This window comes from Janthinobacterium sp. BJB304 (assembly GCF_002735765.1).
Lineage (GTDB): Bacteria > Pseudomonadota > Gammaproteobacteria > Burkholderiales > Burkholderiaceae_D > Janthinobacterium.
Genome location: NZ_PDZN01000019.1, coordinates 1 through 113523 on the forward strand (window position 1 = coordinate 1; position 113523 = coordinate 113523).

Consider the following 113523-nt stretch of genomic DNA (forward strand, 5'->3'; position numbering starts at 1 on the left):
AGCGGCACGGATTATGTCACGCGAAGGCGGCTCGTCCGGACCATGCACGATCCGTTGCGCCTGTGTTCCCCTTTAAACTCCCCGTGTAATGCACGGTAACTAGACTGGACTTGCCATCTGAGCTGTGCCGGTACCCTTTCTCCGCGTAGGCTGGTTGCGGTCAAGCGAATGCGCCGCCTCCGCGAGCTTCACCTTCTTGCTAGATTCTTCTCCCGCCTTCGGCTCCGTCTTTGGCTACGGTGCGGGCAGGCTCTGCCAACCACCTAAGGTCGGGTCAGAATATTAGACACTCTGTGCTAGGCGGTTGAGTACCCGGCGGCCGGAATAGTTTCGTAAGGGAACGGCGGCTAGCGGCCCGGCAAAGGCTTAGTTTATGTCGGGGATGGGGGGGAGTGACGGCCGCGGATAGTTTGGGGTCGCCACGTCCATCCAGTTGGCGCGGTGTGTGCTGCGTTGAAGCGCCAGACGCATGGTTCGGTTTTCGCGTGGGGGGGGGGGATTGCCATCGTCTCTTATCAAATAAACGCCGGTTCCGACAAGGATGGCGGGGCCATCAGCCAAAACGGCAGGGTGCCTGAGCAATTTATACAACAAGGGAAACAAATGATCAGTGCACATGAGAAACGAAAAACGCTCAGTGTCGCCGCCCGGCTTGGGCTGAGCTTTGCCCTGATGCTGGCGATGATGCTGGTGCTGACGGTGGTGAGCATCCGTAAGGTAAATTCGATCGAAGGCAGCCTCACCACGGTGAGCGAGGACAATAACGTCAAGCAACGCTATGCCATCAACTTCCGTGGCAGCGTCCATGACCGCGCTATCGCCCTGCGCGACCTGACCCTGGTAGGCGATACCGAGGTCAAGGATGTCGTATTGCTGATCAACCGCCTCGACGCCGACTACCAGCAGTCGGCCAGGCCCCTCGATGATATCTTCTCTGCCCATGGAGTACATGCACCCAATACGAAGGAGCGCGAGGCCCTGGCCCGGATCAAGGCGGTAGAAGCCCGCAGTGTGCCGCTGGCCGCGCGCATCATGGCTTTGCGCGCCAGCGGTGACGCCGATGGCGCGCGCCGGGTCATGCTGGCCGAGGCCAAGCCGGCCTTTATCGAATGGCTGGCGGCGGTCAATGCGTTCATCGATCTGCAGGAAAGCATGAGTCAGGCCGAATCGGCCAAGGCACGTTCGACGGCACGCGGCTTCCAGACCTTCATGCTGGTGCTGCTGGCGATCGCCATGGTGGCCGGCGCGGTCCTGGCCATGCTGATCACCCGCAGCATCGGCCGCGCCCTGGGTGCCGAGCCTGACGAAGTCAAGCAGCTGGCATTGGCGGTCGATCGCGGCGAGCTGTACCACATGGTGGCGCTGCGGCGCGTCGAGTCCGGCAAGCATCAGAGCATCATGGCCGCGCTCGCCGAGATGAGCGGCAATCTGCGCAGTACCGTGACCGAGGTACGGGATGCCGCCTCCGGTGTCGCCACCATCAGCGCCCAGATCGCCGCCGCCAATGGCGACCTGTCGGCCCGTACGGAAGACCAGGCCGCCTCCCTGGAAGAGACCGCCTCGGCCATGGAACAGCTGACCGCCACCGTCAAGCAGAATGACGGCCATGCACGCGAGGCCAACCAACTGGCCCACAACGCCTCGTACATCGCCAAAGAAGGCGGTGCCATCGTGGACGAAGTGGTGCACACCATGGCAGCAATCAATACCTCCTCCCGCAAAATCGTCGACATCATCGGCGTCATCGACGGCATCGCCTTCCAGACCAACATTCTGACCCTGAATGCCGCAGTGGAAGCGGCACGCGCCGGAGAGCAGGGGCGCGGCTTCGCGGTGGTGGCCACAGAGGTACGCAACCTGGCCCAGCGTAGCGCCGCAGCGGCCAAGGAGGTCAAACAGCTCATTGATGCCTCGGTGGACAACGTGGAGGCAGGCACGCGCCTGGTCGAACGCGCCGACGAGACCATGGAGCAGATCGTGGCCAGCGTGCAGCAGGTCACCGACGTGATGGGCGAGATTTCCTCGGCCAGCCGTGAACAAAGCCTGGGTATCGAAGAGGTGCACAAGGCCATCGCGCTGATGGACCAGGTCACACAACAGAACGCCACCCTGGTGGAACAAGCCAGCGCCGCCGTGGGTAGTCTGCAAGACCAGGCCCGGCACCTGACGCACGCCGTAGGGGTGTTCCAGTTGGGCACGCCCTCTCCGGCGGCACCGGTCATGGACCTTGCCCTCTCCCTCGAAGATGCCACTGTGCAGATCGCGGAACCGGCCTCGCCGCCCCCGCTGCGCCTAGTCAACGTCGGCAAGCGTGTCCGTGGCTAACGACAGCATGGCCCTGACGGCCTGGCCCGGCGATGAACCGCAGCGCCTGGCCGCGCTGCATGCCCTGCACTTGCTCGACACGGGCACCTCCGAAGACCTGGACAACATCACTCGCCTGTGCCACTCCCTGTTCGAGGTCAGCGGTGCCTACATCTCGCTCATCGACGCACGGCAACAGTGGATCAAGTCGCAAAGTGGCCCTGATATGTGCGCGGCCTCGCGTGAGCTGTCCTTCTGCGACCATACCGTCAGCCAGCGCGCCCTGATGCTGGTTGAGGACGCTGCCGCCGATGCACGCTTCGCCGACAACCCGCTGGTCGCAGGCCCCCCGTACATCCGCTTCTACGCGGGGGCGCCGCTGCTCACGCCCGAAGGCCACGCCATCGGCGCCCTGTGCGTGACCGATACCCGGCGCCGAAGCTTTGACGCTGCCCAGCGCCGGCAACTGCAACAACTGGCCGCGTTGGCCATGTCGCAGCTGCTGCTGCGACGTGCCATCGGACGGGTCGATTCCCTGACCGCCATGCCCAACAAGTACCAGCTGCGCGAGGATCTGGCGTCGCTGGTGCCGGTCGATGCGTCGGCGCAGGGCGCGTCGACGGGCCTTCGCTCGCTCGCCTACATCGACATGCCCGACGCCACTACTTCCTTTGAGATCGCTAGCGTACTGGGCCCGCGCATCCACGACGAGTTGATCCGCAACGTCGGCCAACGCCTGCAGATTTTGCTCAGGGGCGAGGCCGACGTGTATCACATCAGTGATGGCCGCTTCGCGCTGCTCTCGCATGCAGGCAGGGGCGATACGCTGGGCCTGCATCTGCGCGGCCTGACGGCGGCACTGGAAGAGCCGGTGGAGAGTATGGCAGTTCCCCTGAACCTGCCCAGCTATGGTGGCATTGTCCGCGTGGAACAGACCCACGACAGCCTGCGCGATGCACCGCGCAAGGCAGTGGCTGCGCTGCACGAGGCGCTGGCACGGCGCCAGCGCTGGTCCGACTATGATGCCGAAGCCGATGTGCTGCACCAGCGGCGTTTCCGCTTGCTCAATGACATTCAGGATGCGCTGCTGCCTGATCAAGCGGACGGGCGCGGCCTGACATTGGACTTCCAGCCCAAACTGGACTTGCGCAGCAACCGCTATCACGGAGGAGAAGCGCTACTGCGCTGGCGGCATCACGAGCTGGGGCCGATTTCGCCGGCGGAATTCATCCCGCTGGTCGAGCGCACCGCCCTGATTCGGCCCGTGTCGGCATGGGTCGTCGCGGCGGCTCTACGGCAGATGGCGGCATGGAAGGACGAGGGCTTGCCGGTCAAGCTCGCCATCAACCTGGCGGCGCCCAATTTCGAGGAGGCGGACCTGATTAAACGTCTTGAAGCGGCTTGCCGGGAAACCGGGATCGAGCCGTCCATGGTGGAGATCGAGTGCACCGAGGGCTTGTGGATGCATAGCCCGGCGGTGCTCAACTTGCTGCACGGGATCCGTGCGCTGGGCATGGGACTGGCCCTGGATGACTTCGGTACTGGCTACAGCAATTTCGCCTACCTGCAGCAAGTTCCGGCCTCGGTGGTGAAAATCGACCAGTCGCTGATCCGCCACCTCGACACCAGCCCGCGCGACCGGCGCATCGCACAGTCGCTGATTGCTCTAGCTAAGGAGCTGGAGTACCACATCGTAGCCGAAGGCGTCGAAACAGCGGAAACCTTGGCGCTGCTACGCGAGTGGGGCGTGGATGAAGCACAGGGTTACTACATGGCCAAGCCACTAACCGCCGAGGCCTTTGCAGTGCATCTACGGGCAACGTTCGATCACCTGTAGCTCTCGGGCGTAGAAGACGACTGCGAAGATATTCTTAGAACGTGTTCACGATCTCCTGATCAGCATCGCCAGGAACGCCAAGTGGATGAACTGCAAGCTGGTGTTGAGCCATCGTTCGCAGTTTTTCCATAGTCGTCTGTTTTTCTCCAGCCAGGCAAAGCTGCGCTCTACCACCCAGCGCTTGGGGATCGACGAACAGCTCGTGCACGCGGCTACGCAATGCCATGCGCTCAACATCAATGTGCCGGGCGCGCTCCCGATACGCATACAGGCATGACCGCGCTGCGTCGAACACCGCGCAGATCAACTCGATTGATTCGTCACCACAGATCTGATCGATTACCTCGTACGTTCTATCCCTTCCGACATCAAGAGCGCGGTAGCCTTTTTTAAAATGGGCTTCTCCCGCTCGAGACGCTCAATGCGTGCTTCGAGTTCCTGTATTCGCTGCTGATCAGGCGTCATTGCCTTACTCTGTGGCGTGATGCCCTGCCGCTCCAACTGAAGCTGCTGCACCCAGCGGCGCAGCACTGATTCGCCGATGCCCACCGACCGGCTTGCCTCCACGCGGCTGCATCCTTGATCCAGCACCAAACATGCCGCCTGCTGTTTGAACTCAGGGGAAAACGTACGTCTTTGCTTGCTCATCAAACACCTCTCCATGGCGAGCATTCTCGCCTAAATCAGTGTCCGGGTACATTAAACCACTACAGACGCCCCCCAACTCTCACGTCGTGGAAGTTCGATGTGTGTAAATCCCTCAAATACGAGCAAATGGGGCGGCAAGCCAACTGGTCACAATCGAATGTCGCATCGGGCAGCCTCCCAGCTGACGTAAATGGCTGACAGCGTAGCGTCGTGGATTGATAGGGAGCGAAAGGACATTGTAATTCCTAAAAACTTCAAATGGCTGCTTCTAGCTATTGTGTTGAAAAATTCGAACGGCAACCATTTCGGAATGTATCAGACCTCCATGCAGTCGGTGATCGTTCAATAGCGGCGGTTCTGGCCAGTCGAGGTTGACAGGATTTCTATCTAAACATCAACGTACCCGTGTTTTTCAACACAATAGGCCGGTAGCAGACGACCGGAATCGCTCAGCCCACGAAGTCATTACTTTCATGACAAGCAAGTGGTTTTATCCGGTGCTTCCAGCCATCTGCCGGCCCTTTACGGCGCCGCCGCCGTCTCCTCCGGGCAGCTGACCTCATCCTCCTGCGTGTACAAGGTCATCGGTACGCGCTGGCCGTCGACTTCCAGCTCGCGCACTTTCGGCGGCACCAGCTGGAACTCGCCCGCCTGCAGTTTTTCGCGCAGGGGCTTGCAGCGCAGGGCGTCGGTGGGGATTTGCCCGCGCGCGGTCCAGCTGCCGTCGTCCTTCTCGGCCAGCAAGACGGATGAGGCCCGCGGGTCATTGCTGATCAGCAGCACGTCCTGCTTGCCGTCGCCATCGAAATCGAGCAGGTAGGCGTCGCACTGGGGCCCTGCCCGCTTCAGGCAGGCGGGCAGGCGCCAGGCCGGGCTCACTTGCGTCCAGTCCTGGCGCAGGAAACTCTGCGGCAGCTTGGCCGTGGCCGGGCGCAGGGTCAGGTTGATCGACACGTCGCTCAGCGCGCCCGTCTCGTCGAGACGGTTCTGGCGCTTGAGCATGGCCTCGGCGCGCGCCCGCACGATGGCGGCGTCCGGGCCCGTCGTACGCGTCTTGAGTTCCTGCAAGGCCGCCTGGCCGTAGCGGGCGCCCTGGAAGCGCAGGTATTCGAAATCGAACTTGTCCACGCCAACCTTGCCGCTTTCCAGGCGCGCCATCTGGCTGGCCACGGAAATGCGCGCCGGGTCGGCCAGCGGCGAGAACAGGGCGAACAGCACCAGCAGGGTAACAAAGGCGGTGGCCACGTTGACGTTGGCGATCAGGTGCAGCCAGTCGCCGTACTTGCTGGCCGCCCAGGCATAGCCGGCGGCGTAGCAGGTGGCGACCAGCAGGCAAGCGGCGGCGATCAGGCGGTCGGAGGTCCAGCCATGCGACATCACGCGCAGGGTCAGCGCATAGATGGCAATGCCCACCACCCACGGCAGCAGCAAACATGCCAGGCGCGTGCCCAGGCGGATGCCGCGCGCCACGCCATGGCCCACTTCGCCATTCTGGAAGGCGGCATTGATCAGCACCACCAGCACGCCGGCCATGCCCAGCAGCACGGACGCCGCATGGCGCGTGGCCCACAGGCGCTCGAAGCCGATGAATGGCAGGGTCAGCAGGAAACCGGAAACGAGCACGGCGGCAATCGGCACCAGCCATGACAGCAGCACCAGCAGCAAGGTGCGGATGCCGCGCACGATGGATGGGCGCACGTCCGTAATGTGGATGGCGAACGAGAACGCGAAGCAGATGACGGGAATCACGAACCAGGCCTGGCCCAACAGCTTTTTCAGGAAACTGAGCTTGATCAGCAGAAACAGCTGCCCACCCAGCCACAGCACCAGCCACAGGCCCAGCACGAACAGCAGGGAGAACAGCAGCTGGATGCCCAGCTTCCAGGCGATTTCAAAGTAGGTCGGATAGCGGGCGATGCGCTGGCTATCCTGGGCGCTGGCCAGCACCAGCGCATGGGCGATATACAAGCCGACGACGCAAAAACCGAACAGCTGGGCGGAAATGACGCGCAGGGGCGCGCCCGGCTTGTAATTGCCCCAGATCACGTGTTCGGCGCCGCGCGCCACGTCATGCCAGGCCAGCACGGCCAGCACGACGGCCGCGCCCGCCATCCACAGCGCGATGCGCTTCACCGACATATGGCCCAGGCTGGACACCAGCAGGATGGGCAGCAGCAAGCTGATCAGCATCAGCGGCCCCAGCAGGTAGGCTTCCGTCGCGGGCCACACCTTGTCCTGCGCCGTGCTGTACAGCCAGTACAGCAGCAAGCCTTGCAGCAAGCCCGTCACCAGGCGCGTCACCGCGATGCGCGGCGCCACCACCGGATCGAGCAACGCCATGTTTTTTCCTGCGGCATCCTGCTGCATAGTCATTCCTTTAATAGTCGTTTATTGCTGTAAAGCACGGCCATTATTGCATTTCGTTATATTCATCTCAACAGCGATTCGTGCGCGCGCCCTTCCCGCCCATCCCCGGCGCGGTGCAATGGCAGGCTTTGCGCGAGGCCCCAGGCCAGTTCCGGCACGAGGAACAGCCACAACAAAGGCTGGCCCGTCTCCAGCAGCGCCCACGCCATCCAGGTGGAAAACAGGTAGCGGGCCGCCGCGTCGTAGCGGCCGAAGCGCGGCTGCGGGTCAAGCATGCGCAGCACGGACCAGACCATCACCACGCTGCCAAACAAGCTGCTGATCAGCAGATGCAAGGGCTCGAAGAGAGGCAGCGGCGCGCCGCCCAGGCCCACATTGAGGGCGTTCAAGTGTTCGCGCAGCAGCAAAAACGTCCACGGCGTGATAAACGGGGCCGTCATGAGCACATCATAAATGGCGCTGGCGCGCACCACGCGGCGGAAGGCGGAAACGGACAACATGGGAACTCCTGTCTATGAAAAGCGCCCATGATCAAGCTTGGAGTACACTCCATGGTCAAGCATTTTATGAAAGAAAAAACCATGCAGATCGGCGAGATGGCACAGGCGACGGGCTTGAGCCGCGATACCCTGCGCTTCTATGAAAAACGGGGCTTGCTGCGCGCGCGGCGCGGCGCGAACGGCTACCGCGACTACCCGCCCGAAGCGGCCGACTGGCTGCGCTACCTGCGCACGGCGCAGCAGCTGGGCTTTACCCTGGCGGAAATCGAGGCCGACATGCCGCTGCTGGCGGCCGCCGGCGATCCCGCCACGGCGGATCTGCTGCGCGCGGCGCTGGCGCGCAAGCTCGGTGAAATCGATGCGCGCATCGATGGACTGACGCAGTTGCGCGGCGAACTGGTGCGGCGTATGGGGGCGGCAGCGGCGGCGTGCCCGTTGCGCGGCGATGCCGGTGCGAATCCCTGAACTGCTGCCGTGGCTGTTCCTGCTGGGCGCAGGCAGCGCACAAGACCCCTGACGTAAAAAAACCGCCTGTGCATGGCAGCAGGCGGTTTGATGTCGGGCAACCCCGGCTTACTTGGCAGCCTTGCGGCGGCGCAGGAAACCCATCAGGCCCAGGCCGGCCAGCAGCATGGCGTAGGTTTCCGGTTCCGGCACGGCGGCCATCACGGACACGTTGTCGATGACGGCGCCCGAGTAATTATCGAATGGCGTGCCGGCCTTGGCGGCACTGGCAAACGACAGGGTCGCCAGGCCGGTGGAAGCGGCAGTGAAGCTCAGGGTGTTGCTGTACAAGGTGTTCGACGCGGCAGCGGTCGAGTAGAAATTACCGGCCGCGCCACCGAAATTGACGCTCACGCCCTGGCCTGCGGGGCCGCCGGAATTGCGCGCCATGTCAAAGCTCAGATTGTAAGTCTGGCCGGCAACGACATTGAAATTTTGCGACAGGAAACCAGGGCCAGGCGTGCCCAGCATATCGATGCTGTAGCCATCGATGGCGTTATATGCATTGCGGATCAGGTCGACGGAGCTGGCGCCCACGGTCCAGCCCGTAATGGCCGAGGAACCGCTGTTGACGACTTTAAAACCGCTGTCGAAGGTATAACCGGAAGCGACCGTGTCAAAATTGCCGTTCGTAATCAGGTTGACGGGGCTGGCGCTGGCGGTGCCTGCGGCAAACAGGGCGACAACTGCTGCGATGGTGGCGATTTTCATGATCTGATTTCCTTGCTTTGTTGATATTAAAGTTTCCTTAAGTGAAATCATATCTCAGCCGTGATGAAAATCAAAGAACTTTGCAGAAATATATTGAATATAGATAATTTGCAACGCTTTCAGGCGCGCTGCGCCGTCAATCGAGTTCCTGCCTCGCCACCAGGATGCCGTCCGCATCGGCATAGATCCAGTCGCCCGGATGCACGGCCACGCCGCTGAGCTGCACGCGCACGTCGCGCTGGCCGGCGCCCGTCTTGTTGCTCTTGCGCGGATGCGTGGCCAGGGCGCGCACGCCGATCTGGCAGACATTGATTTCCTCGCTGTCGCGGATGCAGCCATCGACAACGATGCCGGCCCAGCCATTGCTTTCGGCCAGCACGCCCAGTTGGCCGCCCACCAGCGCGCGGCGCAGGCTGCCGCCGCCATCGATGACCAGCACGTGGCCCTGGCCCGGCGTTTCCAGCGTGCTGCGCACGAGGGCGTTGTCCTCGAACACTTGCAAGGTGGTGGCGGGCCCGCTGAAACGCACGCGCTGGCCGAAAGCGCGGTACACGGGCGGCAGCACGGCCAGAGTGCCGTCGTCGAGCATGGCCGCATAGTCGTCGCACAGGTCGGTGGTGGCAAAGGTCATGGAGATTCCTTTCGTAGCAGATGGCAACGATTCTATGCCTTTTGCAGCGCGGCGGCACGTGTTTTGCCGCCCACTCCCACGGCCGTGGCAATCGCCAGCGCCTGGAACAGGCCGATAAACACGAACAACAGGGCCGGATGGTCGCCATCCATCAGCGCGCCAAAGAACAGCGGACCGACGGCCAGGCCGCTGTCGAGGCCCGAATACACGACGCCATACACGCGCCCGGTGGCATTCTTCGGCGCCGCCGCGCGTATCATCAAGTCGCGCGACGGCCCCGCCACGCCCGAGGTCAAGCCGATGGCGCCCATCAGCACCACCGCGCCCCAGGCCGGCACGACGGCCATGGACAGCAGCACGGCCAGCAGCGCGGCGGCGGAAAAGGCGATCGCCACGTTGCGGTCCGGCTGCTTGCTGCGCGCGCCCACCACGCCGCCGGCCAGCATGCCCACGGCCGAGGCCAGCATATAGGCCGTGTAGGCGCTGGTGGCCAACGCCAGGCTCATGCCGTACAGCTTGACGAGGGCCACGCTGGCAAAGCTCTGGATGCCGCCCAGGGCGATGGCGGTAATGAAGAAGAAGGCAAAGCACATCCACACGGCGGGCAGGCGCAGGAAATCCAGGGTGCCTTCGCCGCCAGCCGGCTGACCCGCTGCGGCTTTCTTGACAGGCTCGGGGCGGATGGCGTGACGGTTCAGGAACAGGATCAGCAGCACGCCGAACGGCAGCACGGCCGCGCATTGCAGCGCGATTCGCCAGTCATAATGGGTGGCGACATACGTCATGAACAGCGGTGCCAGGGCCCAGCCGATGTTGCCGCTGATGCCATGCACGGAAAAACCGTAGGCCACGCGGGCCGCCGAAACGCGCTGGTTGAGGATGGTATAGTCGGCAGGATGGAACACGCTGTTGCCCATGCCGGCCAGCATGGCGCCCAGCATCAGCGCGGCATAGCTGTGCGCGGTGGACAGGGCCAGCGCCGACACGCCCAGCAGAAAGACGCCGGAAAACAGCACGGCGCGGGCGCCGAAGCGATCGACGACAAAGCCGGCCAGCGCCTGCCCCACGCCCGAGATGATGAAAAACACCGTCATCAGCAGGCCCAGCTCCGCATACGACAGGTCGAATGCGGGTTTCAGCCAGACGAACAGGGCCGCGAGGATCAGATGGTAGAAGTGCGACACGCCATGCGCCAGCCCCACCAGGGCGATGACGCGCGCATCGCCGCGCAAGGTTGGAAGTTCGGATGCTGAGTTAGTTGTTATCATGTCATACCCTGTCTTATACTGGTGAAGCTCAAGTGTATGCAAAATATCATCGTCTGTTTTCCGACAGGATGACATAATTTATCGAATTAAGGCCAAGCTGATGGGTGTACCTATCCTCCACCATACCCGCATGTGTCCGCCGCGGGAAGCGCCCAGCGCGACCATCCCCGTGACGATGATCGCGCGCGACCTGCAACCCGATGAATTCTTGTTACCGCATACCCACCCCTGGGGCCAGGTCACGATGGCGCTCGAAGGCGTGCTGCGCATCACTGCCAACAACAGCAGCTGGGTGCTGCCGCCCATGCGCGCCATCTGGATCGCGCCCAACGTGGAGCATGCCGTCACGATACTGGAAAAAACCCGCTTGCGCCCCCTGTGCATCCACGCCGCACGCGCGCCGTTCGCGGGCCAGGATTGCAAGGTGCTGGAAGTGTCGAACCTGCTGCGCCAGCTGATCATGGCGCTGGAACAGCTGGATCCGGGCCAGGAACCGGCGCGCGAGGCCTTGCTGGCCGAACTGATCCTCGATGAATTGAAACGCTCGTCCACGCGCCCCATCCGCGTCCCCTTGCCCAGCGACAAGCGCCTGAAGACCCTGTGCGACAGCCTGATCGAGAAACCGGGTCTGAATCAGACCCTGGAACACTGGGCGCAGCTGGTCGGCGCCTCGGAACGCACCCTGGCACGGCTGTTCGAACGCGAATTGGGCATGAGTTTTGGCCAGTGGCGCCAGCAGGTGCGCCTGGCGCACGCGGCGCCCCTGATCGCGCGCGGCGTGCCGCTGTCGCAGGTGGCCGAAGAACTGGGCTACGCTAGCCAGTCGGCCTTTTCCGCCATGTTCAAGAAGACTTTCGGCAGTTCGCCATCGGCCTTCTTTGCCCAGGGCGAACGAATATAGCAAGCGCGCCGATATCGTGCTCAGGGCAAGGGGCAGCGCCGCAGACAGTACGCTGGTACGGCAAGGCGGCGCAACACCGCCATGGGCGCTTTAGTGGTGCGCCCTCAGGCCATGAAGTCGAAGAGGGAATTCTTGCCGGTATAGCCCGGCAAGGCCGAGTTCGTTCCCATCTGTTCCTGGGCCGAATAGGCTTTGATCAGCGCCTGCGCCTGGGCCGTCAGCGCCTTGGCCAGCACGGCTTTCTTGTTGGTCAGCGTGGTGATATCCTTGCCGACCGTCTGCACTTCCTTGCGGATGATGCTCGTTTCGCCTGTCAGCTCGCCGATCTTGCTGGAAAACTGGTCGGCCACGCCCTTGCCGTTATTCGTAAACAACTTGCTGACGGCATCCGGGTCGGCAGCGATGGCGGCCTTGAGTTTTTTATCGTCGAGCACCAGTTCTCCGCTCTTGCCCAAGGTCACGCCAGCGCTGCTGAGGATGGAGGCGGGCACGCCCGTGCTGGCCGTGCGCAGCACTTGCTCCATCTGCGAACGCACCTGGCCCAGGGCCGTGTCGGATTTCAAGTCGCCCTGCTGCAGGCTTTGCAGCTTGCTGTTGAGTTCATTGTAGGCCGTGACGAAGCTGGCCACATTGGTCGCGATCTGGCTGCTGTCCTTGGCGATGACGAGATCGGTCGTGCCCTTTTTCTTCAATTCGATGGTGGCGCCCTCGACCGCCGTCGTCAAGGTATTCGTGGCGCTCTTGATCTCCTTGCCGTCGACGGTGAGCAGCGCATCCTGCGCGGCAGCCGTCTGCTGCAGGCCCTTGCCGGCGCCGGGTGCATAGCTGAGCAGGTTGCTGACGGCAGCGTCGCCGGACACGCTGATGCGCATGCTGCTGTCGGCGCCGCTCTTGCCATTGATGGCCAGCGAATAGCCATCGGCGCCCTTCACCACGCTGGCGTCGACGCCCTGCTGCTTGAGCGCGGCGGCGATACCGTCAAGGCTATTGTTGCTGCTGTCTATCGTCAGCGAAATGACCTTGCCGCTGCCGGGCGTAAATTGCTTGCCGTCGGCCGTGCCCACTTCGATTTTGACCAGCGCCGGCGCCCCCGTGCCGATGGCCGCGCTCGACGATTTCTGCGCGCCGCTGAGCAGGGTCTGTCCCTGCGCGAGTTGCTTGACGTTCAGCTCATGGCTGCCGCTGACGGCCTTGTCGGTGGTGGTGGCGCTCAGCACATCCTTGGTGCTCGACGTGGCCGACGTGGCCAGGCCGCTGCCGGCCATGTTCTTGGCCACGGTCTGGAATTTTGCCAGCGCCGATTGCAGCTGGCCCAGGCCCGAGAACTTGGCCTGGTCGCGCGCCAGGCTGGCGTTGAGCTTGACGACGCCCGTGTTCTGCGACTGCATCTGGCGCTCCACCTTCGCATACACATCGGCCGAGATATTGCCCTGCGTCGTCTGCTGCGTGTTGTTGGTGTAAGCCCTGCTGTTGATGGTCGAATTAAACATGGTAGGCATTCCCGTCGGGTGTATGGTCATGGCACACGGTTCAGGTCTTGACCGTGCTGCGCTGGAAACGGACGGCAGGCGCGCGTGGCGCGGCAAGGTCCCTCTTCTGGTTGATAATTATGCAGTATTACCGGAATATCAAAACAGCGAACAGAACAGGTTTTTCCTGACTGCAAACCCATATGCACCATTTTAGCGCATTTCATTTGCAGCCGATCTTATCTTGTTTCAGCGCATGAATCTCGAAATGGCGCTGCTGACAGCCATGTCCAGCTGCGGGAAAGTGAGTCCCACCTTGAAACCTGCACTGCTGAAAATGCAGTGCGAGACGGACACGCGCGCCTCAATGATGTGCGCCGCGCCATCGTAAAACAGCTCGAACAGCACCTTGCCCTGCTTGCCTGCCGGTAGCGGTTCCGCGATGACGGCCGTCATGCCGCCCGGCCCCACGTCAAGGGTGCGCGCCGCCACGGGGTCCGCGCCGTCCATCACCAACATTGCCTTGGCACGCAATATCTTGCGTGCGCCCTGCCTTTGCTCAACTAACACTATATTCCGCTTCTCTATCAATTCATTGTCGACGCGAACTCGCTACGCGAATTCATCGGACAAATATTATAGTTCCAAACGGAAACTTTGTTTGACTTACCTCAAGCTTGGCATTTAAACCATACCAACTCTTACTCCAGGTCGCGCAATTTATTGAACGCTTCGTCGATGCGCTCGACGCCGATGACCTTGAGGCCTTCGATGACTTGCTTCGGCAGGTTGGACTTGGGCACCACGGCCAGGGTAAAGCCCAGCTTGGCCGCTTCGCGCAAGCGTTCCTGGCCCCGCGGCGCGGGGCGGATTTCGCCGGCCAGTCCCACTTCGCCAAACACCACGAGCCCCCGCGGCAGGGGCTTGTTGCGCATCGACGAATTGATTGCCAACAACACGGCCAGGTCGGCCGCCGGTTCCGTGATCTTGACGCCGCCGACGGCGTTGATGAACACATCCTGGTCGAAGGCGGCGATGCCCGCATGGCGATGCGCCACGGCCAGCAGCATGGCCAGGCGGTTCTGCTCCAGGCCGACGGACAGCCGGCGCGCATTGGGCAAGTGACTCGTATCGACGAGGGCCTGGATTTCCACCAGCAGGGGGCGCGTGCCTTCCTGCGTCACCATCACGCACGAGCCAGGCACCTGGTTGTCGTGCTGCGACAGGAACAGCGCGGACGGGTTCGACACCCCTTTCAAGCCCTTTTCCGTCATGGCGAACACCCCCAGCTCATTGACGGCGCCGAAACGGTTCTTGATGGCGCGCACGAGGCGGAAACTGGAGTGGGCGTCGCCCTCGAAATACAGCACCGTGTCGACGATATGCTCGAGCACGCGGGGGCCGGCCAGCGCGCCCTCTTTCGTCACGTGGCCCACCAAAATGATGGTCACGCCCGTCTGCTTGGCCGCCCGCGTCAATTGCGCCGCGCATTCGCGCACTTGCGCCACGGAACCGGGCGCCGAGCTGAGGGCGTCCGAATACACGGTCTGGATCGAGTCGATGACCACCACTTCCGGCTTCAGGTCGTTCAAGGTGGAGAGGATCTTTTCCAGCTGGATCTCCGCCTGCAATTTGAGTTCCTTGGCGTCGATGACGAGGCGCTTGGCGCGCAGGGCGATCTGCGCGCCCGATTCTTCGCCGCTGACGTACAGCACGCGCTTGTGGTGCGACATGTTCGCCAGCGCCTGCAGCAGCAGGGTCGACTTGCCGATGCCGGGGTCGCCGCCGATCAGCACGACGCCGCCCGCCACCATGCCGCCGCCCAGCACGCGGTCGAATTCCTCGATGCCCGTGCCGAAGCGGGGCACGTCGATGGCGTCGATATCGTCGAGCGACAGCACGGGCGCCGTCTGCGCCAGCGACATGTGCTGCGGATTCGAATAGCGGTTGTTGCCGCCCGTCTCGGGCAGGGTTTCCACCATGGTATTCCACTGGTTGCACGAGGTGCATTGCCCCATCCATTTGTTGCTGATGGCGCCGCAATCGCTGCAGGTGTAGATGGTCTTGACTTTTGCCATGGTGTACTTTGCCCGGGTAAGATGAAACAGCTGGTTATATATACAGTATATACAAACCGCGCTTCCGCGTCACCCTACGCTTCGATCACCGGGACGCGCGGCGCCAGTGCGCACATCAGCTCGTAGCCGATGGTGCCGGCGGCCAGCGCCACCTCGTCGATCGGCATGCCCTGCCCCCACAAGGTGACGCTGCTGCCGACCTTGGCGCCCGGCACGTGGGTCAGGTCGACCATCAGCATGTCCATCGACACCCGGCCGATCAGCCCCGTGCGCACGCCGTCGACCAGCACGGGCGTGCCTTCGGGGGCGTGGCGCGGGTAGCCGTCCGCATAGCCGCAGGCCACCACGCCCACCTTGACGTTGCCGGCCGCCTCATAGCGGCTGCCGTAGCCGACCACGTCGCCGGCGGCGATGTCCTGGATGCCGATAATGCTGCTGCGCAAGGTCATCGTGGGCAGCAAGCCGAACGCCTGCGCGGACGTGCCGCCGGGAGCGCCGCTGGGTGTGCCGCCATACAGCATGATGCCGGGGCGCACCCAGTCGCTGTCCAGATGGTGCATCAGCACGCCGGCCGAATTGCACAGGCTGCGCGGCAGCGGCGTACCGATGCTGGAGGCGCCCGCTTCAAAACGCAGCATCTGCTGTTCCAACGGCAAGCGCGTGGGACCCGCCTCGTCCGCATTGGCGAAATGCGTCATCAGGGTGATCGTGCCGATATGCGGCATGGCGCGCAAGCGCGCATACGCGGCGGCGATGGCGTGCGGTGTGAAGCCCAGGCGGTTCATGCCCGTATTCATTTTCAGGTGCACGTCGATGGCGTGCGGCAGGCGGGCCGCTGCCAGCATGGCGATCTGTTCTTCGCAATGCACGCTGCCATTCAATCCATATTGCGCCATGACAGGCAAATCGCTGGCGTCGAAAAACCCTTCCAGCAGCAGGATGGGTTTGGTCCAGCCCAGTTCGCGCAAACGCACGGCATAATCGACCTCGACCAGCGCCAGGCCATCGGCGTCGGCAAAGCCCCGCATGGCCCGTTCCAGCCCGTGACCATAGGCATTCGCCTTGACGACGGCCCACACTTTGGCGCCGCGGGCACCGGCACGCGCGCGCGCCAGATTGTGTTGCATGGCATCGAGATGGATGGTGGCGAAGAGGGGCCTGGGCATATGCGTCGTTCACGGCAGGTGGGAAAGCCGTATTTTACCGGATGGGCCGCATGCGGTCCGGCACGCGGGTCCGCCGGCGCGCGCCGCAAGCGGGAGCCAGACCGGCGCACAGGACACCATGTATAAAATGCTCACATATATGTGTATTTTTCTACGGCAGAAAAATTAAGCTTCGCTTAGGCAAGACTATGCAAAGCAGCCCCTGCCAAACTTGGGGTTTGCTGTTTTTTCGTGGTATAAAGCAAGCCAGATATGATTTCAGGCAATCCAGAATGAATCGTGGTTTTTATACCATCATGGCGGCGCAGTTCTTTTCCTCGCTGGCAGATAACGCCCTCTTTTTTGTCGCCGTCGATTTATTGGTGTCCATGAAATCCCCGGCGTGGATCACGCCGCTACTCAAATTGTCGTTCGTGCTGTTTTACGTGCTGTTGGCCGCTTTTGTCGGCGCCTTCGCGGATGCTTTGCCAAAAGGCAAGGTCATGTTCATCGCCAACATGGTCAAGATCTTCGGCTGCGCCCTCGTCTTCTTCCATGTACACCCGTTGCTGGCCTACGCCGTCGTCGGTTTTGGCGCGGCCGTGTACTCGCCCGCCAAGTACGGCATCCTGACGGAACTGCTGCCGCCGGAAAAGCTCGTGGCGGCGAATGGCTGGATCGAAGGCTTGACCGTCACTTCCATCATCCTCGGCACCGTCATGGGCGGCGCGCTCGTCAGCGGCCACGTGTCCGACATGCTGCTGTCGATCGACATTCCGCTGATCAACACGGGCATCACCAGCAAGACGGAAGCGGCCTTGTGCGTCGTGGTGGGCATCTATGCGCTGGCGACCCTGGCCAACCTGAAGATTCCCGACACGGGCTGCGTGTATCCGCACCAGGAACGCAATCCTATCAAACTGATTACCGATTTTGCCAATTGCTATTCCATCCTGTGGAAAGACAAGCTGGGCCAGATCACCCTGGCCGTGACGACCCTGTTCTGGGGCGCCGGCGCCACCTTGCAGCTGATCGTGCTGGAATGGGCCAAGCAATCGCTGAACATGCCGTTCGACAAGGCGACCAGCCTGGTGGGCGTGGTTGCCATCGGCGTGGCCGCCGGCGCCGTGCTGTCGGCACGCTTCATTCCGCTGCGCAAATCGCTGACCGTCATTCCGCTCGGTATCGCCATGGGCGTGATCGTCATGATGATGACGCAAGTACACTCCGTGTGGATCGCCTACCCGCTACTGATCCTGATCGGCGCCCTGTCCGGCTTCTTCGTCGTGCCCATGAATGCCCTGCTGCAACACCGCGGCCACGTGCTGATGAGTGCAGGCCATTCCATCGCCGTGCAGAACTTCAACGAGAACCTGTCGATTCTCACCATGCTGGCCGTGTATTCGATCATGATCCGCTTGCACCTGCCGCTCAACATCATCATCACCCTGTTCGGCCTGTTTGTTGCCGGCACCATGTACGCCATCATGCGCAAGCACAAGCTGAACCAGGCTGAGCATGACAACTTGTCATTGATTGGCGAGCAGAAGCATTAACTTCCGGGGTCTGACCCCAACATTACGCAGGTAGCGCACCCGCTATCCGCCGTGCGGCAGCCTGCTGCGTCCAGTCATGCGGCACGACAAAACCGCGCGTGCGCTCCACTTCCCAGCCTTCGATAGTATCCACGGTGGCCACCATCACCGGTTGCGCCAGATCAAACAACTGCGCGCGCAGGGCCTCCACGTCGAGCACGTCCACGTCGCGGCCCTTGAACGGCGCCAGCCATTGCAGGCGCGGCAGCACGACATAGCGCTGCTCGGGTAATTGTGTTGGCGTGCACCAGAAGCCGTGACCGTGTTCGGGGGAAATGCCGTCCATGGCGGGCGTCACGCCGGCCGCATAAAACAGCCAGCCCTTGACCAGCGCCTGCGCCGCGCGCACGGGGTGCGCCAGCAGGGTTTGCGCGGCCGGGTGGCGGGACAAGGCCAGTTGTTTGTCGAGAATCTTGCGCATCTTCAAGCCCAGGGTGTCGGCCAGGTTCGGGCCAATCAAATGGTTGAAGTCGCCGGGATCGGGCGCCCCTTCGAGCAGGTAGAACTTGGTGGCGAATTCCCAGTGCAGCAATTCACTCTCGTCACGCAGCAGAAAATCAAACTCGCCCACCGTGTCGTTGCGGTTGACCTGCACTTGCAAGCCATGCGCGGCCAGCAAGCCATGTTGCTCAAAATAAAAGGCCAGCAGCTTTTCAGCGTACAGGCCCAGGCGGGAATAGAATTTCAGTCCCAACGCCGCATCGAGCGGCGACGGATCGTCCTGCAGCGCGCCCAGCCACGCCGCCACGGCAGGCGTGACGGGGGGCAAGCTGGCGATGCGCCCGCCCCAGTGGGGGCTGGCAGGATCGAGCAAGTCGGGCGAGTCGAGCAGCCAGGCCAGCGCCCGCACGCGGGGGTGCGTCAGATGGCCCCAGCGGCGTTCGAAGCGGGCCTGGAAGGTAGAGACGGCCGTATCAACCACCGTGCGTGCTTTTCGCCAGGCACAGGTCGGCCCAGGCACGCGCCTTGGCCTTGCCCGTCCCGTCCTGCAACAGTTGCTCTGGGTGGAAGGTGGCCACGACGGACGCACTGCCCAGCTGGCGCACCTTGCCCCGTACGGGTTTTTCGCCGGGATTGATGCCGGCGGCGGCCATCGAACCGAGGGTGACGATGGTGCGCGGCTGCAGCAGGGCCAGTTCGCGGTCAAAATACGGACGGCAGGCGGCCGACTCGGCCTCGGTGGGCAAGCGTTCCTGGCCCGTCTCGTCAAGCGGACGGCATTTCAGCAGGTGCGTGATGTACACGTCGCGCCCCGCGTCGACGTCGATGGCTTTCAACATATTGTCGAGCAATTTGCCCTGCTCGCCCGGCAAGGCGCGCCCTTCGCGTTCTTCCAGCCGCGAAGGGCTGCTGGCCAGCATCAGCCACGCACCCTGGCGGTCGCCACGGCCCATGACGACGCCCTTGCGCGTCTTGCACAAGTCGCAGCGCGCGCATTTGGCCACGGCGGCCGTCAAGCCTTCCCAGTCGAGGGCGGCGATATCCGTATCGCTGAGCTGTTTGACGGGCGGCGGTGGCGGCGCGTCGTCGAACCAGGCCGTGTCGTCGGGCGCGGCGGCAGGCACTGGCGTAGCGGCAACGGCGACGGGCGCCTCGGCCCTTACCTCCGCGACCACCTCGGCAGTCACCTCGGTCACTGCCTCAACGGCTTCCACGGCTTCCACGGCTTCGGCCACGGGCTCCGCCACGGCGACTTCCGCCTCCACGGCAGCCTCGACGACAATATCCACGACCTCGGGCACAGCGCCCTGGCGCAGGCGCCACAGGGGGCCGACGCCCATTTCATCGAGGAAAACGGCGCTGCGGCTCATAAGGTATAACGCATCACGATGGCGTCCTCACGTTGCGAGTTGCTGGCCGGATAGTATCCCTTGCGGCGGCCGATCTGTTCAAATCCATAGCGCTGGTAAATATCGAGCGCGCGCGTATTCGACGGGCGCACTTCCAGCAGCATTGATTCCATGCCCAGCTGGCGCGCGCAGGCGCAGGACTGGTTCAGCAGGAAGCGGCCCAGCCCCTGCCCCTGGATGGCGCCCTCGACGGCCACATTCAGCAAATGCGCTTCGTCGACGACCAGCATCAGCAAGAAGTAGCCCAGCAAGGTGCCATCCACGTCGCGCAGCACCCAGGCCGGGTAGCCGCTGTTGAGGGAATCGACAAAGTTGCCGTGCGTCCAGGGATGCGGATACACGCGCTGCTCCAGCGCCAGCACCTCAATCAAGTCCGCTTCCTGCATCGGCTGATAGTCGAGGCGCAGCAAGTCCCAGCCTGCCGCGCTGTCCTTGCCCGTCTCCATCATTGCGCCGACTCCGCAGCGGCCTTGGCGGCCTGCATGTCGAGGCGCTCGGCACTCGTGTAGGCGATCTTGTTGCGCAAGTACAAAGGCTGCGCATCGGCCGCCGTCACGCACTGGCCGGCCGCAAAGGCGATGCGCGCCAGCTGCGCCACTTGCACGGCGTGCGGCATGATGGCGGCGTCGGCCGTGGCGGCGCACGGCAACGCGGCCAGCGCTTCGGCGTAGGCACCAAAGCCGTTGCCGCAGCCGGTCACGTCGCCTTGTGGCGCCACGCCGGCCGGCGCGCTCAAGGCCGGCGGCAGGACGGCTTGCAAGCCATCTTGATAGTCATATTGCGCCCAGTACACTTCGCCCATGCGGGCGTCGAGCACGGTCACGATGTGCTGTGAGCCATGCTGCTGGTGGCAAGCGAGGGCCATGGCGTCGAGCGTGACGACGGGCACGACAGGCAAATTGGCGCCATAGGCCAGACCCTGCGCGATGCCGCAGGCCGTGCGCACGCCCGTAAACGAGCCGGGGCCGGAGCCGTAGGCGATGGCGTCGACGTCGGCCAGGGTCACGCCCGCTTCGGCCAGCAATTCCTGCACCATGGGCAAGATCGACTGGGAATGGGTGCGCACGCCCGACGAGGCACGGGACAGGACGACATCGCCGCGCAGCAAGGCGCAGGAGGCGAGTTCGGACGAAGTTTCAATGGCAAGCAAGGTGGGAAGTAAGATAGGCATGCCGTATTTTACCTTGCCGCGCCATGGCGCGGCACTCCCCGCTACGGCCTGCCAGGAGCAGGCGGGTAGCGGTCAAGCTAACGCGGCTTGCACAGCGGCCCCGCGAGGACGGCTATAATGAAAGACGCAGCCTATTATTTGACCGGCATCAAGTCTGCCGCGCCAAGCAATCGTTCAGCCATGACTAAGCAACACTACCAAGCTACATCGCTCAGCAACATCGTCTTTCCACTCTTGCCCTGGTCCGTTCCGTGAATCCACTTCTTGCTAAACTGCAACCATATCCATTCGAAAAGCTGCGCCAGCTGTTTGCCGGCGTGACCGTCAATCCCGAGTACGCGCCCATCAGCCTGGGCATGGGCGAACCCAAGCACCCGACGCCAGCCTTTATCGAGCAGGCGCTGGTCGACAATATCCACGGCCTGGCCAGCTATCCGACCACCATCGGCTCGGAAGCCTTGCGCAGCGCGATTGCCGGCTGGCTGGAACGCCGCTACGGCATCCCCAAGCTCAATCCTGCCACGCAAATCCTGCCCGTGAACGGTTCGCGCGAAGCGCTGTTTGCGCTGGCGCAAACGGTGATCGATCCGGCAGCCGGCTCGCTCGTGATCAGCCCGAATCCGTTTTACCAGATCTATGAAGGCGCCGCCTACCTGGCCGGCGCCGAACCGTATTTCGTCAATTCCGACCCGGCGCGCAATTTCGGCTGCGACTACGACAGCGTACCGGCCAGCGTGTGGGAAAAGGTCAAGCTGCTGTTCCTGTGTTCGCCGGGCAATCCGACGGGCGCCGTGCTCACCTTGACGGACTGGGAACACCTGTTCGCCCTGTCCGAGTGCTACGACTTCGTCATCGCCGCAGACGAATGCTATTCCGAAATCTACCACGGCGACACGCCCCCGCTGGGCGCGCTGCAGGCGGCGCACATGCTGGGCCTGTCCACCATCGAGCGCCCGTATGCGCGCCTGGTGGTGTTTTCCAGCCTGTCGAAGCGCTCGAACGTACCGGGCATGCGTTCGGGCTTCGTCGCCGGCGACGCGGAAGTACTGAAAAAATTCCTGCTCTACCGAACCTACCACGGCGGCGCCATGAGCCCCGCCGTGCAGGCGGCCTCCATCGCGGCCTGGAACGACGAAACCCATGTCGAGGAAAATCGCGCCAAGTACCGCGCCAAGTTCGACGCCATCACGCCGCTGCTGCAATCGGTGATGGACGTGCAATTGCCGGACGCCGGCTTCTACCTGTGGGCCGACGTCAGCCGCACGGGCCTGTCCGACACCGAATTCGCGCAACGCCTGTACGCCGAATATAATGTCACGGTATTGCCTGGCAGCTTCCTGGCGCGCGACGCGCACGGCATCAATCCCGGCCGCAACCGCATCCGCATGGCCCTGGTGGCCGAAACGGCCGAAGGGCTGGAAGCGGCGTTGCGCATAGTAAAATTCTGCCAGCAGCTTTCCGCATCCGCATCAACCAACTAAATAAACAAGACATCATCATGAGCCAACAACTGCAAACCATCATCGACCAGGCCTGGGAAAACCGCGCCGAGATCAATCCGCGCAACGGCACGGCCGAACTGCGCGACGCCGTCTCCCACGTCATCAATGGCCTGGACAACGGCAGCATCCGCGTGGCGGAAAAAACCTCGGGCGACTGGGTCGTCAACCAGTGGGTCAAGAAAGCCGTGCTGCTGTCGTTCCGCCTGGAAGACAACGTCGTCCTGCCATCGGACGGCACGATGCAGTTCTACGACAAGGTGCCGACCAAGTTCGCCAACTACACGGCCGAAGACTTCGCCAAGGGCGGTTTCCGCGTGGTGCCGCCAGCCGTCGCCCGCCGCGGCAGCTTCATCGCCAAGAACGTCGTGCTGATGCCGTCCTACGTCAACATCGGCGCCTACGTCGATGAAGGCGCCATGGTCGACACCTGGGCCACCGTCGGTTCCTGCGCGCAGATCGGCAAGAACGTCCACCTGTCCGGCGGCGTCGGCATCGGCGGCGTGCTGGAACCGATGCAAGCGAACCCGACCATCATCGAAGACAACTGCTTCATCGGCGCCCGTTCGGAAATCGTCGAAGGCGTGATCGTCGAAGAAAATTCCGTCATCTCGATGGGCGTGTACATCGGCCAGTCGACCAAGATCTACGACCGCGCCACGGGCGAAGTGACCTACGGCCGCGTGCCAGCCGGTTCCGTCGTGGTCTCGGGCAACCTGCCTTCGGAAGATGGCAAGTACTCGCTGTACTGCGCCGTGATCGTCAAGCGCGTGGATGCAAAAACCCGCGCCAAGACCGGCATCAACGAACTCCTGCGTGGCATTTGATCGTTGCGCTGTGAAGCATAAGTAATACCTGAATGTCCCGCTCCGGCGGGACATTTTCATTTCCGACTAGCAACTTCAATCGTCCCGCTGTCCTCTCCCATCCTGTCCTATACTGGATGGCATGAATACTCCTCCCGTATTGATCGTCGGCGCCGGTCCTACCGGCCTCATGCTTGCCTTGCGCCTCGCGCGCCATGGCGTCGATTGCCGCATCATCGATAAAAACAGCGGCCCCGGGCAGGCGTCGCGGGCCATGGCCGTGCATGCGCGCACCCTGGAGTTTTACCAGCAGCTGGGCTTTGCCGACGAACTGGTGCACCTGGGCATCAAGATCAATGCCATGCACATCCACGAAGGCGGCGAGGAGCTGGTAAAACTGGCGCTGGGCGAGATCGGCGAAGGCCTGAGCCCCTATCCTTTCGTGCTGAGCCTGCCCCAGGACGAGCATGAACGCTTTCTGATCAGCAAGCTGGCGGCGGCCGGCGTGCACGTGGAATGGAATGTCACGCTGGACTTGTGGACGCAGGACGATAGCGAAGTGCAAGCCATCCTGCTCAACAATGGCGAACGACAATATTGTACGTTTGACTATATCTGCGGCTGCGACGGCGCCCGCAGCAAGGTCCGCGAGATCGCCGGCTTTGACTTTTCCGGCGGCACCTACGACCACTTGTACTACGTGGCGGACGCGCAAGTAGCCGGCAAGAATACGGATTTGCACGCCCACCTGGGCGCGAACTCTTTCGCGCTGATGTTGCCCGTGCGCACCAGCGGCATGCAGCGCCTGATCGGCATCCTGCCCGACCGTCCCGACGGCGCGCCCGCGCCCGTCTTCGACGACGTGCGTAGCGACGTGGAAAACCTGCTGGGCATCCACGTCGAACACGTGAACTGGTTTTCCACCTATAAAGTCCATCACCGCGTGGCGGGCCAGTTCCGCGCGCGCCGCTGCTTCATCCTCGGCGATGCGGCCCACCTGCACAGCCCCGTGGGCGGCCAGGGCATGAATACGGGCCTGGGCGATGCCGTCAACCTGGCCTGGAAGCTGGCGCAAAAGCTGCATGGCCAAAGCAATGATGCCCTGCTCGACACCTATGAAAGCGAGCGCATCGTGTTTGCCCGCAAGCTCGTCGCCACCACCGACCGCGCCTTCCAGGCCATCGTCGCGCAGGGCATCGCCGGACAGTTCCTGCGGCGCTGGCTGGTGCCGCACGCGCTGCCCTTCCTGTCCGGCTTCGCGCGGGCGCGCCGCTTGCTGTTCAAGACCGTGTCGCAAATCGAGATCAGCTATGAAGACAGCGCCCTCTCCGCCGGCCATGCGGAATATCTGCGCGGCGGCGACCGCCTGCCCTGGTTCTCGGACGGCACGCAAGACAATTTTATCGCCCTGCGCAGCATGGATTGGCAATTGCACATCTATGGCGAGCCGGCGCCCGAGCTGCTCGACGAGGCGCGCGTGCTGAAACTGCCTGTGCATTGCTATACCTATAACGTGGCCGCCAAGCTGGCCGGCCTGGGCCGCGACGCGGCCTACCTCGTGCGCCCCGACGGCCACATCGCGCTGGCCCTGCACCTGCAGGAAAGCGGTGCCCTGCGCGCCTTGGCCTTGCGGCTTGGCCTGCATTTCGGCTCTTCCGAATGTGGGAAGACGACGCCCCGGCCTGTGTAAGAGACAACGCCGCAGGTTTGTGCTGCATCAAGGCAGATAGAGTTAATCTCCTTGCTTTGTTTGCTTTGTTTGACTTGATATCCTATGCTGAGACTTGCGTTTCAAGGATACGGCCATGTCGAACACACATCGCAACCACTCAACAACTGACCAGCCCGCCTGCGAAGCCGAAGATGCTGAATCGGCATCCCCGCTGGCTGAGCAGCTGGCCGCCACACTGGCTGCCAGCGCCACAGGCTTGCGCTTCAACATTGCGCAAGACACTTTCCAGGAAGCCTATGCATCACTGCTGGACGCCGTGCCGCGCGACGACCGGCCCGCGCTGCTGGCGCAAATGCGGCACGATCTCGATATCGTGGCAGAGCGGGAGCTGAGCATGGCTTCCGGCAACGATACGCAGACAGGCCACGTCAGCACCCGGCAATTCATGCGCGGCCTGGAAGAACAGGAACGGCATCAACGTGAAAAAGACCTGGCCTCGCACAGCTTGCTGTCCGGCCCCGAATTGCGCGCCCGGCTGGCAGTCACGCCGCAGGCACTCAGTGCGGCACTGAAAGCCAGACGCCTGTTCGCCTTGCGCGGCGCCTCCGGCGAATATGTTTACCCGGCATTTTTCGCCGATCCCCGCCACGACCGGCACACGCTGGAAAAAATCAGCAAAATTCTAGGTGACTTGCCCGGCGCCGCCAAATGGGACTTTTTTACCATCCCGCGCCTGTCGCTGGGCGGCAAGTCGCCGCTGCAAGCCTTGGCAAAAGGAAAACTCGACGCCGTGATGGCGGCCGCCCGCGCCTACGCCGACGAATAGCGGCGCAACCGTGGCAACATTGCGCCGCGCCCAAGCTGGCGATGGCGTCCGCCACGCCGCTATCCGCGCACCGCGACTTCGGCCAGGTGGCCACGCAACTGGGCATTCGCAGCGCCTGGCCCTGAACCTGCCCGTAACATGCAACCGTGTTGCACTGCCGCATCGACTGCGCATCGACTGTATAATGGCGGCTACCATCGCATTTTGACTTGGCGCAAGCGCCGCGATCAAGCGAACCGCATTCATTCCCCTTAGCCCTACCCATGACGACCATTACACTCTACGGTATCCCCAACTGCGATACCGTCAAAAAGGCCCGCACCTGGCTGGCCGCGCAGCAACTCGATTTCACCTTCCACGACTTCAAGAAGCAGGGCCTGGAACGCGCCACCGTCGAGGCGTGGCTTGCGCAATTGCCGTGGGATGTGCTGGTCAACAAGAAAGGCACGACCTGGCGCGCCCTGTCCGACGAGCGTAAAGCGTCGATCACGGACGCGGCCAGCGCATTGGACCTGATGCTGGAAAACCCGTCCATCATCAAGCGCCCCGTGCTGGACAAGGATGGCCAGTTCAGCGTGGCGTTTTCCGATGCGCAGTACAAGAGCATTTTTTCAGTTTAAACCCGACACCTGCAAAGCTGGGGTCGTACGGGGACGCCGAGTCCCAAGGGTACGCCCCCGCTCCACACCATGACCACCTCCAAAACCCTCGCCCTGACCGAAAAACTGATCGCCCTGTCCTCGGTCACGCCCGACGACAAGGGCTGCCAGCAGCACCTGATCGACCTCCTCACCCCGCTGGGCTTCGTCTGCGAAACGATCCAGTCGAACGACGTCACCAATCTGTGGGCACGCCGCGGCACGACGTCCCCCGTGTTCGTCTTTGCCGGCCACACGGACGTGGTGCCCACCGGCCCCGTCGAGCAATGGCGCTCGCTGCCCTTCATTCCCACGCACCGCGACGGCAAGCTGTACGGCCGTGGCGCGGCCGACATGAAGACCTCGATCGCCGCCATGGTGGTCGCTTGTGAGGAATTCATTGCCGCCACGCCCGGGCACACCGGTTCCATCGCTTTTTTGATCACCAGCGACGAGGAAGGCCCGGCCACGGACGGCACCGTCATCGTCTGCGAGCAACTGAAGGCGCGCGGCGAGCAGATCGACTATTGCCTCGTGGGCGAGCCGACCTCGAGCGCGCAGCTGGGCGACATGATCAAGAACGGCCGCCGCGGTTCGCTGTCGGGCCGCTTGACCATCAAGGGCGTGCAAGGCCACATCGCCTACCCGCACCTGGCGAAAAACCCGATCCACGAGGCGGCGCAGGCGCTGGCCGACCTGGTCGAGGAAAAATGGGACGCGGGCAACGAGTATTACCTGCCGACCTCGTGGCAAATGTCCAACATCAACGCGGGCACGGGCGCCAACAACGTGATCCCTGGCGACATGGTGATCGACTTTAACTTCCGCTTTTCGACGGCCAGCACGGCGGAAAACCTGCAGAAAAGGGTCCACGCCATCCTCGACAAGCATGACTTGCAATACGATTTGCAATGGACCCTGAGCGGCCTGCCCTTCCTCACGCCGCGCGGCACCTTGAGCGATGCGCTGTCGTCGGCCATCCTGGAAGAAACGGGCCTCACGACGGAGCTGTCGACCACGGGCGGCACCTCGGATGGCCGGTTTATCGCGCAAATCTGCCCCCAAGTGATAGAATTCGGGCCGCCCAATGCCAGTATTCACAAGATCGACGAGCACATCGAACTGCGCCACATCGATCCCCTGAAGAATATTTACCGGCGCACGCTGGAGCATTTGCTGCCCGTCTGAACCAGAATACCGAGGCCCGTCACGGCGGGCCAGAACACCGTCTTTTCGAGAATGCCATGACCCCGAACCCGTTTTCCACGCCACGCGACCTGCTGCGCTACGCCGTTACCCGTTTTAATACCGCCAAGCTGTTTTTCGGCCACGGCAGCGCCGAAGCGTTCGACGAAGCCGCCTATCTGATCCTGCACACGTTGAAGTTGCCGCTCGACAAGCTCGAACCGTTTCTCGACGCCAAGCTGCTGCCGTCGGAAGTGGCCAGCGTCATGAGCGTCATCGACCGCCGCAGCATCGACCGCGTGCCGGCCGCCTACATCACCAAGGAAGGCTGGCTGGGCACGTATAACTTCTACGTCGACGAGCGCGTGATCGTGCCCCGCTCCTTCATCGCCGAACTGATCCCTGAATACTTCTCGCCGTGGGTGGCGGAACCGGAAGCCGTGGAAAACATCCTGGAACTGTGCACCGGTTCGGGCTGCCTGTCGATCATGATGGCCGACGCCTTCCCGAACGCCGCCGTGGACGCCGTGGACATTTCCGCCGACGCGCTGGCCGTGGCCAAGCGCAACGTCGACACGTACAAGCTGCAGGACCGCGTGAACCTGATCGAATCGGACCTGTACGCGAACGTGCCGGCCAAGAAATATGATTTGATCATCAGCAACCCGCCGTACGTGAATTCCGCGTCGATGGGCGCCCTGCCCCAGGAATACCTGGCCGAACCGCAGATCGCCCTCGACGGCGGCAGCGACGGCATGGACCTGGTGCGCAAGATCATCGCCGGCGCGGCCGAGCGCCTGACGGACGACGGCATCCTGATGATTGAAATCGGCAACGAACGCGCCTACGCGGAAGCGGCCTTCGGCGAGCTGGGCCTGACTTGGCTGACGACAAGCGCCGGCGACGACATGGTATTCCTGCTGACGGCCGAGCAGCTCAAGCTGGTTTGATCGACTTGGTAGGTCGGATTAGCGTAGCGTAATCCGACATGCCTGTGCGGCACCCGTCGGATTACGCCCTTCGGGCTAATCCGACCTACACGATGTTTTTACGGCGAGGGGTAAAGCCCTGCCTTCACAAAGAAAAAAATGATACGTTTCCTACAAGTAAGCCTGATGCGCGGCATCAAACCGTTGCTCGAACAAGTCGATGTCACCCTCAATCCGGGCGACAAGATCGGCCTGATCGGCGCCAATGGCGCGGGCAAATCGAGCCTGTTCGCCATGATGCGCGGCGAATTGCACCCTGACCAGGGCGAGATCGATTTCCCGGCCAAATGGCGCGTGGCTTACGTGGCGCAGGAAACGCCGCCGCTGGACCGTGCCGCGCTCGATTACGCCATCGACGGCGACGTGACCTTGCGCAAGCTGGAAGCGGAACTGGCGCGCCTGGAATCGGAACCGGCCACGTCGGAAAACGGCATCGCCATCGGCGAAATCTACAGCGCCATGGCCGATGCCGACGCGTATACCGTGCAGTCGCGCGGCGAGCAGTTGCTGCTGGGCCTGGGCTTTACCCTGGACCAGATGCAGCAGCCTGTCGCCAGTTTCTCCGGCGGCTGGCGCATGCGTCTGAACCTGGCGCAAGCGCTGATGTGCCCGTCCGACCTGCTGCTGCTCGATGAACCGACCAACCACTTGGACCTGGACGCCATCATCTGGCTGGAAGACTGGCTCAAGCGCTACGCCGGCACCTTGCTGATTATCTCCCATGACCGCGACTTCCTCGATGAAGTGGTCAACGTCGTCGTGCATATCGACGAGCGCAAGCTGAAACGCTATTCGGGCAACTATTCGAGCTTCGAGCGCCAGCGCGCGGCGCAGATGATCCTGGCCGCCGGCGCGCTGGAAAAGCAGCAGCGCAAGCGTGCCCATCTGGAATCGTTCGTGAACCGCTTCAAGGCGCAAGCCTCGAAAGCGCGCCAGGCGCAAAGCCGCATGAAGGCGCTGGCGAAAATGGAAGAGCTGGCGCCGCTACGCGCCGCCGCCGAATTCTCGTTCGAATTCCGCGAGCCTTTGAGCGCCCCGAACCCGCTGCTGGTGATGGAAGACGTCGATGCGGGCTACAAGATTGAAAACGAAGCGACGGGCGAGATCACGCACAAGACCATCGTCAACGGCATCAAGTTTTCGCTGCAGATCGGCCAGCGCATCGGTCTCCTGGGCCAGAACGGCGCCGGCAAATCGACGCTGATCAAGACCATCGCCGGCGAACTGATGCCATTGACAGGCGACGCCACCATGGGCAAGGGCCTCAACATCGGCTACTTCGCCCAGCATCAGGTGGAAATGCTGCGCCACGACGAATCGCCGCTGTGGCATCTGGCCAAGATCGCCCCGACCGTGCGCGAGCAGGAACTGCGCAACTTCCTCGGCGGCTTCAACTTCCCCGGCAACATGGTCACCGCGTCGATCGCGCCGTTCTCGGGCGGCGAAAAAGCCCGCCTGGCGCTGGCCCTGATCGTCTGGCAGCGTCCTAACCTGCTGCTGCTCGATGAACCGACCAACCATCTGGACCTGGAAACGCGCGAAGCGCTGACGGAAGCGCTGGCCCAGTTCGAAGGCACCTTGGTCGTCGTATCCCATGATCGCCATTTGCTGCGCGCCACCACGGACGAATTCATCATCGTAGCCGACGGCAAGCTGCAGCCGTTCGACGGCGACCTGGACGACTACAAGGACTGGCTGTTCAAGACCAAGCTGGGCAAGGGTACCGATGTGCTGCCGGCCGCCGGCAAGGCCAACAAGACCGACTTCCCGGTAACGTCGTCCGTCCCTGCGCCGGCAGCCGCCCCTGCCGCGCCCGTGCGCGACAAGCGCCAGGAAGCGGAAGACCGCCAGAAGGCGGCCGCCCTGCGCAAGCCGATCGAAAACAAGATCAAGCGCCAGGAAGAGCAAATCGCCAAGCGCAACGCGCAAAAGGCGGAAACGGAAGAAAAGCTGGGCGAGCCGACCATCTACGACGCCGCCAACAAGGCCAAGCTGAAACAGTTGCTGGCCGACCAGACCTTCTTCACCAAGGACCTGGCGCAGCTGGAAGCGGAATGGCTCGAACTGCAGGATCAGCTGGAAAAACTCGGTTAATCAAGCAGCGACAAAAGACGACCTTCAGGTCGTCTTTTTTTTTAGGCCACCTGCATGGGACCGGGGCTGCGGATCGCCATCAGGCGGTCGATGTCGACGAGGATCAATCGGCGCCCCGCCACCGTGCCCAGGCCCAACAGGTAATCGGCTTCCGCCTCGCCCAGGCCGGGCACGGCGGCGATGTCGGCGGGCGCCAAGCTGACGATATCGGTGACGCCGTCGACCACCATGCCCATCACGCCATTACTCAGCTGCAGGATGATCACGTCAGTGGCCGGGTCTGGCGCGCCGTGGGCGCTGCCGAACGCGGCGCGCATATCCACGATGGGGATGATCACGCCGCGCGAGACGGCCACGCTGTGCAGCACTTCCCCTTCCGAAGAAAAACGGTCGAGCTCCTTGAGGGCACGCAATTCCCGCACGCAGCGGTAATCGAGGCCGTATTCCAGGCCGCCCAGCCGAAAGCTCAAGTACTGCGTCAGGGATTGCGCGGTGCCGCGTTCCGCCGTCGCTGCGGCGCCAGGCGTGGTCGTGGGCTGCATGGTGTTCCTTTCATCCGGTAAGCGCTGCCAGGATGCGCAGTGGCGCAACGTTGGCCCATGCTAACCAGCATCCCCGACTCCAGCGTTGAGAAACATCAACTTTCCCGGAAGACATCATCGACTGGCCGCCCGCCCTTGCGCCGGCGCAGCCATCTTCCCTTACAATACCCACATCACTCCCTACAGGCAGGCCATGCAACACCTCGTCAACCCCGCTGAAGTTGAATTTTCCGCCATCCGCGCCCAGGGCCCGGGCGGGCAGAACGTCAACAAGGTGTCCAGCGCCATCCATCTGCGCTTCCCCATCGCCGCCTCGTCGCTGCCGGAAGCGTACAAGGAACGGCTGCTGGCCCTGCGCGACAGCCGCATCAGCAAGGATGGCGTGCTGGTGCTCAAGGCGCAACAGTCGCGCAGCCAGGAGCAGAACAAGGAAGAAGCGTTGCGCCGGCTGCAGGAAATCATCGACAGCGTCACGTTCCTGCCCGCCGTACGGCGCGCCACCAAGCCCACACGCAGCTCGCAGCGGCGCCGCCTCGACAGCAAGAGCACGCACAGCGTGCTGAAACAATCGCGCGGCAAGGTGATCGACTAAATGCCTGACCCAACCTGCTGCGCGTCGCGATTTGCGGCCTGCGATGCTCACTGTGCAGTCGCACAGCTGCGCTTCTCCGCCACAACTCGTTGCCGCTCGCGACGGCTTTGTCTGGCATTTTAAGGCGGCGGCGCATACGTCCAGTCCAGGCTGCCCGTGCTGTTCGCGAACACCGCTTGCGTGGCCGGCGTGGCGCTGCGCAGCAAGGCCTTGATCTCTTTCGGCGGCCGGTCGTAGACCTTGGCCGGCCCGGGCGGCACGACCAGGGCGCGCACCGTCGTTTCTCCATCGACCAGGCCCAGGCTGCAGCGCGACTGGCCAGCCGTCGCCTGCCGCTCCTGGCGCAGTTGCGCCACCAAGGACAGCATTTGCGCATGCAGAATTTCCGACTGCTTGACTTCCACGCGCAGCCGCGCCACTTCCTTCAGGACGGGAGCGATGCGCGCGGCCAGCTTGTCGTATTGGAGCTGTTGCGCCGGCTGCAGCTGCAATTCGCCGCGCCGCAGCTGGCCCGCCAGGGTCAGGTAGTTGCGCACTTCCGGCAACTGCGCGATGGCATCAATTTCCTGCTGGCGCTTGTGCTGCACCTGCTGGTACTGCGCGGCCTTGGCCAGACTCTCGGCGATCTGTTGCTCCAGGGCGCTCAAATCGGGCACGAGGGGAAATAGCAGCATTTCCACCTGCTTGCGCGGGCCGGCGCTGCCGATGCGGATGGTGCGCGCCGCCACGGCGCAGCCTTCGGCCAGCTCGATGACGACCTCGTCGGCGATGATCTCGCAATTGCTGGCGCTGTCGATCACCACGCGCGTGCCGGCGATGACACAACTTTCGGCGCGCTTCACATGCACTTCGCCGCTGAGGGCCTGCAGCACGGAACCGGACGCGACGCCCTCGACGCGCACGTCGCCGTGTTCATTGAACGCCGTGCCGCCCACCAGGTTGCGCTGCAACAAGATCAGTCCGCCATGCGAGTGCAAATGGCCATACACGTCGCCATGGATGGTGATGTCGCTGCCGTCGAGCTGACGCTGCTCCTGCACGTCGCCATATTCCTCGTAGGCGGCGCGCAGCTTCAGATTGCCCGTGGTGCGGCTGCTGACGCCTTCGCGGCTGACGATCTTGTTCTCGATGGACATCTTGCCGTGCTCATCGACGTTCACATAGCCATTCGTGGTGGCGACGACGAAATCACCATCGCTGAAATGTTCGACCGCCGTCCCCGGCCCCGCCACTATGGCCAGGTCCAGCGCCAGCGGCGCGGGCGGCGGCAGGGCTTTGCCGGCCAGGTCATAGCCGGGCAAGCCGGGCGCACCTGGCAGCAGACGCAGCAGGCGCGCGTGTTTTTTGACTTGCGGAAAGCGGTTCTTGAAGCTGAGCAAATCGAGGCGGCCATCGGAGCGTTCGCGCGGCGCATCGTCGCGGTGGATGCCTTGCGACACCTCCACCAGTTGGGCGTCGCGCCCCGGCTGCGGCGGCAGCACCCGCGCCACCGTGATGCGCTCGGCCTTGCCGCTGGCGAGAACGGCGCGCACGGCCACACTATCGATGCCGTAGTGCACACCCTTGCACCACAGGTCAGCCACCAGCTCGTCAAACTCGCGGCGCACAGGCACCTGGCCATCGGCGTCAGGAAGCAATGCTTCAAAGTAAAACTCGGCGCTGTCGCCGTGGATCTTGACCTGTTTATACAGGGCGCGGCGCTGGGGTGAAAATGGCGCCACGCGCACGGCGATGCGCAGCAAGGCGTCACCTTTGGGCGCGGCGCGGGGCGTGGGGGCATGGAACAGGGTCAGCAGGAACAAACCGTAATCGAGGCCAGCCAGCAACTGCCCCGACTGGAACAGCTGGTCGACGGCGGCGCGCAGCTGCGCCGGCGCCAGCGACAGGTCAAGGAACACGCCCCCGTCGCGCTGGACCAGGCCGTACGGCAAGCCGCCTGCGGGGGCCGCATCAGGAACGGGTGTGTCGTCGTCGCTCACCACTTGCCTCCCCTCTGCAACACATTCAGAGAATTGTCTCAGTGCACTAGAACAATATCACGGGGCGTGGCGGTATGCCGGATTAGCATAATCCTGGCGCAACAAACAGGGGAATGAAAAATGGAGATGGATGTTTCAGGTAAAGTCACGACATCTGGCAAGACCGTAGCGAGCGGAAGTGAATTGTGGCCGAGAAGCGGAACTGTACTTTAGTACAGTGAGCATCGCAGGCCACAAGTCGCGACGCGCAGTAGGTATTGCCGGATGTCATCAACGACGCGGCGGATTCGAGTAAATGTCCTGGCCCACTTCGTTGATCTGGCGGCGCAGGTCGCGGCGCTCGTCGGGCGTCATGCGGCCCGTGCGGCGTGAGGCGTCCGCGCCCTCGTTGGCGCGGCGCTGCTCTTCGGCGCGGGTGTCGAAACTGCGTGCGTCACGCTGTTCGCGCAGTCGCGTATCATTGCTATTGCTGCGCTGTACCTGTTCATACCGCTGGGCCTGCATTTGCTGCTGGTCGTCACGGCGTGGCGGCGGCTGGTTTTGCGCCAGCGCCAGGCTGGCGGCAAACACGGAACAAACGGCAAATGCGGACAGCACAGTCGTACGTGCGGCAATAGCTGCGCTGGGAGCGGCGTGAATTTTTTTAGTAAAGATATTCATTGAGTTCCTCTTCCGCGATGCCGTATAAACTAAAGCTGATTTCCACTGTGGCCCCAGTGTATGATGCTTTACACGGTGCAGTAAGAGTAATTGGGTAAAGTTTGTAACACTTTGTAATGGGTCGCCACAGCCCCTTGCCGACGCCGCGCGAGGCGTTACTATAGCAACTAATATAAGATAACACGACACCCTAAATGACCACAACCTCCACTACCGGCAGCAATACAACAACGCAATCGATCCATGGCCACCAAGCAAAAATCATGGTGGTCGATGACGATGTGCGCCTGCGCGACCTGCTGCGGCGCTACCTGACCGAACAGGGCTTCAATGTCTTCACGGCAGAGAGTGCGACGGCCATGAACAAGCTGTGGCTGCGCGAACGCTACGACTTGCTGGTGCTCGACCTGATGTTGCCGGGCGAAGACGGCCTGTCGATCTGCCGCCGCCTGCGCGGCGCGGGCGACCAGACGCCGATCATCATGCTGACGGCCAAGGGCGAGGACGTGGACCGCATCGTGGGCCTGGAAATGGGCGCCGACGACTACCTGCCGAAACCATTCAATCCGCGCGAACTGGTGGCCCGCATCGGCGCCGTGCTGCGCCGCAAGGGTCCTGATGAAATCCCGGGCGCGCCGTCGGAAACGCCGCAAACCTTCGAATTCGGCGACTTCGTGCTGGACCTGGGCACGCGCACCTTGAAAAAGAATGGCGAAACGGTGCCGCTGACCACGGGCGAATTTTCCGTATTGAAAGTGTTTGCCCGCCATGCGCGCCAGCCGCTGTCGCGCGAAAAACTGATGGAACTGGCGCGCGGACGCGAATACGAAGTGTTCGACCGCAGCCTGGACGTGCAGATTTCGCGCCTGCGCAAACTGATCGAACCCGATCCGTCGAGCCCGCTCTTCATCCAGACCGTGTGGGGCCTCGGCTACGTCTTCATCCCGGACGGACAGCCGCGCTGATCGCTGGCGAGGCATGATGAAGCTTGTTCCCGATATCAGCCTGGCGCGGCTGAAAAGCGGCCTGTTCTGGCGCACCTTTTTGCTGCTCGGCACCTTGACCACGGTCAGCATGATCACCTGGATCGGCATGATTTCCGTCATCCAGCGCGAGCCGCAGGCGCAGCAGATTTCCGCCCAGATCATTTCCGTCGTCACCATCACGCATGCGGCACTGACGCACTCGGCGCCCGAGTTGCGCCGCGAGCTGCTGTTCGACCTCGTCAGCAACGAAGGCATCCGCATCTTCTCGCTGGAAGAGGACGACCGCATCGAGCCGCCGCCCGACAATTACCTGATGCCGGAGATCGAGGCGCTGGTGAAGGCCAAGCTGGGCAAGGACACGCGCTTTTCCGCGCGCGTCAACGGCGTGGCCGGCTTCTGGGTCAGCTTCAAGATCGACGACGACGAATACTGGCTGATGCTGGACCGCGAGCGCCTGCGCGGCCTCACGGGCTTCCAGTGGCTGGGCTGGGCCAGCCTGGTATCGCTGCTGTCGCTGCTGGGCGCGGCCATCATTTCAAGCCTGATCAATCTACCGCTGTCGCGTCTGACGGCGGCCGCGCGCGACATCGCCAAGGGCAAGCAGCCGGCGCCGTTGCCGGAAAAAGGGCCGATCGAAATCATCGAGGCGAACCGCAGCTTCAACCAGATGGTCGATGATCTGAAACAAGTGGAATCGGACCGCGCCGTGATTCTGGCGGGCATTTCGCACGACTTGCGCACGCCGCTGGCGCGCATGCAGCTGGAAGTGGAAATGGCCAACCTGTCGGACGAGGCGCGCGAAGGCATCCAGTCCGATATCGGGCAGATGGACGCCATCATCGGCCAGTTCCTCGACTACGCCAAGCCGACGGAAGCGTCGAGCTTTACCGACGTCGACCTCAGCGGTTTGCTCCACGATATGACGCGCGAAGCGATGCGCCTGTCGGACGTGAAGCTCAACGCCACCATCGCCGATGGCGCGCATGCGATGGGCAACCCCACCGACTTGCGCCGCGTGCTGAACAACCTGATCGAGAATGCGCGCCGCTATGGCAAGACGCCGGGCAGCGACGTGACGGAAATCGACATCGCCTGCCAGGTGCGCACCAGCCACGGCGCGAAAAAGGTGATCATCGAGGTACAGGACCACGGCACGGGCGTGCCGGCGGAAAAGATCGAGCAGCTGATGAAGCCGTTCACCCGCCTCGACACGGCGCGCGGACAAGCCAACGGCGCTGGCCTGGGCCTGGCCATCGTCGACCGCGTGCTGCTGCGCCACGGCGCCGAACTGCAGGTGCGCAACCGCGAAGGCGGCGGCCTGGCGTTTCAGATCAGCTTGCCGGCGGCATAAGCGGCGTAGGTCGGATTAGCGAGGCCTTGCCTCGCGTAATCCGACAACATTGTTGACCTGGGCCGCTGGTGGTGTCGGCTTACGCGCTTTGCGCTAAGCCGACCTACGCGGTCCGATGCAAGTTCCGGCACCAAGGCCGCCCGGCAGCCATCACGCCGACGCCTGCTCCTGCGCCAACAATTTACTCATCAACAATTCCGTCGCCCCGTAGCCGTACAGGGAATCGCTTTCCATGCCCGGCGTGTCGAAGGGGATAGATTCCTCGCGGTTCAGCTTGGCAGGATCGGCATCCGCATAGCTGGCGCGCCAGGCGCGCTGCAGGGATTCATTGCGGCGGATAAAGGCCGGCATGGGCCAGGCATCGCGCTCCCAGTGAGCACTGTCGCCCAGCAAGGGCCAGCGCTCGTTGAGCAGGGCCATGTCGCCCGTGCGCAGGCGGCGCACGGCCTGTTCCGGCCGCAAGCCTTCCAGCTCTTCCAGTGTGGGCAAGCGGTCGCGCTTCGGCCCGAACATATACGCCAGCATGATGCGCCCGGCAGGCGCCCTGCGCGCCACCACGCCGACGGCATAACCGCCGCCCGGCAGGGGCACGGCAAACCAGCTGCCTTCTCGGTATGGTAATGATTTCATTTCTGCAGACTCCCCCAAAATCGTGTTCGGGGCACAGTCTACGCGAAGCAAAGGTTAAATGGCGCATGGTACGCCACAACAACAAACCAATAGTTACAATATTTTCTCGTCATAGTGATACTGGGCAACAATTGGCCCCGCCTTGAACAGCGCTTCCTTCATGGCCGTATCGAGGCGCGCGTCGCGGCGGCGCATCCATTCGAGCAGCATGGCCGCTTCCTTGCGGCTGGTGTCGCCCGCATGCGCGAGCACGCGGCGCAGTTCCGGGTCTGTGCACGCCTCGAAGCGCTGGCTGTTCAAGTCCAGCGCCTGCAGCGCGGCGATGGTGGCGCCGATGGCGCGGTGCATGTCGAGCGCGGTGGCCGGCAAGCCGGATTCTTCCAGTGGGACGGTGGTCATGCGCATTCCTTTTCGCGTGGTGGTGACATCGGCTGCATTCTCCACCGCGCGGGCGAAAAGCTCAAGCGTCCACGACACGATTTCACCCGTTCGGCCATAATCATGCCTCAGCAACAGCCTACACCTCGGCAGCGGGAGCCCCATGTTCAATTTCGATTTTTACAATCCGACGCAAATCCTCTTCGGCCAAGGCCAGATCGCCGCCATCGCCGGCCTGATCCCGCCCCAGGCGCGGGTCCTGATGACCTACGGCGGCGGCAGCATCAAGCAGAACGGCGTCTACGATGAAGTCAGGGCGGCGCTGGCCGGCCACACGGTGCTGGAATTTGCCGGCATCGAACCCAATCCCAGCTATGAAACCCTGATGCAGGCCGTGGCCATGGTGAAAAGCGAGCGCATCGATTTCCTGCTGGCCGTCGGCGGCGGCTCCGTGGTCGACGGCACCAAGTTCATCGCCGCAGCCGCCCTGCACGAGGGCGAGGCATGGGACATCCTGGCCAAAGGCGGCAAGATCGTCGAGGCCGCCCTGCCCTTCGGCACGGTGCTCACCTTGCCGGCCACGGGTTCCGAAATGAATGGCTCGGCCGTGATCACGCGCAAGGCCACCCAGGAAAAGCGCTCGTTCATGAGCCGCAAGGTGTATCCGAAATTCTCCGTGCTGGACCCGTCGAAAACGTTCACCTTGCCGCTGCGCCAGGTGGGCAACGGTGTCGTCGACGCGTTTGCGCATGTGATGGAACAGTATTTGACCTACCCCGTGAACGCATCCGTGCAGGACCGCTTCGCGGAAGGGATTTTATTGACCCTGATCGAGGAAGGCCCGAAAGCCCTGTCGCACCCGGACGACTACGACGTGCGCGCTAACGTGATGTGGAGCGCCACCCTGGCCTTGAACGGCCTGATCGGCGTGGGCGTGCCGCAGGACTGGTCCACGCACGCCATCGGTCACGAATTGACGGCCTTGTACGAGCTCGATCATGCTCAGACCCTGGCCATCATCCTGCCCAGCATGCTGCGCGTGCGCAAACAGGCCAAGCGCGTCAAGCTGCTGCAATATGCGGCCCGCGTGTGGGGCCTCGATGGCGGCGACGAGGACGGCCGCATCGAGGCGGCCATCGCGCGCACGGAATTCTTCTTCCGCCACATGGGCGTCAAGACGCGCCTGGCCGACTACGGTCTGAACCACGCGAGCGTGGACGCCGTCGTGTCCGCCCTGGAAGCGCACGGCATGACGGCGCTGGGCGAACAGCGCGACATCACGCCCGCCGTCAGCCGCAAGGTGCTCGAACTCAGTTTGTAGATTCGCGTCACAGTGTTGTAAAACGGTCAGCCGGGTGGGACAGCTGGCCGTGCTTCATGCTAAGCTGTCATTTCGCTAGGGGTCCTGGAGCAGTCATCCGGGTGAGAGATACCCTTCGTACCTGATCTGGATAATGCCAGCGAAGGAAAGCGCAAAGTACCTCCCTCCTTTGATAGCTCCTGCGTTGGCGCCAGCCGAACAAGCAGCCTGCCGTGCTCTTTCCCGAGACGGCTTGAACCACGAGCACTCTATGTCCACACCGAATTTATCCGTTTCTGTATTGACCCTGGCCATCCTGCACGCGTTTGCCGCGCCTGCCTTTGCCGCAAATGACAGCACCGAAGCCGCCGAGCCGCAGGCCCAGAATATGGCCGAAGTCGTCGTCACGGCCAGCAAGGCGCCGGCCGCCAAGCGCGCCTCCGTGGGCGGTTTCAGCGACGCGCCGCTGCTGCAGACGCCCGCGTCCGTCACCGTCATTTCGCAAAAAGACATGCAGGACTTGCAAATCCGCAACCTCAGCGATGCCGTCAAGCTCGACGCCAGCATCAACGATGCCTACAACGCCGTCGGCTATGCGGAACAGTTCACGATCCGCGGCTTCAAGCTCGACAACAATTCCAGCTACCGCAAGGATGGCGTGGCCATTCCTGGCGACACGCAAATTCCGCTGGAAAACAAGGAACGCATCGAAGTGCTGAAAGGCCTGGCCGGCTTGCAGGCAGGCGTGGCCGCGCCGGGCGGCGTGATCGACTTCATCGTCAAGCGCCCCACCGCCGCGCCGCTGCGCACGGTCACCGTGGAAACGCGCGAGCGGGGCACCCTGTACGGCGCCGTCGACCTGGGCGGCCGCCTGGAAGACACGCGCTTCGGCTACCGCGTCAACGTGGCGGCCGAGCGCCTGCGCTCCTACATCAAGGGTGCGGACGGCAACCGCAAGTTCATTTCCGGCGCCTTCGACTGGCAGATTTCGCCGCAAGCCCTGCTGCAACTGGACGCCGACTACCAGGAAAAGGCGCAGGCGACGGCGCCCGGCTTCCAGCTGCTGAACAATAAGACCTTGCCGACCGGCATCAGCGCCGACGCCATGCTCAACCTGCAGCCGTGGACGCGCCCTGTGGAAACCGTCACCAGCAATATCGGCCTGCGCTTCCAGTACGCCTTCAATGACGACTGGCACGCCACCCTGTCGGCCAACCAGCACTCGTTCAAGCGCGACGACTACACGGCCTTCCCGTATGGCTGCAGCGGACAGGACCTGTACCCCGGCTTCTGCGGCAATGGCGATTACGACGTGTATGACTACCGCAGCCTGGGCGAGACGAAAAAGCCGCTGAGCGCGCAAGCCATGATCCAGGGCAAGTTCGCCACCGGCTCCCTGCGCCATGACTTCACGGCCGGCGTCTCGACCTTCCGCCGCAAGGACCGCGCCGGCCTGTACGTGTACGACTGGGTGGGCGTGAGCAACATCTACCAGCCGCAGATCGTCGGCACGTCGCCCGGCGTCACGGGCCCCGTGCGCCTGGTGCGCAAGGATACGGAAAACTCCGTCTTCGTGCAGGATATCGTCAGCCTGGCGCCGAACTGGAAACTGCATGGCGGCTTGCGCCATATCAATGTCGATGGCTACCAGTACGTGCTGAAGGCCGACACGGAAATCCGCGCCAAGCACGATTTCCTGCTGCCGAATGTATCGCTCGTCTACACCCCGCTCGACAATGTGTCCGTGTATGCGGCCTATTCGCAGGGCATGGAACATGGCGGCACGGCCGACCGCAAGGCGATGAATGCCAATGAAGAACTGTCACCGAGCCGCTCGAAGCAGATCGAACTCGGCGCCAAGATAGATGTGACGCCGGACTTCATGCTGGCGGCCAGCCTGTTCCAGATCCGCAAGGGCCTGGAATTCCAGAACACGGCCGGCTACTTCGTGCGCGAAGGCCAGGCCCAGCACCGCGGCCTGGAATTGTCGGCCCAGGGCAAGGCAAGCGCCAACCTGAGCCTGGGCGCTTCCGTGACGGCCCTGAACAGCCAGCAGTCGGGCACGGGCAATGCGGACCTCGACGGCAAGCGCGTACCCAACGTGCCCGCCTTCAAGGCGGCCGTGCATGCGGACTACGCCGTACAACAGGTGGCGGGCCTGAGCGTGAATGGCAGCTGGGAATATGCGGGCAAGAAAGCGTTTGAGTACAACAACACGACCTTCGTGCCGTCGTACCACGTGTTCAACCTGGGCGCCGCTTACGCCACGCGCATCGCCGGCACGCGCGCCGTGCTGCGCGCCGCCGTCAACAACGTGGCCGACAAGTTCTACTGGCGCGACGTGACGCCGGAATCGGACGGCTATCTGTATCCGGGCGCCAGCCGCACGTTCAAGGTTTCCGCGCAGTTCGACTTTTAAACACCTAACCAAACCTACTGCGCGTCGCGATTTGCGGCTTCCGATGCTCACTGTGCATTCGCACAGCTGCGCTTCTCGGCCACAACTCGCTGCCGCTCGCTACGGTTTTGTTAGGCGTTGTAGGGAAAGGAAATGGCAGGCGCTGCAGCAAGCGCCTGTTGCAGCAAGGGCGCCGCCTGTTCCAGGCGCGCCTCCAGGCTGTCGCGCAGCACGTGATAGGCGATGCCGCGCGCGTCGAGCTCGTCGAGCAGGTAGCGGTAGATCAGCTGGCGCACGGCTTCGGACTCGCGCTGCAAGCCGTCGGCCACCCACGGGCTGTCGGGCGCCGTCACCAGGGTCAAATCGTAGTGCGCGGCATCGGCCAGCGCCGCCAGTTGCGCATCGGCGCCATTGAAATAATGGCGGCTGTAAACCGCCGTCATCAAGGGCGTCGTGTCGCAGAACAGGAAGTTGCGCGCCTGTGCGGCCGCGGCCGCTTCGCGTTCAACTTGCGTACGCGCAATCCCATATTGGTCTTCCGCCACAGGCACCCTGCCCTGCGTGGCGACGAATTCACGTAAATACTCAGGCACCCAGACGGTGCCGTAGCGCTCGGCCAGGGCGGCCGCCAGGGTCGACTTGCCCGACGATTCCGCGCCCAGGATGGCCACGCGCACGCAGCGGCCCATCACTTGAGGACCATTGCATCGGGCGCGGCCGGCGCCGCTTTTTTCCACGCCAGCAAGCCGATCGTGGCCATGACGACAAACACGGCATACAGGATGGCCGTCAGGGTCAGGTCCTTGTGCAGGTACAGCCACACGTACAGCACGTCGACGACGATCCAGACGATCCAGTTCTCCAGCTTCTTGCGCGATAACAAAAACTGCCCGACCAGGCTGCCTGCCGTCAGGAAACCGTCCGCATGGGGCACGTCCGTGTCGGTGGAGGTCAGCAGCCAGGCCAGCAGCACAAAGCCCGCCAGCCACGCCAGGGCGCTGCCCAGCCAGCCGCGCATGCCCAGCCGCGTGACGGGCAGGGTCTTGCCGCCGCTAGCCGGATGCAGCCACTGGTACCAGCCCCAGAACGAGACGCTGATGAACAGCAGTTGCAAGGCCATGTCGCCATACAGGCGCGATTCGAAAAACACGAAACCGTAGGCGGCCGAGGAAATGATGGCGAACAGCCACGCCCAGTGATTCTGGCGGATGTTCAGCGCAACGGTTGTCAGTGCCAGGACAAAGGAAATCAGTTCAAGGGGCGTGGTGGCAAAACCCAGCAGGAGAAGCGTATCGTTCATGGGAATCGTGATGAGGCTGGTGGTGCAGTATGCAATACCGGCCATGAATAAGCAAGATTGCCCTTGCCGTCCGCCCCTCCCCGCCTCAGGCGAAGCCTGCCCTGGCGGCGCGCGCCAGCGAATGCCGTACGATCAGCTTGTGAAACGGCCGGATCAGCATGATATAGGCACGCCCCACCCGGTTATGGCAATGCACGACGCTGGAGACGGTCACGTTGCCATGGCGGCCCGCGTCGCGGTTGCGCAGCACCGACAGGCGGAAATCGAGGTGGCTGTCATCCTCGCCCAGGATGATCTCGTCGTCGCTGACGGCATAGATGCGGAAGATGCCGATGCGCTTGCCGGGCCGCGCTTCCATCTGTTTTGCCGTCCGGATGCCGAAACGCGCCACGATGGCGTCGCGCAGCACCATCAGCTTGCGCGCCCAGCCCGGCTGCTTGCCCAGCAGCTGGCGCGCCAGGCTCTGCATGTCCATCTGGCGCGCCTGCGCGGTGGGCAAATCGACGGCGTAGGCGTCGGCCAGGTTGCTGCCGGGATACAGCGGGGCGATGCTGGCGCCTGGCGGCAAGTCTACGGTGCGGACGGCAATGTTCATCTCATGCATGTGCTCTCCATGTTTTCAGTGATAACATGCCCATCATACACGACAATGTGAACAGCGATAACATCGAATGACAACAACGAGCACCTATCATCACGGCAACTTGCGCGACACCCTGGTCGCCACCGTCATCGCGCAACTGGCGCAGCAGCAAGACGCCGCCCTGTCGCTGCGCGAACTGGCGCGCACGGTGGGCGTCTCGGTCGCCGCCGTGTACCGCCACTTCCCCAGCAAGGAAGCCCTGCTGGCCGAGGTGGCGGCGGCCGGTTTCGCCAGCCTGATACAGAAATGGGAAACGCAGCTGCCGCCTCCGGGCAGCCTGCCCGCCGAACAGCGTTTTCAATTGCTGGGCCAGCAATACATCGAATTCGCCCTGGCCGCGCCCGCACACTACCGGCTGATGTTCGAGCACCAGGACGTGCGCCAGTTCCCCGCCCTGCAGGAAGCGGCGCAAGCGTGCTTTCAATATGTGCTGCAGACGGCAGGCGCGGCCGTGCGCGAAGCGGGCCTCGATCCGCGCTGGGACAAGGCCGCCGCCAGCGCCGGCTGGTCGCTGGGCCACGGCTACGTGATGCTGCTGCTGAGCGGCCGCCTGGCCATGGCGGACGGCGGCGACGCGCTGTCGCCGGCCATGGTGCCGCGCTTTTTTCAGTTGCCGGTGGAGGCACTGCGGCAGGCGCCGCCTTCAGGAGCTTTTGACTCATGCACAACATCTCGATAGACACGCTCTCCGTGATCGCCAGGCAATGCCTTGCCGTCACGTGCCTGCAACGCTTTTGCCGGCGCTTTGATGTGGATCATCCCGCCCTGTCCGCGTTCGCCGCTCACGTGTGGAAAGTGGCGCAGCTCGCGCCTGGTGAGTTTGCCGCCTGGGAACGGGGCTTTGCTTCCCTGGCTGTCACGGGCATGGGCGATCCTTGGCCGGAAGACGTGCGTGCGCCACTGCCCGGGCACCTGCTGGGCGCGCTGGAAGCACTGGTGCAACATGTGCTGGAAACGAGCGCCTGTACCTGGCATGGCGATGACCTTGCGGCAAGCCGGCGCCAGCTGGAAGCCGTCCTTGATATCTGTGCCAGGCATGACGTCGCCGTGCCGCAGCTTGGGCACTATGCGCAGCACGATGCGGCGCTGCGCGGCGGCTGGGGACCGGCGCTCACGGACGAGGAAGTGAAAGCCTGGCAAGCCCTGATATAGCGCTCACGCCAGAAAGTCTTGGCGCACCTGATCGAGCAGGCGCTCCTCTTCATCCGTATCGGCATCGACTTGCGTGACCACGGTCCAGAACGGCGCGCACGTCTTGATCTGCTCGAAAGCATGGCACGTTTCCAGCCGCACCATGGTTTTCCTGAGGCTGTGCAGATAGCCTTGCTCGATTGTGCAGAGCAGCTCGTCATCGGCGACGTCGATCAGCTCGCTCAACGCGCCTTCGATCCTTGCGTGGCCCTCGTCCCATAGTTGCCCGATTTCCGGCACATCGGCTTCCATGCACTCGTTCGACCAGTCAGGAGGATAGTAATCACGCGCCCTGTTACCGGGATCGGTGTCAAAGCTCAGCGAAATGGACGGGAACGATACGGCGTTGAAGGCAAAGGCTGAAAATGCCTGATCCTTGAAAGCGGACGCGCCCAGCAGCGCCAGCGATGCATTGGCCAGCCTGAACCAGGTTGCCTCGACGTCGTAGGCCGTTTCAAACGCGTGCCAATCCGGCGGCAAATCGGGAGTCTGGGGCATGGGAACCTGTCGAAAAAGAATAGCGGTGGATAGTGCGGGAAATTATACGTGGCGCAGGCAGTACGGCAGGCGATGGCCGCGCGTACTGTGCGGGCGGATGCAGGGACCGCAAACCGGAGAACAGGAGCCGCGGCTCCTCCCTTGTACTGCCGCAAAAAAAGCCGCATCGGCCCTGGGGCGGATGCGGCTTTGCGCTAGCGCAAACTAAAGATTACTTCTTGGCAGCTTTCGGATACTTGATGGTCATTTCCTGCAGCAGGTTATCCGCGTGGTCCACTTCCTTCATTACCCACAGCATGTAGCGGATGTCGAGGTGGATGGCGCGCGTGATGGCCGTGTCGAAGTACCAGTCCTTGGTGATCGATTCATATGTGGAATCGAAGTTCAGGCCGATCAGTTCGCCACGCTTGTTCATCACGGCCGAGCCGGAATTGCCGCCCGTGGTGTCGGCGCTGGTGAGGAAGTTGACGGGCACGGTACCCAGCACCGGGTCGCGGAACTGGCCGTAGCGTTTTTGCTTGACGGCATCGATCAAGCCTTGCGGCGCTTCGAACGGGGCCTTGCCCGTGACTTTCTCGACGATGCCTTCCACGGTCGTGAACGGTCCCTTGGTGATGCCGTCGCGCGGCGAGTACGGCGAGACCGTGCCATACGTGACGCGCAGGGTCGAGTTGGCGTCAGGATAGACCGGCTTGCCTTGCGATTTCTTCCACGCGATCACGGCTTGCATGTATTGCGGAATCACGCGTTCCAGGTTGCCGTCGATTTCCTTGCGGCGCTCTTCCAGCGCCAGTTCCACCGGATACAGCTTGACGGCCAGCTGCATGAAAGCGTCGTCGGACTGGGCAACGGCAGCCTGGTCCTTGTCCAGCCAGGCCAGGCGCTTGGCCGTGTCAGCCAGTTGCGTCTGCTGGTACAGGGCCGCCACGGCCGCTGGGGCCGGCAGCAGCACGTCCAGGCCTTGCGGATGGCTCTTCGCCGCCAGCTGGGCGTAACGCTTCAGGCCCGCTTCAAAGCGCGCCTGGTCGACCTTGTTGACGTACGACTGTTCCAAACGGGCCAGACGGGCCTTGATGAAGGCCAGGTCGCGCTGCTGGAAGCCCGATTCGCGCTCGGCGTCCGGCTTCTGGCGCTCTTGCGACAGACGGTAGACGGTGCGCGCGCTTTTCAGCAGGTCGCTGTTGGTGGCCACCGTCCAGGCGAACTCCTCTTCGCTCAGGGCCATGTCGCTGGCGATCGCCGCGTCCAGTTCGGCCAGCAGGGTGGCCGACACGTTCGGCTGTTTCGCGTACCAGGCGCGGAACTCGGCATCCTGCCCATCCTTGATGGCGGCGATGTCCTTGCGGGCGAAACCGTCGAGCAAGCCCTGGGTTTTCTTCAGCACGTTGTTGATGCTTTTCACCACGCTCGCGTAGCGCACGGCGGCGGCCGCATCGCCCTGCGTGGCGGCGGCCATCACGGCCAGGTCAGCTTGCAATTCGGATACTTTCAGGGGAAAGGCCGTATCGCGCGCGAAGCGGATTTCCGCCGGCAACTTGTAGCGGCTGGTGCGGCCAGGGTAGCCCGCCAGCAAGATGCCGTCGCCGGCCTTCAAGCCTTCGGCCGAGACCACCAGGAAGTCCTTCGACTTATAGGGCACGTTGTCGGGCGACGGGTCGGCCGGACGGCCATCCTTGCCCACGTAGGCGCGCAGGAACGAGTAATCGCCCGTGTGGCGCGGCCATTCGTAGTTGTCGGTGTCGCCGCCGAAGTTGCCGATCTTGTCCGATGGCGCATACACGAGGCGCACGTCGCGTATCATCATCTGGCGGATGCGGTAGTACTCGAGGCCGCGGTGGAAGGCAGGCACGGAGCAGCGGTACATCTTGTCCGTCTCGCATTCGGCGATCAGGTCCTTGATGCGCTTTTCCACGGCTTCGTGGCGCGCGCGGCCGCTCATGTCGGCCGTCAAGCCTTTCAGCACGCGCTCGCTGACGTTTTCCACCTTGTCCGTCACATACACGAGGCTGTTCGGACCGCCCGGCAGCTCTGCGGCGCGCGTCTTGGCCAGGAAGCCGTCGGTGATGTAATTGTGTTCCGGCGTGGAATTGCGCTGCACGGCGCCGTAGGCGCAGTGATGGTTCGTCACCACCAGGCCCGCGTCGGAGACGAAAGCGGCCGAGCAGCCGCCCAGCGACACGATGGCGCTCATCGGGTGCTTGCTCAGGTCGGCGAGTTTTTCTGCAGGAATGTCGATGCCGACCCGTTTGAGCTCGGCTTTCAGCTGTGGCAGCTGGTGTGGTTGCCACTGCCCTTCGTCGGCGTGTGCGCCGGCGAACGCGCCAAACAAGGCGACTGGTAAAACGATTGTTTTGAACAAGATATGCCCCTCCGTAAATAGCAGGCGAAAGTATAGCCTGTCCAAGGGACCTGAGTCGGCAAAAATTAACCCATTGCAATTTCTGTATCAGGCGGCAGGCTGCCTCACTCCCTGCAGGGGAATCTGCAGGGCCAGGCGGCAGCCGGCGCCCGACGCGGGCAAGCCCACCTCGAAGTGCCCGCCCAGCGCCGTCACCCGCTCGGCAATGCCGATCAGGCCAAAACACTGCTTCTTGCGCTGCTGCTGCGGCGTGATGCCGATGCCGTTGTCGCTGATGGTCACGTACACGGCGCAGGCATCCGAACTGAGCTCGATCTCGACCTGGCTGGCCTGGGCATGGCGCATGACGTTGCTGAGCGCTTCCTGCACGATGCGGAACAGCACGATCTCGGCCTGGCTGCCGATGGCGGCAAACAGCGCCTCGTCGCGTATCAGCAGGCGGCAGGCGACGCCGCTGCGCTTGCGGAAGTCGCCCACCTGCCATTCGATAGCGGCCTGCAAGCCCAGGTCCAGCGCCATCGGGCGCAGTTCGTTGATGATGCCGCGCACGCTCTTGATGGTCGTGTCGACATTGCTGAGCACAGCGCCGACGCGGCCGTGCAAGCGTGGATGGGAACCCTCGGTGCGGGCGCTGAGCATGGAGATATCGATGCGCAGCGCCAGCAGGTTTTGCCCCAGTTCATCGTGAATATCGCGCGAAATGCGCTTGCGCTCGTCTTCCTTGGCCGTTTCCAGGTGCAGGGCAAGCTGGCGCAGCTGCGCGTGCGACTGGCGCAAGGCGCCATCCATCAGCTTGCGTTCCGTAATGTCCGTGTGCGCCACCACCACGCGCAACGGCCCTTCGCCGAGGAAACGGCTGATCCTGGCCTGCGACCAGCGGGGCCCCGAGCGCGTGGCAAACTCGTATTCGAGCGCAAACGTGTCGGCAGTGCCGGCAATGACGGAACGGATGCCGGCGGCCAGCTCGCGTCCGGCGCTGCGCTGCCAGCGCGGGTCGGTCTCGCAAAATTCCAGGTACTGCAGCGGCGGCTGCTTTTGCCCGACGAAGGCCAGGCAAGCCTGGTTCGCATGCACGACGCTGCCCGCCTGGTCCAGCACCAGCACCCGGTCCGTCAGCGAATCGATGGTGGCGTGAAAGAAGCGCTCGGCATCGCGCAAGGCTTCCTGCGCCCGCTCGCGCTGGTACACTTCCAGCTGCAGGTGCTGGTTGGCTCGCAGCAATTCAGCCGTGCGGTCGATGACCCGCTGGTCCAGCTCGCGGTGCAGTTCGCGCAAGTCCGCTTCGGCCAGCTTGCGCTCGGTGATATCGGAAAACACGCCGACAAAATGGCTGATGGCGCCATCGGCCATGCGCATGGGCGTGATCGACAGCGATTCGACGAAGCGCTCGCCATTCTTGCGCCGGTTCACCAGTTCGCCATACCAGCTGCCTTCCTCGTGCAGGCTGCGCCACATGGTTTCATAGAAATGCGGCAAATGCGTGCCGCCGCCGAGGAAGGACGGATCGCGTCCGATGGCTTCCTCGGCCTGGTAGCCGGTGATGGTGGTGAAGGCGGGGTTGACGGAAATGATGCGGTTGGCGCTGTCCGTCACCAGCACGCCTTCGCGTATGCTGTCGAGGATGACGAAGGCGCGCCGCAAGGCCGATTCGCGCGCGTGCTCGTCGCCGAGGTCCGTCACCAGCATGCGCGCCGTGGCGCTGTCCGCGTCGAAATTGGCTTCGATGCGCACCATGCCGCCCATGCCGCCCGCCTCGCCTTCGAACAGTTGCGCCTCGAGCACCTGGCGCGCGCCGCTGTTGAAGACGGTGTCGAGGAAGCGGCGGAAGCCGCCCTGCGCCTGGGGCGCGACGAATTGCTCGAAGCGCCGCCCCAGCAGCTGGTTCTTGTCGCGCTGCAGCAAGCCGCAGGCGGCCACGTTGACACGCGTGATCACGCCCTCGCGCGCCAGCGAGAAGTAGCTGACAGGCGCCTGTTCATACAGCTGCGCATAACGGTCGCGGCTGCTTTCATATTCATTCTTCAGCTGCTCGAGCTCGGCCAGGGCCGCGCTCTGCATTTCCAGCTCGATCTGACTGACCTGCAATTCATGCAGCTGGCGCATCACCTCCTCATTCGACTGCGGCGGCGCTACGGACTGGCGCTGCTCCGCCGCCAGTTGTTCGGCCTGCTCTCGCAACCTGGCCGGCACGCTCTCCTCGTCGAATGGTTCGCTCATGAGGCGCTCTCCCCTGCTTTCCCGTCTGCCGCGGCGCCGGACTGGATCTGGCGCAGCTGGGCTTCCAGCAGCTTCGATTCCGTGATGTTGATGAAGGTCACGACCACGCCATCGATCACGTTTTCGATCGTGCGGTACGGCATGATACGTACGTTGTACCAGCGCCCGTTCTTGGTCGGCACTTGCCGTTCGCAAAACACCAGGCTGCGGATCACTTCGAGCGCATCGTCTTCCAGGCCCGGATAATCGAGGTCGTTGACGATGTCGCTGAGCGGGCGGCGCAAGTCCGTCTGGATCAATTTGTAGATTTGCGTGGCCGGCGCCGTGAAGCGGCGGATGCGCAAATCGCTGTCGAGGAAGATGGTGGCGATATCGGTGCTGTTGAGCAGGTTTTTCATGTCGCTATTGACGAGCGACAAATCATCGACCTTCGATTGCAGCTCGGCATTGACCGTGTACAACTCCTCGTTGAGCGACTGCATCTCTTCCTTCGAGGTGGTCAATTCCTCATTCGTCGACTGCAGCTCTTCATTGGTCGACTGCAATTCTTCGTTGGCCGATTTCAATTCCTCGCGCGAGGTCTGCATCTCGTCGCGCACGGCCTGGATTTCATTGCGCGCCTGCGCCAGCTGCTGTTCCAGCTCCAGCACCTTGGGATTGGGCGAACGGCCGCGGCGCGCTTCGGCCACCAGGGGCACGCTGGAAAACGTGACAAAGACCATGCCGCGCAGGGATTCGGGCTGGCTCAGGGCTTCGGCGCTCAGGTCCACGCCCAGCGATTGCCCCAGGTGGTCCTTGACGACCAGGCCCTTCAGGCGTACCACGCTTTCGCTTTGCAGCGCCTGCTTGATCAGGCTGGCCAGCTCGTAACGCAAGCCTTCGCGCGCCATCGCGTGGATATTCCAGTTGGCCTTGCCGGCCGCCGGTTCGAGAAAGGCGCCCGTGCGGCCGTTGATGTACAGGATGTCGCCATCCTGGTTCAGCAGCGCGGCGGCCGGCGAATATTTCTGGAGCAATAATTGCTCGACATGGGATTGAATCTTTCCAGTCATGCTGACTTCTCTCGTGTCGCTAGGTGTAGGGGGGGATGCCAACGAAACCTTGGTGGGAAAATACGTGGGCAGGCGCTGGCGCGCCAGGTTGTCGAGGCGGCGGTACAGCCGGGTCGACGTGGTCAGCGGCGAAAACAGGTCGGAGAAATGACCGGGCGTATCGGCGCTGCCCAGCAGCAAAATCCCATCGCGGTTCAAGGCGTAATGGAACAGGGGAATCAAACGCTGCTGCAGCTTGGCATTCAGATAAATCAACAGATTACGGCAGCACAGGATATCGAGCTTGGTAAACGGCGGGTCCGAAATGATGTTTTGCTGGGCAAAGATGATCGTGTTGCGGATCTCTTTCTTCACGTGATAGCCGCTCTTGTCATTGATAAAGAAGCGCTCCAGCCGTTCGGCCGATACGTCGCTGATGATGCTGTGCGGAAAGCGCCCCTGGCGCGCGCGGTCGATGGCGTCGGCCGACAGGTCGGTGGCGAAGATCTGCAGGCTGTACTTCGACGGCGGGTTGATGCTGGCCACCACTTCATGGAACACCATGGCCAGCGAATACGCTTCCTCGCCCGTGGAACAGGCGGGCACCCAGGCCTTGAAGGCGCGTCCGTCCGGGTGGGCGGCCAGCATTTGCGGCACGACCACCATCTTCAGGTATTCCCACACTTTCGGGTCGCGGAAAAAGCTCGTCACGCCGATCAGCAATTCCTTGAACAGCAAGTCGATTTCGGCGGGATTGGCGCGCAAATACGGCACGTATTCTTCCATCGACGTCATCTGGTACAAACTCATGCGCCGTTCGATGCGCCGCAATACCGTATTGATCTTGTAATCGGTAAAGCTGTTGCCCGTATGCTCGGACAGCAAGGCGACGATTTCCTGCAGGGAATTGCGCCCGTTCGGCTCATGCCCCGGCAAGCTGAGGAAACTGCTGCGGAACAGGTAGGTGATGATCTTGTCCGGCATCTTGTCGGGAAAATCGACGAGGTCCACCACTTCGGCGGCAATCGCGCTTTGCGGCATCATGTCGAACTTGGCCGTGTCGGGATGCTGGGCCAGGGTCAGGCCACCCGCCTGCTTGATGGCCTGCAAGCCGCGCGTGCCGTCGCTGCCCATGCCGGAAAAGATCACGCCGACGGCCAGTTCGCCCAGCTCGCTGGCCAGGCTCTCGAAAAAGGTATTGATGGGCAGGCGGTGGCCGCGCAGCTGCACCGGCTCGCTGAGCACGAAACGGCCCTTGGACAGGCCCAGGTCGGCATTCGACGGGATCACATAGATATGGTTCGGGCGCAACTCCGCCTGGTGCGTGATTTCCGCGACGGGAATGCTGGTGGCGCGCTGCAGCAATTCCGGCAGCATGGCCTTTTGCGTGGGATCAAGGTGCTGGATCACCACATAGGCAATCCCGCTTTCCTGCGGCACGTTCGCCAGAAAAGCGACGATGGGATCGAGCCCGCCGGCGGAAGCGCCGATGGCCACCACGGGGAAAACGATGGTGGCCACTTCGGGGACGGAAGCATTGCTGTGTTTACTGCGTGTCATCGTCGGCAAGATAGCAGCCACGGCCAAACCGTCAGGCTGGGAATTGATAATCTTGCATTCTAGCACTCAAGATGGGCAGGAAAACGCGAATTTGGCGCAGGTTTTTCGGCCTGCGCCAGCCTGTCCCCTTACTGCGCCTGCGGCACGTGCCAGCCGCCGCCCAGCGACTGGATCAGGGCCACGGCCGTCGTCTGGCGATCCGCCTGGGCCTGCACCAGCGAACGGCGCGCCGACAGGGCCGTCACTTGCGCCGTCACCACGTCCGTGTAGCCGACCTGGCCCGCGTTGTAGCGGTTCAGCATCTGCTGTTCGACCTGGTCGGCGGCCGACGACGCCTGCTGGCGCAAGGCCAGCTGCTCGGCCAGCGCGCGCGTGGCCGACAACTGGTCTTCCACGGCGCCGAAAGCACTGAGCACCGTCTGGCGGTAGCGCGCCACGGCCGCCTCATGGCCCGCCTTGGCCGCGTCCACGCTGGCCGTGGTGGCGCCCGCGTTGAACAGCGTTTGCGCGGCCGACACACCCAGCGACCACAAGCTGCTTGAAGCGTTGAACAGGTCGCCCACCTTGCTGGCGCCGGAACCGTAGGAACCCGTCAGGTTCAGGCTCGGATAGTAGGCCGAGCGGGCGATGCCGATCTGCTCATTGGCCACGGCCACCCTGCGCTCGGCGGCGGCGATGTCGGGACGGCGCTGCAGCAGGGTCGATGGCACGCCCAGCGGCACCTCGGGCACGGTCAGGGTCCACGGCGCCACGGCCAGGCTGAAGTCGGACGGCGCGCGGCCCAAGAGAATGGCGATCGCGTGTTCGAGCTGGGCGCGGGCGCGCGTCTGACTCGACAGGTCGATCTGCGCATTGGCCAGCTGCGTCTGCGCCTGCAGCAGGTCGGACTTGGCGGCGATGCCCGAGTTAAAACGGTTGCCGGTGATCTCGAGCACGCGCTTGTAGCCATCGATGGTGGCATTCAGCAGCGCGATCTGCGCATCGCTCTGGCGCAGCGAAAAGTAATTGGTGGCCAGCTCGCCCTGCGCCGACAGGCGCGCGGCGGCCAGGTCGGCCGCGCTGGCGCTGGCGCTGGCATCGGCCCCCGTCACGCCGGCGCGCAGCTTGCCCCACACGTCCGGTTCCCACGACGCGCCGATGGCGGCCTTGAAGTTGTTGTTCGTCTGCTGCTCGCCGCCGCCACCGGAACGGGCGCCGCTGCCCGTCAGGTTCACGGTGGGGAACAGCGAGGCGCGCTGTTCGCGCACCAGCGCGCGCGCCTGCTCGTAGGAAGCGATGGCGGCCGCCACGTTCTGGTTCGATATGTCGATGCCTTCGGCCAGCTGGTTCAGCTGCGCGTCGCCGAACAGGGTCCACCACGGCCCCCGCTCCAGGGTGTCGGCCGGCGCGGCGGGCTGCCAGCCAGCCGCCTCCTTGAACGCTTGCGGCGCGGCGGCCGTCGGCGTTTCATACGCGGGGCTGACGGCGCAGCCGGCAAGGAGAACTGCCGCGGCCAAAGCCAGCAGGCGGCGTGCGGGGACGGCGGAGGAAATAGGTTTTACTTGCTTCATGATTGTGTGCTCGGGTTATCTGGCCCAGGAATGCGGCTCAATTGCTGCTCGTCGGCGCTGCGCGTGCGCAGCTTGTCGAGCAGGATGTAGACCACCGGGGTGGTCAGCAATGTGAGTAACTGGCTGGCAATCAGGCCGCCGATGATGGCGACCCCCAAGGGCTGGCGTAGCTCTGACCCCTCGCCGAAACCGATCGCCAGCGGCAAGGCGCCAAGCGCCGCCGCCAGGGTGGTCATCAGAATGGGGCGGAAACGCAGCAAACATGCCTCGCGCACCGCTTCCACCGCTGTCAGTCCGCGCGAACGCTCGGCCTCCAGCGCGAAGTCGATGATCAATATAGCATTTTTCTTGACGATACCGATCAACAGGAACACGCCGATCAGGGCGATGATGGAAAACTCCATGCGGAACAGCAGCAGCGCCAGCACGGCGCCCACCCCCGCCGAGGGCAAGGTCGACAGCACGGTGACGGGGTGGATCAGGCTTTCGTACAGGATGCCCAGCACGATGTAGATCACCACGATGGCCGCCAGGATCAAGAGCGGCTGCTCCTTGTTGCTGTCCTGCGCGCTCTTGGCCGAGCCCTGGAAGCTGCCGTGCACGTTCACCGGCATGCCGATTTCCGACTCCGCCTGGGCCACGGCCGCCTGCCCGTCGCTGAGCGGATAGCCGTCGGCCAGGTTGAACGACACGGTGGTGGCCAGTTCGCCGCCCTGGTGGTTGATGGACGTGGCCGTCGAGCTTTCCGCGAAGCTGCTGAACGAGGACAGCGGCACCATCTTCGCCAGGGTGGTGCTCAGGGCCGAGCCGCTGGACGGGTCGCGCGCCGCCGTCGTATTCGACGTCGTCGCGGCCACGCTGGTGCTGGACGCGGCGGCGCTGGCGGCCGTCGTTCCGGTGGCGGCGACGGCTGCCGCATTCGACGCCGGCACATACACGGAGCGCAACGCTTCCGGGCTTTGCGCGTAGCGCGGCGCCACTTCCATGATCACGTGGTACTGGTTCAGCTCATCGTAGATGGTCGCCACCTGGCGCTGGCCGAAGCTGTTGTACAGCGCATTGTCGATATCCTTCACCTGCACACCCAGTTGCGTGGCGCGGTCCTTGTCGATGCTGACAAACGTTTCCACGCCGTTTTCCGCCTGATCCGTGTCGACGTCGATCAGGGCCGGCTGCAGCTTCATCTGGTCGGCCAGCTTCGCCGCCCACTTCTTCAGGTCCGCCTGGTTGTCGCTGATCAGGGTGTACTGGTACGTGGAATTGCTCGATCGCCCGCCCATGCGCAAATCCTGTACGGGGTTGAGGAACAGCGAAATGCCCGTCACCTTGGCCAGTTGCGGACGCAGGCGGGCGATCACGGCTTGCCCCTTGTCCGTGCGCTGCGACGCGGGTTTCAGGTCGATGAACATGAAGCCGCCCCCTGCCCGTCCGCCGCCCGTAAACCCCACGACGGTGGCGACGGCCGGGTCGTCCTTGATGATGTCGACCAGCTGGCGCAATTTACTCTGCATGGCCTGGAACGAGATGCTCTGGTCGGCGCGCATGCCGCCATTGATCTGGCCCGTGTCCTGCTGCGGGAAAAAGCCCTTGGGCGCGGCCGCGAACAGGTACACATTCAGGCCGACGACGAAGACGAGGATCGTCATCACCAGCGCGGCGCTCGACAGCGCCCAGTCCAGGCAGTGCTCGTAGACTTTGAGCATGCGCTCGAAACCGCGCTCGAACCAGCGCGCCACTCTGCCTGGCGGCTGGTGCTGCTGCCCGCTTTTCAGCAGCCAGGCGCACATCATCGGCGTGGTGGTCAGCGAGATGACGAGCGAAATCATCACGGCGGCCGACAGGGTCACGGCGAATTCGCGGAACAGCCGCCCCACCTGCCCGCCCATGAACAGCAGCGGGATGAAGACGGCCACCAGCGACAGGCTGATCGACAGCACGGTAAAACCCACTTCGCGCGCGCCCAGCAGGGCCGCCTTGAAACGGTCCATGCCGGCCTCGATGTGGCGCTGCGTATTTTCCAGCACCACGATGGCGTCATCGACGACAAAGCCCGTGGCCACCGTGAGCGCCATCAAGGAAAGGTTATTCAGGCTGAAACCCAGCATGTACATCACGCCGAAGGTGCCCAGCAGGGAAACGATGGTGGCCACGGCCGGGATGATGGTGGCGCGCACGCTGCGCAAAAAGGCGCTGACCACCAGCACGACGAGCACGATGGACAGGATCAAGGTGAATTCGATTTCGTGCAGCGACGAGCGGATGGAGTTGGTGCTGTCGGACGCCACCTGCAGCTTGATGTCGCCCGGCAGCTGCGCCTGCAGTTGCGGCAGCAGCGCGCGCACGCCGTCCACCGTGGCGATGACGTTGGCGCCGGGCTGGCGCGTGATCAGCACGATGACGGCCGGGTCGCCATTGAACAGGCCCAGGGTATTCGTGTTTTCCACGCCGTCGACCACGTCGGCCACGTCGTCGAGGCGGATGGCGGCGCCATCGCGCCAGGCCACGACCAGGCTGCGGTAGTCGGCCGCGCTGCGTCCGCCCGAAGCCGTCGCCGCGCCCGAATAGATCTGCAGGCTGCGCTCGTCGCCGGAAATGGCTCCCTTGGGGCGGTTTGCGTTGCTGGCCTGGATGGCCGCGCGCACGTCCTCCATCGACAAGCTGTAGTGATTGAGCTGGTACGGCAGCAGTTCCACGCGCACGGCGGGCAGCGAACCGCCGCCCAGTTCCACGTCGCCCACGCCTTTGACTTGCGCCACCTTTTGCTGCACCAGGTTCGACACGGCATCGTAGATCTGGCCCGGCGTGCGCGTCTTCGACGTCAGCGCCAGGATGATCACGGGCGCGTCGGACGGATTGGCCTTGCGATAGGTGGGATTGCTGCGCAAGGTGGCCGGCAAGTCCACGCGCGCGGCGGCAATGGCCGCCTGCACTTCGCGCGCGGCCGAATCGATCTTGCGGTTCAAGTCGAACTGCAAATTGATGCGCGCCGAGCCCGTGCCCGACGACGACGTCATCTCGTTCACGCCCGAGATCACGCCCAGGCGCCGTTCCAGCGGCGTGGCCACCGACGTGGCCATGGTCGCGGGGCTGGCGCCGGGCAGGCTGGCGCTGACGGAAATGGTCGGATAATCGACCTGCGGCAGCGGCGAGACGGGCAGCACGAAGAAGGCGCCGATGCCCGCCAGCGCGATGCCGATGGTCAGCAGCACGGTGGCGATGGGACGCTTGACGAACGGTTCGGACAGGTTCACGCGGCGCTCCCCGCGTTATCGGCCGGCTTGTCCAGCTTCACCCCGGGCGTCTTGCGCGCAAAGCGCTGGCCCAGGCGGTCGAAGCCCAGGTAGATGACGGGCGTGGTAAACAGGGTCAGCACCTGGCTGACGATCAGGCCGCCGAAGATGGCCAGGCCCAGCGGACGGCGCAACTCGGCGCCTTCGCCCCAGCCCAGCATCAGCGGCACGGCCGCGAACAGGGCCGCCAGGGTCGTCATCAGGATCGGGCGGAAGCGCAGCAGCGCCGCCTGGTGGATGGCTTCCTGCGGACTTTTCCCCTCGTCGCGCTCGGCCTCGATGGCGAAGTCGATCATCATGATGGCGTTCTTCTTGACGATGCCGATCAGCAGGATGATGCCGATGATGCCGATCACGCCCAGGTCCTGCCCCGAGATCATCAGCGCCAGCAGGGCGCCCACGCCGGCCGACGGCAGGGTCGACAGGATCGTCAGCGGGTGGATGTAGCTTTCGTACAGCACGCCCAGCACGATGTACACGCAGACGACGGCGGCCAGAATGAGCCACAGCTGGTTCGACAGCGAGTTTTCATACGCGCCGGCCGCGCCGAGGAAGGTCAATGTCACCGATGGCGGCAAGGCGATGTCTTTCGCCGCCTGGCGGATGGCGTCGACGGCGCTGCCCAGCGCCACGCCTTGCGTCGTATCAAAGCCGAGCGTCGTGGCCGGATACTGCGCCACGTGCGTGATCTGCAGCGGCGCCTGTTTTTCGCTGACGCTGGCAAAGGCGGACAGCGGCGTCGACTTGCCGGAACCCGTGCGCACCTGCAGGTCCGACAGGTCGGACGGCGTCGTGACGATGCCCGGCTGCGCTTCGAGGATCACGCGGTACTGGTTGGTTTCCGTGAAAATCGTCGAAATGATGCGCTGGCCGAAGGCGTTATATAAGGCGTCGTCGACGGTGGCCGTGGTGACGGACATGCGCGCGGCGCTGTCGCGGTCGATGGCGACCGTCACGGCGGCGCCCGTGGCGCCCGCATCCGTGACGACGTTGCGCAGCTGCGATTGCTCGCGCATGCGGGCGGCCAGCTTGCCGGCCCATTCGGTGACGGTGGCCGTATCGGCCCCTTCGAGCGAGACGCGGTACTGCGTCGGCCCCGATTCCGCATCGATGGTCAGATCCTGCGTCGGCTGCAGATACAGGGTCACGCCGGCCACCTTGGCCACGCGGTTGCGCAGGCGTTCCATGATCTCGTCCTGGGTGCCAGTGCGCGGACGCTTGAGATTGATCAGCATGCTACCCGTATGCAGCATGGTATTGTTGGCCGCATCGACGCCGACGAGGGAACTCAAGGTATCGACAGCGGGGTCTTCCAGCAGCGCGCTGGCAGCCGCCTGCTGCAAGGTGGCCATGCGCTCGTACGAGACGGCTTGCGAGGTTTCGATGCGCGCCTGCAGCTGGCCCGTGTCCTGCGTGGGGAACAGGCCTTTCGGAATCGTGATGTACAGGATGACGGTCAGCAGCAAGGTGGCCAGGGCGACGAGCAGGGTCAGGCCCTGGCGCTTCAGCACCCACACGAGCGCATGGTCGTACTGCACGATCACGCGGTCGAGGAACGCCTGGATGCGCTGGCCCGTGGCGCTGATTTTTTCATCGGCGTGGCTTTTCAGCCAGCGCGCCGACATCATCGGCACCAGGGTGAGCGACACCACGGCGGAAATCAAGATGGTGATGGCCAGGGTCATGGCAAATTCGCGGAACAATCGGCCCACCACGTCGCCCATGAACAGCAGGGGAATCAGCACGGCGATCAGCGAGACCGTCAGCGAGATGATGGTAAAGCCGATCTGCGACGCGCCCTTCAGCGCGGCGGCCATCGGCGTTTCGCCCTCCTCGATGTAGCGGGCGATGTTTTCGATCATGACGATGGCGTCGTCGACGACAAAGCCCGTGGCGATGGTCAAGGCCATCAGCGACAGGTTGTTCAGGCTATAGCCGAGCAGATACATGACGCCGCAGGCGCCGATCAGCGAAATCGGCACGGACAGGCTGGCGATCACGGTGGCGCGCATGCTGTGCAGGAAGGCGAAGATCACCAGCACCACCAGCAGCACGGACAACAGCAGTTCCATTTCCACGTGTTCGACGGAAGCGCGGATGCCCGTCGTGCGGTCGCTCAGCACGTCGAGCTTCATGGCCGCCGGCAGGCTGGCCTGCAGGTCGGGCAGCAGCGCCTTGATGGCGTCCACCGTCTTGATGACGTTGGCGCCGGGCTGGCGCTGCACGTTCAGGATGATGGCCGGCTGCTTGCCCGACCAGGCACCGAGGCGCGTGTTTTCCGCACTGTCGACGACATTGGCCACGTCAGCCAGGCGCACGGGCGCGCCGTTTTTATACGTGATGATCAGGCGCTTGTAGTCTTCCGCCGTCACCAGCTGGTCGTTGGCGTTGATGGTAAACGAGCGCGTGGGACCGTCGAAACTGCCCTTGGCACTGTTGACGTTGGCCGCCGCGATGGCCGTGCGCAGGCTGTCGAGGCCCAGGCCGTAGGAAGCCAGCAACTTGGTGTCGCCCTGGATGCGCACGGCGGGACGCTGGCCGCCCGACAGCGAAACGAGGCCCACGCCGTTGACCTGGCTGATCTTCAGCGCCAGGCGCGTGTTGACGATGTTTTGCACCTGCGTCAGCGGCATCGTGTCCGAGGTGATCGCCAGGGTCAGCACGGGCGCGTCGGCCGGGTTGATCTTCGCGTACACGGGCGGCGCCGGCAAATCGGTGGGCAGCAAGGAGCCGCCCGCGTTGATGGCGGCCTGCACTTCCTGCTCGGCCACGTCCAGGGTCTGGCCCAGGGTGAATTGCAGGGTGATGAGGGAAACGCCGGCCGCGCTGGTGGAACTCATGCGCTGTAGACCCGACATCTGCCCGAACTGGCGCTCCAGCGGCGCCGTCACCGTCTGCCCCATGACTTCGGGACTCGCGCCCGGGTACAGGGTCTGCACCTGGATGGTGGGGAAGTCCACCTGCGGCAAGGCGGCCAGCGGCAGGAACTTGAAGCCGACCAGCCCCGCCAGCACGATGGCCAGCATCAGCAGCGCCGTGGCGACGGGGCGCTTGATGAACGGCGTCGATGGACTCATTGCGCTGCGCCCTTCGCCGGAGCGGTCGCCGGCGCACTGGCGGGAGCGGAGGCGGACGCCGAAGCGCTGGCCGCGCCGTCAGCATGCTGGCGGCGGTGGCGGCGTTCGCCGTTCGCGCCGGCAGCACCTGCGCCGCCCATGGCCGGCTTGTCGCCCGCCAGCGTGACTTTTGCGCCTTCCTTCAGGCGGTCGGCGCCTTCCGTGATGACTTGCTCGCCCGCTTCCAGGCCGGCGCGGATTTCCACCATGTCGGTAGTGGCCTGGCCCCGCGTGACCATGCGCACGGTGACGGTCTTGTCGGCCTTGAGCACATACACGAAGTCGCCGTTGTTACTGTGACGCAGGGCCGTGACGGGCACCAGCACGGCGCCCGTGATGTTGCCCAGTTCCAGCCGCACGTTGACGAACTGGCTGGGGAACAGCGCCATCTTGTCGTTCGTGTAGCGGGCCTTGGCGCGCACGGTGCCCGTCTGCACGTCGACCTGGTTGTCGAGCGCCGTCAGGCTGCCCTTGTCCAGGGTATGCGTGCGCGTGCGGTCCAGCGCCAGCGCCGCCAGGGCCGAACCGCCATTCAGGCGTTCCTGGATGGTCTGCACCTTATCCTGCGGCACGGAGAATTCCACGTCGATGGGCGAGAGCTGCGTCACGACCACCACGCCGCCCGCGTCGCTGGTGCTGACCAGGTTGCCGATATCGACCACCTTCAGGCCCGCGCGGCCGCTGATCGGCGACACCACCTTGGTGTAGCCGAGGTTCAGCCTGGCCGTGCCTTCGGCAGCGCGGTCCGTCATGACGGTGCCTTCCAGCTGCTTGACCAGGGCGGCCTGCGTGTCGACGTCCTGGCGCGCGATGGAATCCTGGCCCAGCAGGGTTTGATAGCGTTTCAGGGTCAAGCGCGCGTTTTCCAGCTGCGCTTCATCGCGCTGGCGCTGGCCCGTGGCCTGCATCAGCGCCATCTCGAACTGGGCCGGATCGATCTGCGCCACCACCTGGCCCGCCTTGACCATGCCGCCTTCCTTGAATTTCAATTCCTTCAAAATGCCCGACACTTGCGGGCGCACCGTCACGGTGGATGCGGCCGTCACCGTGCCCAGCGCATCGAGCACCACGGGCAGGTCGGACTTGACGGCCGTGGCCACGCCGACGGTGGTCGAGGGAGCGCCGCGGCGTCCGCCAGGCCCGCCGGGTCCGCCCGGGCCACCGGGACCGCCGGCACCACCCTGGGCGCTGGCGCCGGAATGGGTCAGGTACCAGGCACCGCCCCCCAGCGCCGCCATCACGGCCAGCGCGATGACCGTGCCGACGATTTTCGAACGGCGGCTGCGCCGCGGGGTATGGGGTGTTGTCTGCGAATCCATCGCTTATCCTTGTAGTGGCCGCTGGCACGGCGATTCTGTGGCGCCGGCCGAGGTGGAACACACTCAGGCCGGACGACCGTTTTTCGGGGTTGTTTCGGTACACAGCTGGGGAATCAAGAGCTGAAAATCAGCTGAAAAAACATCGCTCCCCAGCGTGAAACGACTCTAGCATAGTCATGTAACTGTTTCATTTCTACTTGAAACAATTACACACAGCCTGGCAGGCATGGGAGGACCAAGCGGGCCGGCAGGCGGGCCGACCCTGTGGGGTAACGGTGGAAAAATCAGGCTTGCGGGGCGTCATCGCCCGGCGTGCGCCAGACGCGGGCGACTCGCATGCAGATACAAACTCGCTACAAATCTCCCGCCAGCCGCCGTGACCTGACGCCGCGCGGGGATCAAGTGGTCACAGACGGCGGCGATTCTTTACCTGGATTTACAAGGTCATGCCGAGGATGACATCCTGGTAGTCGGTGCGGCCCACGCGGAAGGTGCGCCGGCCCACCTGGGCAAAGCCGCAGCGCGCATAGAACGCCAGCGCGTCGTGGTTTTCCGCATACACGCCCAGCAGCACGCGCCCTGCCCCGCCGGCGCGCGCTTGGCTCAGCGCCGCCTGCATCAGGCGCTGGCCCACGCGCTGGCCCTGGAAGCGGTGCAGCAGGTAGATGCGCTTGATTTCCACGTCGTCCGGACGCGGGTCCGCCACCGGCAGGCCGGCGGGACTGAGCACCAGATAACCCACGGGTGCGCCGCCCGGCGTAGCCTCGGCCAGCCATGAACGCATGGCCGGCAGCGCCAGCCAGTCGCGGTACAACTGCGCGTCATGCTGGCGCTGGCAATGGGCGATGACGTCGGCGCCATCGAGGATGCCGGCGAACGCTTCCAGGAAGGTGGCCTGACCCACCAGCGCCAGCGCCTGTTCATCGCCTTTCACGCAAGGTCGGATGGCGATCGCGCTATCCGTATCGCCGCTCATGTCGCTTGCCATAGTCTGCTCCTCAAGGAAAACAAGCCGGGCGAAGCCGGCTTGGGGATGTCATCTATATTGCCGTGTAAGGCCTGACCTTACTTGCCGCCCAAAGGCACCTCGCACAGGCAGTGCGTAAGCGCCATGAACGGTTTGCGCTCGCGCGTGATGCCCGACAGCCAGGAGAGGTCCTGCGCCATGCCCAGCGCCGCATCGGCCGGCAAGCCCGTGCCGGCCAGGCCCAGTTTCACGTGCTCGCCCAGCCCCAGCGAGGCCATGGCCTTGGAGCCGAACATGCCGATCAGGCGGTCGACGTTCGACGTTTCCTGTTCCAGATAGGTCACGCGGTAGTCGGCGCCCAGATTGGCGCGCTTGGCTGCCGATGCCAGCGCATCGCCATAGCTGCCGATGCGGTCGACCAGGTTGCGCTCTTTCGCCTGCAAGCCGGTCCAGACGCGGCCCTGCGCCACTGCATCGATCTTTTCCGGCGTCGTCTTGCGCGCCTTGGCGGCCAGGCTCAGGAAGTCGCCATACACGTGGTTGATCGAGCCCTGGATCACTTCGGCGAAGCGGGGATCGAGCGGGCGCAAGGGGTTGCCCGCGTCGGCCAGCCACGTGGTCGGCGAGCCGGCCGTGTGGATACCCAGCTTTTCCACCACCTTGTCGGCCGTCGGCAGGATCGCGAACACGCCGATGGAACCCGTGATGGTGGCCGCGTCGGCGATCACTTCATCGGACGAGGTGCTGATCCAGTAGCCGCCCGAAGCGGCCACGTTGCCCATCGAGACGACCACCGGCTTGCCGGCGGCGCGCGTCAGTTCCAGTTCGCGGCGGATCAGTTCCGAGCCGAAGGCGCTGCCGCCCGGCGAATCGACGCGCAGCACGACGGCCTTGATCGACTTGTCTTCGCGCGCCTGGCGGATCAGGCGCGAGGTGGACAGGCCGCCGATGGCGCCCGGCGGCGCGATGCCGTCGCCGATTTCGCCCGAGGCGATGACCACGCCGACGGCGTCGCCGATGTGCACGGGGCGCAGACGCGCCAGGTAATCGGTGTAGTTCACCTGGCGGAAGTTCGTGCCTTCCGTGTTCTTGGCGCCGCGCGCCATCATGAACTGGCGCAGCTCATCGCGCGTTTTCAGGCCGTCGACCAGTTTTCCATTGAGCGACAGCTTGGCAATGTCGCCACCGGCAGCCGTCATCAAGGCTGGCAGGTTGTCGATCGTTTGCATGATCGCGCCGGCCGGCAGCTTGCGCGCCTTTTCCACATCCGTCGTGTAGGTGGTCCACAGGCCGTTGTTCAGGTAGCGGTCCGCTTCAGCCGCCGCTTCGGACGGGCCGTTGGCGATGAAAGGCTCGGCCGCGCTTTTATACGTACCGACCTTCAGCAGGTTGACCGTCACGCCCACCTTGTCGAGCGCGTCGCGGTAGTAATTGCGGTAGCGGCCAAAGCCTTCCAGCATGACGCCGCCCATCGGGTGCAGGAATACCTCGTCGGCCTTCGCCGCCACCAGGTACTGGCGCTGGTTGTAGCTCGAACCCCAGGCCGTGACTTTCTTGCCCGTGGCGCGGAAGCGTTCCACGCCGGCCGCCACTTCGCGCAGCGACGCCAGGCCGCCGCCCTGCAATTCGTCGAGCAGGATCACCATGGAACCGATGTTCTTGTCCTTGCCGGCCGTGTCGAGCACGGCCAGCACGTCGCGCAGCTGCACGCTTTTCTTGACTTCGCCGCTGACATTGGCCAGCACGGCTTCGCGCACGCCGCCCGGGGTTTCCTCGACCAGCGGGCCTTGCAAGTCGAGTACCAGGGTGGTCTTGTCCGCCAGGGGCTTGGCGCCGCCGCCAAAGATGGCGATCAGGATGGCGATGACGATCAGCAGGAAAATCAGGTTGATGACCGCGCGGCGGGTGGCGTCCAGCGCGCGCCAGAATGCGCCAAAGCCGCGGCGTAGCGGCGGGAAGGGGTTGAGTGACATCGATGCTCCGTGAGGTTATGTACCTAAAGGAAATCAATATAGCTGAAAATGGCCTCGATCGCCTTGGGATTCGTCTTATTTTGACAAGTATTGCGGGTCCTGGCCGCCCTGCCCTGGCGGCGTGGAAATGAGGAACAGGCCAGCGAGTACCAGGGCGCCGTTCAGGATCAGCAGTTCCAGGCCGATGCGGTAATGCTCGAACAGCCGCGCCTGCTCCCCTTCGATCAGCGCGCACAGCAGCGGCCCGGCCACGGCCACCAGCGGCACCCAGCGGTCGCGTACGCCGCGCCGGCTCAGCAGGCCGAAGGCGAACAGACCCAGCAGCGGACCATAAGTATAGCTGGCCAGCTTCAGGATCACGCCTATCATGCTGGGGTCATCCAGCCATTTGAAGGCCATGATCAGGATCAGGAACAGGGCGGCGAACCCCAGGTGCACACGGCGGCGCCAGCGCATCTGCGCGGCCGCGCTCAAATCCTGCCTGCGCTGCACGCCCAAAATATCGATGCAAAAGGTGGACGTCAGCGCCGTCAATGCCCCATCCACGCTGGGAAACAGGGCGGAAATGAGGGCGATGAAAAAAATCAGCTGCACCACGGCGGGGAAATGCCCCAGCACGACGGCGGGGAACAGTTTATCGCCTGTCGCCGTCACGCCGGCCAGCGGCGCGTACAGGTGCAGCAAGCCGCCGAGGAAGAGGAACAGCAGCAGCACGCCGGTCAGCACCACGGTCAGGCTCAGCATGTTCTTTTGCGAATCGCGCAAGGTGCGCACGGAAATGTTCTTTTGCATCATTTCCTGGTCCATGCCCGTCATGGCAATCGTGATGAACATGCCGGCAAGAATGTGCTTCCACACGTAGGCGGGGCTGTCCGGGTCGGTAGTGAACATGCGCGTGAGGCCTTGCGCGCGCATGCGTTCGAGGCTGTCGATGAGGGACAAGTCCATCTCTCGCAGCAAAAACACGCTGCAGATGACGAGGCCGGCCAGCATGCACGCCGTTTGCAGGGTATCGGTCCAGACGATGGTTTTCACGCCGCCCTCGTACGTGTACAGCAGGATCAGCAGCAGCACGACGCACGACGTCAACCAGAACGGCACGCCCAGGCTGTCGAGTATTGTTGCCTGCAGGATATTGACCACCAGATACAGCCGCGCCGTGGCGCCCAGCAGGCGCGAGACGATGAAAAACGCCGCCCCGCTCTGGTAGGAGCGCCGGCCCAGGCGCACTTCCAGGTAGCGGTAAATGGAAGTGAGCTGCAGCCGGTAATACAGCGGCAGCAAAATAAACGTGATCGCCAGGTAGCCGAGCACATAGCCGATCATCAGCTGGATGTAGCCGAAACCGTTGCTGCCCACGGCGCCGGGCACGCTGATGAAGGTGACGCCCGTAAGCGTGGTGCCGACCATGCCGAAGGCCACCAGCATCCAGTTGCTGTCCTTGTTGCCGATGAAAAAACTGTCGTTGGTGGCATGGCGCGAGGTGCGCCACGCCACGCCCAGCAGGATCAGGAAATACGCGAGGACGACGGCAAACAGGATCGCTGGGGACATGGCAGATACGGTACTGAGCTAAGGTGGGCGGCAATATACACCGGATTGCCGCGCCCGTTGCTGGAGGCGGCTAAAAGCGCCCCCCCCAGCCAGCCGCCACACTAGCCGCCCGAGGCACGCCGCGCGGCATGCAGCGCGGCCAGCGCCGTTCTGAAGTGCACATTCGGCGTTTCCTGGCAGAAGTTGTCTGCCGCGCCGCTGCCGTCCAGCAGCGGGCTCACCAGCGGCGCATAATGCATGCCCTGGCGCAATGGGCCAAGCTGGCTTTCGACGGCCTGCAGGCGACGCGCATCGACCAGGGCAAAGCGCTCGGTCAGCACCTGTGCGAACAGTTCCTGTGCGCTATGCGCAAGCACGAACGATTCGAAGGTATCGATGGCGAACAGCAAATAGAGCACGCTGTCGCCATCGTGGCGGTAGCCGAGCTGATCGCCAAAGCAGGTTTCGGCAAAGAACACGGGACCGCCCTCTGCCGGGCACGGGAAAATCTCCGTCCAGAAATCTTGACGGTTCCACTCCTGCAGGCAATCGCGCGGCGCCGGCGTTGCGCCGTCACCAAAAAAGTACAGATCGTTGCGGCCGAAATAGCCGCCGCCCACCTGCCGCAGAAATGCCGCGAGGTCGTCGGGCAAGGCCACGCCCAGTACGTGCGCCGTAAAGGCAGCCAGCTTGCCGGCATCGGCGCTCACGCGCTGCGCCGGGGGAAACGCGTGTAAAAACGCCTGGTACTCGACATCCATGCACATTGCTCCATTAGTTTTCGGTACGGTCATTGACGGTGGATAACTCAGCAGCCGCTCGGTTTGACTTTCTCCACTTCCAGGCCGAACCACGGGCGCAAACGCGTGCCGATGACATTGCCCAGGAAGGCGCAGACCAGCCACAGCCAACCGTGCAGGCTGCCCGAGATGATGCCGCTGAAATACGCGCCGATGTTGCAGCCGTAGGCCAGGCGCGCGCCATAGCCGAGCAGCAAGCCGCCAACGACGGCGGCGATGATCGAGCGGCGCGGGATGCGCCACACGGGCGCGTAGCGGCCGGCCAGGGCCGCCGCCAGCATGGCGCCCAGCACGATGCCGATGTCCATCACGGAAGTCTTGTCTTGCGTCAGCGGCGCGGCCAGCGCGGCCGCGTTGGCCTTGGTCGACCAGTAGGCCCAGCTGGCAGTATCGATGCCGATCACGGATGCCGCTTTCGCGCCCCACAGGGCGAACGCGGACGTCACGCCCCATGGACGGCCCGACAGCGCCAGAGTGATGAAATTGAGCACGACGAGCGCGATGGCGCCCGCCACCAGCGGCCAGGGGCCGTGCAGCCACGGCGACGCCTGCGACGGGCGCAGGGGCGTCGCGACGAGCTTGCCATGACGGCGCTTTTCAACGAAGACCGTGATGCCGGCGATCAGCGCGAAGACGATCCAGTTCAGCGCCAGCGCGGGTACCAGGCCCAGGGTCGTGACGAGGGAAATGGGTTGAAGTTGCGGCAACGCCGTCCAGAACGGCATGTGCGCCGTACCGATGACGGAGCCGACGATGAAGGCGGCCAGCGTGATGAGCATGCGCGTGCTGCCCCCGCCCACCGTGTACAGCGTGCCGGAGGCGCAGCCGCCGCCCAGCTGCATGCCGATGCCGAAGATGAAGGCGCCGAAGATCACCGAGGTGCCGGCGGGAGACACGAGGCCGGCGACGGGCGTGCCGAACAGGGTGCCGGCCGACAGCGCGGGGAAGAACAGCGCCACGCCCACGGCCAGCATCAGCATTTGCGCGCGCAAGCCGTCGCCGCGGCCGTCGGCAATGAAGACGCGCCAGGCGGACGTAAAACCGAAGGCCGCGTGATACAAAGTGATGCCGAGCAAGGCGCCCACGACGTACAGCGCGGACTGGGTGGCGCCCACCGTCAGCGCCAGGTACCAGGCGCCGAGCACGATGAGCAACAGGGCGACGCCCAGCGGTTTCGGGTTGATGGCGGCGCGCAGGCGCAGCGGTGACATTGCGGTATCGGACATGGGGAGTATGGGCGAGAGAAAGGGAAACACCATTGTAAACCCTGCTCTCGCCCGTGCCAGCGACTTGCTTGCAGATCAAGCAGGCTTAATGTCCCACTGCATGGATCGATTTCTCGCCGCCGCTGCGCACAGGGATGGGATTCAAACGATCCATCCGGCCGCTCAAGGCCGTCAAGCCGAAGGCACCGAGCACGACCAGCGCGCCGATCCAGCCCGTGTGCACGAGGCCCAGGTGTTCCACGATCAGGCCGCCGCCCCAGGCGCCGCCGGCGATGCCAAGATTAAAAGCGGCGATATTCAGGCCCGATGCCACATCCACGGCGCGGGGCGTGAAGTGCTCCGCTTGCTGCACGACATACACTTGCAAACCGGCCACGTTACCGAAGGCCACGGCCCCCCACAGCAGCACGGTAATGACGACGAACACGGGATGCGGCGCCGTGAAGGTCAGCAGCAGCAAGACTGCGGACAGCAGCAAAAAGATCAGTTTCAGGGCACTCACTGGACCCTTGCTGTCGGCCAGCTTGCCGCCCCAGATATTGCCGAACGCCACGGACACGCCATACACGAGCATCACCGCGCCCACGGCGCCGGCGCTGAAACCCGACACTTGCTGCAAAATCGGCGCCAGATAGGTAAAGGCGATGAAGGAGCCGCCATAGCCGACGGCCGTCATGGCATACACCAGCAGCAGCCGGGGCTGGCCCAGCACCTGCACTTGCTGCAGCAGCGAGGCGGGCTTGCTGTGCTTGATGGTCGATGGCACGTACAGCAGGCTGCCGATGAACGCCACCAGACCCAGGGCCGAGACGGCGAGGAAGGTTTCGCGCCAGCCGAAATGCTGGCCGATGAAGGTGCCCAGCGGCACGCCTGTCACCAGGGCCACGGTCAAGCCCGTAAACATGATGGCAATCGCGCTGGCCGCCTTGTCCTTCGGCACCAGCGAGGTGGCGATGGTCGAGCCGATGGAAAAGAACACGCCATGCGCCAGCCCCGTCAGGATGCGGGCGACGACGAGGGTTGCATAGCCCGGTGATTTCCACGCCAGCAAATTGCCCAGGGTGAACAAGACCATCAACGACAGCAACAGGGTTTTGCGCGGAATCTTGCCCGTCAGGGCGGTCAGCACGGGCGCGCCGACGGCGACGCCCAGCGCATACAGGCTGACCAGCAGGCCGGCCGACGGCAGGTTGACGCCCAGGTCCGCGGCGATGGTGGGCAACAGTCCCACGATGACAAACTCGGTGGTTCCGATGGCAAAGGCGCTGAGGGTCAGCGCGAGCAAGGCAATGGGCATGGCAAACTCCGATAAATGATGTTGGCATGCAGTATCGGGGTTTTCTTTATTCCGAAAAATACCTGATCGGGAAGAAGATAATTGCGCTCAACTCAACAATGCAATGGTCTGCTACACTGGCCGCATCAACACGGGGTCACCACCATGAATTCAGAAAAACTGGCGCTGCTGGTCACGCGCGAAATGCCATACGGGAAATATCAGGGACGCTTGCTGGCCGATTTGCCGGGACACTACCTGGGCTGGTTCGCGCGCGAGGGCTTCCCCTCGGGCGAACTGGGCAGTTTAATTGCGCTGATGTACGAGCTCGACCACAACGATTTACGCAGCTTGCTCGACCCCTTGCGCACGCGCAAGTCGCCGTGGCGGCCCGGCGAATAAGACGGAGCTTAAATCGCGCGCAGCTTCTTCGCCAGCATGGCGCTGAACTCGCCATTTTCCACGAGCTTTTGCAGCTCGCTGGCGCCGCCGATGAGCACGCCATTGACGAAAATCATGGGAAACGTGGGCCAGCCCGTCCACATTTTCAAGGCATTGCGGCGGTGCCACTGGTTCAGATAGCTGCCGTATTGTAAGTACTGATAAGGCGTGCCCAGCACGTCGAGTATCTTGCGCGCCTTGCGCGGAAACGGGTTGAGCGCCATGCCGACCACCACCACCTGGTGCGCGGCGATGGCCGCCTGCACTTCGCGCACGATGTCCTGGTGCTTGCTGCCGATCAAAGGGCGGGCGGCGGGATGGATCTGGGCTTCGTCAAGGATGGCGCGGGTCATGAAAGTCCTGGGTCAGTGGCACGTGGCGTGCCGATCACGCATTGTGCCACGCACACAGGCTGGCGTGGGCTACACTGCGCCACTCCGCCCCTTCATTTGAATCTATGCAAAAACTCACTCTCATGCCGGCATGCCGCACCCGCCGCCTGATCGGCTCGCTTTTGCTCGCCGCCTGCTCCTCCAGCGCCCTGGCCGCTGCCGATCCCGGTCTTGAAAATGGCCTGATCCAGGCGCTACACCTGAAAAAGGGCACGACGCAAAGAGTGGGCACCTCCGGCAAGGCGATCCAGGCCTACATGCGCGAAGGCTACATCGGCAAGCACCCGGACCAGCGCTTCGACTACACCGATTATTACCTGTTGAAAAAGCCGGCCAGCTTCATGGGGCATGAATTGGTGCTGATCGAGGAAGAATACATCACGCAATACATCGGCTGCTGCGTCAGCCCCGGCGCGGGCGTGACGCTCAGGGTGCAGGGCAGCACGCAGAAGCTGCAGGCGTTCGCCATCGCCCAGCGCTGCACCTTGCGCGACCCCGTCGATATCCGGCATGCCCTGAACGAGGTTGCCATCAAGACCAGGATGCCCAAGGGCCATTACGCATCCTTGAGCTGCCGCGAGCGCGATGCGCAGAGTGAAGAGCCTTGAGCCGTAACATGGCCGCCCGGCCTCCGCGATGCGCAAGTACGGTATCGCAACGTCAAGCAATCGTTGCCGTCGAATACGGTGAGTCGATTTGCCAACCCAGGCTCGCGTACAATTTTGCCCCATCCTCGGTGGCCACCAGCACCCGGCGCGCGCTGGCCGATCGTTGCCGGGCCGCCAGCGCGGCGATCAGCGCCCTCCCCAGGCCCCGGCGCCGATGCGCCGCTTCCGTGACGATGCGGTCAAAGACAAAGACGCCCGCATGTTCCACGGCATGGCCGCTGGCGGCAACGCAGCCATCGCCGCCCAGAATGCGCGCCGTCGTGATTGCGTGCGACCTTGTCACGTCAAGCTGGTAGCCGGCAGGCAACGCGGATGCATGCATACCGCCTTCATGGCTCATGAAAAAGCCGCCAGGCAAGAGTTGCCATCGGGGCGGCAACAACCGGAGCAATTGCTCCCCGGAGCCGCACATTTTGATGAAGATATGCGGACCGTGGATCGACGACGCCAACGCGCTGATGCCTGGCACAGGGCCTGAAAAAACGTGGCGCCGGATTTCGCCCGGCAAACGCGTATCGACGCGCCAGCCACCGTGCTCGGGCACGGGCAGCGGCAAGCCACGCGCAATCGAGCGTGCTGCCAGCCAGGCGGCAAGCAGGCCGGGTTCCAGCAGATGTGCATTTTCCTGCTCTTCCATTCCCATGCTCCCACAGTCGTCCCTGCTGATTATGCCAAAGTGCGGGCGGCGCTCAAAACAGCTCGTCGAGCAGCAAATGCCATTGCAGCTTGCCTTGATCAATATCAAGGAGCCCATATTGCTCAGCAAACCTTTGCTGTAGCGCGGCGTCCAACGCACCGAGAGCACGCCAGACGATGGCCAGGTCCTGGTAACGGTCGGCAACGCCCGCCCGTCCCACGTCGAGGCAGCCGACGACCTGTTCTTCGTGCATAAGGATATTTTCCAGCGAGAAGTCGCCATGCGTGACGACGAGGTCGGGCGTGAGCGGCTGGCAATCCTGCAGCGCCGCCCACACCTGTTCCGCCGTCCAGCCTTGGCGCCCGGCATCGAAATCGTCGGCGTCGACGAGGCCCGCATCGATGCGCTGGCGCGCCTGGACCAGCCGTGCGGCAGGGCCGGCGTCGAACGGGCAGGCGCTCACGGGCAGCGCATGCAGGCGGCGCAGGAAGGCTGCCAGCGCGTCGGCCACGGCGGGGCCAATCTCAGGATTGGCTTCCAGTAATTCGTGAGCCGTCTTGCCCGGCAGCGCCGCCGTCAGCAGCCATGCCTGCTGCCGGTCCGCCGCCTGGCCGAACTGGACCACGGGCGGCACGGACAGGTACGGCGCCAGCCAGCGCAGGCGTGCCAGTTCATCGGCGAGCTCGGCGGCGGCAACACCCTTGCCATACTTCAAAAACAGGTCCGGCGCGCCGTTCCTGCCCTGCAGCCGGTAGACGGCGGCATCCGATTCGCCGATGCTGTCGCGCGTCCATCGATAGCCGGCCACGGCGGCGCGCAGGCTGGCGGGCATGGCTGCCGTCACGGCCGCTTGCTTCTTGTTGGAGATCGTCATCTGTCCGATCCTATGCCAGCGGCACGTGCAAGCCCATCTTGAGGCAGGTCAATGCCACCGAGGTACGGTAGCGCCGGATATTGTCGTCGCCGCCGAACAGGCGTTCCGTCAGTGCCTCGTATTCGGCCATGCTGCTGGCGGTAATGATCAGCAGGTAATCGGCCTCGCCCGTGATGCCGTAGCACTGCTGGATGGCAGGCTCGGCCATGATGCGCGCGCGCATGCCGGCCGTGCGCTGCGGGTGCTCGTCGTGCAAATGCACTTCCACCGTCAAGATCAAGGGACGGCCCAGGCGGCTCGCGTCGAGCACGGCCACCTCGTTGCGGATCACCCCGCTTTCGCGCAGGCGGCGGATGCGCCGCTGCACGGCCGGTGCGGACAAATGCACGGTCTGGGCGATTTCGCGCTGCGAAGTCGTGTTATCGCGCTGCAAGATATCGAGGATGGCCAGGTCGAAGGCATCGAGGGGGATGGAAGGCGTGAGCGAAAGTTGCGTCATGATAGCCAAAATGGAGTGCAAATATCGGAACAGACACAATAAACTTTCACCACTTCGATATCAAGCCATTTATTACCATGCCTCAGCACCGCTATTCCTCGTTGATTCCCCTGCTCGCCATCCTCGGCTCCGTCACCTGCCTGGGACTGGGCACCTCATGGGCCAAGCACAGCCTGTTCCCGCTGGTCGGTGCGCAAGGCACCACGGCCGTGCGCGTGGGCTTTTCCGCGCTGTTGCTGCTGCTGTTCTGGCGCCCGTGGCGCTGGCAGCTGAGCCGCGCCGACCTGCGCACGGTGGCCCTGTACGGCGGCGCGCTGGGCTTGACCAACCTGTGCTTCTATATGGCGCTGCGCACGATCCCGTTCGGCATCGCCGTGGCCATCGAGTTTTCCGGCCCGCTGGCCGTGGCCCTGCTGGCCTCGCGCCGTCCGCTCGACTTCGTCTGGGTGGCCCTGGCCGTGGCGGGACTGGCGCTGCTGTTGCCGCTCGGCCACGACATCAGCAATCTCGATCCCACGGGCGTGCTGTTCGCCCTGGGCGCGGCCGTCTGCTGGGCCTCGTACATCGTCTTCGGCAAGCGCGCCAGCCATCTGCATGCGGGCCATTCGGTATCCCTGGGCCTGACCATGGCCGCGCTGGTGGTGGTGCCCGTGGGCGTGGCGCACAGCGGCGCCGCCCTGCTTTCGCCCGTCGTGCTGGGCGTGGGATTAGGGGTGGCGCTCATTTCCAGCGCGATACCGATTTCGCTGGAAATGGTGGCCCTGAAACGGCTGACGCCGCAAGCGTTCGGCATCATGAGCAGCATGGAACCGGCCGTGGCCGCCATGCTGGCCTTCATCCTGCTCGACGAACGCCTTGACGCCGCGCAATGGCTGGCGATTGCCATGATCATGGCCGCCTCGATGGGCAGTTCCTACATGGCGCAGCGCCAGAAGCGGGCGCCGGCTGCCGCCGTGCATACCTGAACCGTATCCTTAATGCACGGCCGCGCCCGCCACATGGGACGCCAGCTTGCGGCGCGCCAGCCAGGCCAGCGGCAGCAAGGCCAGCAACGCTGCCGCCACGCCGGCCCACGGCGACGACGCCATCAGCTGGCGCGAGACCATCAGCGCGCCCAGCATGGAACCGAAGGAAATACCAAGATTAAACGCGGAAATGTTCAGGCCCGAGGCGAAATCGACGGCTTGCGGCGTGTAGCGCTCGGCCGTGGCCAGCATGCCGGCCTGCAAGGCGGGCGACAGGCCGAAGGCGAACACGCCCCAGACGAACAGCATCACCGTCATCATCCATGGCGAGCTGATGCTCAAAGCCACGCCCACTTGCGTGGCGGCCAGCAACAGCAGCATCACACGCAAGGCCTTTTGCCAGCCCAGGTGGCTGGTCAGATAGCCGCCCGCCAGGTTGCCGGCAAACGTGGCGATGCCGAACACGATCAGCAAGGCGCTGGCCATGGTGGCGGAAAAGCCCGTCACGTCCGTCAGGATGGGCGTAATAAAAGTAAATGCGGCAAAGCTGCTGCCGAAGCCGAAGGTGGTGACCGCCATCATCGTCAGGATGGGACCGCTGCCGAGGGCCGCCAGTTGCGTCATGGCCTTGCCGCCCTTGCCCTGCTGCAAGCCGGCCGGCAGCCAGCGCGCCATGGCGGCCAAACCCAGCGCCGCCAGGACCACCACGGCAAAGAAGGGCAAGCGCCAGCCCATCAGGTTGCCGAGGAAGCTGCCGAACGGCACGCCGATCACCATGGCCAACGTCAGTCCCGCAAACATCACGGAAATCGCCCTGCCCGCCTGCGCCTTGCTGACCAGGCTGGCGGCCACGGTGGCGCCGATGGCAAAGAAGGTGCCGTGCGCCACGGCCGTGATGACCCGTCCCACCAGCAACAATTCGAACGTGTGGGAAAAGGCGGCCAGCAAGTTACCGGCCAGGAACACGCTCATCAGCCCCAGCAGGGCCACCTTGCGCGGCAAACGCGACATCAGCAGCACCAGCAGCGGCGTACCGATGGCCAGCGCCAGCGCATACAGGCTGACCAGGGAGCCGGCCGATTCGATGGAAATCTGCAAATCTTTCGCGATGGCGGGCAGGATGCCGACGACGATGAATTCGGTCACGCCGATGGCAAAGGCGCCGACGGCCAGCGCCAGCACGCCGGGCGGCATCTTGCTGGCTGGAGGGGAAACAGGGGCTGCGGTGGTCATGATGGCTCCAACAAATGGTTCAAGCGGACCAGTGTATCGAGATAAATACTTTTGATATAGACTCTAATAATGGAAACACCTGTGAAATGGATTCAATAATGGCCAGGCAAGACATCAACCGCGCGTTCGAGATGGCCGTGTTCGTGGCGGTGGTGGAAACGGGCGCCTTTTCCGCCGCCGCGCGCCGCCTGGCCTTGACGCCGTCGGCCGTCAGCAAGCTCGTCAATCGCCTGGAAGCGCGGCTGGGCGCGCGTTTGCTCCAGCGCAGCACGCGCCAGCTGCATACGACGCCCGAGGGCGACGCCTTCTTCGTGCAATGCAAGCGCATCCTCGACGATATCGATGGCGCCGAGCGCGAAGCATCGCAGGGGGCGGCGCCGCGCGGACGCTTGCGCATCAACTGTTTCGTGCCGTTCGGCGTGCGCCATCTGCTGCCCATCCTGCCCGAATTCGCGCAGCGCTATCCCGACATCGTGCTCGACGTCGTCGTCAGCGACGCCATCGTCGACTTGCTGGAAGACCGCACCGACATCGCCATCCGCACGGGCCAGCTGAAGGCATCGAACCTGGTGGCGCGCAAACTCGGCGAGGACGCGATGGTGGTGGTGGCGTCGCCCGCCTACGCGGCCCGGCACGGCCTGCCGCGCACGCCGCAGGAATTGTCCGAACACAATTTATTGGCCTTCAACTTCCGCTGCCAGAACGAGACTTGGCCCTTCCTTGATGGGGAGGGAAATACGCTGCAGGTGGCGCCGCAGGGCAATACCTGCGTCAGCGATGGCGAAAGCATGCGCCAGCTGGTGCTGGCGGGCATGGGCCTGGGACGCTTTTCGCGCCAGCACGTGCAGCGCGACATTGTGCAAGGTCAATTGGTGGAAGTGCTGCAGGACTACAATCCGGGCGACAAGGAACTCGTGCACGCCGTCTTCGTGGGACCGGGCTTGCAAGTGCCGGCCAGGGTGCGCGTAATGCTCGATTATCTGCTGGAAAAAGTGAAGCTGGGATGAGCGCCGCCCGCCGGCATCGCGTCTTATAATCGGCCGTATCATTGAATTTCCAGGGAGCCGCGCCATGCATGATGACTTGATCCGCACCTTGCAAACCCGCTTCAGCCGGCACATGCACCGCCATCCGGGATGGACCTGGGACAAGGTGCTGGCGCGCTTGAATGCCGCTCCCGCCAGCCTGGTGGCATTGCAGAAAATGGAAGACACGGGCGGCGAACCGGACGTCATCGGGCACGCCGGCGACACGGACGCCGTCACGTTTTGCGATTGCTCAACAGAAAGCCCGATCGGCCGGCGCAGCCTGTGTTTCGACGCGGCGGCCCTGGCTGCGCGCAAGGCCAACAAGCCGGCCGGCAGCGCGCTCGCCATGGCGCAGGCGATGGGCATCGCCTTGCTGACGCAGGCGCAGTACCGGCAGTTGCAAGAGCTGGGACCGTTCGACCGCAAGACCTCGAGCTGGATCGCGACACCGGACAGCATCCGGGCGTTGGGCGGCGCCCTGTTTTGCGACCGCCGCTATGACCAGGTCTTCATGTATCACAACGGCGCCGAATCGTATTATGCGAGCCGGGGCTTTCGCGGACTGCTGCGCGTCTGAGCGACGCCGGTTCAGACCGCCTCTTCCAGGCGCAATTGCCGGCCTTCATCGAGCATCAGCTCGAATTCGGCCGCCGGCACGGCCGGGCTGAACAGATAGCCTTGCAGCTGGTCGCAACCGAGTTCGCGCAGGAAGCGCATCTGTTCGGCCGTTTCCACTCCTTCGGCGACGATTTCCTGGCGCAGCTGCTGCGCCATGGTGACGATGGCGCGGGCGATGGCGCAATCGTTTTCCTCGAAGGGCAAGCCGATGACGAAGGAGCGGTCGATTTTCAATGTGCTGATGGGGAATTTCTTCAGGTAGGCGAGGCTGGAATAGCCGGTGCCGAAGTCGTCCAGCGCCAGCGCCAGTCCCATGGCCACCAGCTGGTTCATGATGCCGATGACCTTGTCGGCGCCGCGCATCAGCAGGCTTTCCGTGATTTCCAGCATGATCTGGTCGGGCCGCACCTGGTAGCGCTCGAGTACGGCCGCTATGCGCACCGGCAACTGTTCATCGAACTGGCGCGCCGACAGGTTGACGGCAATGGCCGGCATGTGCAGGCCACGGTCTTCCCAGCTGCGGATCTGACGGCACGCCTCGTCCAGCACCCAGGTGCCCAGCTCCAGAATCAGACTGGTTTCCTCGGCGACGGGGATGAAGACGCCGGGCGAAACCATGCCGCGCATCGGATGCTTCCAGCGCAGCAAGGCTTCCGCGCCCACGATGCGTCCGCTGGCCAGGCTCACTTTCGGCTGGTAATGCAATTCCAGCTCCTTGTCGCCGAGCGCCAGCCGCATTTCGCTTTCCAGGCGCAGATGCTCCTTGGCCCTGCGGTTCATGTCTTCGCGGTAGAACAGGAAGGTCGATTCGATGGTCTGCCCCGCCTTGGCCACGGCCACGTCGGCAAAGCGGAACAGGGCCGGCGCTTCCAGGCCGTCTTCCGGATACACGGTGATGCCGATGCTGGCGCCCACGTGCAGCGCGTGCGCGTCGATATTGATCGGCGCCTCCAGCAGGTTGAGCAGCTTTTGCGCCACGTTGGCCGCGTGTTCGCGCTTTTCGATGTGCAGCAGGGCCACGACGAATTTGCTGTTGTCGACCCGCGCCAGGATGTCGGCGTCGCGCAAGGCGCCGCGGAACAGCTGGCCGATGGCGATCACCAGCTGGTCGCCCACTTCATGGCCCAGGGTGTCGCTGATGGAACCGATGCGGCTGATGTCGATGACCATCAGCGCGCCATGCGTGCCCTGGCGCTTCGCTTCGGCCAGACCCTGGTCGACCAGCTGGTTCAGCAGGCAGCGGTTGGGCAAGCCCGTCAGGCTGTCGTAGTTGGCCATGCGCTGCATGCGCGCTTCGGCATCCTTGTGCACCGAGATATCGGAAAACAGGGAAAACACGTGGCTGATTTCGCCGAATTCGTCGCGCACGACGCTGATGGTGACGTCTTGCGGGAACAGTTCGCCATTCTTGCGCTTGCCGATGATTTCGCCGCGCCAGGAACCGTGGCCGCGCATGGCGGCGCGCACCTTGGCGCGGAAATCCGGGTCGTGCACGCCCGAGCGCAGCAAGTCCGGCGTGCGGCCGATGGCTTCGGCCGGCGAATAGCCGGTGATGCGGGAAAACGAGCTGTTGATCGAGACGATGCGCTCTTCCGCATCCGTGATCAGCACGGCTTGCTCGCTGTCTTCGATGATGCGGGCGTGCAACCGGACCTTGTCCACGTCGGACAGCGGCTCGCTCATGGCCGACAGGCGCACAGCCATGCCACAGCCCTTGCCCGCCTGGTCGTGGATCACATGGCGGTGCATGCGCAGCCATGTCACCATGCCCGACTTCTTGCGCCGGCGCACATCGGTGGCCACGTCGCCCTGCGTGAAATGCAGTTCCAGCACGCTCGCTTCCGCGTCGTCTTCCGGATACAAAAACAGGATGTGCTGGCCCAGTGCTTCCAGTTCGGAATAGCCGAACATCTGTTCGGCGCCATGGTTCCAGCCGATCAAAAAGCCGTCGGGATCGATTTCCAGCAAGGCGTCAGGGGGCGCCACGCGCATCACGGGCCGGCTGGCGCCGCGCAGCCGCTCCAGCTCTTCCTCCAGCCGCGCCAGGGTGGCGGCCTGCTGCGGGCCCGCCTGTTCACGGGCATCCTGGGCCAGGCGCAGGCACAGCGCGACCTTCGCCTCAAGCATGGCAACCCCGCTTGTGGACCAGGTCAGGGGAAGGGATCAGGGGCGCTGCGGTGTGTGTAATCATCAAAATCCCACTGTGGGGCGTGGAGGTCGGGCGGGAAATACTGTGAATATGGTAACTTAAAAGTGTTGGCGTATGTCAACATTTTAAGGCCTACGCCGAATGGCCCGGCAGATGCTGCGCCAGGCGGGCAAACACATCGGGTTCGCGCATGCGCGCCATCCACCAGCGCAGCGCGGCGCCATCCTCGCCCACTCTCCAGGCCAGGTAAAACGTTTCCGACGGTTTCGGCTCTTCCACGGCCTTTTCCACCAGCAAGCCACGCGCGATGGCGGCGCGCGCGCATGGCCCCGGCAGGAAGCCAAAGCCCAGCCCCAGCACCTGGTAATCGAACTTGACCTGCATGTTCGGCACGCTCAAGGCATCTTGCCCCAGCAGCAGCCCCACCGTGCGCGGCGCCATCTGGCGCGCCGAATCGGCCACCACCACGGCCCGGTGCTGCTGCAAATGGCCGCGCGACAAGGGTTCGGCCACCCGCGCCAGCGGATGCGTGGGCGCCACGGTAAAGACGAAGTCGAGCATGCCGATCGGCTGCGCGATATAGCCGCCGCCCGCCGGCCCGTCGCCTGGCGCGCCCACCAGCAAGTCGGCGCGCCGGTCCAGCAACGCTTCCCAGGTGCCCGACAAGGTGTCTTGCGACAGGCGCAAGCGCGTCTGCTGCGCCACGTCGTAAAAGGCGCGCACGTCGTCGGCCAGGGCCACGGCGGAAAACATGGAATCGATGCCGATGGACAATTCCGTTTCCCAACCGGACGCCACCCTGCGCACGCGGTGCTCGAGGTCCTGCGCCGCCTTCAGCAAATACCTGCCCTCTTTCAGCAATTCCTGGCCGGCCGCCGTCAGCATGACTTTCGGGCCATTGCGCTGGAACACCTGCACGCCCAGGTCGTCCTCGAGCTTGGCCACCGTATAGGAAATGGTGGACGGGACTTTATGCAACTCCTTGCCGGCCGACGAGAACGATCCACGGCGGTCGATGGCATCGACGATTTGCAGCGCTTCCAGGCTCAGTCTTAACATTCGATTTTTTCGATCATAGGTCGCAAGATTTTCCGTTTTTCTTTCTCTTCTGAGGCGCCTATACTTTGTTCATCGTACAGCGAAGGGCAGAAAAGAACCCAAGGCATAGCGCCAGGCAACGGTCCTTCGAAATTATCGCACATTAACCTTTAGAAACGGAGTCCACCATGTTACAGATTCGTCATAGCGAAGAACGCGGCGCCGCCAACCACGGCTGGCTCAATTCCCACCACAGCTTTTCCTTCGGCAGCTACCACGATCCGCTGCACATGGGCTTTGGTCCCCTGCTGGTGATCAATGAAGACCGGGTCACGCCAGGCCAGGGTTTCGGCACGCACGGCCACCGCGACATGGAAATCATTTCGTATGTGCTCGACGGCGCGCTCGAACACAAGGACAGCATGGGCACCGGTTCCGTGCTGCACTACGGCGATGTGCAGCGCATGAGCGCCGGCAGCGGCGTGCGCCACAGCGAGTTCAACCACTCGGCGACGGATGGCTTGCACTTCCTGCAGATCTGGATCCAGCCGAACGTGACGGGCATTCCCCCCAGCTATGAAGAGAAACACTTCACGCCGGAAAACAAACGGGGCAAGCTGCGCTTGATCGCCTCGTCCGACGGCCGCCAGGGTTCCGTGCTGATCCACCAGGATGCGGCCATCTACGCCAGCATCCTGCAGGAAGGCGAGCAAGCCGAACATGCGCTGGAAGAAGGCCGCCTCGCCTATGTGCACCTGATCCGCGGCAGCCTGGTCGTCAACGGCACGCCCTTGAAAGCGGGCGACGCGCTGAAATTGACGCAGGAAGCGGCCGTGATCATCACGCAAGCAGAGGACGCAGAGTTTCTGGTCTTCGATTTACCGAAATAATTGATAAATACAAAGAAAGAGAAAATCATGGAAAACAGAACCAACGTATTGCTGCCCCTCGGCCGTGCCGCCCTTGGCGTGCTGTTCTTTGTCTCGGGCTTGCTGAAAATCGGCGGCTTTGCCGGTGTGGCCGGCTACATGGCCAGCCAGGGTTTGCCGATCGCCAATATCTTGCTGGTGGGCGTGATCGCCCTGGAAGTGGGCGGCGGCCTGCTGCTGATCACGGGGTGGCAGGCGCGCTGGGCGGCGCTGGCCCTGGCGCTGTTCCTGATTCCGACCACCGTGATCTTCCACGCCTTCTGGAGCGCCGATGCGGCCCACTTCCAGGACCAGCTGACGAACTTCCTGAAGAACCTGTCCATCTTCGGCGGCATGCTCTTGCTGGTGGAGCGCGGCTTTCGCCAGACCAAGTGAGGCCAAGGCTGCCTGACCGGACGGGCCCGTCATCGACGCGTCCCGTCCGGCCGGCAGCCTGTCACCGTTTTGTCATTAAGCTGACATGGCGCTGTCACATTCGACAACTATCATGCGGTTGCCTTTAAATCACGCAACCACAGGACATCGCAGCCCATGAACAAGCCCAACGATCTGGCCATCCGCGCCACCGATCTGAACGACATTGACAGCAACGCGTCCCACGACAACCATTTCAACAGCATCCTGAACGCCCGCCTGAGCCGCCGCAACTGGCTGCGCGGCAGCGCCGTCACGGCCGCTACCGCCGTCATGGGTTCGATGGGCCTGTCCGCTTGCGGCGGCGGCAGCGATGCGGTCGCCGTCACGCCGACGCCGACGCCAACGCCCGAAAAACTGCTGGCCTTCACGGCCGTGCCAAAAAGCCTGGCCGACGTCGTGTCGGTGCCGGCCGGCTACACGGCCACCGCGCTGTATGCGCTGGGCGACTCGCTGCGCGCGGCCACGCCAGCCTACAAGAATGACGGCAGCGATACCGATTTCGACAACCGCGCCGGCGACCACCACGACGGCATGGAATACTACGGCCTGTCCGCCGCCGGCGCGCCGCTGGCCTCCGGCGCCGAACGGGGCTTGCTGGCGATGAACCACGAAGCGACCACGGACGAAAAACTGTCCTCGCACTTCCTGCACGTGAATGGCGGCACCACCTCGCTGCCGCGCCCCGCCGCCGAAGTCGACAAGGAAGTGGCCGTCCACGGCCTGAGCGTGGTGGAAGTCAAAAAGACGGGCAGCGCCTGGGCCACCGTCAACGATTCCGCCTTCAACCGCCGCGTCACGCCGTTGACGGACATCGAGCTTGCCGGCCCCGTGCGCGGAAACTCCCTCGTGGTGACCAAGTATTCGCCGACCGGCACCAAGACGCGCGGCACCATCAACAACTGCGGCACGGGCAAGTCGCCATGGGGCAGCTACCTCTCCGGCGAAGAAAACTGGGCCGGCTACTTCACGCGCTCGTCCACCGACAACGCGGCGCGCGGCGACAAGTCCGTGGTGTCGCTGAACCGCTATGGCCGCAGCCAGGGCGGCGCCTCGCGCCACGGCTGGGAAACGGGCGGCAGCGACGACAAGTACGCGCGCTGGAACCTGAGCAAGACCGGCGCATCAGCCGATGGCAGCGACGATTACCGCAATGAGCTCAACGGCATGGGCTACATCGTCGAGATGGACCCGTACGACAAGACCAAGGCGATCCGCAAGCGCACGGCGCTGGGCCGCTACGCGCACGAAAGCGCCGCCTTCAGCGTGCCGGCCGTGGGCCAGCAGCTGGCCGTCTACATGGGCGACGATTCGCGCAACGAATACATCTACAAATTCGTCACGGCCGCCGTCTGGGCCGCCGCGGACGCCAACCCGGCCGACCGCATCGCCACCGGCGACAAATACCTCGATTCGGGCAAGCTGTACGTGGCCAAGCTGGCCGCCGACGGCACGGGCCAGTGGATCGAGCTGTCCCTGTCGAACGCGCTGATCCAGGCGTACGGCGCCTACAAGTTCGCCGACCTGGCCGACGTGCTGGTCAATGCCCGCCTGGCGGCCGACGCCGTGGGCGCGACGAAGATGGACCGCCCGGAATGGTGCTCGGTGAATCCGGCCAATGGCGAGATCTATTACACGCTGACCAACAACTCGAACCGCACCGTCAATCCGAGCGGCTCGTCGCAGCTGGCGCCCGACAGCGCCAACCCGCGCGCCTACACGGACATGAAGGGCAGCAGCGCGCAGAACGGCAATCCGAACGGCCACATCATCCGCTTCAAAGAAGGCACGGGCGCGGCCGCGGCCACCAGCTTTACGTGGGATGTCTACCTGTTTGGCGCCGAGAGCGGCGCCGACGCCAGCAAGATCAACCTGTCGAACCTGACGGCCGACCAGGATTTCTCGAGCCCGGACGGCCTGGCCTTCAGCCCCTACACGGGCATCTGCTGGATCCAGACGGACGATGGCGCGTACACGGATGTGACCAACTGCATGATGCTCGCGGCCATCCCCGGCAAGGTGGGCGACGGCGCCAAGTCCACCCTGAACTACGCCACGGCGGCCGGCGGCAACCTGGCCGTCGATACCTTCATCGGCAAGAAACCCACGGCCGACACGCTCAAACGCTTCCTGGTGGGGCCGGTCGGCTCGGAAATCACGGGCATCAGCGAAACGCCGGACGGCAAGACCATGTTCATCAACATCCAGCACCCGGGCGAAAACACCGCGCTGGCGAATATCGGCGATCCGTCCAAATACACGAGCCAGTGGCCGGCCAACGCCGGTTACGGCGCCGGCAAGCGTCCCCGCTCGGCCACCATCGTGATCACCAAGAACGACGGCGGCCGCATCGGCAGTTGATGTCCCGTGCCTGGCGGCGGCATCCGCCAGGCATAGCCAGCCATCGACCTTGTAAAAGGAGGAAGTGCCCCTAAGTAAGGTTCATCACCAGACATTGCAACGACCGAATGGCAACCGGGGAAAACGTTTCCCTGCTTTTTGGTATGATGGCAAGGCGCGCCGGCACCGGAGTGGTGTCGCGCGCCTTTTATTTTTGACAATTACTTATATGAGCACAACCATGCAAAGCGGCGCAGACCTCCTGGCGACAGGCGAATTGGATTACACGACTTCCTGCGCACTGCCGACGCCGTGGGCCCAGTTCACCCTGCACGCCTTTGTCGAACACGCCACGGGCAAGGAACACCTGGCCATGGTGCTGGGCGATATCGGCAACGGCGAACCGGTGCTGGCGCGCGTGCATTCCGAGTGCCTGACGGGCGACGTGCTGTTTTCGCAGCGCTGCGACTGCGGCGCCCAGCTCGAAGGCGCCTTGAAACGCATCGCCGAGGAAGGCCGCGGCATCTTGCTGTACCTGCGCCAGGAAGGGCGCGGCATTGGCCTGATCAATAAAATCCGCGCCTACCGCCTGCAAGAAGCAGGCGCCGACACGGTGCAGGCGAATGAACAGCTGGGCTTCAAGGCCGACGCGCGCAACTACACCTTGTGCAAACCCATGTTTGCGCAATTCGGCATCAATAGCCTGCGTTTGATGACGAACAATCCGCGCAAGATCGCGGCCATGGAAGCGCTGGGCATCACGGTGGCCGAACGGGTGCCGCTGCTGGTCAACCGCAACGCGTTCAACCAGCACTACCTGAATACCAAGCAAAGCAAACTGGGCCACATGATGACGCCGGAAACGGCGCCGGCGCTGGAAGACGGCGCCCTGTAATTGCCAACCGGCTAGCCGCGCCGGCGCGGCAGCGCCCCCCCGTTTCGCTCCTGCTCACGCACAAAGGATGCATGAAATTCTCTGACTACGCCTGCTTGCTGGCCAGCCTGTGCGCTGGCGCAGGCGCCAACGCGGCCCCGGCCCCGGCGCCTGCGCCAGCCGCGGCCACCGCCGCTTCGACTCCCCCCGCCAAGCCGCCGCCGGCCACCGCCGCGCCTGCCGCCACCGAACATGCGGCCCTGCCGCCGCCCTCGTCGGCCGCGCAAAAACTGTACACGGCCGCGCGCGCCGATATTTTGCAAGTGCGCGTGCTGCTGAAAAACGGCCGCACGCAATCGTCCGTCGGCTCCGGCTTTTTGATCGGCACGGGCGACCTGGTGGTGAGCAACTATCACGTCGTGTCGCAATTCGCCCTCGACCCGGACACCTATGTGGGCGAATGGGTCGACACGAGCGGCCAGCGGGGCAATGTGGAATTGCTGGCCGTCGACGTGCTGCACGACCTGGCCGTGCTGCGCGTGAACCGCCATGGCACGGGCTTTTTCAAGATGCCGGAAGCGCTGGCACCCCTGACGCAGGGCCAGTACCTGTATTCGATGGGCAACCCGCTGGACCTGGGTTTCGCCATTTCGGAAGGGTCGTACAACGGCGTCGTCACGCGCAGCTTCTACGACCAGCTGATGTTTACGGGACCGATCAATTCCGGCATGAGCGGCGGCCCCAGCGTCACTGCGAATGGCGACGTCGCGGGCGTGAACGTGTCAAAACGCCTCGACGGCGAACTCGTCAGTTTTCTCGTGCCGGCCCGCTATGCCCAGCAATTGCTGGCCAAGGTGGCGCAGCAAGGCAAGCCGCCGAAAGACTTCAAGCCGCTGGTGACGGCGCAACTGCTGGCGCACCAGGAAGTCATGCTGGCGCGCCTGCTCGACACGCCGTTGAGCCTGAAAGCCATGGGCCCGTACCGCGTGCCCGTGCGCGAGTCCGACCAGATGCGCTGCTGGGGGCGCTCCAACGTCAAGTCCGACAAGCCCTACTTGCTCGACAACACCAGTTGCGCCATGGAGTCAGCCATCTTCATTTCCGGCGCCCTGCAGACGGGGCAAGTGTCGATGCGCCACGAATTCCTGCGCAGCAGCGAACTGGGTCCGCTGCGCTTTTCCGAGCTGGCCAGCGCCTCGTTCAAGAACGAAAGTTTTGGCAGCTACAAGAGCGCGCACCTGACAGGCCCCCATTGCACCGAACAGTTCGTCAAAAACACCACCCTGCCCCTGCGCGCCGTGCTGTGCGTGCGCGCCTACCGCAAGTTTACGGGACTGTACGACTTTGCCCTGCTGGCCGCCAGCACCGATGAGCCGCTCATGAGCCTGCAAAGCCGCATCGACGCGCGCGGCGTGTCCTACGCCAACGGCTTGCGCGTCACGAGCACCTTCCTCGAAGCGCTGTCGCGGGAAAGCGGCCGCAAGCCATGAAGCCGCCCTATTACCTTGAAATCCTCGCCGAGAATGGCGAAGTGCAGCGGCGCCAGCGGATGGAGTCCCTGCCGATCCGCATCGGCCGCGGCTATGACAACGACTTCATCCTCGACGATCCGCATACGGCGGCCGAGCACGCCATTGTCGACGACGATGGCGCAGGCGGCCTGCTGCTGCGCGACCTGGGCAGCCATAACGGCGTGATCCACCGGGGACTGCGGCAAGCGCAGGTGGCCTTGAACGGCAACAGCATCGTGCGCCTGGGCCACACGCGCCTGCGCGTGCGCGCCAGCGACCATCCGGTGGCGCCCGAACTGGGCGACACGACCAGGCATGACTGGGAAGGCTTGCGCCCGGCCGTCGCCGGCCTGGCCATGATCGGCGCTTCGGCCGCCTTCAGCAACTGGCTCAGCGATGCCGATGCCTTCGATCCGATTTCCTACCTGATGATCATCGCCACCGCGCTGGCCGGCGGCCTCGTGTGGTCGTCGATCTGGGCCGTGGCGAACCGTCTGTTCGGCCATGTGGCGCGCTTCGGCCGCCACCTGTTTATCATCGGTTGCGGCTTGCTGGCCATGGAAGTGTGGGAACTGGGCAGCAAGGTGGCGGCGTATGCGTTCTCGCTGGAAGCGCTGACGCGCTACGGACGGCATATGTTCATCGTCATCGTCTGCGCCATGATCTACTACCATCTGTGCACGATCAAGCCGCAGCATCCGCGCCGCTTCGGCCTCGTCGCCGTCGTGCTGGCCATCCTTGGCTCGAGCCTGATTTTGCTGAGCAACCTGCAGATCAGCGGCCGCCTGGCCGACGAGGCGTACATGTCGGCGATCTACCCGCCGGCCTTGCGCCTGAGCCCGGATCACACGACGGATGCCTTCTTCCGCGACGCGGCCAGCCTGCAGCGCGCCGTCGACGCCGAACGGGGCAAGGCGGCCAAGGGCGCCGACGAAGATGAAGACAGCGGCGATTAACGCGCCGCCATGCAAAAAGCCCGCCGTGTCCTGACAGACCGGCGGGCTTTTTTTAAGTGCGCCGCGAGGCGCGCAGCGTATCGCTGTTTAGAACTTGGCTTCCTGCTTGCGGCGCGCCGTAAAGCCCAGCAAGCCCAGGCCGACCAGCAGCATGGCGTAGGTGGTTGGCTCAGGGACGGCCGAGATCAAGCCATCGTTGGCGCCGAAGCTGACGAAATTACTGTTTCCCGCCTTGAACTGCGCTTGCTGGCCGCCATCGCAGCAACCTTCCAGGCCATAGATGCTCAGGGTATGGTTACCCGCCGACAAGGCGCTCGAACCGCTGAGGAACTGGCTGCCATTGTTGTAGTTGCCTGCCCACCACATGTCATTGCTCTTGAAGTCCAGCGCCACGCCGTCGAGGAACAGGGCGCCGCCCTTGCCGAAGTCAACGCCGCTGCGGAAGCTCCAGGCGCCCGCATCGGCCGCGCTGACGCCAAAGTTGATGACGGATTTGAAAGCGATGTTCGAGCCGCTGCCGAACAGGCCGCTGTTGTTGACGTTATCGTAGCTGGCAATCGTCGTCGAGCCATAGCCGGCGCCTGGCGTGGCCACGGCGGCGTTCACCACGGATTCATAGGCGCCGGCGGAGCTTTGCGCGCCAGCGTTCGAATAGCCGGTGGACAGGGTGATGGTGCTGGCGTTCGCGTGGGCAAACGCACCGACAACGATCAGGGACAGGGCGATTTTAGGCAAGTTTTTCATGATGGTATCCAGTAAGTAAGTATTCAGTGGGCGCAGCAAGGGGCGCTGGAGCTGAATACACGCTGCATTGAGGCGTGTCGGCATAGCGCGAGAAATTGCAAGGATGAGCGGTCGGGGGCGTGAACTTCCGCGTGACAATGCGGACTTGCGGCGTGCCATGGCGGCACTGCAAGCGTCCTGGAAAGGGTTCGGGTTCCCGGGACAAGGCCAGACAATTGACGGGTCAGGTAAGACGATGGAGCTATTCTAGCGTAAATTCCCCAGAAGAAAAGTATTTTTCTTTTGACCATGAAAGATATTTTTCTGGCAATCACCTGCCCAGCAGCAGAAAAGCGCCAGCTTCCACTCTGGCGCGACGGCCATCTGCGGCGCGCGGCATGTCGCGGCGGCACCACAGATCAGGCCGTCAGTGTCGCATCGCGCGCATTTCTTTTCGCATGCCGCTGCACCACGGGGCGAAACAGCATGGCAAAATGTAGTCACGCTGCTATCTGTCCGATGAGGGGGAAAGAGGAATGGTCGACCTGGAAGAACTACGCTATCTGGCACTGTCGTTTCCCGACACGAGCGAGGAAGAACACCACGACCGTCCAGCCTTCCGCGTGGGCGGGAAGATCTTTGCCACCCTGCCCGATGACGAGCACATCAACGTGCTGCTCGATGCGGAAGCGGCGCATATCGCCACCGTCATCACGCCATCGGGCTGCGAGAAACTCTGGTGGGGCGAACGCCTGGCCGGCATCACGGTATGCCTGGCGGACGCGGAGCTGGACATGCTGGCCGCAGCCCTGACGGCCGCCTGGCGGCGCAAGGCACCGAGCGACCTGGCCAAGACCATCGCCCCGACGGGCTAAGTAACCCCCAATAAATTATTGTGATTTCTGACTGCCATAATCGGCGCTCTGCGGCGTTGCTCACTGCTAGCAGTGCCCGCACTGCGTCGCAGCGAGCGCCTTGCATAGCATCCGGTTCTGTTCGTCATAAATTCACACTAATTTCCCGAGGATTACTTAGTTACATCGGCCAATTGCGCAGCAGCAAGCCCACCATTTGCTGCAATTGCTCGCGCGAGACGCCGGCCGCCGCCTGGATGGCCATGCCCTGCGACAAGGTCACGACAAAGCGCGCCTGCTGCTCCGGGCAGGAATCGGGCGGCAGATCCCCCTCCTCCTTCGCGCGCCGCAAGCGGTCGCGCAACTTGATTTCACCGCGCAGCCGGCGCGCGAACAATTCATCGCGGATCGGCAAGGCGTCGTCGCTGCAGGCGAGCGCCGCATTGACGCCCATGCAGCCGTGCGGGCCGTCCGGCATGGTTTGCGCGTCGACATACTGCGTCAGCAGGGCTTCCACCACCTGGCGCGCCGTCGGCTGTTCCAGGGCCGCATCGAAAAACCGCATGCGCGTGTCGCTGTAGCGCTCGAGCGCCTTGTGGAACAATTGCTCCTTGTTGCCGAAGACGGCATACAGGCTGGGCCGGTTCATGCCCATGGCCTTCGTCAATTCCGGCAAGGAACTGCCCTCATAGCCCTTTTCCCAGAACACTTTCATGGCGCAATCGAGCGCCTCGTCCGCGTCGAACGTGCGTGGCCGTCCCGTTTTCGCCTTGGGCGCTTCCTCTTTTTTATCTTGTTTCATACCGTTCGGTAAAAAATTATTGACAACAGTGTCTGCCTGCCCTGATTATATACCGACCGGTTAAAAACCTCCCGGCTTTTCAGGAACCCTATGCACACACCTTCCAACACCTCTGCCGACGATACCACCGTGGCGCCGTGGCTGGCCGTCTTATCGGTCGGCATCGGCGCCTTCGCCCTCGTCACCTCCGAATTCCTGCCCGTCGGCCTGCTGCCCGCGATGGCCGCCGAACTGGCCATCAGCAAGGGCCAGGCGGGGCTGATGATCACCACGCCCGGCATCGTTGCCGCGTTCGCCGCCATCTTCGTCACCGTCGGCTCGGGCCGGCTGGACCGGCGCATCGTGCTGCTGGCGCTCACCGCCCTGCTCGTCGCCTCGAACCTGCTGGTGGCGCTGGCGCCCTCGTATGCGTGGATACTGCTGGGCCGCGCCATGCTGGGCGTGGGCGTGGGCGGCTTCTGGGCCATCGGCAGCGCCATCGGCCCGCGCCTGGTGGCGCCGCAGCATGCCTCGCGCGCCATGTCCATCATCTTCGCCGGCGTCTCGCTGGGCACGGTGGCGGGCGTGCCGGCCGGCGCGCTGGTGGGCGAACTGGTGGGTTGGAGGGTCGCTTTCGGCGCGGCCAGCGCCATCGCCGTGCTGGTCTTCATCGGCCAGCTCTTGCTGCTGCCCAAGCTGCCGCCGACACAGGCCATCCGCCTGCGCCAGCTGCCGATGATTTTCGGCATCCGCAAGGCCAGACTGGGCCTGATCGCCACGGCCATGCTGTTTACGGGCCAGTTCGCCGCTTACACGTATATCGCGCCCTTCCTCACGCAGATCTCGCACCTGGCGGCTGGCACAGTCAGTGCCATGCTGCTCGTGTACGGCGCTTCCGGCTTCATCGGCAACCTCGTGGGCGGCTGGGCGGCCGGGCGCTACGAACGGGCCGCGCTGATGGTCACAGGCGCCGTGCTGGGCCTGTCCACCCTCGCCCTGGCCGCGTTCGGCAGCCACTCGGTGACGGCCATGCTGCTGGTGGCCGTCTGGGGCTTCGGTTTCGGCGCCATGCCGATCGCCGTCCAGACGTGGATGTTCAAGGCGGCGCCCCATTTGATGGAAGGCAGCAGCGCGCTGTTTGTCGCCATTGTGCAAGTATCGCTGGCGTCGGGCGCCTTGCTCGGCGGCATGGCCGTCGACCGGCTGGGCGTGTCGAGCGCGATGGTGGTGGGCGGCCTGTTCGCCCTCGGCTGCGCCTTGACGATCGCGCTGTTCGGCAAGCCGCAGGCCGCCGCCAAGGCCGGCGCGGCCTGCCCAGCGTCGTAGGACCGTGCCTTCAGATGCGGCCGCGGCGGAATTCGCCGAGGAATTTCGTCACTTCGGCCGGCGTCATGGGCACATCCACATCGCCGTGATAGGCATACAGGAAAGGCGTGCCGCCCAGGCGGTCGGTCAGCTTGGCAAACAGTAAAAAGCGGCTGCCCAGCGGATAGCGCTGCAGGTCGACCAGGCGGCGCGAGCACTGCACGGCCAGTTCCGGCGAAAACGCCTGGCCCGGCACGGGGCGGATTTCCACGCGGCCATGAATCGCGCGCGATTCGACGGCAACATGCCGGTATGCATAAGTATCACGGGCCATGCCGCCACCTTGAATGAAATAAAGGCGCCATCTTAAGCGAAGATGGCGCCTGGCGTATTACCGCGGCACGATGCGCAGCAGGCGGCCATTGTCTTCGTCCGTCAGCGCATACAGGTAGCCATCCGGTCCCTGGCGCACGTCGCGCACGCGCGCGCCGATGTCCAGGCGGTCCTGCCCCGTCACCTTGCCGTTCGCATCGACGGCGATGCGGCGGATATCCTTGGCCGCCAGGCCACCGCTGAAGATGCTGCCGCGCCAGGCGGCGATCTTGTCGCCCGTATAGACGGCCAGCCCCGACGGGGCCGGCGACGGCACCCAGGCTACGCTGGGATTGAGCATGCCGGGCACCTCATGCTTGCCGACGGGTTCATGCGTCTTGTAGTCGGCGCCGTAGCTTTGCAGGGGCCAGCCATAGTTGCCGCCCGCCACCACCAGGTTCAGCTCGTCGCCGCCGTACGGACCGTGTTCCGTGGCCCACACGCGACCGGAAACAGGGTCGAGCGCCAGGCCCTGTACGTTGCGGTGGCCGTACGACCAGATTTCCGGCAAGGCCCCCTTGGCGGCCAAGGGATTGCCAGGCGCCGGTTTGCCGTCTTGCGTCAGGCGCAGGATGGAGCCCTGGTGCGTGGCGAGGTTTTGCGCCTGCTCGCGCGCCAGGCGGTCGCCTATGCGCAGCGGCGGATTGCCGCCATCGGCCACGCTCATCAGCAAAGTGCCGTCCGGCAGCCACAGCAGGCGCGAACCGAAATGCTGGCCGCCGCTCTTGTCGGTCGCCACCTTGAACAGGGTCTCGATGCCCGTCACCTTCTTGCCGTCGAACACGCCGCGCACGAGCGTCGTGCGGTTCGCGTCATTCGTGCCCGTCGACACCGTCATGTAGACGCGCGGGTTCGGCTTGCCCGCATCCTGCGGATGCAGCACGATATCGAGCAGGCCGCCCTGCCCGCCCGTAAACACCTTGGGCATGCCTTCCAGCGCCACGTCCTCGAATGTCTTGCCAGTGAGCAGATGCAAGGTCCCCTGCTTGCTGGTGACGAGGGCGCGGCCCTCGCCCAGCCAGGCGATGCCCCAAGGCTGGCGCACGCCCTGCGCGACGGTCTCGGCCTTCCAGCCCTGTCTGGCGGCGGGCGGCTCGCCCGTGGCTTGCAGTTCGGCCCAGGCCGCTGGCGCGGCAGTCAATGCCAGGGCAAGCAAGATGCTGCTACGGCGCAACTGGAACATGGCGACTCCTGTCGTTAATCGATCAATGGTTGGCGTCTCAGGCGCGCAGCAGCAGGGCCACCGCTTCTGCCGCGATGCCCTCTTCCCGCCCCAGGTAGCCCAGTTTTTCATTCGTCTTGGCCTTGATGTTGACCTGGCCCACGGTCACACCGAGGTCTTCGGCCACGTTCGCGCACATGGCGGCGATGTGCGGCGCCATCTTCGGACGCTGGGCGATGATGGTGGCGTCGATATTGCCGATGATATAACCGGTCGCTTGCACGCGGCGCACGGCTTCGCGCAGCAGGGTGCGCGAATCGGCGCCTTTGAATTGCGCGTCCGTGTCGGGGAAGTGGCGGCCGATGTCGCCCAGGGCGGCGGCGCCGAAGATGGCGTCCGTAATCGCGTGCAGCAGCACGTCCGCGTCGGAGTGGCCGAGCAAGCCGAGGTGATGGGGAATTTTCACGCCGCCGATGATCAGGTCGCGGTGTTCCACCAGCGCGTGGCAGTCATAGCCCTGGCCGATACGAAATGGGAGGTCGGGAGTCGTTGTATGCATGCAGGTCTTTCTGGAGTCAAGGATGGGCCAAATACAGCTCGGCCGTGTGGATGTCGCGCGGCAGGGTCACCTTCAGGTTGCGCGGATGGCCCTCGACCAGTTTCGGCGCCAGGCCCAGCGCTTCGACGGCGCTGGCGTCGTCCGTGATCGCCAGCGGATCGGGCGCTTCGGATAGTGCCCGGTGCAGCAGCGCATAGCTGAACATTTGCGGCGTCTGCGCCAGCCATAGATGATCGCGTGGCACCGTCTGCGCCGACAGGCTGCCCGGCCCGGCCCGCTTGACGGTATCGACCACGGGTAAGGCCAGCAAGCCGCCGGCCGGGTGGTCGCCCACTTCCATGATCAGCTTTTCGATCAGCGCCGGCGTCAGACCGGGCCGGGCCGCGTCGTGCACCAGCACCTGGTCATGGGCATCGATGCTGCCGTGCACGGCGTGCAAGCCATTCAGGATGCTGTCCATGCGCGTGGCGCCGCCGCAGCGCAGCACGGTGACGCCATGCCCCGCGCCCTGCTCCGGCACGACGGCGTCGATCTGGCCATCCTCGGCGCTGACGACGACATACGTATGCGCGATCAGGGGGCTGGCGAGAAAGGCGTCGAGCGCGTGGCGCAGCATGGGTTTGCCGGCGATGGCCAAATATTGCTTGGGACTGCCCGCTTCCATGCGCGCACCCACGCCGGCGGCGGGGATCAGGGCAAAATAACGGACGGTGTTCGATGCTGCGGTCATGCCATTCCTTGTCTAGTTGGCGGGCGCTGTCTTGCCCGCCAGGATGTTCTGGATTTCGCCCTTGCACGCCTTGCCCAGGCGCGCATATTCTTGCGGCGAATCGATGGCGGCCTGCAAGGTTTCCACCTTGCGCATTTCCGCCTTGATATACGGCAACCAGCCCGTATCGATTTCGCGCGCCAGCGCCGCCTTGGCCGTGCCGCTGGGCGCGTACAGGGGCCGCGCCTCGAAGCGTCTGGCCAGCGCGGCGCGCACGGTCTTTTCCACGCGCGGCAGGTGTTCCATATAGGTTTTCATGTGCCGCAGCTCGTGCGCGAGTATCTCATCATACGCGCACGTGCCGGGGGCAAACTCGCGGCCGATATAGATCACCACGGGCGCATATGTCAGGCTCACGGTAATCTGCGGCGCCACGCATTCGTAGCCGCTGGCCGGGTCTTGCAGCATGGGACCGGCCAGCGCGATGGCCACGCGCGAATCCGTCTTCGTCAGGCCCAGCACCCAGGTGTTCGCGCGCGCCGTGCCCTTCATCACCGTCAGCGCCTTGTACGGCAGATGCGTGTCGATGCTGTAGCCGTTCTGCTGCGCCGTCAGCACGGACACCGTCTTGCTGATCGTGTCTTCGCAGCGCACCTGGAACGGCGTGCGCGCCTGCGCCTGCGCACCCCAGGTGACACAGGCCAGCAGCAGAAAAAGCGCCGCGCGCATGTGCGGAATCAGGCCGCTTGCCAGGCGCCGCTGGTAATCTTGTCGAGCCAGAAGATACCGATGACGGTCTTCACGTCCGTGATCGTGCCATCCCTGACCCAGCCGAGCAGCTGCGGCACCGTGGCAGTAAACGTTTCCAGGAATTCACCCTCGTCGAGCTGGCGTTCGCCGGCCACGAGCCCGCGCGCCAGAAACAGTTCCAGGTGCTCGTCGGAATACGCGATGGCGTTGTGGATGGTGGAGACGAATTGCCAGTCGCTGGCCGTGTAGCCCGTTTCTTCCAGCAATTCGCGCTGGGCGCAGGCCAGGTGCGACTCGCCCGCATCGATTTTACCAGCAGGAAATTCGATGAAGACCCGGTCCAGCGGATAACGGTACTGGCGTTCCATCAGCACCGTGCCGTCGTCGAGCAGCGGCAGGATCACGACGGCGCCCGGATGCAAAACGAATTCGCGCGCCGTGATCTTGCCGTCCGGCAGTGCAACACGGTCGCGCTGCACGCGCAGGAAGCCGCCCTGGTAGACGAGTTCGCCGTCGACCTTGGTTTCAATCAGATTCGTATCCATGGAATTCCTTTATTCAATAAAAAACGGCGCCAGAGGCGCCGCTTTCGGTCGTTGTTGCTAACGGCGTTTGCGCAGGTAGCGTCCGACAAAGCCTGGGAAAGCCAGCACCAGGAACAGGCATCCCGTGATGGCATAGAACTCCCACGTCTGCGGGAAACCGTTGCCGATGCGCGCCTCGAGCGCGAACGCCACGGCGCCGACGATGAAGTACAGAATCACCATCTCCAGCAGGCGCAGCGCCAGCGGCTTGCGCCAGCCCTGCTCCGCTTGCGCCGCCTTTTTCAGCGGCACGGCGGCAAACAGTTTCTCGTTCAGGAAAGGCAGGTTGGCGCCCAGGATGCCCAGGGCGATCACCAGCCAGCTCGAGGCGGTGACATCCATCGATCAGGACGCCAGGGTCTTGGTGATGGCGGTCGCGCAGGCAGCCAGGATGCTGTTAGGCATCACACCAAGGGCCAGAACGAACACGCCGTTCAGGGCCAGCACGACGCGCATGTCGCCATGCACGACCAGCGCATTGCTGTCGGTCGGCTCGTCGAACCACATCATTTTCACGACGCGCAGGTAGTAGAACGCGCCGATCAGCGAGAACAGCACGGCGGCGATGGTCAGCCACAGCTGGCCCGTCGCCAATACCGAAGCGAGCACCGAGTACTTGGCCATGAAGCCCATCAGCGGCGGCACGCCGGCCAGCGAGAACATGAACAGGGTCATCACCAGCGCGAAGATCGGGCTGCGTTTGCCCAGGCCCTTGAAGTCGGCCAGTTCTTCTGCTTCGAAACCATTACGTGCCAACAACATGATCACGCCGAAGGTACCCAGGGTGGTGAACACGTAGGTGATGACGTAATACATCGAGGCGCCGTAGGCGGTGGCTGCGCCAGCCGCATTCAGCGTGTTGTTCGGCGCGTCGACGGTACCGGACAGCAAGCCCAGCAGGACGAAGCCCATTTGCGCGATGGTCGAGTACGCCAACATGCGCTTCAAATTCGTTTGCGCGATGGCGGTGAAGTTACCGATGGCCAGCGACATCACGGCCAGCACCAGCAGCATCTGCTGCCAGTCATGCGCCATCGGCAGCAAGCCTTCGGCCAGCAAGCGCAGGGTGATGGCGAAAGCGGCCAGTTTCGGCGCCGCGCCCAGCAGCAGGGTCACGGCCGTCGGCGAACCTTGATACACGTCAGGCACCCACATGTGGAATGGCACGACGCCCAGTTTGAAGGCCAGGCCCGCGACCAGGAACACCAGGCCGAAGACCATGATGGTGCCGTTGGTCTTGCCGTTTTCCAGCGCCACGCGCAGTTCGCCCAGGTCCAGCGTGCCGGACGCGCCGTACAGCATCGAGATACCGTACAACATGAAACCGGAAGCCAGTGCGCCCAGGATGAAGTATTTCATGGCCGCTTCCGTGGCCTTGGCATTGTCACGGCGCAGCGCGATCAGTGCGTACAGCGACAGCGACATCAATTCCAGACCCAGGTAGATGATCAGGAAGTTGTTGGCCGAGATCATGATCATCTGGCCCAGCAGTGCAAACAGGGCCAGCACGTAGAACTCGCCCCCCAGGTTACCCGACAGCATGCTGCGGTCGGTGGCATAGGCACGCGAGTAGATCAGGGTCAGCGCCACGGCGCCGTACGAGAACAGTTTCAGCAGCTGCGACATCGGGTCCGACACGAACATATTGTGGAACGTGTAGACGGTGGTGCCCGCGTTGAAGTCGCCCACGGTCAGCAAGGCGCAGCCGGCCAGGGTCAGCAAGGACAGCGCATAGGTGATCGAACGCTTCGCCGCAGGCAAGAACATATCGATCAGCAAGAGCGCCGACGTGGCGATCAGCAGAAAGATTTCCGCGTACAGCGGTACCAGATTAGGTGCATTAGTCATGTTATCGGTCTTCTATTTAAGGCAACTTGCTGATGGCGACATGCTGCAGCAGGTCGGCAACCGAAGTTTGCATCGTGTCGGTGAACGGGGCTGGGTACAGACCCATCACGAGCACGGCGATGGCCAGCACAGCAAGCATGAAGAATTCACGTTTGTTGATGTCGGTCAATTCGGCCACGTGCTTGTTCTTGATCTTGCCGAACACCACGCGCTTGGCCATCCACAGCGAGTACGCCGCGCCCCAGATCAGTGCCGTTGCAGCCAGCAGACCGATCCAGAAGTTGTATTTCACCGCGCCCAGGATCACCATGAACTCGCCGACGAAGCCGGACGTCGCTGGCAGACCGCAGTTGGCCATCGAAAACAGCACGAAGAAGGCGGCAAATTTCGGCATGCGGTTCACGACGCCGCCGTAGTCTGCGATGTTGCGGGTATGCATGCGGTCATACAGTACGCCGATGCACAGGAACATCGCGCCGGAGATGAAGCCGTGCGAGACCATCTGCACGATACCGCCCTGCACCGAAATGTCGTTGAACATGAAGAAGCCCAGGGTGACGAAACCCATGTGCGCGATCGACGAATAGGCGACCAGTTTTTTCATGTCGGTTTGCACCAGGGCAACCAGACCGATGTAGATGACGGCGATCAGCGACAGGGTGATCATGAAGCCCGACAGGTAGTGGCTGGCGTCCGGCGTGATCGGCAGCGAAAAACGCAGGAAGCCGTAGGCGCCCAGTTTCAGCATGATGGCGGCCAGCACGGCGGAACCGCCCGTTGGCGCTTCCACGTGGACGTCCGGCAACCACGTGTGGACCGGGAACATTGGCACTTTGACGGCAAACGCCATCAGGAAGGCCAGGAAGATGAAGATCTGCTCGTTCATCGACAGCTTGAACGCGTGCCAGGCCAGGATGTCGAAGGTGCCCGACACATTGCGCAGGTAGATGATGGCAACCAGGGTCAGCAGCGAACCGAAGAAGGTGTACAGGAAGAACTTGAACGACGCGTACACGCGGTTCGAACCGCCCCAGATACCGATGATGATGAACATCGGGATCAGGGTTGCTTCAAAGAAGAAGTAGAACAGCAAGCCGTCCAGCGCGCAGAACACGCCGATCATCAGGCCCGACAGGATCAGGAAGGAGCCCATGTACTGGGCGATGCGCTTCTCGATCACTTGCCAAGCGGAAATGACGACGATGACCGTGATGAAGGCCGTCAGTGGAATGAACCACAGCGACAGGCCGTCGATACCCAGCGAGTACCAGATATTGAAAGTTTCAATCCACGGCGCTTTTTCGACGAATTGCATGCCGTGCGCGGCGTTGTCGAAATGCTGAATCAGCGGCAAGGTGCACAGCATGCTGAGCACGGCGCCAGCCAGCGACAGCCAGCGGGTAAAGCCCGCTTTGCTGTCACGGCCGAGAGCCAGGACCAGGACGCCGCAAATGATCGGCACCCAGATCGACAGACTCAGGTAAGGAGGTAGTGTAGAAATCGTAGACTGCATCATGGTTCTCAGTATTCTTTTATCAGGTCAGCTTACTTAGCGGGCCAGAATGGCAGGAAATAGATCAGGAAGCCCAGCACGCCCAGGATCATCACGAATGCATAGTGATAGATGTAGCCGGTCTGCAACACTCGCGACAGCGAGGACAGCCAGGCGACAACCTTGGCGCTGCCATTGACGACGAAACCGTCGATCAGCTTCTTGTCACCGAAGTTCCACAGGCCATTACCCAGCAAGCGGGCACCGCCGGCGAACACGACTTCATTGAACTTGTCCATGTAGTACTTGTTGTCCAGCAGGGTGTGGATCGCGTGGAACTTGGCAAAGAACCAGGCCGGTACGCGCGGGTTGACCATGTAGCAGTAGTAGGCTGCCACCACGCCGGACAATGCCAGCCAGAACGGTGCCGTCGACAGGCCGTGGATCGCCATCGCCATCGCGCCGTGGAATTCATGCGACAACTCTTCCATTGCTGGATGGTTTTCGCCGACAAAAATCACGCCCTTGAAGAAATCGCCATGCAGCATCGGGCCGATCGTCAGGTAACCGATGATCAAGGAAGGGATCGCCAGCATCACCAGCGGGAACCACACGACGAACGGGGACTCATGCGGCTTCTGGCCAGGTTCCAGGCCATGGTGCGCGTGGTCGTCTTCGTCTTCTTCATCGTGCGCGTCCGAATCATGCTTGGCCGCAGGCGCGTGGTGGTCGTCATGACCGTGCGCGTGTGCCTGGCCGAAACGTTCCTTGCCGTGGAAGACGAGGAAATACATGCGGAACGAGTAGAAGGCGGTGACGAACACGCCAGCCAGCACGGCGAACTGGGCAAAGCCAGCGCCCCAGATGTGCGTCGCTTCGACGGCTTCGATGATGCTGTCTTTCGAGTAGAAACCGGAGAACAGCGGCGTGCCGATCAGGGCCAGCGAACCGACCAGGGAAGTGATCCAGGTGATCGGCATGTACTTGCGCAGGCCGCCCATGTTGCGGATGTCCTGGTCATGGTGCATGCCGATGATGACGGAACCGGCGCCCAGGAACAGCAGTGCCTTGAAGAATGCGTGCGTCATCAGGTGGAACACGGCCACGGAGTATGCGGACGAACCGAGCGCCACGGTCATGTAGCCGAGCTGCGACAGGGTCGAGTAAGCGACGACGCGCTTGATGTCGTTCTGGATGATGCCCAGGAAACCCATGAACAGCGCCGTGATGGAACCGATCACCAGGATGAAGGACAGTGCCGTGTCGGACAGTTCGAACAGCGGCGACATGCGCGAGACCATGAAGATACCGGCCGTCACCATCGTTGCGGCGTGGATCAGTGCCGAAATCGGGGTAGGACCTTCCATCGAGTCAGGCAGCCACACGTGCAGCGGGAACTGCGCCGATTTGCCCATCGCGCCGATGAACAGGCAGATGCAGGCAACGGTCAGCAGAGCCCAGTCGGTGCCCGGCATCGTCAGCAGCGCCAGTTCGTCTTTCTTGGCGAACACTTCCTGGTAGTTCATGGTGCCGGCGAATGCCAGCAGCAGGCCGATGCCCAGGATGAAGCCGAAGTCGCCCACGCGGTTGACCAGGAAAGCCTTCATGTTGGCCACGATGGCCGTCGGACGCTGGTACCAGAAACCGATCAAGAGGTAGGAGACCAGGCCCACGGCTTCCCAACCGAAGAACAGTTGCAGGAAGTTGTTGGCCATGACCAGCATCAACATCGAGAACGTGAACAGCGAGATGTAGGCGAAGAAGCGGTTGTAGCCTTCGTCGTCCTTCATGTAGCCGATCGTGTAGATATGCACCATCAGGGAGACGAAGGTGACCACGCACATCATCATCGCCGACAGCGAATCGATCTGGAAGCCCACTTCCATCTTCAGGGTGCCGATCGTCATCCAGTTATAGATCGTGCCATTGAATGTCGCGCCATCCATCACTGCCAGCAGTGTCTGCACGGACAGGATGAACGCAATCAGTACGCCCAGGATCGTCGCGGTATGCGACGTCTTGCGTCCGACCAAATTACCCAGGAACTGGGTGCCAAGCAAGCCTGCAATCGCGGCACCGGCCAGCGGCGCCAGCGGTACGGCAAGAAGGAGGTTAGGGTTGAGGAGTTGCCCCGCCATGATGAACCTTAATCGTTATTATTCGAGAGATCGAGTCTGAAAAACATCAGCCTTTGAGGCTGTCCAGGTCTTCGACGTTGATGGTATCCAGATTACGGAACATCACCACCAGAATAGCCAGACCGATAGCCGACTCAGCGGCGGCAACCGTCAGGATGAAGAAAACGAAGATCTGACCGGCCGCGTCGCCCATGAAATGGGAGAACGCGATGAAATTCATATTCACCGCCAGCAGCATCAATTCGATTGCCATCAGCAATACGATGATGTTCTTGCGGTTCAGGAAAATACCGACGATCGAGATTGCGAACAGGATCGCGCCCAGGACCAGAAAATGTGTGAGCGATAATGTCATGGTGCCTCCTTAACTTCCGGCTCAGCCGCAGGACGCTCGACGACCGCGTCCATCTTGATGATCTTCAGGCGGTCGTTGCGCTTGACGCGCACGGCATCGCCTGGAGCAAAATGCTTGGTGTCCTTGCGTTTGCGCAAAGTCAGTGCGACCGCGGCGACGATGGCCACCAGCAGCACGACGGCGGCGATTTCGAAGGCGAACACATATTTGGTATAGATCAACAGGCCCAGTTCCTTGGTGCCGCCCAGGTTGACGTTCACTGGCGCGATGCTCGGCGCAAAGTTGCGAAAACCGTGCCACAGGACGGCGGCCATTTCCAGCACGATGATCACGCCCACCGTCACGGACAGTGGCAAGTAGCCCCAGAAACCTTCGCGCATGCGGTCGATATTGATATCGAGCATCATGACCACGAACAGGAACAGCACCATCACGGCGCCGACGTATACCAATACCAGCACGATGGCCAGGAATTCAGCTTGCAGCAGCATCCAGATGCCCGCTGCCGAGAAGAAGGACAGTACCAGGAACAGTACTGCGTGGACCGGATTACGGGCCGTGATGACGCGCGTCGCTGCCAGAATCAAGATCAGCGCGAAGGCGTAAAACAAAATTGTTTTAAAGTCCATAAAAAACCCAATAGACGTACAGATGAACGAGGGGCGCGCCGCAGCCAGGGGCTACGGCGCATCCATCAGCGATAAGGTGCGTCGGCGGCGCGCGCAGCGGCGATGTCATTTTCATAACGATCGCCTACGGCCAGCAACATCTCTTTCGTGTAATACAAATCCCCGCGTTTCTCGCCGTGGTATTCCAGGATTTGCGTCTCGACGATCGAATCGACCGGGCAGGACTCTTCGCAGAAACCGCAGAAGATGCACTTGGTCAAGTCGATATCGTAACGCGTGGTACGGCGCGAACCGTCGTCACGCTGTTCCGATTCGATCGTGATGGCCATCGCCGGGCAAACCGCTTCGCACAGTTTGCAGGCGATGCAACGTTCCTCGCCGTTCGGGTAGCGGCGCAGCGCGTGCAAGCCACGGAAACGCGGCGAGATCGGTGTCTTCTCTTCCGGGAATTGCACCGTGATCTTGCGCGAAAACATGTACTTGCCTGTCAGCGCCATGCCCTTGATCAGCTCGCCTAACAAGAGGCTGCTGAAGAAATCTTTTACCTTATCCATTCGTATGCACTCTCTTACTTCCAAATATTCCAGGATGTCTGCATCCAGGCAGCGACGAAGACCAGGTAGACCAGCGTCAACGGGATAAACACTTTCCAGCCGAGGCGCATGATCTGGTCATAACGGTAGCGTGGGAACGTACCGCGTACCCAGATGAACACCGACACGATGAAGAAGGTCTTGGCGAACAGCCAGAAGAAGCCGCCGAAACCACCCCAGAACTCAAGGAAAGCAAATGGTGCGGACCAGCCACCGAGGAACATGATCGAAGCCAGGGCGCCGATCAGGATCATGTTGGCGTATTCGGCCAGCATGAACATGGCGTAGGCCATGCCCGAGTACTCGACCATGTGGCCGGCGACGATTTCCGACTCGCCTTCGACGACGTCGAACGGGTGACGGTTGGCTTCAGCCAGGCCCGACACCAGGTAGATGACGAACATCGGCAGCAGCGGCAGCCAGTTCCACGACATGAAATTGACGCCCTTGTCGGCGAAGAAGCCGATCTGCTGGCCGCCGACGATGTCGATGAAGTTCAGGCTGCCCGAGACCATCAGCACGATGACCATCACGAAGCCCATCGGGATTTCATACGAAATCATCTGTGCCGAAGCGCGCATGGCGCCCATGAACGAGTACTTCGAGTTCGAGGCCCAGCCGGCGATGATGATGCCGTAGACTTCCATCGAGGTAATCGCCAGCAGCATCAGCAAGCCTGCGTTGACGTTGGCCAGCACGGCTTGCGGGCCGAAGGGCACGACCGACCAGGCGGCCAAGGCCGGCATGATGGTCATGATCGGGCCGATCACGAACAGGCCTTTGGCGGCCTTGGACGGGATGATGATCTCTTTGAACAAGAGTTTCAGCGCATCGGCGATCGGCTGCAGCAAGCCCAATGGGCCGACGCGGTTCGGGCCGACGCGGATCTGGATCCAGCCGATCAGCTTGCGTTCCCACAAGGTCAGGTAGGCAACCAGGCCCATCAGCGGCAACAGCACGCACAGGATCTTGATCAGGGTCCAGAAGAACGGCCACGAGCCGCCCAGCAGATCCTGGCCGCTGCTGTTGATGACGTTTACAAATTCAGGCAGAGCCATCAGATTTTCCCCTCTGCTGTTTCAACTGTGATGTCACCGAACATGCCGCCCAGGCTGGCCGTCGAGGCATGCGCCGCCGACACTTTGACCACATTGGCTGGCAGGCCGGCATGAATTGCCGCCACCAGGATGGCGCTGCCGGAGCCTTGCGCCACTTTGACCTTGTCGCCCGCCTTGATGCCCAGCTTCTCGGCCAATGCTGGCGACAGATGGGCTTGCGGCGCGGCGCCGTCGACCGTGCGCAGCAGCGGTTCGGAGCGGCGGACCAGCGCGTCGGCGAAGTAGATCGGCACGTCGGCGATGCGTTGCAGCGCTGGCGAAGCCGGTGCGTAGCTTGCCGCTTCCGGTGCGTTCTTGGCGATATTGTTCAGCTGTGCCGACAGATCGGTCACGCCAGCGCCGAACGCTTCGTCGCGGATCGCTTCGGAGGTATCGTAGTCGAAACCGGCCAGGCCCAGGATGTTGCCCAGGACGCGCAGCACTTTCCAGGCTGGACGGGTATCGGCCAGCGGCTTGACGGTGCCGTTGAAGCTTTGCGCGCGGCCTTCGCAGTTGACGAAGGTGCCCGAGGTTTCAGCGAACGGGGCGATCGGCAGCAAGACATCGGCGTACTCCATGCCGTGCTTGAAGGCCGACATCGCCACGACCATGTCGGCGCCATCGAGGGCGGCGCGGGCCGCTTGCGGATTGGCGGCATCGAGTTCCGGCTCGGCGTGCAGCAGCACGTAGGCTTTTTTCGGAGCAGCAAAGGCGGCTTGCACGTTGGCGCGCGGCTTGGCGACCAGGTGCGCGCCTACCGTGTTGGCCGCTTCCGTCAGGTAACCGAGCTTGGCGCCCGTCTGTTCGGCGATCCATTGCGCGGCAGCATGCAGTTGCGACGCTTGCGGGTGTTGCGTTGCCGCGTTACCCAGCAGCACGGCGCCATGGTCGCCGGCCATCAGGCTGGCGGCGATGGCGACGGCCACGTCCGAAGCAACAACCGCTTCAAAACCGGCTGGCGCGGTGATTTCTTTCGCTTTAGCAACAGCGACGACCACTTCCGACAAGGCCGCCAGCCAATCGCCAGGTGCGACGATCATCTTGTTGGCGATGGTGATCAGCTGATCATCGTCGGAGGCGTGCAGGATCGACAGCTTGGCGCCGCCCTTGACGGACGCGCGCAAACGCGTGGCCAGCAATGGGTGATCCTTGCGCAGGAACGAGCCGATGACGAAGGCGCGCTTGATCTGGCCAAATTCGTTGATCGGCATGCCCAGCCAAGGTTTCACGCCGGCGTCGAGCGCGAAGTCGGTCTGGCGCAGGCGGAAGTCGACGTGCTCGGAACCGAGGCCGTGGACGACTTTTTGCAGCAGGACCAGCTCTTCGACGGTCGAATGCGGGGTGGCCAGCGCGGCGATGGCGTCAGCGCCATGCTCGTGCTTGATATTTTTCAAACCGTGCGCCACGTATTCCAGCGCGGTCTGCCAATCGACTTCTTTCCACTCGTTGCCTTGTTTCAGCATCGGTGACGTCAGGCGTTCGGCGCTGTCCAGCGCTTCGTACGAGAAACGGTCCTTGTCCGAGATCCAGCACTCGTTGACGGCTTCGTTTTCCAGCGGCAGTACGCGCTTGACCTTGCCAGCTTTCACTTGCACGATCAGGTTCGAGCCGAGGCCGTCATGCGGGCTGACCGATTTGCGGCGCGACAGTTCCCACGTACGGGCGCTGTAGCGGAACGGCTTCGAGGTCAGTGCGCCGACCGGGCACAGGTCGATCATGTTGCCCGACAGTTCGGAGTCGACCGTCTGGCCGACAAACGACACGATTTCCGAGTGTTCGCCGCGGCCGATCATGCCCAGCTCCATCACGCCGGCCACTTCCTGGCCAAAGCGTACGCAGCGGGTGCACTGGATGCAGCGCGACATCTCTTGCATGGAGACCAGCGGACCGGCTTCCTTCGGCGTGACGACGCGCTTGTCTTCCTTGTAGCGCGATTCGCTCTTGCCGTAACCCACGGCCAAGTCTTGCAACTGGCATTCGCCGCCCTGATCGCAGATAGGGCAATCGAGCGGGTGGTTAATCAGCAAGAATTCCATGACCGACTTTTGCGCCTGCACAGCTTTATCGCTGGCGGAGCGCACGATCATGCCGGCACTGACCGGGGTCGCGCAAGCGGGCAAAGGCTTGGGCGCCTTTTCCACTTCGACCAGGCACATGCGGCAGTTCGCTGCGATCGACAATTTCTTGTGATAGCAGAAGTGCGGAATGTAGGTTCCCAATTTGTTGGCGGCGTCCATCACCATGCTACCAGCAGGGACTTCGACTTTTTTGCCGTCTATTTCGATTTCAACCATGGTGATCGTTACCTGACGCAGCTTAGATATATGCGGGCACTAAGCAATGCTTGTGCTCGATATGATATTCAAATTCTTCACGGAAATTCTTAATGAAGGCCCGTACCGGCATGGCAGCCGCATCGCCCAGCGCGCAAATGGTGCGGCCCTGGATGTTGTCGGCGATCGAGTTGAGCATGTCCAGGTCGTCTGGACGACCCTGCCCCTGCTCGATGCGGTGCACCATGCGGTACATCCAGCCTGTGCCTTCACGGCAAGGCGTACACTGGCCGCACGATTCTTCAAAGTAGAAGTAGGACAGGCGTTCCAGCGCCTTCACCATGCAGCGTGTTTCGTCCATCACGATGACGGCGCCCGAACCCAGCATCGAACCGGCTTTCGCGATCGAGTCGTAGTCCAGGTCGGTCTGCATCATGATGTCGCCGCGGATCACCGGCGCGGACGAGCCGCCAGGAATCACGGCCTTGATCTTTTTGCCACCGCGCATGCCGCCTGCCAGTTCCAGCAGGGTCGCAAACGGGGTGCCGAGCGGCACTTCGTAGTTGCCCGGTTTTTCCACGTCGCCCGAGATCGAGAAGATCTTCGAACCGCCATTGTTCGGCTTGCCCATCGCCAGGTATTTCTCTGGACCGATGTTCAGCACGAAAGGCACGGCCGCGAAGGTTTCCGTGTTGTTGATCGTCGTCGGCTTGCCGTACAGGCCGAACGAGGCGGGGAAAGGCGGCTTGAAGCGCGGCTGGCCTTTCTTGCCTTCCAGCGACTCGAGCAGGGCCGTTTCTTCGCCGCAGATGTAGGCGCCATAACCATGGTGCGCATGCAACTGGAACGAGAACTCGCTGCCCATGATCTTGTCGCCCAGGAAACCGGCGGCGCGCGCCTCTTCCAGCGCTTCTTCGAAACGCAGGTATTCCTGGAAGATTTCACCGTGGATATAGTTATAACCGACGGTGATGCCCATCGCATAAGCGCCAATGGCCATGCCTTCGATCAGGGCATGGGGATTGTAACGAATGATGTCGCGGTCCTTGAAAGTGCCCGGTTCGCCTTCATCTGTATTGCAGACGAGGTATTTCTGGCCAGGGAACTGGCGCGGCATGAAGCTCCACTTCAAGCCGGTAGGGAAACCCGCGCCGCCACGGCCGCGCAAGGACGAGGCCTTGAGGTCGGCGATGATCTGTTCCGGCGTGATTTTCTCTTCCAGGATACGCCGCAGGGCGCTGTAGCCGCCGCGGTTCACATAATCTTGCAAATGCCAGTTCTTGCCATCCAGATCCTTCAGGATCAATGGATCGATATGGCGGTTGTGGAGTGACGTCATTTCTTGAGTTCCTCCAGCATGGCGTCGATTTTCTCGTTCGACATCCAGCTGCACATGGTTTTATTACTGACCAGCAAGACCGGCGCATCGCCGCAAGCACCCATGCACTCGCCCTCAACCAGGGTGAACTGGCCATCTGCGGTGGTTTCGCGGAAATCGATACCGAGTTTCTGCTTCAGGTACTCTGCAGCGCGCACGCCGCCCGACAGGGCGCATGGCAGGTTGGTGCACACGGTGATCTTGTGCTTGCCCACGGGTTTCACGTTGTACATATTGTAGAACGTGGCCACTTCCTGCACGGCAATCGCCGGCATGCCGATGTAATCGGCCAGTTCCTTCATGGTTTCCGGTGCCAGCCAGCCCAGTTCATCCTGGGCATGGGCCAGCGCGGCCATGACGGCCGACTGACGCTGGTCGGCCGGGTACTTGGCCAGCTCGCGGTCAATTTTCTTATAGCATTGCTCTGATAACAACATACTTTTTGCCTCTTAGCGGTCAATACTGCCGAACACGATATCTTGCGTCCCGATGATGGTCACGGCGTCGGCAAGCATGTGCCCACGCGCCATCTCGTCGAGCGACTGCAAGTGGGCGTAGTCTGGCGCGCGCAGTTTCATGCGGTACGGCTTGTTGGCGCCATCGGACACCAGGTACACGCCGAACTCGCCCTTCGGATGTTCCACGGCGCTGTAGGCCTCGCCTGGCGGCACGTGGAAACCTTCCGTGAACAGCTTGAAGTGGTGAATCAGCGATTCCATGTTGGTCTTCATGTCGACGCGGCCCGGAGGCGCCACCTTGCGGTTGCTGGTCATGACAGGACCTTCATTGTTGCGCAGCCACTCCACGCATTGCTTGATGATGCGGTTCGACTGGCGCAGCTCTTCCACGCGAACCAGGTAGCGGTCGTAGCAATCGCCGTTGGTGCCGATAGGAATGTCGAAATCCATCAGGTCGTACACTTCGTACGGCTGTTTCTTGCGCAAATCCCACTGCACGCCCGAGCCGCGCAGCATGGCGCCAGTAAAGCCCATGGCCAGTGCATCTTCCGGCGAAACCACGCCGATGCCGACGGTACGCTGTTTCCAGATACGGTTGTCGGTCAGCAAGGTTTCGTACTCGTCCACCGAGTTCGGGAAGCGGCGCGCGAAGTCTTCGATGAAGTCCAGCAGCGAACCCTGGCGGTTTTCGTTGAGCTTGCCGATGGCCTTGGCGTTGCGGATGATCGACGCCTTGTGCTGCGGCATCGCGTCCGGCAGGTCGCGGTACACGCCGCCCGGGCGGTAGTAGGCCGCGTGCATGCGCGCGCCCGAGACTGCCTCGTAGGCGTCGAACAAGTCTTCGCGGTCGCGGAAGCAATACAGGAACGGGCCCATGGCGCCGACGTCCAGCGCGTGGGTGCCGAGCCACATCAGGTGATTCAGGATGCGCGTCATCTCGTCGAACATGACGCGGATGTATTGCGCGCGCAGCGGCACTTCCAGGCCCAGCATCTTTTCGATGGCCATCACGTACGCATGTTCATTGCACATCATCGACACATAGTCGAGACGGTCCATGTACGGCACGGATTGCAGGTAGGTCTTCTGTTCGGCCAGCTTTTCGGTGGCGCGGTGCAGCAGGCCGATATGCGGGTCGGCGCGCTGGATGACTTCGCCATCCATCTCCAGCACCAGGCGCAGCACACCGTGCGCGGCCGGATGCTGCGGCCCAAAGTTCAGGGTGTAGTTCTTAATCTCAGCCATTATTTCATCCCGTAATGTTCTTCGCGGATCACGCGCGGCACGTTTTCCCGCGGCTCGATCGTCACGGGCTGGTAAATCACGCGCTTTTGTTCCGGATCGTAACGCATCTCGACATAGCCGGAGACGGGGAAATCCTTGCGGAACGGATGGCCGATGAAACCGTAGTCGGTCAGCAGGCGGCGCAAGTCGTTGTGGCCTTCGAAGAGGATGCCCAGCAGGTCGAATGCTTCGCGCTCGTACCAGTTGACGGCGCGCCAGATACCGACCACGGACGGCAGCAGCGGCATGTCGTCGTCGGGCGCGAACACGCGCACGCGCACGCGCCAGTTGTGCTTGACCGACAGCAAGTGCGAGACGGCCGCGAAACGCAGGCCATCCCAGCTGCCGTCGCCATAGGTCGAGTAGTCGACGCCGCACAGGTCGAGCAATTGCTCGAAATGCAGGCTCGGATCATCGCGCAAGGTCTGCATCACGGCCAGGTAGTCCTCGGCCTTGACCTGCAAGGTGACTTCGCCCAGCGCAACCGTCGTGCTAACGCGATCGCCCAGGGCAGTGCCGAGGGCGTTTTGCAATACTTCTAAATGTGTTGTCATAATCTGAAGCGGCCCGGTTAGCGTGCGATCGTGCTGGTACGCTTGATCTTGTTCTGCAACTGCATGATGCCGTACAGCAAGGCTTCAGCGGTCGGCGGACAGCCAGGCACATACACGTCGACGGGCACGATGCGGTCGCAACCGCGCACCACGGAATAGGAGTAATGGTAGTACCCGCCGCCATTGGCGCAGGAACCCATCGAGATGACCCAGCGTGGCTCTGCCATCTGGTCGTAGACCTTGCGCAGGGCCGGCGCCATCTTGTTGCACAGGGTACCGGCAACGATCATGACGTCGGACTGACGCGGCGACGGACGAAACACGACGCCGAAACGGTCCATATCGTAGCGGGCTGCGCCCACATGCATCATTTCGACCGCACAGCAGGCCAGACCGAACGTCATCGGGAACATAGACCCGGTGCGCGCCCAGTTGATCAGCTTGTCGGCCGAGGTGGTGATGAAACCTTCGCTTAATACGCCTTCAATAGCCATGGCTTATTCCCAGTCAAGGGCACCTTTCTTCCAAATGTACCAAAATCCGACCACGAATTCAGCGATGAACACCATCATCGTGACGAAACCGGCCCAGCCCAGGTCGCGCATTGCAACGCCCCATGGGAAAAAGAATGCCGTTTCCAGATCGAACAAAATAAACAGGATTGCGACCAGATAGTAGCGCACATCGAATTTCATGCGCGCGTCTTCGAATGCTTCAAAGCCACATTCGTACGGGGAGAGTTTTGCTGCATCAGGCTTGTTAGGGCCTAACAGGCGCCCCAGGAGCTGGGGAGCGATACCGACACCGAGGCCGATAATAATGAACAGCAGGACGGGGAAGTAATTTTCGAGGTTCACGATTGATGAGCTTATATTGAACGATCGGTTAAATGAGGACGCTGCGATCATTTGCAGCGTATCTAACGCACGACCCCAATCAAAGCTAAGACCAGGATCGAACGACACATCCTCGTAAAAAAAGCCAGCAACTTTGTACGAGCCATGGCTCGTGCGCCGTTGCTGGCTTCTGATTTCTGGTGCCGACGACGAGACTCGAACTCGTACAGCTTGCGCCACTACCCCCTCAAGATAGCGTGTCTACCAATTTCACCACGTCGGCGGTAAGGCCCGTATTCTACTCTGCTTTGCCGCTAAAGTTAATGCACAAATGCATCAAAACACAGATAAAAACGATAAATTTTTACATCTTCCAGCGCGTCACGATTTTTTCCTGCCGCGCTGCTGAAACATTGAGCAATAATCTGCCCGTAATGAGAATTACTCTCGATGAGGTATCGAGTTGCGACAGAATTACTTCGGAATCGCGCCTGCCGGGGTGCTGGCAACCGGTGCGGCCGCTGCCGGAGCACTGGCCGCCGGAGCTGCCGCAGGTACCGTCGTCGGGATCGCGCCCGCGCCGGTGACCGGCACTGGCTTGACGACTTTGTCCATCACGCCGCCGCCTACCGTGGTGGCGCGCTGATTGGCCATCAGCGACAGGGCCAGCGTGGCGCCGAAGAAGATTGCGGCAGCAACACCCGTCGATTTCGACATGAAGTTCGACGAACCCGTCGCACCGAACAGGCTGCCCGAGGCGCCCGAACCAAACGCGGCACCCATGTCGGCGCCCTTGCCGTGCTGCAGCAACACCAGCGCGATAATCGACAATGCCGAAATAACCTGTACTACCACTACCAGATTGAACATCATGTTCATTGCAATTCCATTCTTAGTTTAAATTAATTCAATCGGCGGCGTGAATAATCGCCAGGAAATCCGCCGCCTTCAATGCTGCTCCACCGATCAGACCGCCATCGATATCCGGCATCGCCATCAATTCTTTTGCGTTCTCCGGCTTCATGCTGCCGCCGTACAGGATCTGCACGCCGGCCGCCGCTACCGCATTCTTTGCCGCCAGCTGGGCGCGCAATACCTGATGCACGTCCTGCGCCATCTGCGGCGTGGCCGTCTTGCCCGTGCCGATGGCCCACACCGGCTCGTAGGCCAGCACCAGCTTTGCCACGTCGTCGGCGGAAATCGCCGCCAGCACGGCACCCAGCTGCTGCGCCACGACCGCGTCGGTCTGGCCCGCTTCGCGCTGCGCCAGGGTCTCGCCGATGCAGACGATAGGCGTGATGCCTGCCGTCAGCGCTGCAACCGTCTTGGCCGCCACTTGCGCATCGCTCTCGCCATGGTAGGCGCGGCGCTCGGAATGCCCGATCACCACATAGCCGCAACCGAAATCCTGCAGCATGGCGGCCGAGATTTCGCCCGTGTAGGCGCCGCTGGCGTGCGCGGAAACATCCTGCGCGCCCCAGCCCAGCGCCGTGCCTGCCAATTGCGCCTGGCACTGCGCCAGATACGGCGCAGGCACACAGACGGCGCTGGCGGCGCCAGAAGCAGCCAGGCCAGCCACTATTTCAGACAATAACACCGCGTTCGAGGTGCGACTGCCGTTCATTTTCCAATTTCCGACGACGAGTTTGCGACGCATAGTAGCCTAAATTCTTAATAACCCGTCATTCTAACTCCGGCACCGATGCCGGTCAAACAGGCAGTGCCCCGTTTCAGGCAACTTGCAACATGATCTTGCCCACGTGCGTGCTCGCTTCCATCAAGGCATGCGCCTCGTTGGACTTTTCCAACGGGAAAGTTTGATAGATTACGGGCTTGATCTTGCCCGCCTCGATCAGCGGCCAGACGGTCGTGCGCAGATGGTTTGCGATGGCCGCCTTGAAGGCGACGGAACGGGGGCGCAAGGTGGAACCTGTCACCGTCAGGCGGCGGCGCAGCAAGGCGCCCAGGTCCAGTTCCGCCTTGGTGCCGCCCTGCACGGCGATCAGGCCGATGCGGCCATCGTCGGCCAGGCAATCGATTTCACGCGGCAGGTAGTCGCCGCCCACCATGTCGAGGATGACGTCGACACCTTTGCCATCGGTCAATTCCTTGACGACGGCAACGAAATCCTCCGTGCGGTAATTGATACCGCGTTCGGCGCCCAGCGCCTCGCAAGCGCGCGCTTTCTCGTCGCTGCCCGCCGTGGCGAACACGCGGTGGCCGAGCGCGGCCGCCAATTGAATGGCCGTCACGCCGATGCCGGACGTGCCGCCCTGCACCAATAACGTTTCGCCATCGGCCAGCGCGCAGCGGTCGAACACATTGCTCCAGACGGTAAAGAAGTTTTCCGGCAAGGACGCGCCTTCCAGCGCCGTCAAGCCTTTCGGCAAGGGCAGGCACTGGCCGGCGGGTGCGGCGCAGTATTCGGCATAGCCGCCGCCCTGCACCAGCGCGCAGACCAGGTCGCCCTTCTTGAATGCCGTGTTGGTGAAATCGCCATCGACGACTTCGCCCGCCACTTCCAGGCCAGGCAAGTCCGAGGCGCCCGCAGGCGGCGCATACTTGCCCAGGCGCTGCAGCACGTCCGGGCGGTTGATGCCGGCCGCATGCACCTTGATCAACAGTTCGCCCGCCTTATATTGCGGCGTGGGACGTTCGGCGATCTGCAAAACGTCGGCGGGACCTGGCTGGCTGATGGCAACTGCACGCATGGCGGGACTCTTTCAAGGGAAAACGGCGATTGTACGCCAAGCCGTCCACCCTTGCAGGCCGCTACATGGCCTCTCAGCCACCGCCCGTTTTCGACTGGCGCGGCAAGGGCGTGCCCGGCTTCCATTGGGCCGACAGGGCCTGCCCTTCCTCGACCTGCTCATGCGTCATCTTGCGCACCACGGCGGCGCGCTGGTCGGCCGCATTCGCGTTGCCATTCGCGGCCGCCAGGTTCCACAGCATGTAGGCGATGACATTGTCCTGCTGCACGCCGCCCATGTGATAGCGGTACATCAGGCCCAGCACCTGCTGCGCCTCGGCATGGTTCTGCTCGGCCGCCTTGCGGAACCAGCCGACGGCCTGCTTGTGGTCCTGCAGCACGGCGTTGCCCGTGTAATACATGGCGCCCACCACGTACTGGGCGTCGGCCTTGCCCTGCTCGGCCGCCTTGCGGTGCCAGAACATGGCTTGCTTGTAATCCTGCGGCAAGCCCCGCCCCATGTAATACATCAAACCCAGCAAATGCTGGGCATCGGCATTGCCGGTCTTAGCAAGGGGCAATATTTCTTTGTAAGCCAGCGCGTAATTCTTGTTGTTGTAGGCGCTGGCGCCTTCGGCGAAGCCGGCCCGCGCGGGTAGCTGTATCGTCAACAGCATGAGTAATGTAATGATCAGTTTTTTCATCGGAATGGGATGTGGTCTGACAACTTATTCTTGTCCTGCAGAAGGCCTGCGGCAGGATGCTTTTACTTCCAGCTAACTTTGCCCAGGCCCTCGACGCTGACATCGCGATTGGCCGGTTTGCCGTACACCACCACCGAACCGAGTCCGCTCAGGTTCAGCTTGGCATTCGTATGGGCATTCACCGTAGCATTACCCAGGCCGCTCAATTCAAGGTTGACGGCATCGACTTCGAACTGCTGCGCGTTCAGGCTGCCCAGGCCGCCCAGGCTCGCTTTCAGCAGGCGTCCGCGTCCGCCCAGCACCACGGAACCGGCGCCCTGCAAGTCCAGCTCCGCGCGCTCATTGTTGCCGATCCACAGCTGCATGCTGCCCACGCCGCCCAGGCTGGCATTGAGCTTGCGGTAGTCGCCCACCAGCTTGATGCTGCCCGCCCCTTCCAGCGACAAGGTCAGCTCCTCGCCCTTGAAACCCGTGATG

Annotated in this window: 103 protein-coding genes, 1 tRNA gene, 2 pseudogenes and 1 riboswitch (1 of these 107 only partly in view); of the genes and pseudogenes, 33 read left to right on the forward strand and 73 right to left on the reverse strand. The window is 63.2% G+C overall.

The annotated features are described in order from the left end of the window. Nucleotides 1-603 precede the first annotated feature (603 nt). Together CSQ95_RS20940 and CSQ95_RS20945 are read left to right on the forward strand one after the other, a co-directional pair. Entirely contained in the window at nt 604-2325 is a 1722-nt protein-coding gene (locus tag CSQ95_RS20940) for a methyl-accepting chemotaxis protein (protein WP_099410905.1), read from the forward strand. Then, entirely contained in the window at nt 2318-4141 is a 1824-nt protein-coding gene (locus tag CSQ95_RS20945) for a sensor domain-containing phosphodiesterase (protein ID WP_257218133.1), read from the forward strand. Before CSQ95_RS20940 ends, CSQ95_RS20945 begins: the two co-directional genes overlap by 8 nt. 45 nt (nt 4142-4186) lie before the next feature. On the opposite strand, the pseudogene CSQ95_RS20950 reads toward CSQ95_RS20945, so the two are convergent. The 4 genes and pseudogenes from CSQ95_RS20950 to CSQ95_RS20965 form a co-directional block, all read right to left on the reverse strand. Further along, a pseudogene (locus CSQ95_RS20950) lies at nt 4187-4330 on the reverse strand (transposase); the annotation flags it as partial. Further along, nucleotides 4293-4789 (reverse strand): annotated as a pseudogene (locus CSQ95_RS30145) (transposase); the annotation flags it as partial. The pseudogenes CSQ95_RS20950 and CSQ95_RS30145, both read right to left, overlap by 38 nt. 522 nt (nt 4790-5311) lie before the next feature. Further along, nucleotides 5312-7129: a DUF4153 domain-containing protein gene (locus CSQ95_RS20960; RefSeq protein ID WP_099410993.1), complete on the reverse strand. Its 1818-nt coding sequence runs from the start codon at nt 7127-7129 to the stop codon at nt 5312-5314. Between the two features lie 89 nt (nt 7130-7218). Beyond that, on the reverse strand, nt 7219-7656 hold the full coding sequence (locus CSQ95_RS20965) for a hypothetical protein (RefSeq protein ID WP_070223970.1): 438 nt from the start codon (nt 7654-7656) through the stop codon (nt 7219-7221). Between the two features lie 81 nt (nt 7657-7737). Between CSQ95_RS20965 and CSQ95_RS20970 the strand changes: the two genes are divergently transcribed. Further along, nucleotides 7738-8121 carry a MerR family transcriptional regulator gene (locus tag CSQ95_RS20970; RefSeq protein ID WP_070224176.1) on the forward strand — a complete coding sequence of 128 codons (384 nt, stop codon included), beginning with the start codon at nt 7738-7740 and terminating at the stop codon, nt 8119-8121. 108 nt (nt 8122-8229) lie between these two features. Here CSQ95_RS20970 and CSQ95_RS20975 read toward each other — a convergent pair whose 3' ends face one another. From CSQ95_RS20975 to CSQ95_RS20985, 3 genes are all read right to left on the reverse strand, one after another. After that, the gene (locus CSQ95_RS20975; RefSeq protein ID WP_070223973.1) at nt 8230-8871 is read right to left on the reverse strand and encodes a choice-of-anchor C family PEP-CTERM protein; all 642 of its coding nucleotides are present in this window, start codon (nt 8869-8871) and stop codon (nt 8230-8232) included. A gap of 136 nt (nt 8872-9007) precedes the next feature. Then, entirely contained in the window at nt 9008-9502 is a 495-nt protein-coding gene (gene rraA, locus CSQ95_RS20980; RefSeq protein WP_070223974.1) for a ribonuclease E activity regulator RraA, read from the reverse strand. Between the two features lie 32 nt (nt 9503-9534). After that, nucleotides 9535-10770 (reverse strand): MFS transporter, encoded by a 1236-nt coding sequence (locus tag CSQ95_RS20985; RefSeq protein WP_070223976.1) that lies wholly within the window; start codon nt 10768-10770, stop codon nt 9535-9537. A gap of 100 nt (nt 10771-10870) precedes the next feature. On the opposite strand from CSQ95_RS20985, the gene CSQ95_RS20990 reads away from it, so the two are divergent. Continuing rightward, entirely contained in the window at nt 10871-11671 is an 801-nt protein-coding gene (locus CSQ95_RS20990) for a helix-turn-helix domain-containing protein (protein ID WP_070223978.1), read from the forward strand. Between the two features lie 104 nt (nt 11672-11775). On the opposite strand, the gene fliD is transcribed toward CSQ95_RS20990, so the two are convergent. From fliD to alr, 4 genes are all read right to left on the reverse strand, one after another. Next, the gene (gene fliD, locus CSQ95_RS20995) at nt 11776-13161 is read right to left on the reverse strand and encodes a flagellar filament capping protein FliD (RefSeq protein WP_099410908.1); all 1386 of its coding nucleotides are present in this window, start codon (nt 13159-13161) and stop codon (nt 11776-11778) included. A gap of 228 nt (nt 13162-13389) precedes the next feature. Beyond that, nucleotides 13390-13710, reverse strand: coding sequence for a PilZ domain-containing protein (locus CSQ95_RS21000; protein ID WP_257218134.1), 321 nt, complete (start codon nt 13708-13710; stop codon nt 13390-13392). A 131-nt stretch (nt 13711-13841) separates the two neighbouring features. Further along, nucleotides 13842-15218: a DNA repair protein RadA gene (gene radA, locus CSQ95_RS21005; RefSeq protein WP_046683923.1), complete on the reverse strand. Its 1377-nt coding sequence runs from the start codon at nt 15216-15218 to the stop codon at nt 13842-13844. A gap of 74 nt (nt 15219-15292) precedes the next feature. Further along, complete coding sequence (alr, locus tag CSQ95_RS21010; protein WP_099410910.1) at nt 15293-16384, reverse strand: alanine racemase; 1092 nt, start codon at nt 16382-16384, stop codon at nt 15293-15295. A 272-nt stretch (nt 16385-16656) separates the two neighbouring features. On the opposite strand from alr, the gene lplT reads away from it, so the two are divergent. Continuing rightward, entirely contained in the window at nt 16657-17919 is a 1263-nt protein-coding gene (lplT, locus tag CSQ95_RS21015) for a lysophospholipid transporter LplT (RefSeq protein WP_099410911.1), read from the forward strand. 22 nt (nt 17920-17941) lie between these two features. Here lplT and CSQ95_RS21020 read toward each other — a convergent pair whose 3' ends face one another. Genes CSQ95_RS21020 through tsaB form a run of 4 tightly spaced genes read right to left on the reverse strand, consistent with a single transcriptional unit; the run spans nt 17942 to nt 20979 of the window. Next, nucleotides 17942-18880, reverse strand: a complete 939-nt coding sequence (locus CSQ95_RS21020; protein WP_099410912.1) for a DUF1853 family protein — start codon at nt 18878-18880, stop codon at nt 17942-17944. Continuing rightward, on the reverse strand, nt 18873-19769 hold the full coding sequence (locus CSQ95_RS21025; RefSeq protein WP_099410913.1) for a uracil-DNA glycosylase family protein: 897 nt from the start codon (nt 19767-19769) through the stop codon (nt 18873-18875). The genes CSQ95_RS21020 and CSQ95_RS21025 overlap by 8 nt, the downstream gene beginning before the upstream one ends. Next, nucleotides 19766-20254 carry a ribosomal protein S18-alanine N-acetyltransferase gene (rimI, locus tag CSQ95_RS21030; protein WP_373632658.1) on the reverse strand — a complete coding sequence of 163 codons (489 nt, stop codon included), beginning with the start codon at nt 20252-20254 and terminating at the stop codon, nt 19766-19768. Before rimI ends, CSQ95_RS21025 begins: the two co-directional genes overlap by 4 nt. Beyond that, the gene (tsaB, locus tag CSQ95_RS21035; protein ID WP_180279120.1) at nt 20254-20979 is read right to left on the reverse strand and encodes a tRNA (adenosine(37)-N6)-threonylcarbamoyltransferase complex dimerization subunit type 1 TsaB; all 726 of its coding nucleotides are present in this window, start codon (nt 20977-20979) and stop codon (nt 20254-20256) included. The genes rimI and tsaB overlap by 1 nt, the downstream gene beginning before the upstream one ends. Nucleotides 20980-21230: 251 nt before the next feature. On the opposite strand from tsaB, the gene dapC reads away from it, so the two are divergent. The 8 genes from dapC (at nt 21231) to CSQ95_RS21075 (ending at nt 30688) form a co-directional block, all read left to right on the forward strand. Further along, nucleotides 21231-22460: a succinyldiaminopimelate transaminase gene (gene dapC, locus CSQ95_RS21040; RefSeq protein WP_099410915.1), complete on the forward strand. Its 1230-nt coding sequence runs from the start codon at nt 21231-21233 to the stop codon at nt 22458-22460. 17 nt (nt 22461-22477) lie between these two features. Next, nucleotides 22478-23305, forward strand: a complete 828-nt coding sequence (gene dapD, locus CSQ95_RS21045) for a 2,3,4,5-tetrahydropyridine-2,6-dicarboxylate N-succinyltransferase (RefSeq protein ID WP_070223998.1) — start codon at nt 22478-22480, stop codon at nt 23303-23305. 121 nt (nt 23306-23426) lie between these two features. After that, nucleotides 23427-24974, forward strand: a complete 1548-nt coding sequence (locus CSQ95_RS21050) for an FAD-dependent oxidoreductase (protein WP_099410916.1) — start codon at nt 23427-23429, stop codon at nt 24972-24974. Nucleotides 24975-25089: 115 nt separating this feature from the next. Continuing rightward, nucleotides 25090-25782: a hypothetical protein gene (locus CSQ95_RS21055; protein ID WP_143450025.1), complete on the forward strand. Its 693-nt coding sequence runs from the start codon at nt 25090-25092 to the stop codon at nt 25780-25782. A 263-nt stretch (nt 25783-26045) separates the two neighbouring features. Then, nucleotides 26046-26402 carry an ArsC family reductase gene (locus CSQ95_RS21060; protein WP_099410918.1) on the forward strand — a complete coding sequence of 119 codons (357 nt, stop codon included), beginning with the start codon at nt 26046-26048 and terminating at the stop codon, nt 26400-26402. 69 nt (nt 26403-26471) lie between these two features. Beyond that, nucleotides 26472-27608: a succinyl-diaminopimelate desuccinylase gene (gene dapE, locus CSQ95_RS21065; RefSeq protein WP_099410919.1), complete on the forward strand. Its 1137-nt coding sequence runs from the start codon at nt 26472-26474 to the stop codon at nt 27606-27608. Nucleotides 27609-27664: 56 nt separating this feature from the next. Then, entirely contained in the window at nt 27665-28555 is an 891-nt protein-coding gene (gene prmB, locus CSQ95_RS21070; RefSeq protein ID WP_099410920.1) for a 50S ribosomal protein L3 N(5)-glutamine methyltransferase, read from the forward strand. A gap of 138 nt (nt 28556-28693) precedes the next feature. Next, nucleotides 28694-30688 (forward strand): ATP-binding cassette domain-containing protein, encoded by a 1995-nt coding sequence (locus CSQ95_RS21075; RefSeq protein ID WP_180279121.1) that lies wholly within the window; start codon nt 28694-28696, stop codon nt 30686-30688. 41 nt (nt 30689-30729) lie between these two features. Here the strand turns inward: CSQ95_RS21075 and CSQ95_RS21080 are convergent, their stop codons facing one another. Then, entirely contained in the window at nt 30730-31230 is a 501-nt protein-coding gene (locus CSQ95_RS21080; protein WP_099410922.1) for a chemotaxis protein CheW, read from the reverse strand. A gap of 193 nt (nt 31231-31423) precedes the next feature. On the opposite strand from CSQ95_RS21080, the gene arfB reads away from it, so the two are divergent. After that, nucleotides 31424-31822, forward strand: coding sequence for an alternative ribosome rescue aminoacyl-tRNA hydrolase ArfB (gene arfB, locus CSQ95_RS21085; protein WP_034779396.1), 399 nt, complete (start codon nt 31424-31426; stop codon nt 31820-31822). A 119-nt stretch (nt 31823-31941) separates the two neighbouring features. Here arfB and CSQ95_RS21090 read toward each other — a convergent pair whose 3' ends face one another. Both CSQ95_RS21090 and CSQ95_RS21095 read right to left on the reverse strand, forming a co-directional pair. Then, complete coding sequence (locus CSQ95_RS21090; protein WP_257218135.1) at nt 31942-33801, reverse strand: flagellar assembly protein A; 1860 nt, start codon at nt 33799-33801, stop codon at nt 31942-31944. 270 nt (nt 33802-34071) lie between these two features. Beyond that, nucleotides 34072-34461, reverse strand: coding sequence for a hypothetical protein (locus CSQ95_RS21095; RefSeq protein ID WP_070224012.1), 390 nt, complete (start codon nt 34459-34461; stop codon nt 34072-34074). Nucleotides 34462-34724: 263 nt separating this feature from the next. Here CSQ95_RS21095 and ompR point away from each other — a divergent pair, with 263 nt between their 5' ends. Both ompR and CSQ95_RS21105 read left to right on the forward strand, forming a co-directional pair. After that, nucleotides 34725-35426: a two-component system response regulator OmpR gene (gene ompR, locus CSQ95_RS21100; RefSeq protein WP_223278807.1), complete on the forward strand. Its 702-nt coding sequence runs from the start codon at nt 34725-34727 to the stop codon at nt 35424-35426. 13 nt (nt 35427-35439) lie between these two features. Next, complete coding sequence (locus CSQ95_RS21105) at nt 35440-36798, forward strand: sensor histidine kinase (RefSeq protein ID WP_099410924.1); 1359 nt, start codon at nt 35440-35442, stop codon at nt 36796-36798. Nucleotides 36799-36948: 150 nt separating this feature from the next. Here CSQ95_RS21105 and CSQ95_RS21110 read toward each other — a convergent pair whose 3' ends face one another. Both CSQ95_RS21110 and CSQ95_RS21115 read right to left on the reverse strand, forming a co-directional pair. Continuing rightward, on the reverse strand, nt 36949-37428 hold the full coding sequence (locus CSQ95_RS21110) for an Imm26 family immunity protein (protein WP_099410925.1): 480 nt from the start codon (nt 37426-37428) through the stop codon (nt 36949-36951). Between the two features lie 93 nt (nt 37429-37521). Then, the gene (locus CSQ95_RS21115) at nt 37522-37827 is read right to left on the reverse strand and encodes a hypothetical protein (protein WP_034750230.1); all 306 of its coding nucleotides are present in this window, start codon (nt 37825-37827) and stop codon (nt 37522-37524) included. A gap of 142 nt (nt 37828-37969) precedes the next feature. Here CSQ95_RS21115 and CSQ95_RS21120 point away from each other — a divergent pair, with 142 nt between their 5' ends. Together CSQ95_RS21120 and CSQ95_RS21125 are read left to right on the forward strand one after the other, a co-directional pair. After that, nucleotides 37970-39127 (forward strand): iron-containing alcohol dehydrogenase, encoded by a 1158-nt coding sequence (locus CSQ95_RS21120; RefSeq protein WP_099410926.1) that lies wholly within the window; start codon nt 37970-37972, stop codon nt 39125-39127. A 67-nt stretch (nt 39128-39194) separates the two neighbouring features. After that, a riboswitch (TPP riboswitch) is annotated at nt 39195-39292 on the forward strand. 85 nt (nt 39293-39377) lie between these two features. Further along, nucleotides 39378-41525 (forward strand): TonB-dependent siderophore receptor, encoded by a 2148-nt coding sequence (locus CSQ95_RS21125; RefSeq protein WP_099410927.1) that lies wholly within the window; start codon nt 39378-39380, stop codon nt 41523-41525. A 110-nt stretch (nt 41526-41635) separates the two neighbouring features. Here the strand turns inward: CSQ95_RS21125 and CSQ95_RS21130 are convergent, their stop codons facing one another. From CSQ95_RS21130 to CSQ95_RS21140, 3 genes are all read right to left on the reverse strand, one after another. After that, nucleotides 41636-42193, reverse strand: coding sequence for an AAA family ATPase (locus tag CSQ95_RS21130; protein WP_099410928.1), 558 nt, complete (start codon nt 42191-42193; stop codon nt 41636-41638). Beyond that, nucleotides 42193-42804 carry a nicotinamide riboside transporter PnuC gene (pnuC, locus tag CSQ95_RS21135; protein ID WP_070224181.1) on the reverse strand — a complete coding sequence of 204 codons (612 nt, stop codon included), beginning with the start codon at nt 42802-42804 and terminating at the stop codon, nt 42193-42195. Before pnuC ends, CSQ95_RS21130 begins: the two co-directional genes overlap by 1 nt. A gap of 85 nt (nt 42805-42889) precedes the next feature. Continuing rightward, entirely contained in the window at nt 42890-43408 is a 519-nt protein-coding gene (locus tag CSQ95_RS21140; RefSeq protein ID WP_099410929.1) for a DUF2867 domain-containing protein, read from the reverse strand. A 67-nt stretch (nt 43409-43475) separates the two neighbouring features. Between CSQ95_RS21140 and CSQ95_RS21145 the strand changes: the two genes are divergently transcribed. Then, nucleotides 43476-44126 (forward strand): TetR/AcrR family transcriptional regulator, encoded by a 651-nt coding sequence (locus CSQ95_RS21145; protein ID WP_083286954.1) that lies wholly within the window; start codon nt 43476-43478, stop codon nt 44124-44126. Next, complete coding sequence (locus tag CSQ95_RS21150) at nt 44108-44599, forward strand: hypothetical protein (protein WP_099410930.1); 492 nt, start codon at nt 44108-44110, stop codon at nt 44597-44599. Before CSQ95_RS21145 ends, CSQ95_RS21150 begins: the two co-directional genes overlap by 19 nt. 3 nt (nt 44600-44602) lie before the next feature. On the opposite strand, the gene CSQ95_RS21155 is transcribed toward CSQ95_RS21150, so the two are convergent. From CSQ95_RS21155 to CSQ95_RS21220, 14 genes are all read right to left on the reverse strand, one after another. Continuing rightward, nucleotides 44603-45136, reverse strand: a complete 534-nt coding sequence (locus CSQ95_RS21155; protein WP_099410931.1) for a hypothetical protein — start codon at nt 45134-45136, stop codon at nt 44603-44605. 211 nt (nt 45137-45347) lie between these two features. Further along, nucleotides 45348-47495, reverse strand: a complete 2148-nt coding sequence (locus CSQ95_RS21160) for a S46 family peptidase (RefSeq protein ID WP_099410932.1) — start codon at nt 47493-47495, stop codon at nt 45348-45350. An 87-nt stretch (nt 47496-47582) separates the two neighbouring features. After that, a complete protein-coding gene (locus CSQ95_RS21165) occupies nt 47583-49712 on the reverse strand; it encodes a PAS domain S-box protein (protein ID WP_257218136.1) in 2130 nt (709 codons plus the stop codon). Next, the gene (locus tag CSQ95_RS21170; RefSeq protein ID WP_099410996.1) at nt 49709-52303 is read right to left on the reverse strand and encodes a chemotaxis protein CheB; all 2595 of its coding nucleotides are present in this window, start codon (nt 52301-52303) and stop codon (nt 49709-49711) included. The genes CSQ95_RS21165 and CSQ95_RS21170 overlap by 4 nt, the downstream gene beginning before the upstream one ends. Nucleotides 52304-52431: 128 nt before the next feature. Next, nucleotides 52432-53853, reverse strand: a complete 1422-nt coding sequence (locus CSQ95_RS21175; RefSeq protein WP_180279122.1) for an efflux transporter outer membrane subunit — start codon at nt 53851-53853, stop codon at nt 52432-52434. Then, the gene (locus CSQ95_RS21180; protein WP_099410933.1) at nt 53850-57104 is read right to left on the reverse strand and encodes an efflux RND transporter permease subunit; all 3255 of its coding nucleotides are present in this window, start codon (nt 57102-57104) and stop codon (nt 53850-53852) included. The genes CSQ95_RS21175 and CSQ95_RS21180 overlap by 4 nt, the downstream gene beginning before the upstream one ends. Next, nucleotides 57101-60220, reverse strand: coding sequence for an efflux RND transporter permease subunit (locus CSQ95_RS21185; RefSeq protein WP_099410934.1), 3120 nt, complete (start codon nt 60218-60220; stop codon nt 57101-57103). Before CSQ95_RS21185 ends, CSQ95_RS21180 begins: the two co-directional genes overlap by 4 nt. Continuing rightward, a complete protein-coding gene (locus CSQ95_RS21190) occupies nt 60217-61578 on the reverse strand; it encodes an efflux RND transporter periplasmic adaptor subunit (protein WP_099410935.1) in 1362 nt (453 codons plus the stop codon). The genes CSQ95_RS21185 and CSQ95_RS21190 overlap by 4 nt, the downstream gene beginning before the upstream one ends. 436 nt (nt 61579-62014) lie before the next feature. Continuing rightward, nucleotides 62015-62566, reverse strand: a complete 552-nt coding sequence (locus CSQ95_RS21195; protein ID WP_257218137.1) for a GNAT family N-acetyltransferase — start codon at nt 62564-62566, stop codon at nt 62015-62017. A 77-nt stretch (nt 62567-62643) separates the two neighbouring features. After that, nucleotides 62644-64518, reverse strand: a complete 1875-nt coding sequence (gene sppA, locus CSQ95_RS21200; RefSeq protein WP_099410937.1) for a signal peptide peptidase SppA — start codon at nt 64516-64518, stop codon at nt 62644-62646. A 75-nt stretch (nt 64519-64593) separates the two neighbouring features. After that, nucleotides 64594-66072 (reverse strand): sodium:solute symporter, encoded by a 1479-nt coding sequence (locus CSQ95_RS21205; RefSeq protein ID WP_099410938.1) that lies wholly within the window; start codon nt 66070-66072, stop codon nt 64594-64596. 101 nt (nt 66073-66173) lie between these two features. Next, nucleotides 66174-66812 carry an SMI1/KNR4 family protein gene (locus CSQ95_RS21210; RefSeq protein ID WP_099410939.1) on the reverse strand — a complete coding sequence of 213 codons (639 nt, stop codon included), beginning with the start codon at nt 66810-66812 and terminating at the stop codon, nt 66174-66176. 47 nt (nt 66813-66859) lie between these two features. Beyond that, nucleotides 66860-68077: a YeeE/YedE family protein gene (locus CSQ95_RS21215; protein ID WP_099410998.1), complete on the reverse strand. Its 1218-nt coding sequence runs from the start codon at nt 68075-68077 to the stop codon at nt 66860-66862. A gap of 85 nt (nt 68078-68162) precedes the next feature. After that, nucleotides 68163-69374 (reverse strand): MFS transporter, encoded by a 1212-nt coding sequence (locus CSQ95_RS21220; protein WP_099410940.1) that lies wholly within the window; start codon nt 69372-69374, stop codon nt 68163-68165. 144 nt (nt 69375-69518) lie between these two features. On the opposite strand from CSQ95_RS21220, the gene CSQ95_RS21225 reads away from it, so the two are divergent. Continuing rightward, nucleotides 69519-69755: a DUF3820 family protein gene (locus CSQ95_RS21225; protein ID WP_034749909.1), complete on the forward strand. Its 237-nt coding sequence runs from the start codon at nt 69519-69521 to the stop codon at nt 69753-69755. An 8-nt stretch (nt 69756-69763) separates the two neighbouring features. Here CSQ95_RS21225 and CSQ95_RS21230 read toward each other — a convergent pair whose 3' ends face one another. Then, on the reverse strand, nt 69764-70147 hold the full coding sequence (locus tag CSQ95_RS21230; protein ID WP_099410941.1) for a glutaredoxin: 384 nt from the start codon (nt 70145-70147) through the stop codon (nt 69764-69766). Between the two features lie 104 nt (nt 70148-70251). On the opposite strand from CSQ95_RS21230, the gene CSQ95_RS21235 reads away from it, so the two are divergent. Next, the gene (locus CSQ95_RS21235) at nt 70252-70794 is read left to right on the forward strand and encodes a hypothetical protein (protein ID WP_143450026.1); all 543 of its coding nucleotides are present in this window, start codon (nt 70252-70254) and stop codon (nt 70792-70794) included. Between the two features lie 52 nt (nt 70795-70846). On the opposite strand, the gene CSQ95_RS21240 is transcribed toward CSQ95_RS21235, so the two are convergent. Genes CSQ95_RS21240 through CSQ95_RS21250 form a run of 3 tightly spaced genes read right to left on the reverse strand, consistent with a single transcriptional unit; the run spans nt 70847 to nt 72864 of the window. Continuing rightward, the gene (locus CSQ95_RS21240; protein ID WP_099410943.1) at nt 70847-71491 is read right to left on the reverse strand and encodes a GNAT family N-acetyltransferase; all 645 of its coding nucleotides are present in this window, start codon (nt 71489-71491) and stop codon (nt 70847-70849) included. Between the two features lie 52 nt (nt 71492-71543). Beyond that, a complete protein-coding gene (locus tag CSQ95_RS21245; protein WP_099410944.1) occupies nt 71544-72365 on the reverse strand; it encodes an APH(3') family aminoglycoside O-phosphotransferase in 822 nt (273 codons plus the stop codon). Between the two features lie 10 nt (nt 72366-72375). After that, nucleotides 72376-72864: an Lrp/AsnC family transcriptional regulator gene (locus CSQ95_RS21250; protein WP_099410945.1), complete on the reverse strand. Its 489-nt coding sequence runs from the start codon at nt 72862-72864 to the stop codon at nt 72376-72378. Between the two features lie 77 nt (nt 72865-72941). Between CSQ95_RS21250 and CSQ95_RS21255 the strand changes: the two genes are divergently transcribed. Further along, nucleotides 72942-73829 (forward strand): DMT family transporter, encoded by an 888-nt coding sequence (locus CSQ95_RS21255; RefSeq protein WP_099410946.1) that lies wholly within the window; start codon nt 72942-72944, stop codon nt 73827-73829. A gap of 9 nt (nt 73830-73838) precedes the next feature. Here CSQ95_RS21255 and CSQ95_RS21260 read toward each other — a convergent pair whose 3' ends face one another. Further along, on the reverse strand, nt 73839-75062 hold the full coding sequence (locus tag CSQ95_RS21260; protein WP_180279123.1) for an MFS transporter: 1224 nt from the start codon (nt 75060-75062) through the stop codon (nt 73839-73841). Between the two features lie 86 nt (nt 75063-75148). Here CSQ95_RS21260 and CSQ95_RS21265 point away from each other — a divergent pair, with 86 nt between their 5' ends. Next, nucleotides 75149-76069 carry a LysR family transcriptional regulator gene (locus tag CSQ95_RS21265; RefSeq protein ID WP_257218138.1) on the forward strand — a complete coding sequence of 307 codons (921 nt, stop codon included), beginning with the start codon at nt 75149-75151 and terminating at the stop codon, nt 76067-76069. A 64-nt stretch (nt 76070-76133) separates the two neighbouring features. Next, nucleotides 76134-76667 (forward strand): DUF4256 domain-containing protein, encoded by a 534-nt coding sequence (locus CSQ95_RS21270; protein ID WP_099410949.1) that lies wholly within the window; start codon nt 76134-76136, stop codon nt 76665-76667. A gap of 11 nt (nt 76668-76678) precedes the next feature. Here the strand turns inward: CSQ95_RS21270 and CSQ95_RS21275 are convergent, their stop codons facing one another. Continuing rightward, nucleotides 76679-78835 carry a bifunctional diguanylate cyclase/phosphodiesterase gene (locus CSQ95_RS21275; RefSeq protein WP_099410950.1) on the reverse strand — a complete coding sequence of 719 codons (2157 nt, stop codon included), beginning with the start codon at nt 78833-78835 and terminating at the stop codon, nt 76679-76681. Nucleotides 78836-78989: 154 nt separating this feature from the next. After that, nucleotides 78990-79916: a LysR family transcriptional regulator gene (locus tag CSQ95_RS21280; RefSeq protein ID WP_070288740.1), complete on the reverse strand. Its 927-nt coding sequence runs from the start codon at nt 79914-79916 to the stop codon at nt 78990-78992. A 167-nt stretch (nt 79917-80083) separates the two neighbouring features. Here CSQ95_RS21280 and CSQ95_RS21285 point away from each other — a divergent pair, with 167 nt between their 5' ends. The 6 genes from CSQ95_RS21285 to CSQ95_RS21310 all read left to right on the forward strand — a co-directional run bounded on the left by CSQ95_RS21285 (nt 80084) and on the right by CSQ95_RS21310 (nt 86919). Further along, nucleotides 80084-80785 (forward strand): pirin family protein, encoded by a 702-nt coding sequence (locus CSQ95_RS21285; protein WP_099410951.1) that lies wholly within the window; start codon nt 80084-80086, stop codon nt 80783-80785. Between the two features lie 27 nt (nt 80786-80812). Beyond that, on the forward strand, nt 80813-81199 hold the full coding sequence (locus CSQ95_RS21290; RefSeq protein WP_070288742.1) for a DoxX family protein: 387 nt from the start codon (nt 80813-80815) through the stop codon (nt 81197-81199). Between the two features lie 156 nt (nt 81200-81355). Further along, entirely contained in the window at nt 81356-83599 is a 2244-nt protein-coding gene (locus CSQ95_RS21295) for a PhoX family phosphatase (protein WP_099410952.1), read from the forward strand. A 220-nt stretch (nt 83600-83819) separates the two neighbouring features. Then, on the forward strand, nt 83820-84473 hold the full coding sequence (ribA, locus tag CSQ95_RS21300; RefSeq protein WP_099378311.1) for a GTP cyclohydrolase II: 654 nt from the start codon (nt 83820-83822) through the stop codon (nt 84471-84473). Nucleotides 84474-84544: 71 nt separating this feature from the next. After that, a complete protein-coding gene (locus tag CSQ95_RS21305) occupies nt 84545-85942 on the forward strand; it encodes a serine protease (protein WP_099410953.1) in 1398 nt (465 codons plus the stop codon). Continuing rightward, entirely contained in the window at nt 85939-86919 is a 981-nt protein-coding gene (locus tag CSQ95_RS21310; protein WP_099410954.1) for an FHA domain-containing protein, read from the forward strand. Before CSQ95_RS21305 ends, CSQ95_RS21310 begins: the two co-directional genes overlap by 4 nt. Before the next feature lie 87 nt (nt 86920-87006). On the opposite strand, the gene CSQ95_RS21315 is transcribed toward CSQ95_RS21310, so the two are convergent. Further along, nucleotides 87007-87663, reverse strand: a complete 657-nt coding sequence (locus tag CSQ95_RS21315) for a CCXG family PEP-CTERM protein (protein WP_099410999.1) — start codon at nt 87661-87663, stop codon at nt 87007-87009. 515 nt (nt 87664-88178) lie between these two features. Here CSQ95_RS21315 and CSQ95_RS21320 point away from each other — a divergent pair. Then, nucleotides 88179-88517 (forward strand): MmcQ/YjbR family DNA-binding protein, encoded by a 339-nt coding sequence (locus CSQ95_RS21320; RefSeq protein ID WP_046683867.1) that lies wholly within the window; start codon nt 88179-88181, stop codon nt 88515-88517. Between the two features lie 160 nt (nt 88518-88677). Here CSQ95_RS21320 and CSQ95_RS21325 read toward each other — a convergent pair whose 3' ends face one another. Continuing rightward, complete coding sequence (locus tag CSQ95_RS21325; RefSeq protein WP_099410955.1) at nt 88678-89298, reverse strand: TetR/AcrR family transcriptional regulator; 621 nt, start codon at nt 89296-89298, stop codon at nt 88678-88680. 90 nt (nt 89299-89388) lie between these two features. On the opposite strand from CSQ95_RS21325, the gene CSQ95_RS21330 reads away from it, so the two are divergent. Then, on the forward strand, nt 89389-90603 hold the full coding sequence (locus CSQ95_RS21330; RefSeq protein ID WP_070311366.1) for an MFS transporter: 1215 nt from the start codon (nt 89389-89391) through the stop codon (nt 90601-90603). A 10-nt stretch (nt 90604-90613) separates the two neighbouring features. Here CSQ95_RS21330 and CSQ95_RS21335 read toward each other — a convergent pair whose 3' ends face one another. From CSQ95_RS21335 to CSQ95_RS21465, 27 genes are all read right to left on the reverse strand, one after another. Further along, a complete protein-coding gene (locus CSQ95_RS21335) occupies nt 90614-90916 on the reverse strand; it encodes a hypothetical protein (RefSeq protein WP_180279124.1) in 303 nt (100 codons plus the stop codon). Between the two features lie 57 nt (nt 90917-90973). Next, nucleotides 90974-92137, reverse strand: coding sequence for a PQQ-dependent sugar dehydrogenase (locus tag CSQ95_RS21340; RefSeq protein ID WP_099410957.1), 1164 nt, complete (start codon nt 92135-92137; stop codon nt 90974-90976). Nucleotides 92138-92174: 37 nt separating this feature from the next. Further along, complete coding sequence (gene ispF, locus CSQ95_RS21345) at nt 92175-92675, reverse strand: 2-C-methyl-D-erythritol 2,4-cyclodiphosphate synthase (protein WP_070224100.1); 501 nt, start codon at nt 92673-92675, stop codon at nt 92175-92177. 16 nt (nt 92676-92691) lie between these two features. Beyond that, nucleotides 92692-93405 (reverse strand): 2-C-methyl-D-erythritol 4-phosphate cytidylyltransferase, encoded by a 714-nt coding sequence (gene ispD, locus CSQ95_RS21350; RefSeq protein WP_070224101.1) that lies wholly within the window; start codon nt 93403-93405, stop codon nt 92692-92694. A gap of 12 nt (nt 93406-93417) precedes the next feature. Then, nucleotides 93418-94113, reverse strand: coding sequence for a hypothetical protein (locus CSQ95_RS21355; RefSeq protein WP_180279125.1), 696 nt, complete (start codon nt 94111-94113; stop codon nt 93418-93420). Nucleotides 94114-94121: 8 nt separating this feature from the next. Beyond that, nucleotides 94122-94679 (reverse strand): NUDIX domain-containing protein, encoded by a 558-nt coding sequence (locus tag CSQ95_RS21360; RefSeq protein WP_099410959.1) that lies wholly within the window; start codon nt 94677-94679, stop codon nt 94122-94124. Nucleotides 94680-94736: 57 nt separating this feature from the next. Further along, complete coding sequence (locus CSQ95_RS21365) at nt 94737-95060, reverse strand: DUF2818 family protein (protein WP_070224104.1); 324 nt, start codon at nt 95058-95060, stop codon at nt 94737-94739. Nucleotides 95061-95063: 3 nt separating this feature from the next. Continuing rightward, nucleotides 95064-96566: an NADH-quinone oxidoreductase subunit NuoN gene (nuoN, locus tag CSQ95_RS21370; protein WP_070224105.1), complete on the reverse strand. Its 1503-nt coding sequence runs from the start codon at nt 96564-96566 to the stop codon at nt 95064-95066. Between the two features lie 16 nt (nt 96567-96582). Beyond that, a complete protein-coding gene (locus CSQ95_RS21375; protein WP_099410960.1) occupies nt 96583-98082 on the reverse strand; it encodes an NADH-quinone oxidoreductase subunit M in 1500 nt (499 codons plus the stop codon). A gap of 29 nt (nt 98083-98111) precedes the next feature. Then, the gene (gene nuoL, locus CSQ95_RS21380) at nt 98112-100196 is read right to left on the reverse strand and encodes an NADH-quinone oxidoreductase subunit L (protein ID WP_070224107.1); all 2085 of its coding nucleotides are present in this window, start codon (nt 100194-100196) and stop codon (nt 98112-98114) included. 46 nt (nt 100197-100242) lie between these two features. Beyond that, nucleotides 100243-100551, reverse strand: a complete 309-nt coding sequence (nuoK, locus tag CSQ95_RS21385) for an NADH-quinone oxidoreductase subunit NuoK (protein ID WP_010399724.1) — start codon at nt 100549-100551, stop codon at nt 100243-100245. Next, nucleotides 100548-101180, reverse strand: coding sequence for an NADH-quinone oxidoreductase subunit J (locus CSQ95_RS21390; protein WP_034779507.1), 633 nt, complete (start codon nt 101178-101180; stop codon nt 100548-100550). The genes nuoK and CSQ95_RS21390 overlap by 4 nt, the downstream gene beginning before the upstream one ends. Before the next feature lie 65 nt (nt 101181-101245). Next, a complete protein-coding gene (gene nuoI / locus CSQ95_RS21395; protein ID WP_010399726.1) occupies nt 101246-101734 on the reverse strand; it encodes an NADH-quinone oxidoreductase subunit NuoI in 489 nt (162 codons plus the stop codon). 14 nt (nt 101735-101748) lie between these two features. Then, on the reverse strand, nt 101749-102831 hold the full coding sequence (gene nuoH / locus CSQ95_RS21400) for an NADH-quinone oxidoreductase subunit NuoH (protein ID WP_070224109.1): 1083 nt from the start codon (nt 102829-102831) through the stop codon (nt 101749-101751). Further along, nucleotides 102831-105164, reverse strand: coding sequence for an NADH-quinone oxidoreductase subunit NuoG (gene nuoG, locus CSQ95_RS21405; RefSeq protein WP_099410961.1), 2334 nt, complete (start codon nt 105162-105164; stop codon nt 102831-102833). Before nuoG ends, nuoH begins: the two co-directional genes overlap by 1 nt. A gap of 22 nt (nt 105165-105186) precedes the next feature. Further along, a complete protein-coding gene (gene nuoF, locus CSQ95_RS21410; protein ID WP_010399729.1) occupies nt 105187-106482 on the reverse strand; it encodes an NADH-quinone oxidoreductase subunit NuoF in 1296 nt (431 codons plus the stop codon). Beyond that, a complete protein-coding gene (nuoE, locus tag CSQ95_RS21415) occupies nt 106479-106958 on the reverse strand; it encodes an NADH-quinone oxidoreductase subunit NuoE (RefSeq protein WP_035820520.1) in 480 nt (159 codons plus the stop codon). The genes nuoF and nuoE overlap by 4 nt, the downstream gene beginning before the upstream one ends. A 12-nt stretch (nt 106959-106970) precedes the next feature. Beyond that, complete coding sequence (locus CSQ95_RS21420) at nt 106971-108224, reverse strand: NADH-quinone oxidoreductase subunit D (protein WP_034749992.1); 1254 nt, start codon at nt 108222-108224, stop codon at nt 106971-106973. After that, complete coding sequence (locus CSQ95_RS21425) at nt 108224-108817, reverse strand: NADH-quinone oxidoreductase subunit C (protein WP_070224111.1); 594 nt, start codon at nt 108815-108817, stop codon at nt 108224-108226. Before CSQ95_RS21425 ends, CSQ95_RS21420 begins: the two co-directional genes overlap by 1 nt. Nucleotides 108818-108834: 17 nt before the next feature. Then, nucleotides 108835-109311, reverse strand: coding sequence for an NADH-quinone oxidoreductase subunit B family protein (locus CSQ95_RS21430; protein WP_010399733.1), 477 nt, complete (start codon nt 109309-109311; stop codon nt 108835-108837). 3 nt (nt 109312-109314) lie between these two features. Next, a complete protein-coding gene (locus CSQ95_RS21435; RefSeq protein WP_010399734.1) occupies nt 109315-109674 on the reverse strand; it encodes an NADH-quinone oxidoreductase subunit A in 360 nt (119 codons plus the stop codon). Between the two features lie 177 nt (nt 109675-109851). Next, nucleotides 109852-109936, reverse strand: a tRNA-Leu gene (locus tag CSQ95_RS21440). Between the two features lie 191 nt (nt 109937-110127). Further along, nucleotides 110128-110532 carry a preprotein translocase subunit SecG gene (secG, locus tag CSQ95_RS21445; RefSeq protein WP_034749996.1) on the reverse strand — a complete coding sequence of 135 codons (405 nt, stop codon included), beginning with the start codon at nt 110530-110532 and terminating at the stop codon, nt 110128-110130. 28 nt (nt 110533-110560) lie between these two features. Continuing rightward, nucleotides 110561-111310, reverse strand: a complete 750-nt coding sequence (tpiA, locus tag CSQ95_RS21450; protein ID WP_099410962.1) for a triose-phosphate isomerase — start codon at nt 111308-111310, stop codon at nt 110561-110563. Between the two features lie 73 nt (nt 111311-111383). Next, nucleotides 111384-112364 carry an NAD(P)H-quinone oxidoreductase gene (locus CSQ95_RS21455; protein WP_099410963.1) on the reverse strand — a complete coding sequence of 327 codons (981 nt, stop codon included), beginning with the start codon at nt 112362-112364 and terminating at the stop codon, nt 111384-111386. 73 nt (nt 112365-112437) lie between these two features. After that, nucleotides 112438-113046, reverse strand: a complete 609-nt coding sequence (locus tag CSQ95_RS21460; protein WP_070288760.1) for a tetratricopeptide repeat protein — start codon at nt 113044-113046, stop codon at nt 112438-112440. A 62-nt stretch (nt 113047-113108) separates the two neighbouring features. Continuing rightward, on the reverse strand, nt 113109-113523 hold the 3' portion of the coding sequence (locus CSQ95_RS21465) for a GIN domain-containing protein (protein WP_070224115.1). It continues 347 nt past the right edge of the window; the window shows 415 of its 762 coding nt (coding positions 348-762); its start codon lies off the right edge, out of view; the stop codon is at nt 113109-113111.

Excerpts from the sequence above, each read along its gene's own strand:
- CSQ95_RS21215 (WP_099410998.1), bottom strand. The coding sequence starts at position 68,077 with ATGTCCGATACCGCAATGTCACCGCTGCGCCTGCGCGCCGCCATCAAC.
- CSQ95_RS21255 (WP_099410946.1), top strand. The coding sequence starts at position 72,942 with ATGCCTCAGCACCGCTATTCCTCGTTGATTCCCCTGCTCGCCATCCTC.
- CSQ95_RS21290 (WP_070288742.1), top strand. The coding sequence starts at position 80,813 with ATGGAAAACAGAACCAACGTATTGCTGCCCCTCGGCCGTGCCGCCCTT.
- CSQ95_RS21355 (WP_180279125.1), bottom strand. The coding sequence starts at position 94,113 with ATGCGCGCGGCGCTTTTTCTGCTGCTGGCCTGTGTCACCTGGGGTGCG.
- ompR (WP_223278807.1), top strand. The coding sequence starts at position 34,725 with ATGGTGGTCGATGACGATGTGCGCCTGCGCGACCTGCTGCGGCGCTAC.
- CSQ95_RS21185 (WP_099410934.1), bottom strand. The coding sequence starts at position 60,220 with ATGAGTCCATCGACGCCGTTCATCAAGCGCCCCGTCGCCACGGCGCTG.
- fliD (WP_099410908.1), bottom strand. The coding sequence starts at position 13,161 with ATGTTTAATTCGACCATCAACAGCAGGGCTTACACCAACAACACGCAG.
- CSQ95_RS21195 (WP_257218137.1), bottom strand. The coding sequence starts at position 62,566 with ATGGCAAGCGACATGAGCGGCGATACGGATAGCGCGATCGCCATCCGA.
- nuoI (WP_010399726.1), bottom strand. The coding sequence starts at position 101,734 with ATGGATAAGGTAAAAGATTTCTTCAGCAGCCTCTTGTTAGGCGAGCTG.
- CSQ95_RS21310 (WP_099410954.1), top strand. The coding sequence starts at position 85,939 with ATGAAGCCGCCCTATTACCTTGAAATCCTCGCCGAGAATGGCGAAGTG.
- CSQ95_RS21220 (WP_099410940.1), bottom strand. The coding sequence starts at position 69,374 with ATGCCCATTGCCTTGCTCGCGCTGACCCTCAGCGCCTTTGCCATCGGA.
- CSQ95_RS21150 (WP_099410930.1), top strand. The coding sequence starts at position 44,108 with ATGCACAACATCTCGATAGACACGCTCTCCGTGATCGCCAGGCAATGC.
- CSQ95_RS21305 (WP_099410953.1), top strand. The coding sequence starts at position 84,545 with ATGAAATTCTCTGACTACGCCTGCTTGCTGGCCAGCCTGTGCGCTGGC.
- rraA (WP_070223974.1), bottom strand. The coding sequence starts at position 9,502 with ATGACCTTTGCCACCACCGACCTGTGCGACGACTATGCGGCCATGCTC.
- CSQ95_RS21375 (WP_099410960.1), bottom strand. The coding sequence starts at position 98,082 with ATGATGCAGTCTACGATTTCTACACTACCTCCTTACCTGAGTCTGTCG.
- CSQ95_RS20960 (WP_099410993.1), bottom strand. The coding sequence starts at position 7,129 with ATGGCGTTGCTCGATCCGGTGGTGGCGCCGCGCATCGCGGTGACGCGC.
- nuoN (WP_070224105.1), bottom strand. The coding sequence starts at position 96,566 with ATGACTAATGCACCTAATCTGGTACCGCTGTACGCGGAAATCTTTCTG.
- nuoK (WP_010399724.1), bottom strand. The coding sequence starts at position 100,551 with ATGACATTATCGCTCACACATTTTCTGGTCCTGGGCGCGATCCTGTTC.
- dapD (WP_070223998.1), top strand. The coding sequence starts at position 22,478 with ATGAGCCAACAACTGCAAACCATCATCGACCAGGCCTGGGAAAACCGC.
- prmB (WP_099410920.1), top strand. The coding sequence starts at position 27,665 with ATGACCCCGAACCCGTTTTCCACGCCACGCGACCTGCTGCGCTACGCC.
- CSQ95_RS20990 (WP_070223978.1), top strand. The coding sequence starts at position 10,871 with ATGGGTGTACCTATCCTCCACCATACCCGCATGTGTCCGCCGCGGGAA.
- CSQ95_RS21295 (WP_099410952.1), top strand. The coding sequence starts at position 81,356 with ATGAACAAGCCCAACGATCTGGCCATCCGCGCCACCGATCTGAACGAC.
- CSQ95_RS21365 (WP_070224104.1), bottom strand. The coding sequence starts at position 95,060 with ATGGATGTCACCGCCTCGAGCTGGCTGGTGATCGCCCTGGGCATCCTG.
- CSQ95_RS21105 (WP_099410924.1), top strand. The coding sequence starts at position 35,440 with ATGATGAAGCTTGTTCCCGATATCAGCCTGGCGCGGCTGAAAAGCGGC.
- CSQ95_RS21210 (WP_099410939.1), bottom strand. The coding sequence starts at position 66,812 with ATGGATGTCGAGTACCAGGCGTTTTTACACGCGTTTCCCCCGGCGCAG.
- CSQ95_RS21025 (WP_099410913.1), bottom strand. The coding sequence starts at position 19,769 with ATGAGCCGCAGCGCCGTTTTCCTCGATGAAATGGGCGTCGGCCCCCTG.
- CSQ95_RS21360 (WP_099410959.1), bottom strand. The coding sequence starts at position 94,679 with ATGGATACGAATCTGATTGAAACCAAGGTCGACGGCGAACTCGTCTAC.
- tsaB (WP_180279120.1), bottom strand. The coding sequence starts at position 20,979 with ATGCCTATCTTACTTCCCACCTTGCTTGCCATTGAAACTTCGTCCGAA.
- CSQ95_RS21190 (WP_099410935.1), bottom strand. The coding sequence starts at position 61,578 with ATGGATTCGCAGACAACACCCCATACCCCGCGGCGCAGCCGCCGTTCG.
- CSQ95_RS21230 (WP_099410941.1), bottom strand. The coding sequence starts at position 70,147 with ATGACCCGCGCCATCCTTGACGAAGCCCAGATCCATCCCGCCGCCCGC.
- rimI (WP_373632658.1), bottom strand. The coding sequence starts at position 20,254 with ATGGAGACGGGCAAGGACAGCGCGGCAGGCTGGGACTTGCTGCGCCTC.
- nuoE (WP_035820520.1), bottom strand. The coding sequence starts at position 106,958 with ATGTTGTTATCAGAGCAATGCTATAAGAAAATTGACCGCGAGCTGGCC.
- CSQ95_RS21330 (WP_070311366.1), top strand. The coding sequence starts at position 89,389 with ATGCACACACCTTCCAACACCTCTGCCGACGATACCACCGTGGCGCCG.
- CSQ95_RS21265 (WP_257218138.1), top strand. The coding sequence starts at position 75,149 with ATGGATTCAATAATGGCCAGGCAAGACATCAACCGCGCGTTCGAGATG.
- CSQ95_RS21315 (WP_099410999.1), bottom strand. The coding sequence starts at position 87,663 with ATGAAAAACTTGCCTAAAATCGCCCTGTCCCTGATCGTTGTCGGTGCG.
- sppA (WP_099410937.1), bottom strand. The coding sequence starts at position 64,518 with ATGTCACTCAACCCCTTCCCGCCGCTACGCCGCGGCTTTGGCGCATTC.
- CSQ95_RS21425 (WP_070224111.1), bottom strand. The coding sequence starts at position 108,817 with ATGACAACACATTTAGAAGTATTGCAAAACGCCCTCGGCACTGCCCTG.
- lplT (WP_099410911.1), top strand. The coding sequence starts at position 16,657 with ATGAATCGTGGTTTTTATACCATCATGGCGGCGCAGTTCTTTTCCTCG.
- secG (WP_034749996.1), bottom strand. The coding sequence starts at position 110,532 with ATGAACATGATGTTCAATCTGGTAGTGGTAGTACAGGTTATTTCGGCA.
- CSQ95_RS21340 (WP_099410957.1), bottom strand. The coding sequence starts at position 92,137 with ATGTTCCAGTTGCGCCGTAGCAGCATCTTGCTTGCCCTGGCATTGACT.
- CSQ95_RS21060 (WP_099410918.1), top strand. The coding sequence starts at position 26,046 with ATGACGACCATTACACTCTACGGTATCCCCAACTGCGATACCGTCAAA.
- CSQ95_RS21260 (WP_180279123.1), bottom strand. The coding sequence starts at position 75,062 with ATGACCACCGCAGCCCCTGTTTCCCCTCCAGCCAGCAAGATGCCGCCC.
- CSQ95_RS21110 (WP_099410925.1), bottom strand. The coding sequence starts at position 37,428 with ATGAAATCATTACCATACCGAGAAGGCAGCTGGTTTGCCGTGCCCCTG.
- CSQ95_RS21175 (WP_180279122.1), bottom strand. The coding sequence starts at position 53,853 with ATGAAGCAAGTAAAACCTATTTCCTCCGCCGTCCCCGCACGCCGCCTG.
- CSQ95_RS20970 (WP_070224176.1), top strand. The coding sequence starts at position 7,738 with ATGCAGATCGGCGAGATGGCACAGGCGACGGGCTTGAGCCGCGATACC.
- CSQ95_RS21325 (WP_099410955.1), bottom strand. The coding sequence starts at position 89,298 with ATGAAACAAGATAAAAAAGAGGAAGCGCCCAAGGCGAAAACGGGACGG.
- CSQ95_RS21270 (WP_099410949.1), top strand. The coding sequence starts at position 76,134 with ATGCATGATGACTTGATCCGCACCTTGCAAACCCGCTTCAGCCGGCAC.
- CSQ95_RS21235 (WP_143450026.1), top strand. The coding sequence starts at position 70,252 with ATGCAAAAACTCACTCTCATGCCGGCATGCCGCACCCGCCGCCTGATC.
- CSQ95_RS21335 (WP_180279124.1), bottom strand. The coding sequence starts at position 90,916 with ATGGCCCGTGATACTTATGCATACCGGCATGTTGCCGTCGAATCGCGC.
- CSQ95_RS21055 (WP_143450025.1), top strand. The coding sequence starts at position 25,090 with ATGTCGAACACACATCGCAACCACTCAACAACTGACCAGCCCGCCTGC.
- CSQ95_RS21205 (WP_099410938.1), bottom strand. The coding sequence starts at position 66,072 with ATGTCCCCAGCGATCCTGTTTGCCGTCGTCCTCGCGTATTTCCTGATC.
- CSQ95_RS21075 (WP_180279121.1), top strand. The coding sequence starts at position 28,694 with ATGATACGTTTCCTACAAGTAAGCCTGATGCGCGGCATCAAACCGTTG.
- CSQ95_RS20975 (WP_070223973.1), bottom strand. The coding sequence starts at position 8,871 with ATGAAAATCGCCACCATCGCAGCAGTTGTCGCCCTGTTTGCCGCAGGC.
- dapE (WP_099410919.1), top strand. The coding sequence starts at position 26,472 with ATGACCACCTCCAAAACCCTCGCCCTGACCGAAAAACTGATCGCCCTG.
- CSQ95_RS21095 (WP_070224012.1), bottom strand. The coding sequence starts at position 34,461 with ATGAATATCTTTACTAAAAAAATTCACGCCGCTCCCAGCGCAGCTATT.
- CSQ95_RS21390 (WP_034779507.1), bottom strand. The coding sequence starts at position 101,180 with ATGGACTTTAAAACAATTTTGTTTTACGCCTTCGCGCTGATCTTGATT.
- CSQ95_RS21250 (WP_099410945.1), bottom strand. The coding sequence starts at position 72,864 with ATGACGCAACTTTCGCTCACGCCTTCCATCCCCCTCGATGCCTTCGAC.
- CSQ95_RS21125 (WP_099410927.1), top strand. The coding sequence starts at position 39,378 with ATGTCCACACCGAATTTATCCGTTTCTGTATTGACCCTGGCCATCCTG.
- pnuC (WP_070224181.1), bottom strand. The coding sequence starts at position 42,804 with ATGAACGATACGCTTCTCCTGCTGGGTTTTGCCACCACGCCCCTTGAA.
- CSQ95_RS21430 (WP_010399733.1), bottom strand. The coding sequence starts at position 109,311 with ATGGCTATTGAAGGCGTATTAAGCGAAGGTTTCATCACCACCTCGGCC.
- CSQ95_RS21050 (WP_099410916.1), top strand. The coding sequence starts at position 23,427 with ATGAATACTCCTCCCGTATTGATCGTCGGCGCCGGTCCTACCGGCCTC.
- CSQ95_RS21120 (WP_099410926.1), top strand. The coding sequence starts at position 37,970 with ATGTTCAATTTCGATTTTTACAATCCGACGCAAATCCTCTTCGGCCAA.
- CSQ95_RS21115 (WP_034750230.1), bottom strand. The coding sequence starts at position 37,827 with ATGACCACCGTCCCACTGGAAGAATCCGGCTTGCCGGCCACCGCGCTC.
- ispD (WP_070224101.1), bottom strand. The coding sequence starts at position 93,405 with ATGACCGCAGCATCGAACACCGTCCGTTATTTTGCCCTGATCCCCGCC.
- CSQ95_RS21080 (WP_099410922.1), bottom strand. The coding sequence starts at position 31,230 with ATGCAGCCCACGACCACGCCTGGCGCCGCAGCGACGGCGGAACGCGGC.
- ribA (WP_099378311.1), top strand. The coding sequence starts at position 83,820 with ATGCAAAGCGGCGCAGACCTCCTGGCGACAGGCGAATTGGATTACACG.
- tpiA (WP_099410962.1), bottom strand. The coding sequence starts at position 111,310 with ATGCGTCGCAAACTCGTCGTCGGAAATTGGAAAATGAACGGCAGTCGC.
- CSQ95_RS21280 (WP_070288740.1), bottom strand. The coding sequence starts at position 79,916 with ATGTTAAGACTGAGCCTGGAAGCGCTGCAAATCGTCGATGCCATCGAC.
- nuoG (WP_099410961.1), bottom strand. The coding sequence starts at position 105,164 with ATGGTTGAAATCGAAATAGACGGCAAAAAAGTCGAAGTCCCTGCTGGT.
- CSQ95_RS21155 (WP_099410931.1), bottom strand. The coding sequence starts at position 45,136 with ATGCCCCAGACTCCCGATTTGCCGCCGGATTGGCACGCGTTTGAAACG.
- CSQ95_RS21140 (WP_099410929.1), bottom strand. The coding sequence starts at position 43,408 with ATGCATGAGATGAACATTGCCGTCCGCACCGTAGACTTGCCGCCAGGC.
- CSQ95_RS21455 (WP_099410963.1), bottom strand. The coding sequence starts at position 112,364 with ATGCGTGCAGTTGCCATCAGCCAGCCAGGTCCCGCCGACGTTTTGCAG.
- nuoH (WP_070224109.1), bottom strand. The coding sequence starts at position 102,831 with ATGGCTCTGCCTGAATTTGTAAACGTCATCAACAGCAGCGGCCAGGAT.
- CSQ95_RS21275 (WP_099410950.1), bottom strand. The coding sequence starts at position 78,835 with ATGCTTGAGGCGAAGGTCGCGCTGTGCCTGCGCCTGGCCCAGGATGCC.
- CSQ95_RS21170 (WP_099410996.1), bottom strand. The coding sequence starts at position 52,303 with ATGACACGCAGTAAACACAGCAATGCTTCCGTCCCCGAAGTGGCCACC.
- arfB (WP_034779396.1), top strand. The coding sequence starts at position 31,424 with ATGCAACACCTCGTCAACCCCGCTGAAGTTGAATTTTCCGCCATCCGC.
- ispF (WP_070224100.1), bottom strand. The coding sequence starts at position 92,675 with ATGCATACAACGACTCCCGACCTCCCATTTCGTATCGGCCAGGGCTAT.
- CSQ95_RS20965 (WP_070223970.1), bottom strand. The coding sequence starts at position 7,656 with ATGTTGTCCGTTTCCGCCTTCCGCCGCGTGGTGCGCGCCAGCGCCATT.
- CSQ95_RS21130 (WP_099410928.1), bottom strand. The coding sequence starts at position 42,193 with ATGGGCCGCTGCGTGCGCGTGGCCATCCTGGGCGCGGAATCGTCGGGC.
- CSQ95_RS21145 (WP_083286954.1), top strand. The coding sequence starts at position 43,476 with ATGACAACAACGAGCACCTATCATCACGGCAACTTGCGCGACACCCTG.
- CSQ95_RS21460 (WP_070288760.1), bottom strand. The coding sequence starts at position 113,046 with ATGAAAAAACTGATCATTACATTACTCATGCTGTTGACGATACAGCTA.
- nuoL (WP_070224107.1), bottom strand. The coding sequence starts at position 100,196 with ATGGCGGGGCAACTCCTCAACCCTAACCTCCTTCTTGCCGTACCGCTG.
- CSQ95_RS21240 (WP_099410943.1), bottom strand. The coding sequence starts at position 71,491 with ATGGAAGAGCAGGAAAATGCACATCTGCTGGAACCCGGCCTGCTTGCC.
- CSQ95_RS21420 (WP_034749992.1), bottom strand. The coding sequence starts at position 108,224 with ATGGCTGAGATTAAGAACTACACCCTGAACTTTGGGCCGCAGCATCCG.
- CSQ95_RS21225 (WP_034749909.1), top strand. The coding sequence starts at position 69,519 with ATGAATTCAGAAAAACTGGCGCTGCTGGTCACGCGCGAAATGCCATAC.
- radA (WP_046683923.1), bottom strand. The coding sequence starts at position 15,218 with ATGGCAAAAGTCAAGACCATCTACACCTGCAGCGATTGCGGCGCCATC.
- CSQ95_RS20940 (WP_099410905.1), top strand. The coding sequence starts at position 604 with ATGATCAGTGCACATGAGAAACGAAAAACGCTCAGTGTCGCCGCCCGG.
- CSQ95_RS21320 (WP_046683867.1), top strand. The coding sequence starts at position 88,179 with ATGGTCGACCTGGAAGAACTACGCTATCTGGCACTGTCGTTTCCCGAC.
- CSQ95_RS21245 (WP_099410944.1), bottom strand. The coding sequence starts at position 72,365 with ATGACGATCTCCAACAAGAAGCAAGCGGCCGTGACGGCAGCCATGCCC.
- alr (WP_099410910.1), bottom strand. The coding sequence starts at position 16,384 with ATGCCCAGGCCCCTCTTCGCCACCATCCATCTCGATGCCATGCAACAC.
- CSQ95_RS20985 (WP_070223976.1), bottom strand. The coding sequence starts at position 10,770 with ATGATAACAACTAACTCAGCATCCGAACTTCCAACCTTGCGCGGCGAT.
- nuoF (WP_010399729.1), bottom strand. The coding sequence starts at position 106,482 with ATGACGTCACTCCACAACCGCCATATCGATCCATTGATCCTGAAGGAT.
- CSQ95_RS21165 (WP_257218136.1), bottom strand. The coding sequence starts at position 49,712 with ATGAGCGAACCATTCGACGAGGAGAGCGTGCCGGCCAGGTTGCGAGAG.
- CSQ95_RS21285 (WP_099410951.1), top strand. The coding sequence starts at position 80,084 with ATGTTACAGATTCGTCATAGCGAAGAACGCGGCGCCGCCAACCACGGC.